Here is a 115,343-nt window from a genome sequence, read left to right on the forward strand (position 1 = left end):
ATTTATTTTTAGTAAAAGAAGAATGCTGATACTAACCAAAAGTGTTACTATTACTGTAAAGTTAGTTGAATTTAATGTTTTATCTTTTGGATACAGCACATAAATTACTGGTAATAATTACCCAACAATTATTTATTTACAATTAAATGTTTCAGCCTTGAATTCTTTTCGTTTTCGAACAATAATCACAGTGTTTCAGCAACTATTTGTCCTTTTTAGAACTTTTTTTATTAATCCATTTATTCACTTTATAACTAAGATAAGCCGAGCCAGTGCCGATTATTGCTCCCGCAAATACATCACTTGGATAATGAACCCCTAAATGCATTCGAGAATATCCCACTGCACCTGCCCAAACAAATGATGGGGCTATAATATACCATTTGGGATAAGCTAAACTCAGCGATGTTGCTGTTGCAAAAGCTAAAGAAGTATGTCCCGAAGGAAATGAATAACCCAAGGTCGACGCTACTTGATCAATATCAGGATAGGTTTCAAATGGTCGGTCTCTTTTTATAGTATGTTTCAAAGCGGTAGTAATAAATGCATTTACTAAAAATGCTTCTCCTATAAAAATTGCCTGTTTCTTGATGGCACTGTCTTTCTTTATTAGACCAACAGAATAGAGAATAATGGGAGTTGCAACACTGATTGGAACCGCACTGTTTGTCACTAATTTAAAAGTAGGATCTAAACTCTTATTTCTATGAACATTAATATCCCGTAGAATATTTATATCACTATTTTGAGCATTTACAAAAGTCATGCTAAAAAGCAATACAATTAAAATGACTCTTGTAAAAACGGTACTCCTATTTCTCATTAAGCTTTTTTTATCTCAAATATACTATAATACAAGGTGAATTTTTAACTAAATACTGCTAATAAAAGTATTGAAAATCATTTTAATAAAAATTCGGTTAATTTATAATTGCTTCATAAATAACCTTTTGAATGTCTTCTCGAATGTTTTCTTTTGACAATCTGTTTTCACCTGCTATTGGAAAAGTTCTGTTGGATAAAAACACATAGACAATTTGTGTTTCGGGATCAGCCCAAGCCATCGTTCCAGTATAACCGGTATGACCAAAACTGGTCATCGAAGCACAACCGCACGTAGGTCCTTTCGCACCCAATTGTGGTTTATCGAAACCTACACCTCTCCTATTTCCTGCTGCACAAAAATAACACGTATTGAAATCTTCAAATGTCTTTTCAGAAAAATACTGCTGATTGCCATAATTTCCTTTTTGCAAGTAAAGCTCCATTATTTTAGCCACATCCATAGCATTTGAAAAAACACCAGCATGACCCGAAACTCCGCCTTCTAAAGCAGCAGATAAATCGTTGACATATCCTTGCAAAAGCTGATGACGGAAATACGTATCTGTTTCTGTTGGAGGAATTCTGTTTTTATCAAATTTAGCCAATGGATTGAAACTGGAATTATTCATTCCGAGTGAGCGGTAGAAATTCTCCTGAATCAAAACATCTAATGTTTTACCCGTTGTTTTTTCTAAATAATCTTTCAAAATCATAAAAGTAAGATCGCTGTACTTGTATTCTTTTTTCAATGAAAGCTTGCTCTTAACAATCATTTTCATAATGGTGTCGCTAAAATCATTTCTTATAAAAAGACTGTCTGTCATTCGTTTAGAAAACAGCTCTTCGGATGTTTTTCTAAAATAAACTTCCGAAGGAAATTTTGACTTATCCATTGTCGCTTTATAAAATGGAATTCCCGCTGCAAGTCCTGCATAATGAGACAATAAATCCTTAAAATTAATATTCGCTTTATTGGAATCTTTAAAAATGGGAGACATTGTTCCTAATTTGGTTTCCAGATTTATTTTTTGTTGATCGTATTGCAACATTACATTGGGCAACGTAGCCAAAATTTTTGTCAACGAAGCAACATCATAAATATCTGAATCTTGAACTTTAATCGTTTTATCATACGTATGATGCCCGAATGATTTTTGATAAATAACTTTCCCTTTTCTGGCTACTAAAACCTGAATTCCAGGCGTCATTTTGCCATTAATCGCTTTATTGGCAATGACATCAATTTTGGATAAAATTTCAGCATTCATTCCCACATTTTCAGGAGTTGTAAATCCTAAGCGATTTAACTTTTCAGTTGCTAAACCATCATTTACTTTAAAGCTTGTATTAATAGAAACCGGTAATTTCCCTTTGGCTTCAATTGCTCCAAAAATTAGTTCTGCAGAAACTATTTGTGCAATCGCACTGTTTTGATAGGAAACAACCAATCCTTCGAAATCATCAAAATTTGTAATGGGTAATACCGAATACGGTTTTGCAAAAACATCTAGAATTACATTATTGTTTTTAGCTAAAAAATTGATTTTAAATAATTCATTAGATTTTAAATCATCGTTTCTAAAAGCTATATCTGATTTATGATATCCAATGATGACAGTTGTAAACGATTGCAATTTTACTTGTAAACTGTCGAGATCAGCATCTTCAACTACTGTTACGTCAGCGTATTTTTTTAAAGTCGAAACAAAAGCATCATTAGTGTCATCTCCTATTTTTACGTAGGCTATTTTTTGTTTGTCTAAATTTTTAATTGGCAAAACAGCCGCTGTATTTTTTAGAACAGTAATTGCATTTTCATACAACTCATATTGTAAAGCATCATTTTCATATGAGTTTAAATCGTTGTATAAATTTTCCGTTTCAATTGGTTTGAAATTATTCAAGCCGGCTTTGTACTTAAATTTCAAAATTTTCTTTACTGAAAAAGCCAATCGTTCATCAGTAAATAAATTTAGGGAATAGGCAAGCTTAAATTTCTCAATCGCAGCAGGAACATCTTCAGGAAATAAGAGTACATCGTTTCCAGCCATAAAAGCTTCAAAGTTGATTTCGCTAGGTAGCTTAAAGTTGCTTATACTTTTCATATTCAAAGCATCTGTAAAAATAAGCCCTTTGAATCCTAATTCTTTTTGAAGAATATCAGTTACCACATTGTGAGAAATAGATGAAGGAAAATTAGGTTTTGATTCTAAACTGGGAACGTTTAAATGCGCCACCATAACGGATGCAAGTCCTTCATGAAACATTTTTTTATAGGGATAAAACTCAACGTCCGATAATCTTTCTTTCGTAAAATTAATGGTTGGTAATCCTTTATGTGAATCCGTTTCAGTATCTCCATGACCAGGAAAATGCTTTCCGGTAGAAAAGATTCCTTGACTTTGAACTCCTTTCATTAAAGCAATAGCGCGTTCTGTAACTTTGAATTTATCTTCGCCAAATGAGCGAAAACCTATTATGGGATTTCTGGGATTTGTATTGATATCAAGAACTGGAGCAAAGTTAAATTGCAAACCCAATCGTTTGCTTTGTCGCCCGATTTGAACACCAACTTTCTCTAATAATTTCATATCTTGGATGGCTCCAAGTGTCATATTCCAAGGATAGCTGTAGGTAGAATCCAATCGCATGCCCAAACCCCATTCGGCATCGATCCCTATAAACAAAGGAATTTTTGACTTCGATTGAAAACGATTGGTTAATATAACTTGACGAACCGGACCTCCTTGAAAGAAAATCAATCCTCCAATTTTATGATCTACTATAAGTTTATCAATAGCTTTAATATGCACCGAATCTTTATTGGAATAAGCGGCAACCATAAATAATTGCCCGAATTTTTCCTCTAAAGTCATGGCATTGTAAACACTGTCAACCCATTTATTACCTTCAGTAGATAATTCAAAAAGTGTGGGGATATTACTCGATTGTATACTGTCCAAATTTTCTATTTTGGACGGAACTTTGGCTACAATTTTTTGATTCTTATTCACTTTTGTACCAACACAACCCGCAGCAACAAAAATAAATAAGACATACGAAAAAACAATTTTGATGCCTGTTTTTTTCATTGAACTATTTTGTTTAAAAAAAACGACTGTGCCAACTGTCAATAGCTGGAACCTCCCAGGATTCATTGTATTCTTCTATATTATTAACTAAATTATTGAAAACGATTGTGTTTTCAGTAACCGCTTTATCTTTTACCATTTTCTTGAAATCAATCAACGGCTTGTGTGCAATATGCTCTCCCAGTTTGAACGTAACATTCATTTTATCTAATAAATCAACGGTGTATTTTTGTTCCAAACTTTGGATAAATTCCACAGAGGAATCGATGGAACATCCTGTAGCTGCTTGTACATCCTGATTTACGGCAATAATTATAAATCGGTTGTATTTTAATTGATACGATGATTCTAAACTGGTACCATGTGCAGCCCAACCTTCAAGAAAGGATTGCAAAGCAGTTTCTATTTCAGAAAACTCGGCATCCGAAAATTTTCTGTTTGATTGATAAATCCAGATTTTAGATTCTTCGGGTAAATTTTCAAATGGAACAAACATCGTAATTATGAGTTATGAGTTATGAATTTTGATTTACAAAATCAAAATTCGTAATTTTTAATTATTTTATAAATCTTGTGCATTCGCAATCAATTCCGCAATATCCATGACTTTTACTTCGCTTTCCTTTTCTTTATTTTTAATACCATCGGTCATCATCGTATTACAAAAAGGACAACCCGCAGCAATAATTTCTGGTTTTGTTTCTAATGCATCTTCGGTTCTTTCAACATTGACTTCCTTATTTCCAGGCTCAGCATCTTTAAACATCTGAGCACCTCCGGCACCACAACATAAACCGTTAGCTTTAGAACGCTTCATTTCTACTAATTCAGCATCCAATTTAAGAATCAAATCTCTTGGCGCTTCATACACATTATTGGCTCTTCCTAAATAGCAAGGGTCATGAAAAGTAATTCGTTTTCCTTTGAATTGTCCTCCTTCAATGGTTAATCTTCCGTCGTCTAACAACGATTTCAAAAACTCAGTATGATGAACAACTTCATATTTTCCGCCTAATTCCGGATATTCGTTTTTTAGCGTATTGAAACAATGCGGACAAGCAGTAACAATTTTTTTTGCTTCGTATGCATTCAAAACCTCGATATTCATCATGGCTTGCATTTGAAACAAAAACTCATTACCCGCTCTTTTTGCAGGATCTCCAGTACAACTTTCTTCAGTACCTAAAACGGCAAAAGATACATTCGTCCGATTTAAAATTCGAACAAATGCCTTCGTTATTTTCTTTGCTCTATCATCAAAACTTCCTGCACAACCTACCCAAAATAAAACTTCTGGTTGTTTCCCTTGAGCTAACATTTCGGCCATAGTTGGCACTATTAAATTCTCTGACATACTATTTTGTTGATTCGGTTATTCGTTGATTTGATTATTCGAGTAAACGGAAATTTGTTATTTCATTTTATTAAATAAACCTTAAACAAATAACCAATTAAATAATTATTCATTCTTCCAATTCAATCGATCTTGTTGATTGTATTGCCATGGCGCACCGTTATTCTCTATATTAGTCATCATTGCATTAATTGGCATTGGTGCAGCACTTTGCTCCATTACTAAATAGCGTCTCATATCCATGATAATTGAAAGCGGACTAATATTTACAGGACATTCCTCAACACACGCATTACATGATGTGCAAGCCCAAAGTTCTTCAGGAGTGATATAATCGTTTAATAATGTTTTGTTATCCGGAATAAAAATCCCTTTATTGGCATCAATATTTCTTCCTACTTCTTCCATTCGGTCTCTGGTATCCATCATGATCTTACGTGGAGACAATTTTTTCCCTGTTATATTCGCAGGACAAGATGAAGTACAACGACCACATTCGGTACAGGTATAAGCATTCAATAACTGAACCCAATTTAAATCCTGAACGTCACTGGCTCCAAATTTACTTGGAACCGCATTTTCATCTACTGGTGCTGCTGCAAATGGATCAGCATTAGGATCCATCATTAGTTTTACTTCCTTGGTAACGGACTCTAAATTATCAAATTGTCCTTGAGGATGTAGATTTGCAAAATACGTATTTGGAAACGCTAATAGAATGTGTAAATGCTTAGAAAAATAAAGATAGTTCATGAAAATCAAAATCCCGGTAATATGCAACCACCAAAATATTTCAGAAAGAAGCATTACTAATTCATTTGACATTCCATTAAATAATGGCTCAATAAATTGGCTTATTGGAAATGAACCTGCTTTAATAAAATGAGAGAATCCTCCAGGCACTTGCTGTAAATGCAAATCAGATGCATTCATCAATAAAAATAATGTCATTAGAACTACCTCAAAATACAAAATATAGTTTGCATCATTTTTAGGCCAGCCTTTTAAATCAGGGCTAACAAATCTTTTTAATTTGATAGCATTTCTTCTAATCCAAAAAATGGAAACGGCAACTAAAACTAAAAATGCCAAAATTTCGAAAGAAGCAATCAGTACATCATACGTAGTTCCTAAAAAAGCAAAAACACGATGCGTCCCAAAAAGTCCATCAATAATAATTTCTAGTAATTCTATGTTTATAATTACAAAACCTACATAGACTATAATATGCAATATCCCAGCAATAGGTCTTTTCACCATTTTAGATTGACCAAGAGCAATCATGGCCATATTAGTCCATCGTGCTTTAGGATTATCTGAACGATTGACATCGGTACCAAGATTTATATTTCTGATTATTTTTTTTACGTTAATGAAAAAACAACTAAAACCAATTATCAAAAGAATGGCAAATAAAATATTGTCTAAATAGCTCATAATTGCTAATTTTTTACATTGGGTATAGAATCGTTTACAGGAGCAACATAAGGCTTGTTTTTCTTTCCAAACAAAGAAATATTTACATATCGAGTTGGGTAAAGTCTAACATCTTGCAATAATAGCTCTAATTCTTTTGTGGAACTTTTAATGTTTTGGTAGAAGGCCTCATCGTTCAATAATTTGCCCATAGAACCTTTTCCAGATTCCAAACCGCTCATGATCCCGTCTACTCTGGCTAAAGTTGCATTTAGATTTTTTACCGTCTTACCTAAATCCGCTTTATTCAAGGAATCAGATATTTTAGAAAAATTTCCGGATATTTTATTAAAATTAGTTACAACTCCATTAATTTGAGTTTTGTTAGCATCCAATAAAGTATTAACGCTTAAAGAAACTTTATGAAATTGTTCAATGGTCTTACTCAATTCCGCCAATGTAAGTTTTAAATCCTGCTGTCCTTTTGGGTCCAAAACATTATTCAATCCTGAAATTAATTTTTCAGTACTTCCCAATAACTTTTCTAATTTTTCTTGAAGTGGTGCTAATTGATCTCCAACTTTATCAGTAAGGCCTAATTTTACTCCGCCTTGTAATTTTTGACCATCAACAGCTAATGTTTTATCCTCAAAATTAGGAATAATTGCAATTTGTTTTCCTCCGATAAATCCTGGCTCATAAATAGAAGCTATACTCGATTTAGAAATTGGAAAATCCGTTTTTAGCTGTAATTCAACTAATAACACACCTGTGTTTTCATCAATTGTGATGCTGCTAACTTTACCAATAACTAATCCGTTTAGCGTAACGGGAGCAGATGTGGCTAACCCTTCTACACTTTTATATTCTACATAAAATGTTTTGTAATTGGTAAAAAGGTCTCTTCCTTTTAAAAAACTGTAGCCCCAGATAAATAATAAAATAGAGGCAATTACTAAAATAGCAGTTTTAATTTCTCGTGTTATTTTCAAAATTTAAGTATTTTTTACAAATTTAATATAAAATATTTGACTTGTTGTAATTATTTAAGCGCTTCTTGAATACTAATATTCTTTCCCCCTTTAACTGCAATTATATACGCTGAAGTATATCCTTTAGTTTTCACAACTTTCAAATCCTCTTTTGCTGTATTATAGTCTGATGTTGAACCATATGCATATTTATATAAAGATCCATTGCTTGTTGTCATCGAAACATTTTTTAATCCTTTAAAATTTGACGGATTTAATTTAATATTTTTATTTCCGGCAGCAAATTGAACTTTAAAAACCACATCAGAATTTTGTGTTTTTAGACCTTGCTTTTTCGAAACTAGTTTTTTCGTAATTTGTTTAGATCTAGTACTCTTTGAAGTGTCTTTTCTTTCATTTTCGACTACTTTTTGGGATGGGAGCTCTTCATAATTATCATTGGAATGCGTTCCAAAATATTCTTTTTTGTAAGCAATAATAGCCGATGCAATAGCTTCAGCCATATTATTTTGCCCTTCCTCAGAATTTAAATAAAGTCCTTCTTGGCTATTAGATAAAAAACCCAATTCAATCAAAACACTTGGCATATAAGCCGCATCCAAAACCCATAAAGGAGTCTGCTTTATACCTCTTGATTTTCGATGTAATTTGTTTCTAAAATTGTTCTCAATTTTTGAAGCCAGATTTATGCTTCGATCTAAATAATCTTCTTGCAGAATTTTTAATCCAATCAACGTTTCAGGATTCTTAGGATCAAAACCTTTATAAGTATGTTTGTAATCTTTCTCCAATAATATTACGGAATTTTCTTGTTTAGCAATTTCTAAATTACCTTTACTTCTAGCTAAACCCATTACAAAAGTTTCTGTACCAAAAGGAACTGGATTATTAACCGAATTGCAATGTATAGAAACAAATAAATTAGCATCGATACTATTTGCTTTTTTGGGTCTGTCCTTTAATTCTATAAAAACATCGGATTTTCTGGTATGAATAACTTGAATAGTCTGGTCGTTTTTGAGGTGTTTTTCTAACTTTAAAGTGGTTTTAAGCGCTATTTCTTTTTCAACAAAACCATGATAGGAATTCCCGGGATCTTTACCTCCGTGACCTGCATCTAAAATAACCGTGAACTTTTGATTGGATTGAGAATAAGCATTAAAGCAGAAAAATAGAAATGCAGCTGAAATCGTGGTTTTAACTCTTCTGATTATTTTCAAAATATAAGTGTTTTTTTTTTTCAAATTTAATGTAAAAAAAAGAGAACCTAGTACTATTTAATTACGTCTTGAATATTCACTTTCTCTCCGTTTTTAAATACAATTAAAAATGCAGAATCATATCCTTTTTCTTTGGCCTCACCTAACTGCTTTTTTGCTTCATCATAGTCTGAGGTTTCTCCATACATATATTTGTAAACCCTATTTTCATAGGCAACAGAAATATTTTTAAGTCCATTAAAATTTTTTGGTATTAATGCGATTCTTTTACTCGTGGCCGAAAGTTGCACTTTAAATAAAGGGATAGAATTATCAACCGTTTTTTTTACTGGTGTTGATTCTGCTTTAGCTTGTGAAATCATTTTTGGTTTCACAGGAGTAACAGTATCTTTTATTGGTTTTTCATTAATTTTCTGTGAAGGTCTTTCTTCAAAAATTTCAACTTCACCATTACCAAAATATTCTTTTTTATAACTGATAATTGCATCTGCGATAGCTTTGGCTATTTCATTTTGACCATCCTCAGAATTTAGTTTATTCCCTTCAAATGTATTAGAAATAAACCCCATTTCTATCAATACTCTTGGCATGTATGCTTTATGAAGTACCATAAAAGGGGCTTGTTTAACTCCTCCTCCTCGTATTTTTTTTCCTAAATCCCCAAAAGCATCTTCTACCTTACTTGCCAATGAAATACTATTGTCTAAATATTCCTCCTGCATTAAGGTCATTCCTATCATAGTCTCCGGAGAATTCGGGTCAAAACCTTCGTATTTTTGTTTGTAATCTTTCTCTAATGTTATTACAGAGTTCTCTTTTTTAGCAGCCTCAAGATTTGATGCTACTTTACTCAAACCCATCACATAAGTCTCCGTACCATCGGCAGCTGTATTTCTATTGGCATTACAATGAATCGAAACAAAAATAGTAGCATTAAATCTATTGGCAATATTGGCTCTTTCAATTAAATCAATAAAAACATCTGTTTTTCGAGTATAGATGACATCCATTTTGGGTGTAGCTTCTAATATTTTTCCAACTTTTAAAACTACTGCCAAAGCAATATTTTTTTCTATACGACCTTCATAAACTGCACCAAAATCGTGTGCTCCGTGACCTGCATCTAAAGTTACTTTGAAAGTATTAGATTGACTGTACCCGATTAACGAAAATATTATCAAAATAAAAGTTAATATTATTTTAATTTTATATGTTTTGTGCATAAAGTTATAAGTTAATTTAATTAAAACACTACCGTCATAAAATTTTTTATTTGACTATTTTTGACAAAAAATAATATGTAAGTTTGACATGTCAAAAAACAGGCCATAATTTTACAAAAATAGCATTTAAACCTTTGTATACAAACTTATTTAATATCGTTTTATTATCAATTTTCCTATCATTAGGGTCTGGTAAATTATATTCTCAAGATATATCAAAAAAAAAGACGGACATATCCCCTAAAAAACAAATAGATAGCACTAAAAAAAGTGTTAATCAGAATAAAACTCCCGTTTTAACTGTTGAAAAAGAAACTGATACAATCAAAATCGATAGTATCAAGCCTACTAAAGCATTTCTAGACGGTAAAGTAAGATACAAAGCAGATCAGTATGCTAAGATCGATCAGAAGAAAAAACATATCACTCTTTACGACAAAGCTGAATTGTACTATCAGGACATCGAATTGAAGTCTGGAATAATCATCATGGATTATGAAAAAAATGAGGTATATGCCGGGCGTATCAAAGATTCAACAGGTGCTTACACTCAATTTCCAAACTTCAAACAAGGTGCAAATGTAATTGAACCAGATTCTATCCGTTTTAATTTTAAAACAAAAAAAGCTTTAATTTGGAATTCAAGATCAGATCAAGGAGAATTTAAAATCAAAGCTACCATAACCAAAAAAGAAAATGATTCCGTTTACTTTTTAAAAGGAGCCCGTTTTACTACTTCAAAAGACGTGGACAATCCTGAATATTATTTTCAAACAAACAAAGTAAAATTTATTCCAGGTAAAAAAGTAGTGACTGGATTGACTAATATGGTTATCGCAAACGTGCCAACTCCTATAGCTTTACCGTTTGCTTTTTTTCCAATGAGTAAAGAAACCAGTATTTCAGGATTAATTTTACCTAGCTATAATGACTCCAATAACAGAGGCTTTTCTCTTCAAAATTTAGGCTATTATTTTGCGTTGAGCGATAATTATGATTTAACCGTTTTGGGAGATTATTATACTAATGGAAGTTATGGACTGCGTTTTGAATCTAGTTACGCCAAAAGATATAATTACAGAGGAAACTTAAATATTAGATTCGAAAATTTAATCACCAGCGAAAGAGGGTATCCGGATTATTTAAAGCAAAATATATACAACATTCAATGGTCCCATTCCAAAGACTCTAAATCAAATCCGAATTCTAGTTTTTCAGCATCTGTGAATCTTGGAAGCAGTAGATATTTCCAGCAATCTATCAATCAAGTCAATATTGGATCGAATCTTAATAATACATTAAGCTCTTCTATATCCTATTCAAAAACCTTCAATTCGATTCCGCAAGTTAGAATGTCATTGACCGCAACACATTCCCAAAACACTCAAACGGAAGAAATCAATATGACTTTACCCACTTTACAATTGAGCGTTGACCGGATTTATCCGTTTGTAGGGAAAGACGGAGTTAAAAAAGGATTTTTCAAAAACATCAACCTACAATACAATTTAAACGGTAGAAATAGCATCGTAACAACTGATTCGTTATTCTTTAAACCGCAAATGTTTAGAGATGCCAAAATTGGTTTTCAACACAGCATTCCATTAAGCACCAATTTTAAATTATTCAAATATTTCAGTGCTTCAACCTCTATGAACTATGAGGAAATTTGGTACACCAAAACAATTGAAAGAAGTTATGATGTTGACCAAAGCAAAGTTGTTGACAAAACTATAAATGGATTTGATGCTTTCAGAACATACTCCTTTTCATCCAGTGTTGGAACTACAATATATGGTACCTTTAATTTTGGTAATGACAAAAAAATCAAATCGATAAGACACGTCATGAGACCATCGGTTTCGTATGGCTACACTCCTAGCTTTGAAAAGTATTATGACACTTATTCTTCAGACGCAACAGGAACCATGATGAAGCAATATTCAAGATTTGAAAGCGGAATTTTTGGTGCTCCGGGATTAAACAACTCTAATACTTTAGGCTTTGATTTGAGCAATACTTTTGAAGCCAAAGTTACTGATAAAGATAGCACTAAGGTAGAACCTAAAAAAATAATGCTTCTTAATAACTTAAATCTTTCCACCAGTTATAATCTTGATGCCGATGGTGTAACGACACTTGCCTTTTCTCCAATAAGAGTTAGCGGTGGGACAACATTACTAGATAACAAAATGAATGTCAATTTTGGAGCAACATTAGATCCTTATGCCATTGACAATTCAGGAAACCGAATTAATGTATTTAACATTGATAATGGCGGAAGTCTTTTTAGAATGACGAGCTCTAATATGACCTTAAATTATTCTATTTCGAGCCAAGGCAAAGACAAAACAGACAAGGATAAAAATACCCAAAGTCAAAGAAATGGTGGCCGTGAAGATGATTTATTTGGAACAAATACTGACTTAGGCGATAGCCGAAGAAGTCAATTTAACGAAGAGGAAGAAGACGAAGGGGAAGATAAAATCTCAGAATTTTTCAATTCAAAGTTACCTTGGGACATGACATTTGCCTATTCCTTGACTTACGGAAATAACAATAGAGAAAATAAAATCATTGGGAATTCTATAATGATTTCAGCAAATGCTGACATAACTCCAAAATGGAAAGCAGGAGTGTCTACAGGGTATGATTTTGTACAAAAAGGAGTTACTTTCACCCAGCTTCGTTTTGAGAGAGATTTGTTGAGTTGGAGAATGGATTTTAACTGGTCTCCATTTGGCACCAATGCAAATTGGGGTTTCTTTATCGGAATAAAGTCTGGTGTACTTAGTGATATCAAATGGGACAAACGAAGTACCATAAACCGATAATAGATTCTTAACGTATTACCCAATAAAAACAACCGTTTTATGAAAAAGATAATTTTAACAGAAAATGCTCCCGCTCCAATCGGACCGTACAACCAAGCTGTTCTTAAAGGTAACACGCTATATACTTCTGGTCAAATTGCAATTAATCCAGCAACTGGAGAATTGAATACGGATAGTATTGAAGCCGAAACAGAGCAAGTGATGCAAAACATGAAAGCCGTACTTGAAGCAGCAGGAATGACATTTGAGAATGTGGTAAAGGCAACCATATTCATCATTGACATGAATGATTTTGGAAAAATAAATACCGTTTATGGTTCTTATTTCAACGAAAAAACCGCTCCAGCTCGTGAAACGGTTCAAGTGGCTTGTTTGCCAAAAAATGTAAATATTGAAATTTCAATGATTGCAATACTTTAGTTAAGTATTGCAATCATTGATTTTATTTTTTATTTATTAGCAACATGATATGCAATAAGCCCATCTATTGGTCTTCTAAGTACGTTCCCTAATTTTAATTCGTATTTATCGAATATTTCTTGCAATTCATCTTTTAAATAAAAGGCAATTGATCCTACAAAGTGAACTGGCACTTCTTTGTGATTATCATATTGTTTAATATAATTTTTTACAAAAGATTTCATTCCTTTGAAAATTATTTTTTTACAAAATTCAGTATCTTTATGTTGAATTAAGAATTTTGCAAATGTTGCTAAGTAAGCATTGGGATTTGCTTCTTTGTATAATTTACTTTTAATAGCATCCGGATCTAAATTGTATTCTTTCTCAAATTCTACCGCCAATTCTTTTGGCATTTTATTGAAATAATACTTTCTGATTAATTCTTTTCCAAAAACATTACCGCTACAATCATCCATAACAATATATCCGAGTGATTGTACTTTTTGATGCAATTCTTTTCCATCAAAGTAGCTGCAGTTTGATCCCGTACCTAATATGCTAACAATCGCTTTTTCACCTTTAGGCGTTGTAGCGTAAACTGCTGCGTAAGTATCTTCATGAACTGCAATAATTGCATTTGGAAAATAATTTTGAAAAATTTGTGAAAGCATAATCTTCATTCCTTCTGTTCCACAACCAGCTCCATAAAAGAACAAATGGGTAGCATTCTTTTTATTTTGTAAAATATCAAAACGATCATTTAGACGTTCAATAATTTCATCTCCATCTAGAATTTCTGGATTCAATCCTAATGTTTGTGTGGTAAACAATACTTTTCCGGCATCGTCTATCGCAATCCAATCGGATTTAGTAGAACCACTATCAACTAATAATCTCATTTTTTTTTGGTTTTTTTGGTTTTTTGTATTTTGTTTTTCTACTTTAAAATACGTGCAGTAAAAAATTTGCATTTAAAAAATGGAACAAAAAATAAAATCCCGTTACTATAAAATATAACGGGATTTGTAAATGTAAAGAATTATTTTAAACCTGCAATGTGTACAGATAAATCAATTAATTTGCTTGAATAACCATATTCATTATCATACCAAGAGATGATTTTGAAAAAAGTAGAGTTCAATCCAATTCCAGCATTAGCATCAATGATTGATGTTCTTGAATCAGAAATAAAATCTTGAGATACAACTAAATCTTCCGTATACCCTAAAATACCTTTCATTGTAGTTTCAGAAGCATTTTTCAAAACTGCCATAATTTCTTCATAAGAAGTTTCTTTTGCCACTTTTACAGTTAAATCAACTACTGAAACATCAGCTGTAGGAACACGCATTGACATACCTGTTAATTTTCCGTTCAATGCCGGAATAACTTTTCCCACTGCTTTTGCAGCACCAGTTGACGATGGAATAATATTTAAGTTTGCTGCACGTCCACCTCTCCAGTCTTTTCTAGAAGGGCCATCAGTAGTCATTTGAGTTGAAGTTGTTGCGTGAACAGTAGTCATCAATGCTTCTACAATTCCGAAGTTATCATTAATAACTTTAGCTAATGGGGCTAAACAGTTTGTAGTACAAGATGCATTAGAAACAACCATATCAGTTGCTAAAGCTTCCTCATGGTTTACTCCCATTACAAACATTGGAGCATCAGCGGAAGGAGCTGAAATAATTACTTTTTTAGCTCCGCCTTTGATGTGCTCGCTTGCAGTTTCGATAGTTGTAAAGAAACCGGTACATTCAGCAACTACATCAACATCAACTTCATTCCATTTTAAATCTGCAGGATTTCTTTCAGCAGTAATACGAATGTTTTTTCCGTTTACAAAAAGTTTTCCATCTATAACTTCAACAGTTCCGTTAAAACGTCCGTGAACTGAATCATATTTTAATAAGTAAGCTAAGTGATCTACGTCTAATAAATCGTTGATAGCTACAACTTCTACATTATCTCTATTGTAAGATTCTCTGAAAACAATTCTTCCTATTCTTCCAAATCCGTTTATTCCTAATTTTACTTTTGACATTTTAATTTAATTTTTTTGTTTATTTTTATTAACTCAACCTAAAGTCTAATTTTCCTCACAATAAACTTTAACTACTTATGTAGACATTATCTCCGAAACTCTTAATAATTCTCTATCAATCATTGTTTTACCTTTAATTGCTTGTTCTAAAGGCGTTAACGTTACTTTATCATTTTGCAATCCAACCATATAATTTGACTTCCCTTCCAATAACGATTCAACGGCTTTTACACCTAATCTACTGGCTAAAACTCTGTCAAAACACGATGGAGAGCCACCTCGCTGCATGTGACCTAAAACGGAAACTCTAACATCATACTCCGGTAAATTAGCTTCAACATAATCTTTTAATTCAAATACATTTTTTCCAATTTTGTCTCCTTCAGCAATAACTACTATACTAGATGATTTACCCGAAGCTTTACTTTTTTGCAATGATTCTAATAATCTGTCTAAACCTAAATTTTCTTCAGGAATTAAAATTTCTTCCGCACCTGCACCAATACCTGCATTCAAAGCAATATGACCTGCATCTCTTCCCATTACTTCTACAAAGAACAATCGGTTATGAGAACTGGCAGTATCTCTAATTTTATCAATTACATCAACTACCGTATTTAAAGCTGTATCATACCCTAAAGTATGACTCGTCCCAAAAATATCATTATCAATGGTTCCCGGTATTCCCATTACTGGAAAATTAAACTCCGTATTAAACAATAAACCTCCTGTAAAAGTACCGTCACCTCCTATTACCACTAAAGCATCAATTCCTGCTTTAGAAAGATTTTCGTGTGCTTTTTTTCTTCCTTCTGGAGTTTTAAATTCTAAAGATCGAGCCGATTTAAGAATCGTCCCTCCTTTATTTACAATGTTGTTTACACTTCGAGGTCCCATTTCTTTGAAGTCACCTTCAATCATTCCCTGATATCCTCTATAAATTCCTATACATTCTATATTATGATAAGCACATGTTCTTACTACTGATCGAATAGCTGCATTCATTCCTGGTGAGTCTCCTCCCGAAGTTAGAACACCAACTTTTTTTATTGTTTTTGGCATTATTTAAGTATTAAAGTGTAAAACTAGCAAACATTCAGCACTTTTAAAGCTGCGTTTTTAATAAATTAGGATAGCGCACTAAATTCAAACGTTTTCGTTAATAAGTTTTTATAAAAACAAAATAAAAAGGATTTTATTTAACAAAATTGAAAAATAATCGATTTTTATTTAATAATTAACAATTAGCTTGGTTTTTTGTCTACAAAGTAAGATAATATACTACGTATTTAGTAGTAAGATACAAAAAGAGAGTTTTCCACTGTAAAATTTAAAAAAATATCTCTTCCTGTAACACTTAGTAGATATAATCATTCGGACAGACAACATTAAACTGTATCGATATTCTGAATTCGTAGTTTTTAATCTAAAAGCCCAACTTATTAATTTTCCTCAGGAAGCAATCCTTCTTGATTATACTTGCTCTTTTTTGTACTGGATTTCTTTGGTTTAGAAAAATTAATATAATCCGGAGACATCTCTGAATCTTGATCTTCTGCAACGGGTACGGTAGCTCTGTCTATTTTTAGATTTTTAAAAATTTTATTGACAAACTCTTTAAAAGTATCAAAATCGACTTCATAAGAAAGCCCCAAACCTTGTGTATATCCAATTCCTTGACCTATATAATTAATATCATTTTCTTTATTAAAAATACGTAAGTTAAGTGTTCCATCTTCATTAACTCTGTACAAAACTTCTACATCTCCTACGATTGCTGATTCATTGATCCCTCCAAATGGAACTCCTAGTTTTCCATTAATAGTAATTCTTTCATTAATTTTTGATGAAATTGTAGCTACAAATCGCCCATCCGTTTCTTTTCCTATTCTTCGGTCTGCACCAATAAAATTAAGACCCACTTTAAATTTTTCATCATCAGATTGTATGATTCCGCCTAATATGCTCGAAGCGGTCTCAAATAAACTTCCTGAAAAATCAGATTGGCTAACTCCTTCCGGACTTAAAAAGCCGCCAGAGGATAATAAATATAACGCTTGAGTTTGTCTTACATCCTTATCATTCAATTTATATTGAATTTCTGATTTTAAAACAGTACTTACCGTTGGAAATTCAATATTAAAATCAGGCTCCGGACTAGTCAAATCACCTCGAATACCAATAACTACTTCAACGGGAACTTTAGTATTAAAAGATGAATTGTCTAATAATACCGCAGGATTTGCAGTTGTTTTATACACTGCTTCTAGGTTTAATTGTGCTCTCATCGGATTTCCTTCCCAAGAAATTGAACCTCCTTTTTTAACTGCAAATTTTTTATCAATAAGTCCTCCATATTTAAAATTATAGGTTCCTTCATAGGCCTGGAAATCTCCCCACATATTAAACTTTCCTAAAGTATTTATTTTAAACAATAAAGATCCAAACCCTTTTCCTTTCATTCCATGGCCTGTATTTCGGTCTAAAATCACTTCTACTTCGGCATCTGGAGTAATATCAAAATCAAACTCTAATTCCAGTCCGTTGTAGTTTCTGGTGTTATCCGTAATTCCATTTTTTAAATTATATTTTTCTTGATCGGTCACAAAATGTAGAAAAACATTATCACTTACACTTTCGGCATTATTAATCGGGATTTTAATAGCTGTTCCTTTCTCGGATTTTGCGTCCACTTTTATAAACAAAGAATTCGTTGGTCCTTTTATGGTGGCAATACCATCGATAAAAGCAGTTCCATAATAAGCGGTATCTTCACTGTCTTGCGTATCTAACGCTAAAAGTCTTTTAGAATTAATAGCTAAATCCAGCTTCCAGTCTGCAAAATTATTATGCTCAATACTTCCGTTTAATTTACCTATTGTTCCATATTTTGTATCCGTGAGCGTATTGTTTCTAAAGAGGAATTTCTCATCCGTAAGGTCAATAATAGTATTATTACTCAATGCATAATCAACATTCAAATACGGAATAGTTATACCTGCATCATCCAAAAATAATCGTCCATTAATATTTGGTTTTTTAAGATTTCCATCAATCGTGGAATTACCAGATATAGAACCTCTAATATTTGATAATACTTCCCCGCCAAGTGAGTTAAGAGTTGCAATATCAAACTTTTCGAATTTTAGTTTTAAATCAAGAATCGTTTCTTTGTTAATTATTTCAAAACTTCCATTAGCATTGAATAATTCAAAATTTTCATTCTCTAAATTAGAATTTATGGTAAACTTTCTTAGGCTTTCATCTCCTTCGATTTCAAAATTCAAAGTACCTAAATCCGTTTTGTTTACATTCAAATTATCAATTACTATTGAAGATGTAGGCTGATAAACATTGTCATTTTGCTTGAAATTTACTTCTCCATTTATATTTCCATGCGCAACAAACTTCTTGTTGGCAGGTGTAATTTGGTTTAGATCTACATCTTTAAAGCTTAATTTCAAATCCTTAATATTTGTGCCTTTAAAAGCACCCATCAACGAAATAGACTGATCTTCATGCGATAATATTATGTTGTCAATATCGAAGTTTTTAAATGATTTATCAAAAACGATTTGATTATTTGGCGTTTCATTTTCATTCAAAAACCAAAGATAGTCCTTGAATTTAATTTCCGATTTACTGATTCCAACTACATTATTATTGGCTGCATTGATCGTATGATATAAATTCAGATTATAATAATCCTCCCCTTTTGGACCGCCTTTAAATTCAGAACGAAAGAATAAAGTATCTTTCATAGTCACATTTATCAGACTAAAATCACGAATTTTATAATATTTTGTTTTGATACTATCTAATTCAATGTACGCATTATAAAGTGGGTTTTTATTATCTACTGAAACTCTAATATTATCAAATGTATTGTTTGAAGCTATGATTTGCGGCGAATTAAAATTAAATTTAAACTCTTGATTATCAGAATTTATATTCCCTTTAATTATAGTATTTGAACCGATTGAAATATCCGGATAAAATATTTCGATGATTTTATTATAGATGGAGAAATTAAATTTAAGAAACTGTCCTTTTTTAACTTTACTTGGTTTAAAATTCGTGTAAAGACTTCCTAAAGAATTCTTTACTAAATTTTCTAACTGATTGAATTCATATTTACCTACAATTTCACCTTCAACAATATCAGGAGAGTTTACCGTTATGGTTCTAATTCTATTTTGGTCAAAACTGGAAACTATTGTAAAATCGTCAAAGTTATAGATTCCTTTTGTATTCTGATAAGACGTTTTATTAATGTAAATATTACCTTGGAAATTTTCTATATTGTTTCCAGAAGCTTCCACTACAACATCACCTTTAAAAACAGAAACAGAATCTTTTATTAATTTTAATTTATTTAAATCTGCATTTTCAACATTGATATGAAAATCGTATCGGTTGTCTTTTTTACTTAGATCCAATAAACCATCAAAAGTCATACTCAAGTTAGGATCATTTACCGTTATTTGACCTTTATAATTAGGGCTTTTAAGGGTTCCATTGACCACAATATTAGTGTACTTGTAATTTTTATAATCAATTTGGCTAATGTCTCCTTTAATAGCAGTATCCAGATATTTTTGCTTAAAACCTTTTCCATCTACATCAATATTCAAACTTACACTACCTAATTCCTTACGTTCTAAAAATGTACCAATATCAAAATTTTCTAAAATCACATTTCCTAAATAGGAAGCCTTATCGATTACATCAATATTTTGTATTGCTAGGTTAGACGTTACTTTTCCTAATGCAGTGACCATAGAAAAGTCAGCTTCAACAGCAGTTGTTGACACATTAGAAGTTCCTCTAGCGGTAAATCTTCCTAATTTTTTTAAAGAAGTTGGTAATTTATTTCCTAAAATATTGGGGAGTATTACGATTAAATCATCGTAGCTGGACGTTAACTTATCAAACTTAGCGTACATCGAAAACTTTTGCCCTTTTTTAGCAAACAAATTCTTAAAATTGATATCCCCTTTTATTTGTGTCTTTCGGTCATCAACCAATTCTAAGTTTTTAAATTTCAAATCATTAAGAGTCCCTTTTATATTTGCCTTAGTATAAAAATGTTGGTTTCTGCCTAATTCTTTATAAAAATAACGAATGTCATTAGATGCAATTGATGCTGCATCTAATTTTATATCAAATTGAACTTTGTCCGTAAAATTAGAGAAATCTTCAATTTTATATTTTAACAAAACAGTCCCTTTCAAGGTTGATTCTTTGGTCAACAAATCAAGATTTTCAAGCTTTATATTCTTTTTCGAATAACTGAATTTGGAACTTAAATTTTTAACATACAAACCACGAAAATCCAAAAATGACATTTTATTAATCATTGTAGTCACTTCAGGTCCGTATATTTTAAAATCAGTTACTGAAGCATTCAGTTTAGTAAAATCTAAATCTTTAGGATTGTCACGATTGTCATCTGTCAAAATAAAATGACCATCATAAATTTTTAACTTATTAGCTTTTAATAAAAATTTCTTGCTTGACGGCTTTCCTGTTTCAAAAGCGGCAATAAACTTATCGAGATTTGATTGTTTTTCGTTTTTGTACGTTCTCAAATTAAAAAGCAACCCGTGTAAATCTAAATCATCAAAGATTAAATCTCCATCGAGCAATTTTTTACCTTCTAAAATAGTGGTTGAAATTCTATTGGAATAAATCAAAGTATCTTTATGATGATCCCGAATCAATACTTTTTTAAATTTTACCCCTCCAAAAACCGAAATAGCAACTTCATCAATATTAATATTAGTCCCAAAATCTTTATTAATACTATTGGTAAAATATTGAGCAATTTTTGTTTGAACAAATGGCATGGTAAGTGCAATACCGAGTACCAACAAAAGTAGGATTAGTCCAAGTAGAGAACGAAACACTATTTTTTTAATCTTTTTGATACCTATATACTATTTAAATTTTCTAATATTTCATTTTGCCTTTGGAAACGGAAGCACCTTAAATAAAAATTCTTTAATTTTGGCTTCCACAAAACGATTTTTTCAATCGGCTTGTCAAATGTAATTCAAAATTTGTGCCTTTTTATGCAAAATCCCGAGGTTTTTATTCTTGCCATCGAAAGTTCCTGTGATGATACCGCAGCTGCCATTTTACAAAACGATAAAGTGTTGTCAAATGTTGTTGCAAATCAGCTTATACATAATCAGTATGGTGGTGTGGTTCCTGAATTGGCCTCACGCGCGCATCAACTAAACATAGTTCCGGTAATCGATGCCGCACTTCGTAACGCAAATATACAAAAAGAACAGCTATCAGCAATTGCCTTTACACAAGGCCCAGGACTGATGGGTTCCCTTTTGGTAGGCAGCTCATTTGCAAAATCAATTGCATTAGCCTTACAAGTTCCTTTGATTGCTGTAAACCACATGCAAGCGCATGTTTTAGCCCATTTTATAGACGAAGAAGGATATGAAAAACCTACTTTCCCTTTTTTAGCTTTGACCATAAGCGGCGGACATACTCAAATTATAAAAGTAGATGGGTATTTTGAAATGACAGTTATTGGGCAAACCACTGACGATGCGGTGGGTGAAGCTTTTGATAAAAGTGCAAAAATATTGGGTCTTCCCTATCCCGGCGGTCCTTTAGTTGACAAACATGCCCAGTTAGGTAATCCAAAAGCCTTTGCATTTACAAAACCAAAAGTTCCTGGATTGGATTTCAGCTTTTCAGGTTTAAAAACGGCTATTTTATATTTTATTCAAAAGAAAAAATTAGAAAACCCAAATTTCGTTGCCGAAAACCTCAATGACATTTGTGCATCCATTCAACATACCATTATTGAAATTTTGATGGACAAATTAAAATTGGCAGTAAAAGAAACCGGAATTAAACAAATAGCAATTGGCGGCGGAGTTTCTGCAAATTCTGGAATCCGAAATACATTAAAAGAAACAGAGAATAAATACGGTTGGAAAACCTTTATCCCTAAATTTGAATACACTACCGATAATGCTGCAATGATTGGAATTGTAGGTTATCAAAAGTTTTTATCCCAAAAATTTGAAACTTCTTCTGTTGTTTCTAAAGCAAGAATACAATTATAAATTATGCAATTATTTTACAATCCAACTATTACTGAATCTACAGAAACTTTTTCTTTTGACAAAGAAGAAAGCAAACATATAATTAAAGTATTACGAAAGAAAGATACTGATATACTATTTGTAACCAATGGTTTAGGTTTTTTATTTAAAACCGAAATTACATTGGCTTCGGATAGCAAATGTACCGTTAAGATTCTTTCATTTGAAAAAGCACCAGCTTCAAAATTTCATTTGCATTTGGCGGTATCGCCAACTAAAATGAATGATCGTTACGAATGGTTTCTGGAAAAAGCAACTGAAATAGGGATACACGAAATTACACCTATTATTTGCGATCATTCGGAGCGAAAAGTCATCAATAGGGATCGATTTGATAAAATTTTGTTGGCCGCCATGAAACAATCTAATGAATTGTATTTACCAAAATTAAATGAGGCCGTGACCTTCAAAGAATTTATTAAACTCGAAAGAGAAGGTTTAAAACTGATTGCACATTGCGAAGAAACGAATAAAAAAAACCTAAAATCAGTTTTGAAACCCAACGAAAGTATAACAGTATTAATAGGACCCGAAGGTGATTTTTCCGAAAAAGAAATTGCTTCTGCTCTTGAAAATAACTTTATCCCAGTTTCATTAGGAAATACCCGGTTAAGGACTGAAACTGCTGCAATTGTTGCCTGTCATAGCGTAGTTTTTGTCAATGAAGAAGAATAAGAACTGATATTATGTAATTATGAAACAACTATTTTATCTCCTGTTATTGTTTTCAATACCAACATTTTCACAAGAAATTGCTTTGGTAAAATATAGCGGCGGCGGTGATTGGTATGCAAATCCTACATCTTTGCCTAACTTGATAAAATATTGTAATGCCAATATCAATACCCGAATAAAAACAAAACCATCAACTGTTGAACCCAGCAGCCCAGATTTGTTTTCGTATCCATATATTCACATGACTGGGCATGGAAATGTTGTTTTTAGTGATGCTGACAGTAGTAATCTTAAAAATTATTTATTCGCCGGAGGCTTTCTTCACATTGATGATAATTATGGTATGGACCAATATATTCGAAAAGAAATAAAAAAAATATTTCCAAATAATAACATGATTGAAATTCCTACCAATCATGCCATTTTTCAAAAACCATATTCATTCCCAAACGGATTGCCAAAAATACATGAGCATGATGGAAAACGACCGCAAGCCTTTGGCATGTTTGTTGAAAATAAATTAGTTTTACTTTACACCTACGAATGTGATTTGGGAGACGGTTGGGAAGATCCTGAGGTCAATAACGACCCAATTGAGGTTCGAGAAAAAGCATTAAAAATGGGCGCTAATATTCTTAATTATATTTTTAATAATTAAACTCCACATTCTAATTTCCATTTTAAAAGGGCCTATTAAAATCTAAAATTGAATAGGCCATTTTTATTTAAAACCGTTTCAACAATAAATATTAAACCTACTGTTATTGAAAAAAAAGGAAAAATAACCTCCAAAAAGCTATTCATAGCAAAAAATAAAAAAATTAATTTTATATACATTTATGAAATTATTTTATTTAATGGCAAAATATCTCTTAAATGAATACATTATCACTATAATTAGGAGTGTTGAAATTTGGTAAAAAAAATTTTGTATGAAAGTACTTGTAAATTATAAATCTTTAAAATTAACTAAAAGCAGTAAAATCAATAGAAGGCTATTTTTTTTTAGATTTTTTTTTTAAAAAATTTTTTTTGTGAAATAATTGTTATAGAATTGTGAAATAATTAACCAAATCTATTAATTTATAACAAATTTTTTATGAAAAAAATTCTTTTATCTGCCGCAACATTATTAATGCTTTTCTCTTGTCAAAATGACACAACAGAAACAGCGCTAGAAACTAGTGCTTTAGCACGACGCGGTTGTGCATCTCAAGAAGTTCTGGCTGCACAACTTAAAGCTGACCCTAAATTAGCTTTACGAATGAACGAAATTGAAGCATTTACTCAAAAAGCAATGCTATCTGGTCGTTTAGTAAATGGTAAAGTTGAAATTCCTGTAGTTGTAAATGTTCTATACAGAACAACTGCTGAAAATATTTCATTAACACAAATTCAATCTCAAATTGATGTATTGAATGAAGATTTCAATGCAACTAATTCAGACTTCAGCAGTACTCCTGCTTTATTCTCTGGAGTTGCTGCAAATGTTGGTATTACTTTCGTTTTACAAAGTGTTGTTAGAAAATCTACTACTACAACATCATGGTCTACAAATGATGCTATGAAAAAATCACCAAAAGGGATTGCTCCTACAACACCAACTACTGTTTTAAACATGTGGTCATGTAATATGGGTGGTGGTATTCTTGGTTATGCACAATTTCCTGGCGGAGCTTCTGCTACTGATGGAGTTGTAATTGACAACAATGCTTTTGGAAATACAGGTACAGCTTCTGCACCATTTGATTTAGGAAGAACAGCTACTCACGAGGTAGGTCACTGGATGAACTTACGTCACATTTGGGGAGATGCAACTTGTGGAAGTGATTTAGTTTCTGATACACCTACACATGACACAGCTAACTATGGTGTACCAGCTTACCCACATTACAGCACTTGTTCTGGAACTCCAGTAGAAATGACAATGAATTACATGGATTACACAGACGATAGAGGAATGTACATGTTCTCTAACGGCCAAAAATCAAGAATGGCTGCCATTTTTGTTTCTGGTGGATCAAGAGCAGGTTTCGGAATATAATTTCCTTTTAAACTTAATAACTAAGAGGCAACCTAAAAGTTGCCTCTTTTTATTTATTGACACAACCGTTTTACTCTAAAGCGTTACAGTAAAAATAGCTACTGATATTTGATATATCTAACCTAAAAGCATAATTTCGACTCCTCTTTTAAATTATTATTTTTTAAAATAAATGTTTGAAAATTTGTTTTTTTAAAAAATTTGTTATAAAATTGTTAAATAATTAACCAAAACCATTAATTTATAACAAATTTATTATGAAAAAAATTATTTTATCTGCTGTAACATTACTAATGCTTTTTTCTTGCCAAAATGAAACAACAGAAATGACTCCATCTGCTGATGCGGTTACAAAACGAGGATGTGCATCTCAAGAAGTTTTAGTTGCCCAAATGAAGGCTGATCCAACTTTAGCTTTAAGGATGAACGAAATTGAAGCATTTACACAAAAAGCAATGTTATCAGCCCGTTTAGTAAACGGAAAAGTTCAAATTCCTGTAGTTGTAAATGTTCTTTACAGAACTACTGCTGAAAATATTTCTTTAGCACAAATTCAATCACAAATCGATGTACTAAACCAAGATTTTAACGCAACTAACTCTGATTACAATAATGTTCCTTCATTATTTTCTGGAGTCAAAGCCAATGTGGGTATTTCTTTTGTTTTAGATCAAGTAATCAGAAAATCAACTACTACAACATCTTGGGGAACAACAGATGCAATGAAAAAAACTACTTCGGGTGGTTTAGCTCCAACATCTCCAACCACAAAATTAAATCTTTGGATTTGTACAATTGGTGGTGGAATTTTAGGATATGCTCAGTTTCCTGGGGGATCATCTTCTACGGACGGTGTTGCTATTGATTCTAAATATGTAGGAACCACTGGAAGTGCTACCTACCCTTATAACTTAGGAAGAACTGCTACACACGAAGTTGGTCACTGGATGAACTTACGTCACATTTGGGGAGATGCTACGTGTGGAAGTGATTTAGTTTCTGATACACCTACCCACGATACAGCTAACTATGGTGTACCAGCTTACCCACATTACAGCACTTGTTCTGGAACTCCAGTAGAGATGACAATGAATTACATGGATTACACAGACGATAGAGGAATGTACATGTTCTCTAACGGTCAAAAATCAAGAATGGCTGCTTTATTTGTTTCTGGCGGATCAAGAGCTAGTTTTGGAATATAATTTTTTAGTTTTTTAGATTTTAAAACTCGCTACTAGTTAGCGAGTTTTTTTTATCTTTATAACCTAAAATAGCGATATGATTACATCTAAAACCATTTCAAATGGCATTATAAGAGCATTATTAACAACAGTTCTCGTTGGTTTAATCTTAATGTTCTTTTATAAAATTCAATCTGTACTAATTTATCTAGTGGTATCTTTTATACTTACATTGATTGGGAATCCTATTTTAGACTTTTTCAGAAAACGATTAAAGTTCAACCATATTTTTGCAACAATAGCAACTTTATTTATTTTTATAATGATCATATTCGGGTTTATAATGATGTTTGTTCCTTTGATTTTATCTCAAGGACAAAACCTATCGCTGCTTAACACTACTGAAATTGAAAAAAACATACTCCAGTTAATCAATCAAATTACTGTTTTTTTAGACAACCATCAAATTGATTCTGCACAAGTTTTAAAAGAGGCAAACATTACCTCTAAAATAAATTTCAATATTATTCCTAATTTCTTAAACGCAATTTTAGGAACCATCAGCAGTTTTGGAATGGGATTAGGTTCAGTGCTATTCATCACTTTTTTCTTTTTGAAAGACCGATTAATGTTTATTGCTGGTGCTAAAAAATTAATCCCAGACAGTCATGAAGATCAAATTTTGAATTCATTGGAAAAAATAAATCATTTACTCTCTCGTTATTTTATTGGTTTATTGCTTCAATTATTTATTGTTTTCCTTTTATACCTCATAGTTCTAATTATTTTTGGCGTTCCAAATGCTATTGTTATTGCTTTTTTATGCGCAGTACTAAACATCATACCATATATTGGTCCGTTGATTGCATCATTTTTAGCCGCAATTTTAACCATGATGAGTAATTTAGGAAGTGATTTTCAATCTGAAATTTTGCCTACAACAATTTATGTCTTAATCGGTTTTTGGATTGTTCAAGTAATTGATAATAATTTATCTCAACCTATAATTTTTTCCAAAAGTGTAAGCTCACATCCTTTAGAAATATTTCTTGTCATCTTAATTGCAGGTTTTCTTTTTGGAATACTAGGAATGATTGTAGCAGTTCCTTTATACACTATAATAAAAGTGATTGGAAAAGAATTTTTTCCTGAAAACAAAATCATTCAACTCCTAACTAAAGATATTTAATTTTGGATTTAAGAATTCTGAATGCCGACATACAAGCGTTCATCAATACTAGTATTGGCAAAAGCATTTCGAAGTTAGCGCTTCAAAAAAATCCTTTTCAAGAAGCGGATTGGATTTCTGTTTTGAACCAAATAGAAGCTAAAACAAAAGCTAAAGACAAATTACCTAATTGGTTTTCGACCGAGAATATTATTTATCCCAGTAAAATTTCAATAGAACAAACGTCATCAGAAAAAACGGCAGCCTATAAATCTTCGATTGTATCCGGTGAATCTCTGATTGATTTAACGGGAGGTTTTGGAGTAGATGATTATTATTTTGCAAAGAAAATAAAAAATGTTGCCCATTGCGAAATTAATCCGGAGCTGTCTAATCTTGTAAAGCATAATTTCGAGCAATTAAATGTTTCCAATATCACTTGCTATGCCGGAGACAGTTTAGCGACTTTATCCACTTTAAATTTAAAATGGAATTGGATTTATATTGATCCTTCCAGACGAAATGACACTAAAGGCAAAGTATTCATGCTAAAGGATTGTTTACCAAATGTTCCTGAAAATATTGATTTTTATTTTACTCATTCAAATGCCGTTTTAATAAAAACAGCGCCTATTCTTGATATTTCAGCGGGATTATCCGAATTAAAACACGTAAAAACGATTCATATCGTAGCCTTAGAGAATGAAGTAAAAGAATTATTATGGGAATTACACAAAGGATATTCTGGGCCTATAAGCATTAAAACCGGCAATATTCTAAAGGATAAAACAGAAACATTTGATTTTATTTTGAATGAAGATTCATCACTACCGAACTTTAGTTTGCCTCAAAAGTTTTTATACGAACCCAATAGTGCTATCATGAAATCTGGCGGATTTGATGAAGTAAGCTCATTTTATAATCTAAATAAATTACACAAACATTCGCATTTGTATACCTCAACGGCCTTAATATCTTTTCCGGGGCGCGTTTTTGAAATTCAAAATATATTTCCTTACAATAAAACAGAAATGAAAAATTATTTAGAAAAGAGTCAAGCAAATATCACTACCCGAAATTTTCCTGACAGTGTAGAAACCATTCGAAAAAAATGGAAAATAAAAGACGGAGGAAATGTATATTGTTTTTTCACAACTGATGAAAATAATCATAAAATAGTTTTAATTTGCACCAAAATATCATAAAAATGAAATACGTTATTACATTAACTTTATTGTTGCTCAGCTTGAATATATTTGCTCAAAAACCATGTGAATATAACGCAAATGTTACCGATTCTTTAGGTACTTACAAATCGACAAAAGAATACATGATTAACGAGAAAAATTTCGCAGGAAATTCCAGTTATATTTTTTATTCTTTGGTATTAACAGATGGATTACCAACATTAAACGTACAATTCATCCAAAAAAGCAAAGACTTTTTGAAAGCAAATTGTTTTGATAAAAATTCAAAATTATTTTTACAATTAAACAATGGAAAAATAATCACGTTGATACATATCGATCAAGAGAATTGTGGTACCATGATACGCGACGATAAAGGATTTGACAATAGAGTTAATTCTGGCATTTTCATGTTTATGAAAGATAGCTTTGAAGAATTAAAAAGTTCACCAGTCTCTATGATGCGTATAAAATATTTGACAGATACCGAAGACTATGTCTTCAAAAAAGAGTTTAAATCTGAATTAACGAATGAAATTTACAATCCGGAAACTTATTTTATGGATTACCTAAAATGTATTGAATAGGCGACTATTTACAGTCCCATTTAGCATTAGAAACTTTATCATTCAAACCTGACTTCAAATTGTAATGCCACCATTCTGAATCAAAAGAATTAAAACCGCTGCTAATCATAATTGTTTTTAGTAGTATTCTATTTTGTTTTACTTCTTCTGAAACTTTTGGATAATTGTGGCTTGCTTCAACGCCAAAAAAGTCGAAAGAAGTTCCCATGTCTAATTCTTTTCCATTTTTGTCTACCAAAGTAATATCTACAGCCCCTCCTCTATTATGGATAGAACCTTTGGCAGGGTTTGCAACATATTCTGGGTTAGATATAATTTTCCACATCTTTTTTTGAATGTCCAAAGGGCGGTAACAATCAAAAATTTTGATTTTGTACCCTTTTTTCATGATTTTTTTATTCACTTCAACAAGTGCAGTAACGGTTTTTAAACGCAAAAAACATTCTGCACAATCATATACTTTTGCTTTAAGGAAATTATCAAGGGTTGCATACTTCATATCGTAAACAAAATCTTGACTATACTCTTTTAAATTTACAAATGTAGTATCATTGATAATCGAACTATCTTTTTCCTGAACATCAGAAATAATAGTTTGCGATTTACAAGAAAAAACACAAAAAACAGAACAGAGAAATACAGAAGGTTTGAAGTAAGAAATCATAATTACTATTTTTTATAAAAATAGAATAATAAAAGGGATTTCAAAAAATATAAAAACAAAAAAAAACGATACTAATAAAAGTATCGTTTTTTTTGTGAACCTAATTGGACAAAATTCGAAGATTTTACTAGAAGATTTGAAGCTTTTAGCCGAATATTTTCAAGAATGAAGGTACTAAAAAAAATTAGTTCTAGTTTTATGTAACCTAAAACGACAAGAAATTTAAGAGCAAGACACAATGTGCTATAGTTGTTCTTGCTGCTATATCATGAGCTAAATAGCAAGCTTGTCAGATCATTCCAAACAGTGCACAAAACTCCGCCAGAGTATATTCTGGATGATTTTGCCGCATTCTTAACACTGTTTGGTACCATGCTTTTTTCGAATCTTGATATGGAAGTCACTTTTAGCTACCTCAACAATTTTTGATTTACCTTTCTCATTAATCATTCCAGATGCTTTTCTACTAATTGGAGCATTTGTTTTTATCTTTTTTACGTTTGTGTCTTCATTTCTTGTATTTTAGTGTCAAGCTATACTAGGACGAGACAATAATGGTACTACATTGAATTGTCCGTGCATAAAAAAAGGGCGGATAAATCCGCCCCTTAATCTGAGGAAATTAAAAACCATTAAAGTTATTCTTTTAAGAAACTTTTGTTTAATGATCTTCCATCGGCAGTATTTATTTTTAAAAGGTATAACCCTTTAGAAAAATCTGAAACATCAATATTAGCACTTTTGTTAGGAGATTTCAAATTCTCAACTCTCACAACTTTACCCAAGAAATTGTAAATCGCGATGGATTCAACTGTAGAATCTGACAACTCAATGCTGAGAGAGTTAACAGCCGGATTAGGGTAAATCGTAACCGAATTCTCTTCAATATCCTCCTCAACCACTGGATTTAAAGCTGATTTAGTCGTTGTAGATTTAGCCATTCCAGAACCTGAGATTATAGTAACATCAGTATAATTAGCTACTGTATTAACTCCATCAAGATTTGATGTACTTGCTAATCCTATCAATACTGTTTCCCCAAAATTCACAATATTGGTACCTAATTGTACCCAATTACCATTTGTAGAGGAAGTATATGAAGTAACTGTACTTCCGTTTCTAACTACTCTGATATAATTAGGCAAAATACAAGTAGTAAATATAGAAATTTTAGATTTTTCTCCATCTGCTTTTCTGGATTCAAAATTAACAGCTGTTCCTGTTAAATTAGGGTTTGAAGCGATTGAAGTCATAGCAAACATAGCACTTTTATCTAAAGATCCTCTGATCATTACTCCCGCTCTAGCTGCTCTATTTGTATTATTAAGACTAGTTACTTTAGCAATTATCTCCCCATTACCTATTAATTGTTGGTATGTGAAATTAAACGAATCAATTCTAGAATCATTAAATCCACTTCCAGAAGCTGTAACTTCAAAATTACCGCCTTTGTAACATACTGAACCTGTATTAGTAGTACCCACTGTACCTGATATCCAAGGAGCTGGTGCATCTGTACAATAGATAAAATTATTTACAAGAGTAACAGATCCAGAACCTTTGAATTTACCGGTGTAAGCCCTAAATTGACCTAATGTGTTAACATCTGTCAAAACTCCATTTAATGTAAAGTTTTTTGCTTTGTCATTAGCATCGTCAATGTTTGAACTATTCACTTTCATTGGAATTAAAGCGGATGCATTGTTAAATGCACTTAACTCCTCATTTGTGTAATAAACTGTTAAATCATAAGTAGCTTCAGCGTTTGCAGTATTTATAGCATACGCTTTTTCAGTTCTGGTAGTCGCAATACTTGAAAACGTTTTGGCAGTTGTTCCTTCATCAATAACAGATAAAGTCACACATCCAAGATCTGCAGAAGCATTCTCAACTTTAGCTATTAAAGCGTTATCGGTAGTACTAATGAAATAAATTGAATTTCCTGCATATAGTGTTGCAGTGGCATGTTCTCCTATTTGCGTTTCTATTCCAGCCGGTTTGGCAGAAACAACTACATTGTCAATCGCAAAACTAAATGGAGATCCTGCATTGGAGTCATTAAACCATCTCCATCCAATATAGAAGGACTGACCATCTAATTGATTGATAATACCCGTGTATTTTCCACTTGTATTTACAGCACCAATTGGAGCTGTTCCCACAAATTTCTGAACTGAAATATAAGTGGCACCATCTGTAGAATAAACAAACTCACCAAAGTCAAAAATACTGTTTTCTTCGGCAGCATCTCTTTCTCCACCAGCTTCCCAATCAAAACTTACCGTTACATTACTTGCCCCACTAGCGTTTAATACCGGAGATCTTAAAATAGTATTAGATGGAACATTAGAATTATAAAATGTAGTATTTGTGAGTCCTTCTGTAATAAATGCTCTTCCTGCTCCACTTGACGCACCATTAATTGCCCATACATTCGTTCCTGCAGTGTCTATTAAAACAGTAGACCATCCTGAAGGCAAACCAACTTGTGAGAAAGTTTCTGTAGCTAATAGTTCGAAAACATCTTTACCTGTTCTAGGAACAAAGTCATTATCAACTATAGTAAATACTTGTTTTTCTAATTTACCGTTGTATAAGTAAGACAATACGATCGTTTCATTATTTTCGATTAATGCGTCATCATTTGCGGTAATTTTAAGCGTTTTTGTTTCAGTACCGTTAAAGGTTAAACTTTGATTAGATAGCGTAAAATCCTGTCCTAAAGTTGCAGTACTTCCCGCAATATTAAAGCTTATTGTTGCCGATGGAGAAACCTGATTTCCTGTAATTACAATATCGTATGTGTTAACATCTGAACAACCATCAATTTGATTGTTTTCAGATAAAATTTGATTATTACTGGTGCTGAAAACAATTGTATTAGGAACCCCAGCAGCGTATGCATTTCCAATATCTACTGCATGCCAAGCATTTGTAACTTGTTTTTCTTCATTAGATGCAATTCCGTATAATACTTGAGCAGCTAATATAGAGGCAGCACGCATGTTAGCAAATTTTGCATTAGGAGCAAGCATAGTTTCTGCTAAATACGTAATATTATCAGCTTTGTCATATCCTATAGGTAATACTTTATAGGCATTTCCTTTGTCAGTAATTTGATCATCGGAAGGTTTTTTGTTTTTCCCTAAAGAGAGTGCTTTTCCAGAACCAGTTACCATAAGGTAATACCATTTATTCAGTACACCACTGTTCGTATGCACACCACATTGGTCATTCGCCAAAGTTGGTGTTCCACACTCCGGTTCTTTCCAGTTTAATCCTCCGTAAGAGTCTGGTGCAGTGGCCGCCTTTGGATCATCCATCCATCTCAAAGCTCTTGTGGTAGCTTGACCTGGTCCAACACCTAAATCACGCTCATCAATTTGCTCTCCTATACCCCATGGGTCGTATGGCAAGGTTCCATCAATATTCGTGAGTACGTAATTTTCAACTGAAGCCGCCCATATATCTGAAAAACCTTCATTCATAGCCCCAGATTCTCTTTGGTACACTAAATTAGCAGTAAATTGACAAACACCGTGTCCAATTTCGTGTGCACATACGTCCATTGATGTTAATGGCCCAAAAGAACCATTTGGTTTTGTTCCACCCTGGTAACTACCGTCACCATAAGTCATAGCGCTTCCGTTCCAAAAAGCATTGTCGTAAGCATCACCATAGTGTACATAATTAATGATTTTTGTACCTTTATCATCAAAGCTTGATCTGTTGTGAATGTTTTTCCAATAGTCAAGCACAACTTCCGCGCCCCAATGTGCATCTAGAGCTATATCATCATTATTGAATTCATTGGCAACCGGGTATCTGCTGGTAGCAGAAAAATTATTTTTTTTATGCTCTGCTGAAGTCCAACTGTTATCGGCTGTTTCATTATACAAGGCACTACTGTCTCCATCAAATATAGAAACAGTCAAGTCAGATAATCCTGGTACACTTATCGGAGCACCACCTAAACCTCTGTAACTTTTAGTTTCATTTGAGATGCCAGACGGTGAAATTCCTTTTAATTCCCAAAATCCATTAGCGTTTTTTGAAGTCTGAAAAGCTCTATTTCCCGCATAACGAGTTTCTCCTGTCGCGGCAGTATAAGCTGCAGGGAAAGGCACCATTTTAAATGTGTTGGTCGATGGTCTAGCAATTATTGTTCCGGGTGCTTTAATAGTTTTTGTAACTTCTTCCTTTCCGTTTAATGCTTCTGCATGTTTAATTATGGCATCTAATAGTAAGATTTCTCCGTTTGTTGCATCTACATAAATGTAAGCACGTGATAGTGGTTCAGCAGCGTAAACATTAAACTTGTACGCCAAAGTTAAATCGGCGGCAGGAGTCATGTAATTATCAACGATAACCAATTCACCTTTAGGGTAAACTTCGTTATAGGCGGCTGTAATTTCAGGTGAATTCCCTAAAGACTGAATGTAATCCCATGCATAGGTAGTTGCTCCTACGTGGTTAAGAGCCTTTTGCAAGGCTGCGCTTTCACTTAATCCAGGATTAATGGACATTGAAGGGAGGTTGTAAAACTCTGCAGTAAAACCTTGAACAATGTTTTTAGATGAAATGGCTTTAAAAACGCCGTGTTCTACTTTAATTCCATTATTGTATTGTTGGAATTTGTCAATTTGAATACCGTTTGAATTGATGGTATTTTCCTTTACAAAAGTGGTTCCCTGACTTAAACCTAACACCGCTTGCAAGAAGGCAGGAGTGTCATTTAAAGAAAGCGTTGAACCTGTCGATTTCATCGTGATCAAAGAAGGTGTTCCTAGGTTGGGTTCCATGGTAAAAACCTTCACTCTTTGATCATTTGTTAAATTAGCGGCAATTTGCTGTTCAGTAGACTGAGCATGTAACATCGTTATTCCCTGAAAGCAAAATATTGCAGCGAGGAACACTTTTTTTTGTAATTTTTTAATCATAAAATGTAAAATTAGTTGGTTGGTTAAAAGTAATTAGATAGATGAAACATTTCGATTTCGAACTTATAATTATTCGAAAAACGATTATTTTTTTCCACACTAAAATAAAAACACTTTAACATTAAATTGTGTAAAGCTTCAATAAAATCGATTAACGACATATTTATTTAAAATAAATAAGAATTCTCTGTTTAAATGTGAAGATTGTTATTGTTGTCCGATAATAGAAAAAAAGAGAAGCTGTAAAATCAGCTTCTCAATTAAATTTGTAAATTGTCTAAAAAAACGATACGTATCAGTAATTATTTTTTCCGTAAATCTGTTTTCGGACAGCTGATTTAATAATTGATGGTAAATAATAAAAGATGCTTGGTTATTGCTAGTGGGTATTACGAATGGCAATCGTTGGATCCAAAAGGGAAAGTAAAACAAAAATACGAATTGTGCTTGCCCAAAGAAGATCTGTTTACTTTTGCAGACGCAAAAAGGGGCCAGAACCATTGCACTGAACAAAACTACAAATTAACTGTATTTGCCTACGGCGGATTTTAGTGCAAAACCAGAGCCAACAGCAGAAAACCCAAAACCACGAGCAGGAATAGTACTTAATTCGTTCGTTATTCTAGTTGTTGAGCCAATTTCTAAATAGTGTCATTCTTTTTACATAAATTTATCCAATGAAATGGAAGCTTTTACTATTAATTTTTATTTGTTTCAAATCTTTTTCGCAAGAAAAAGATTTGAATTACTTCATTACCAAAGCACAAAATAATTCTCCTTTACTTAAAGATTACAGCAATCAAATAAAATCAGCGACACTGGATAGTTTATTGAATCGAGCAGTTTATAAGCCACAAGTTACCGGAAATCTTAATGTTAATTATGCGCCTATAATTAATGGTTTTGGTTATGATACCGCGCTAAGTAACGGACAATCTGTTTCGGGTTTGATAGGTGTTAACCAGAAAATAATTGGAAAAAAAAGAATCAATTCACAATCAGATTCATTCCAATTGATAAAGCAAGCTTTAATTTTGAATCAAAAAATTACTTTAAAAGATTTAAACAAAACCATTGTTGCTCAATATATTTCGGCTTCGGCAAGTTCAGAACAAATTGGTTTTAATCAGAAAATTGCAACTCTTTTAAAAAAAGAAACAAGCATTCTAAAAAAATTAACCCAAAATGCAGTTTATAAACAAACGGATTATTTAATTTTTAGTGCAACGGTAAAGCAACAGGATTTAGTATTATTACAATTAAAACAGCAATATCAAAATGATTTGGCTTTGTTGAATTACCTTTCAGGAGAAACCGATACGACTTTTATTAATTTAAAAAAGCCTGAAATTACTTTGAAAGAGAGTCGATCTTCTAAGAAAATAGTTTTTGTGAAACAATTTGAAGTGGACAGTCTGAAACTTCAGAATCAAAATAAATTCATTGATTACAGTTATAAACCGTCCTTGTCTTTATTAGGTGATGCAGGTTATAATTCCAGTTTTGCTTATCAGGCATATAAAAATTTTGGATTTAGTGTGGGTTTAGGACTGTCAATTCCTATTTATGATGGCAACCAACGTACTTTGCAGCATCAAAAAAATGATGCGGCATTAGCTACTAATTTAGCTTATAAAAGCAATTTTAATAAACAATACCAACAACAATTATTGATGTTGAATTTGAATTTGAAACAATCAGCAGCTGTAGAACATCAGTTGCAATCGCAGCTTCTTATTGCTGACGCATTAATTGAAGCGAATAAAAAATTATTGCTTACCGGAGATGCACAAATCACAGAATATAGTATTGCTGTTGGCAATTTAATAGCCATCAAAAATGCCATTTCCCAAAATAATAGCAACAAACTCCAAATCATAAATGAAATTAATTATTGGAGTTTTAATGACTAATTCTATGAAGAAAACAATTCTATTTTTTATCCTTACAGCACTTTTTTTTATTTCCTGTAAAAATAGCAACGAAGTCGAAAAAATAATTGACGCGAGTGTTCCTGTGACTTTAACGACTATTGATACCCGTTCAATTCAAAGTTATATTGATCTGAATGCTACAGCCGCTTATTTGGTAAAAAATGTTATAAAAGCAAATGCTACGGGGTATTTAAATTCAGTTAATGTGGCTTCCAATGATTATGTTTCTAACGGGGCGATATTATTTTCGATAAAAACCCGTGAAGCAAAAGTGCTAGGGAATACGATTAATAAAATTGATCCAAGTTTAAACTTTGGCGGAGCCATAAAAGTAAGAGCAAATACTAATGGCTTTGTAACTTCAGTAAATGTGCAACAAGGTGATTATGTTCAGGATGGTGATCCATTAGTTTCTATCAATGACTCCAATAGTTTTGCTATTGTTCTGAGTTTGCCTTATGAGTTCAAAAAATATGTTTCAATCAATGAAGAACTAACGGTAATCCTGCCGGATAGTACTTTGGTAAAAGCGAAAGTTCAAAAATACATGCCTACTGTCGATGCCACTTCGCAAACGCAAAGTGTGATTCTAAAAGTAATTGGCAAACATGATATTCCAGAGAATTTAATTGTAAAAGTCAGAATTAATAAAAGTTCCAATTTAAAAACTGTTTCGTTGCCAAAAGCAGCCGTTTTAAGTAATGAAACGGAAACGGATTTTTGGATTATGAAACTGATTAATAACAATACAGCAATAAAAATTCCAATAAAAAAAGGAGTAGAAACTCAAGATAAAGTAGAGATTCTGTCGCCGGTTTTAACTCCTGAAGATAAAATTTTACTTTCAGGAAATTATGGTGTTGCAGATACAATTAAAGTAAAAGTGATGAAGAATTAATGAGTGTAATACCATTTGAGTCTTTGAAATTACCCTGTACTTTTTTCGTCAATTGCCACTGGTTTTAACCAGCGGATTGGGATGAGTCAGTTGATTGGCTTTAGCCGAAATAACACCTAAATTTTGGCTAAAGCCAATCACTGTAAATCTATAACATTGGCTAAAGCCAATGACAATTCAAAAATATGAAATGAATAACTTTTTTGTCAAACATAAAAACGGACTGAGTGCCATCATTTTTCTAATTATTCTGGGGGGCTTTTTTGCGTATTCTAAAATGCAAACCAGTTTATTTCCCGAAATTACTTTTCCGAAAATAAAAATCATTGCTGATGCGGGACAACAACCCATCGATAAAATGATGATTACGGTTACAAAACCGTTGGAAAATGCCATAAAAAAAGTACAGGATTTAAAAACAATCAGGAGCACAACCAGCAGAGGAAGTTGTGAGATTTCGGCATTCATGGATTGGAAGTCCGATATCGATTTGAGTAAAACCAGGATAGAAGAGCAAATCAATCAGATAAAAAATAATCTTCCGCCAGATACACAAATTTCAGTCGAAAAAATGAATCCTTCGATTCTTCCGGTAATTGGATATGCTATAGAAGGAAAAGGACTCTCCGCTATTGAACTCAAAAAAATAGCCAATTATACCATAAAACCTTTCCTTTCTCAAATTGATGGTGTTTCTGAGATTCGGATTATTGGCGGAAAAGAAAAAGAATATTGGTTGTCACTTGATTTTACTAAAATGACAGCATTAGGAATTACACCGGATGCTATCACACAAGTATTAAGTCAAACTAATTTTATTAAATCCAATGGGTATTTGTCGGATTACCGGTATTTATATCTTACAATTACAGATGCTCAGGTTGATAAAAAGGAGGAATTGGAAAATCTGGTTATTCGTAATAACGGAAAAGGAATTGTAACGGTAAAAGATATTGCTTCGGTGGAAATTAGGGAAGCTAAAGAATACATAAAAGTTAATGCCAATGGTAAAGAAAGTATTCTTATAGCAGTTCTCAAGCAACCCAATTCAAATTTGATTACGCTATCAGAGGCGATGCATGATAAACTGGAATCATTAAAAAAAATCCTTCCGAAAAACATAAAAATAACGCCATTTTATGAGCAGGCCAGTTTTGTAAATGATGCAGTAAAAAGTGTAACGGATAGTTTGTTAATAGGACTTTTGTTGGCCATAATTGTTGCTGTTTTATTTTTAAAATCGGTGAAAGCCAGTGCCACTATTTTGATTGTTATTCCCGTTACTTTAGGACTCACACTAATTGTTTTGTACCTAACCGGACAAACATTCAATATTATGACTTTGGGAGCGATTGCAGCGGCTTTAGGATTAATTATTGACGATGCGATTGTAGTTGTAGAGCAAACTCATAGAACACACGAGGAACATCCTGATGAGCCTACTGTATCTCTTTTGCAAAAGGCAGTTCACTATTTGTTTCCGGCAATGGTAGGTTCTTCCATAAGTACGATTGTGATTTTTATTCCTTTTGTTTTAATGAGCGGTGTTGCTGGTTCGTATTTTAAAGTGTTAACGGATACGATGATAATCACTTTGGTCTGTTCTTTTTTTGTGACTTGGCTGTTACTTCCGGTGGTTTATTTATTGCTTTCCAAAAAAGAAAATAATTCTCAATCGAAAAACGAAACTGAAATCCATGACGTAAAAACGCAGACTTGGGTAGCTTATTTTATTGGAAAACCGATAATTAGTATTTCATTTTGTATCGTTCTGGTACTTTCTATTTTTATTATACTGCCTAATTTAGAAACTGGTTTTTTACCAGAAATGGATGAAGGGAGTATCATTTTGGATTATGAAAGCCCGCCAGGAACTTCACTTGAAGAGACTGATAGAATGCTCAAAGAAGTGGAAAAAATAATTATAAAAATTCCTGAAGTAGAAGCGTACAGTCGCCGTACAGGAACACAAATGGGATTTTTTATAACGGAACCCAATCGCGGGGATTATTTGATTCAATTGAAAAAGGACCGAAGTAAAACTAGCAATGCTATTATTGATGAAATCAGACAAAAAGTAGAAGCGACTCAGCCTGCTTTACGTATTGATTTTGGTCAGGTGATAGGCGATATGTTGGGAGACTTAATGAGTTCTGTTTCGCCCATTGAAGTAAAAATATTTGGCAATAATCAAGCTGAACTACAAAAAATAGCCAAAAAAGTAAATGCAATTGTCGAAAAAGTAAAAGGTACCGCTGATGTATTTGACGGTATTATTTTGGCGGGACCATCCATAAATATTGTGCCTAATTATACTCAGTTAGCGCAGTATGGAATCACTCCAGCCGACTTGCAATTTCAGTTGCAAACTGCGCTTGAAGGGAATGTTATTGGGAATTTATTAGAGAATGAACGCATAATTCCCATTCGATTAATCTATAAAAATTCAGAAAAAAGAAGTTTAGAAAACATTAAAAAATTGCAACTTTTTTTACCAAATGGACAATCCATTCCTATCTCCAGTTTAGTTACTATTTCAGCTCAAAAAGGAGTAGCTGAAATAGAACGAGAAAATCTCCAAATGATAAGTGTGGTGACCGGAAGACTGGATAATAGAGATTTAGGAAGTGTGATGAAGGATATTCAAACACAAGTTACACGTAATATTCATTTACCAAGTGGTTATTATATAGAATATGCAGGAGCTTATAAAGAGCAACAGCAATCGTTCAAGGAGTTGTTGATGATCCTAATCGCTTCTTCCTTATTGGTTTTTGGTGTGATCTTATTTTTATTTAGAGATTTTAGAGTAGCATTGGTAATTTTAATAATTTCTGTTTTGGGAATTGCAGGAAGTTATATCTTGCTTTTTCTAACAGGAACGCCATTAAACGTGGGGAGTTACACAGGAATTATTATGATAGTAGGAATAATAAGTGAGAATGCTATTTTTACTTTTTTACAATTTAGAGAAACTTTTAAATTGACACGGAATGTAAATGAATCTATAATTTATTCAATTTCCACTCGTTTGCGCCCCAAATTAATGACCGCGCTTGGAGCAATCATAGCCTTATTTCCCCTTGCAATGGGAATTGGGACGGGTTCAGAATTGCATCAGCCACTAGCGATTGCAGTTATTGGAGGATTCATTATGGCGATGCCTTTACTTTTAATTGTATTGCCCACTTTATTGTTTTTAGTTTTCAAGAATGAAAAACATTTTAAACATTTTACGTAGATTAATATTAAATGAGTTCAGAATTAATCTATAATTTTTAAAAAAATGAGATGTTAAAATTATTGTGTCAGTATTTTTTAGTATCGATACTGTAAATGCGCAGGCAGTAAAAACAAATACTATTTTGAAGAAAGAGATTCCTCAAAATATTAAATTCAATTATAAACAGCTTATTATTCCGGCTCTATTGTTGGGATATAGCTTTATTGGTATTGAAAGTGACTAGATAAAAAAAAATAATTTAGAAATCCAAACGGAAGTAAAAGAAGATAATGATACCAAGACAACTATTGATAATTTTTCTCAGTATGCAACCTTCGTTTCAGTTTATGCGCTTAATGCAGCAGGAATAAAAGGAAAAAATAACCTGAAGGATCTTCTGTAAAATTGGTGACTTCCTATATCATAATGTCAGCATTCGTTTTGGGATTAAAATCGTTAACCTAGGCCAAAAGATCTGACGGAAGTTCAAAAAATTATTTTCCATCAGGACACATTGCTATTGCTTTTGCCGAAACTGAATTTTTATGACAGTAATACAAAGACAAATCAATTTGGTATGGAATTTCAGGATATCTGGTTGCTATAGTAACCGGAGTATTTAGAATTATCGTTGATAAACATTGGCTGACAGATCTTAAAGCTGGCGCTGGAATTGGTATTTTAAGCACCAAAATTGTCTATTAGATAAATCCTTGATATAAATAAGAAATTATTTAGATCCGAAAGAAATAATACAACATCAGTTACTGCACCTTTTTACAATTGAAAAGAATTAGGATTATGCTTTGCGAGGACTTTTTGAAATAACATTGAACCTCTTATTTATATTTATAACTAAAAGTGTAACTCCTATTTGCATTGCAGCACCTGTCATTTTGTTCTTATGACGTTTATTCAGAAAGGAGGCAATTTTTCAAGAATAATCCATATACATTGGACTTTTTATGATCATTACAGCACTCATTTTTACCCTTTTAAAATTAAATATTAACAGAATAAACAGTACTGAATCTAATTTAAGCCTAATTTCAAGCAAAACTATTTTCTTGAAATTTAGAAAAACGTATATTTGTCCCTTATTTTTTAAATAAATTTACTTCTACTTCGTTTTTCGAATATTTTACATAGTTACAAATCTATTAATTTCATGTAAACAGAAAAACACTTGTATTAATTAAGCTAATTGAATTTAATAAATTATAGTTACAAGTATTATCGTTTGCTTAAAGTTGGTAATTTGAGCGCGCTATGCAGTTAAATAGAAAATATCACATGGACTTAAAAAGGTTTGAGATTAAGAAAAATATTCAAAAAACGGATGATAAAAATTTGTCTTTCCGCGTTTTTGACCTCGGGACGGAAAGTATTCAAGATTATTTGAAACCACATAAAAAAGATCATTTTTGCATCATCCTAGTGGAGTCTGGAACTAGTAAAATACATATCGAAGACAAAATATATTTATTAAATTCAGGAAAAATAGCCGTTATATTTCCAGATCAAATTCACTTTTTATCTAATCTGAGTACTGATTTGACAGGTAAAATTATATTATTTGAAGAAGTATTGTTTTGTTCCGATATATTAAAAAATGAGCTTAGTGCTTATAATGTTAACCTATCAGCACACCTGAATTGTACTGCACTTTCTAGCCTTGAATTTGAACAGGTGCTTCCAATTATAAAGAATATACAAGACATTTACAACGCCCCCAGCCTTGTCAAAAAGGAACAGGCGCGTTTTTATATCAAAATTTTCCTTTTGGGACTCATAGAATCGATACATGGGCAGCATCCTGTTTTACATCATGATGCGCAAGGACCAAATCAACATACTTATATCGAATTTAAAAAACTTTTGAACCATCAATATAAAAGTGAGCGTACCGTACAATACTATGCCTCAAAACTGGCTATCAGTACTAAAAAACTCAATGCACTGAATAAAAAATATTCTGGCGAAACTGCTATAAATGCTATCCACAACCGAATCCTTACAGAAATTAAACGACAATTACTGTTTAGTGATCTCTCACACAAAGAAATAGCATTTGACCTTGGGTTCAGTTCCCCATCTGCACTTAATAAATTTGTAAAAGCTAAACTAAAGGAAACCCCAACGGACCTACAAAACGAACTGGCGCAAATTTATACCGCATAGTCTTGTTTATATAACACCCTACCCTCACTGCTACTATATCTTTGCATCAGTAATTAGAACTACAAAAAAGACTTACTGCTGTTGCTAAAAAGCGATTCCAGCTTAATTATTTAGTTTAATGCTGTTTAGGAGGAATTAAACTAAAAGGTATCCTGTACTTTCAATTACGCAATACCAAAAGGCAAACACTCGAGAACAGCATGTATAATTACCCAATCGTATTGCTACGAATTGGAATAGTTAAAGGAACGCATGACTTTACTTAAAATAAAACAAATGAACACTGATACTTTGACAAACAATAATTTGCTTGCTATTTTAGAGGAAAATAGACAACTGGCAAATCAAATAAATCCTCAACAGATAAAAGTTTTGGTTCACGAAATTAAAGCCGCCAAACGAATTTTTGTTATGGCAGCTGGGAGGAGCGGACTTGCATTAAAAATGGCGGCTATGCGGTTTATGCATTTAGGGTATACGGTATTCATTGTAGGAGAAACAAATACACCTGCTATTCTAAAAGGAGATTTACTACTTATGGCATCAGGTTCGGGTACTACTTCTTCTGTACTATCATCAGCTGAGAAGGCGAAGAGTCAAGAAGCTACAATTATTGCTATTACTGCCGATGCAGAAAGCAAATTAGCCGTAGTGGCAGACACTATTATATTAGTAAATGCTGCAACAAAAACAGACTTCGGTATTTCCGTTTCTCAACAATATGCGGGCAGCCTTTTTGAACAGTTTACATTATTGGTGTTAGAAAGTGTTTTTATGACCTTATGGCAAGAATCAGGTTTGACTAAAGAAGACCTATGGCCCAAACACGCCAACCTGGAATAACTATTTTTTTATATTATTTATTATTAATTTTTTTTATACATTTAGACATGACAAAATTACAAGTCGCAATTGATTTACTTACTACAGAAGCAGCATTAGAATTGGCACACAAAGTAGCTCCGTACGTGGACATTATAGAATTAGGAACACCGCTAATTAAATCGGAAGGTCTAAAAGTGGTTACGGCAATGAAAGCCGCTTTCCCTGACAAATTAATTTTTGCAGACATGAAAATTGCAGATACTGGTTTCTTAGAAGCTGAAATCGCATTTTTAGCAGGTGCAGATTTAGTAACAGTTATGGGTGCTGTTGATAATGCTACCATAAAAGGAGCGGTAGAAGCTGCAAAGAAACACGGTAAAAAGGTAGTAGTTGATACTATTGGAGTTAAAAACAGAGTAGAAAGAGCTCAAGAGGTAACTGCTTTTGGAGTTGCTTTTGTAGAGTTACATGCTGGTCTTGACGAACAAACATTAGCAGGATACTCTGTACAAACACTTATTAGCGAAGGAAAACTAGCAAAAGTTCCCTTTTCTGTTGCAGGTGGTGTAAACATCGATACAATTAAAGATGTTGTAGCTGCTGGTGCAGATGTAGCTGTTGCAGGTGGTGCCATTTATGGTGCTGAAGATCCCGCTGCTGCTGCAAAAGCATTAAAAGAAGCTATAAACAGTGTAACTGTAGCGTAATTATTGGATGAAGGCTGGAATTTACAAATAAATTCCAGCCTTTTTTTTTGTATAATAAATTTAGATACTAATTATGAAAACATTTGATTTTGGTATAGTGGGCTTAGGGGTAATGGGTCGGAATCTGCTCTTAAATATGGCGGACCAAAAGCATGCTGTAGCAGGCTTGGATTTGGATACGGAAAAAGTTTTATCCCTGACACAGGAAGCTAATTCCCAGCACCAAATTAAGGCCACAACAGAAGTAAAAGAGTTTCTGGAACTTCTTAAACAACCAAGAGCAATTATGATATTAGTACCCGCAGGAAAACCTGTGGATACTGTTATTCAAAGCCTACTGCCCCACCTAGATAAAGGAGACATTCTTATCGACGGAGGCAATACCTATTTTACAGATACCGACCGTAGATTTACAGAATTATCAGCCAAAGGGATCCATTTTTTTGGAATGGGCATCTCTGGTGGGGAAAAAGGAGCCCGATTTGGCCCGAGCCTTATGCCCGGCGGTAATAAAGAAGCCTATGAAAGACTTCGGCCTATTTTTGAATCCATAGCGGCCAAAGTGGATGGGGAACCTTGTGTAGAATATTTAGGCAATGGATCTGCAGGTAATTACGTAAAAATGGCCCATAACGGAATCGAATATGGTATTATGCAGCTTATTTCTGAGGTATACGATCTTATGAAACGAGGGTACGGTCTAGACGATACTACGATTCAAAAAGTGTTTGAAGACTGGAATGACACCGAACTTCAATCCTACTTGATTGAAATTACAGGACATATTTTAAAGAAAACAGATACCGACGGCCAAAAGCTAATAAATGTAATCTCGGATTGGGCAAAATCTAAAGGAACCGGAAAATGGACTTCCCAAAATGGGATGGACTTAGAGGTACCGCTGCCCACTATAGACGCTGCGGTAACCCTGCGTAATATGTCTAAAAACAAACCAGAAAGAATTCTAGCTTCGGCAAAATTAATTTGGAATGCGGAACAAAGTAACACTGACTTGCCTTTGGTTATAGAAGCGCTTAAAGGAGCGTTACATTTTTCTATATTAATAACCTATGCTCAAGGATTAGCATTGTTAACCAAAGCTTCACAAGAGTATAATTATAATCTAAACCTGGAGACCATAGCTAAAATTTGGCGTGGTGGATGTATTATTCGTTCGGTAGCACTTGAAGATTTCAGACAGGCTTATGCTAAGAATGGAGAACTAAAAAACATACTGCTCGATGATACTATTGCTGAGGCCATAAACCAAAATCAATCCAGCATTAGATCTACGGTACAATTCGCAGTTCAAAAAGGGATACCTATTGCGGGTTTAATGAATTCCTTAGCTTATTTTGATGCTTACCGATCTGAAACGCTTCCTACTAACCTTATACAAGCGCAGCGTGACTACTTCGGGGCACATACGTATGAGCGCATTGATACTAACGGTACATTCCACACAGAGTGGAATGACTAAATTTTAAATGGAACAAAATGAATAATCTCGATACTATAAAGCCAACCATCATTCTTGTTTTTGGGGCAACAGGCGATTTAGCAAAAAGAAAGCTTTTCCCTGCCTTTTATAATCTTTATCTTGATGGTCGAATGCCAGAAAAGTTTGAGATCATTGCGCTTGGAAGAGCAATAAAAGACGATGAGACCTACAGAAGCGATGTGAGCAATAACCTGACAGCGTTTTCCAGAAATAAAATAACCTCTGATAAAGCCTATCAGAAATTTGCTTCTCATATCACTTATTTACAAAATGATATCGACCAAGAAGAATCATTTCAAGTACTGAAATTAAAGTTGGACGCCATAGATTTGTCTTTTGGGGAACGTGGTAACAGGCTTTTTTACCTGTCAATAGCACCCTCTTTAATTGCAACGATCTCTAACAATATTAAAAAACTAGACCTTGCCGCTAATCCGGAACAGGATCGCATCATTATTGAAAAACCTTTTGGTTACAATAAAAGTTCTGCAGAGTTGCTAAATAAGCTATTGTCAGAAACCTTTGAAGAGAAACAGATTTACCGAATAGATCACTATCTGGGCAAAGAAACCGTGCAGAATATCCTGGCTTTCCGCTTTGGAAATTCAATGTTTGAGCCACTCTGGAACCGTAATTTTATTGATTCTATACAGATTACTGTTGCAGAAGAAGTTGGAGTTGAAGACCGTGGCGGTTTTTATGAAGGAGCCGGAGCACTCAGGGATATGATACAAAACCACCTGATGCAAATTTTAACCATGGTAGCGATGGAAGCCCCCAATTCATTGCAAGCAGATGAAATCAGAAACCGCAAAGCTGACGTTTTAAAAGCAATACGCCGCATAACTCCTGAGGAAGTGAAACATTACACGGTAAGGGGTCAGTATGATAAGGGCTCAATAAAAGACAAATCTGTACCTGGATATTTGCAAGAAAAAGGAGTTGCATCCAATTCTAATACAGAAACATTTGTAGCGATGAAATTTTACCTGGATAACTGGCGCTGGCAGGGTGTTCCCTTTTATGTTCGAACGGGCAAAAGAATGAAAGAAAAACAATCCTCTATCGTCATACAGTTCAATCCGGTAACTCATTCTACCTTTTCTTTTGGGAAAGAAAATATGATGCCAAACCGCTTAATTATAAACATTCAGCCAGCTATGGATATTCGGTTACAGTTTATGACAAAAAAACCGGGCCTGTCTCTTTCGCTAAAACCTGCTGAGATGGTGTTTGATTATTTTTCATGCTCTACACAATCACCTGAAGCTTATGAAACACTATTATTGGATGCTTTGCAGGGAGACCCTACATTATTTATGCGTTCGGATCAAGTTGAAGAAGCTTGGGATGTAGTAACTACCATTCAGGAAGCCTGGGAAAATGATAAATTTTCAAGTTTACATAAATATGAAGCTGGTGGCTGGGGCCCTGAGGCAGCAAATGAATTACTAGCCCGTCAGGGACATACTTGGGCATCAAACACACTTAATGACATAGAACAAGAAGAAAAAAAGTAACAAATGGTAAGTATTTTTAATAATAAAGAAGAAATAGCACCCTATGCAGCCAATATATTTATAGCTGCTGCACAAAACGCAATACAGAAACGGGGACGCTTTTTGGTGGTACTTACTGGCGGTTCTTCTCCTCTATCCATGTATAAGCTTTTGGCAACACCTCAATACAAAGCCAAAATAGATTGGGATAATGTTTTTGTTTTTTGGGGTGACGAGCGCTGGGTGGCGCTTGATGATGCACGCAGTAATGCAAAAATGTCATACGATTACCTGCTCAGTCATGTTGGTATACCAAAAAGCAACGTATTTCTTATGTATAACGAAGGTTTTTCACCTGAGGAATATGCTTTGGAATATGAAAAATCAATTAAAAGTCTTACAGGAGAAGAAGGGCAATTTGACCTTGTTTTATTAGGAATGGGCGATGATGGCCATACCGCATCACTTTTTCCAGGTGAAGCCGTATTACAAGAAAATGATAAATGGGTATCGGCCTATTATCTTGAGTCGCAAAGTATGTATCGAATAACGCTAACAGCGCCTATAATCAATAAAGCGAAGGAAATTGTGGTTGTAACTTTTGGAGAAAATAAAGCGCATGCCTTAAACGAAGTTTTATATGGAGATTACAATCCCGAAAAATATCCTATGCAATTAATTAAACCTTTAGATGGAAAATTATTATTCTTGACTGATAAGGCTGCTGTAAAGTAGGAAACAACAATTTTTCAAAAAATCAAAAACCTGTCTAATTCGGTAGCTATTTTTTGCAATGTGTTAAAAGTATTAAGAAAGTTAAGTTTTTTTCTGGGAGTAGTTGAAAAAATATTTTTAATTAACATTTAAAAACTCCACCTAAAATGTCACCTAAAATTAAAAATCCTTATAAATCAGATGTTTATAAGGATTTTTAATGGACCTAATGGTCCAAAATTCGAAATATTTAATAATTTCAGTGATGACCTCAGTGATGTTTTAAAAAGTTGTTGCAAAACAGAATCCTAATTCTTTTCCATTGTAAAAAGGTGCAATAACTGATGTTGAATTATTTTTTTCGGATCTAAATAATTTCTTATTTATGTATGGATTCATCCAATACGCAATTTTAGTACTTAAAATTCCAATTCCTGCTCCAGCAGCGACGTCTGTCAGCCAATGTTTATTGTTGACAATTCTAAATGCTCCAGTTCCTGCTGCAACAATATATCCTGATATACCATACCAAAGGGATTTTTCTTTGTACTCCTGCCATAAAAATTCAGCTCCTGCAAAAGCAGTTGCAGTGTGACCTGATGGGAAAGAATTATTAGAACTCCCATCAGGCCTTTCAATTTTGGTTAACGATTTCAAACCCAGAACCGTTGTAGACATAATGATGTAGGAAGTAGCCAATATTACAGAACGATCCCTTAAATTATTTTTTCCTTTTATTCCAGCTGCGTTCAATGCGTAAACTGAAAGTATCGGCGCATATTGCGAAAAATCATCAATAGTTGTCTTTCTGTCAATATCTTCTTTTACTTCCTCCTGTATTTCAGAATTATAACTTTTTAACTGGTCACTTTCAATTCCTATAAAACCATATCCTATTAATACAGCCGGAATAATAAGTTGTTTATAATTGAATTTAATATTTTTAGCAATCGCCGCTTTTGAAATAGTATCTGTTTTTACTTCTTGTGCAGTAAGAGATGCGAAACTAATTAATGAAAATAGAATGATTTTTAACATAGGTATTATTATAAATAGTGTTCTGGTGTAGGCGAAATGCACAGTGTCATTGCTTCCATACCCCGAAAGGTACTTGTCCCCGTGGCATACAATCCAACAATAATCCGGTAAATAATGTTCCCAAAACGATAAAAACATTAAATGAAACTTCATTAAATTGCCAAATAAAAAAGACTATTCGTACTCTTTAAAACATAATAAGAAAGCAAAGTATAAAATAAAGTGACGACGAAAATCTGCCTGACATTTAGATTTTTTTGAGCATAATAGTTTAAAAAATAATTTTGGAAACACATCGAAAAAATAAATTAAAATAGCACCCACAAAAACTGTGGATGCTATAAAATAAAACTAACTAGCCTTTTCTAGTGAGATAAAATTTCCATTCTCATCAAATAAAAGATCACTGCCTTTTATTTCAGCTTCATAAATTACAGTCCCTTTTTGGTTAATTATTTTTGCAGCTTCTTTTACTTTTTGATTTTTAAAATGCATATTAATGTAGTCTAAAGCATTTTTAGGCAGTTTAGTGATTTGTATTTCTACTTCTGTTTCAACAATCTTCCCTTCCCCACTGAATAAAATAGAATTATCTACTTGATTAACATTAAAACTGGCTTCATAATTATTTTTTTCTTTGTCCCATTTTACACCTTTAGCATTGGGATATTTTTCGTGTAATGCCTTTTGGATGATTTGTGGTACTTCTTTTTCTTTAACTATTTGTCCAAAAGAAACGAATGACAACATACTTAGAATGATAACTAACATTGACTTTTTCATTGCTATTGCATTTAAAATTATTTTATTCAAAGGTATAAACCAATTTTGAAGAAATATTGAATTTTTCACCAAATAGCTTTGTCTGCGAAAATGCATTTAAAATATTTTACTTCGTCCTTTTTGTAAACCAAAAATTAGTTAGCCAACGCATAACCAATATTTATTGTCATTAAAAGTTAGTCTCCGGCTGTTTCCCTAAAGTAGTTGCACAAATTCTCATGATCTAAAACACAATCGTGATTTCTCGTAATTTTTTCATTTATGTTAAAATTTATAATTGTAACCTACTCTAATTACTTGTGTTTCATAATAGTCGGTACTGTTATAATTAAAATTCAGACCTTGAATTTGTTTACTGATTACTAATGTATTTAAAATGTCGGTTGCATTCAGGAAGAATTCTCCTTTGCCATTTTGGACTGATTTTTTAATTCCTAAATCAATTGAAAATCTAGCGCTTATTTTTCCCTGAGGAATGATATCCGGTGCTAAATAAATTGCCGTTACTTGAGCATCTACTTTTTTAGATAAATGCAATGTATTATTCCACTTTAAATTTCCAGAGAAAATTTCTTGTTTCTCCGCTGAAAAAGTATTGGGTTTTGGATACTTATTTTCAACAGTAAAAGCATTAATTTGATTGTGATAGGCAATTAAATTAAAGTTGAATGAGTACCATTTTGCGATATCGAGCGAAAGAACCATTTCACTCCCTGTATTGAAGCTTTTATCTGCATTTTGAAAAATAGCATAGATTAAATTGCTGTCTGGTACCGTTGATGAAATTCGGGTGATGGTGGCTTTGGCAAAACGGTGGTATGCTGCCGAATAGAAATATCCTTTTTTGAAGTTCATTTTATAACCCAGTTCCAATAAATTAGTGAACTGCGGGCGAAGGGCAGGATTCCCAACCTTGATGATTTCTGCATCATCGTATTTCGGAAATATTCTAATATCAACTTCATTTGGTCTGTCTACTCTACGATTGTAAAATAAAGATATTTTATTGTTGTCATTAATTTTATATGCCAATCGCACATTTGGAAAAGGTTGGGTATAGTTGTAACCGTCACTTTTATAGGTATTATGATCGGGATTGACATTGTATTGCAAATCAACATATTCTACTCGTAAACCCACTTCTGCCTCAATTTTATTGTTTTCAAAAATGTAATTTCCATATACTGCCGGAATAATTTCTTTGTAAAATGCTTGTCCGCCAGCACCGCTATCTATTGGAGAATTTGCTCCGGGAAAGAACTGCATATTGGTTGGAATATCCCTTTTTCTGAATTTAAAACCGGTTTCAAATCTTCCGTATTTTAAGGGTTTTATATAATCAATATTGAAATCGGCTACTTTCTCATCGGATAACAATTTGAAAGCATCTTTTCCGGTGTAGGTTGGCAGAATATTATCAAAAAAATATTTTTCATCTTCTCTGTGGAAAGTATAATTGAAACCAATATTTAACAAACGTCCTGCTTCTTTAAACTTGTGCTGGTATGCCGCAGTAGCCATAGCGGTGGTTTTTAATTCATCTTCCAAAAATTGCCACAGTCGTAATCGTTTCGTATAATTTTCATTAAAAAAGGGCTGGTCTCCGTTATCAATGATTTTTTCGGTTCCAAACAGACCCGAAACAGTAAGTGAATTTCGGTCGTTAATATTCCAGTCAATTCCAGTTTTTAAAGTAGTGAAATGCGTATTCCGATTTCTTTTGGATTGTTGATTAATAATAGTTCCATCAGTGTAGGTCCGCGTTACAAATTCATTTTTATTGAGCGTTTCAGTGTAAAGATAATCACCCTGAAAAAAAGCATTAATTTTATTTTTACGATAATTAAGTGAAAGTGTCGGATTAATTTTTGGTGTTAATGAGTATTGCGGTCGAATCGTTGGTAAATTTTCCTTTCTTTCCCACAGCGCACCCAATCCGTAGGTAAAACCCACTTTTCCGTTGAATCCCTCTTTTTTATTTTTCTTGTAAATAATATTGATAATTCCAGCGTTTCCGTTGGCATCGTATTTTGCAGAAGGATTGTTGATGATTTCAATTTTTTCTATCGCAGATGCGGGTATATTATCTAAGCCCGATTGGTTTCCAAATCCTGTTAATGCGGTTTGTTTCCCATCAATTAATACGGTGACTTTATCGTTGCCTCTAATTTGTACTTTCCCGTCTTGCACGGAAACACCAGGCAAATTTTGCATTGTTTGCAAAACAGAACCACCACTCTGGCTGATATTGTCTGCCACAGAGAAGGTTTTCTTATCCATTTTCTGATTGATAAGTTCTGTCTTTGAAACGACAACTACTTCATTTAAAATAGCAGCATCAGCTTCTAATTCAATGCTTCCCTCATCTAGAAATTCTGATAGTGTACCTACATAAATGGCTTGGTTTTTTGCCTTGTATCCAATAAATGTAAACTCTAGAAAGTAATTTCCGGGCACTACATTTGAAAATGAAAACCTGCCCTCTTCGTTAGTAACGGTTCCCGCAAGCAAAACGTTGTCTTTTGTGTTTTTCAAGAGGACATTTACAAATGATAAACTCTCTTTTGAGGTTTTATCTTTTGTAATTCCAGATATTGTGATGCCTTTGCTTTGTCCGAATGAATTTGAAATTGATAGTATTAGAAATGAAAGTAACAGTATTATTTTTTTTTGCATTTTCTTGATTTTTATTCTTTGTTTAAAATTTAAACTACAAAATTGCGATTGGAGTTTGAAGAAATATTGAATTTTAGAATCGAATTTCGAAAATGTGTAATTTATCATTGTAACTGTAAATAATTCCCCAATTGTTGTTCTCTACAATTTTCTTAATTATTGATAAGCCTAAACCGTTCCCTTTCGAGGATGGATTTACCTTAGAAAAACGCTCAAATAATTTATCTGTTTCGAGCGATTTTGATATTCCCGTATTAGAAAATACCAAAGAATTCTCATGCAACACAACATTTATACTTCCATTGGCAGTATTATGATTAATTGCATTTAAAAACAAATTGCTGATCAAGATTTCAGACAAAAACATGTTTGTTTGAACGAATGTATTCGCTTCTAAATCTGTGTTGATGCTAATATTTTTTAATAATGCCTGTTCGTTAAAAAAATCTAATTGATTTGTGATTACCTTATTAAAAAGAACCTTTTCAGGAATGTTGTAGTGCTTGCTTTCTATTTTTGATAACAGCAAAAGGTTTTTATTTAATCGGTTGAGCCTTGTCGTTGTATCATTTAATTTGTCGAGTATTTCAAATTGCTCTTCCGTAACATCGTCTCTTTGCAATAATGTTTCCAATTTTCCTTTAAAAATAGCAATTGGCGTTTGCAATTCATGCGCCGCGTTCTCAATAAATTCTTTTTGACTTTTATAAATACGTGTGTTTTTTTCAATTAATTTATTGATTGCCAAATTGAGTCGATTAAATTCCTCGATCGAATTTGTTGCTAATTTTAAATTTGAACTTTTATCAATTTCAAATTTCTCAATTTGTGCGAGAGTGTCATAAAAAGGTTTCCAAAGCGTAATGGACAATCTTTTGGTAATGATGAATAAACCAATCAGAAGAATTAAAATAATCATGGTAAACACCATTAAAATACTGATAATAAAATCCTCATTGTCAACAAGGTTTATTCTGGCAGAAAAAAGGTAAGGCTTATTATTAATTGTAACAGGAGCATTGAGCACACGATAGGGTTCGTTCTCTTTGTCCAAATTGTTATAATAACTATGGCTATATATCGTGTCTCTAGAAATTATTTTTTGAACTTTCTCTATTTTTACATCCTTATTCCATTTATTCCAAACTGGAATATCCTTATCTTTTAATTCCGGAGCATATAACAACTCGAATTCCTCTTTTTGAAGTATTAAAGCTTCATCTGTTTCGTGCAGATACAGTAATTGAGTAATAAAGAAGAATAATGGCGCTGCCAAAAGCATCACTATTAAAGAAAATAGGACATAGTATTTTAAAGTAGTATGCAATAATTTTTTAGTCATTGTTCCATTTGTATCCAATTCCGTAAACCGATTTTATGTAATCATTGCTTCCGGCATCGTTTAGCTTTTTTTTCAAATTCTTGATGTGGGCATACACGAAATCGTGATTGTCCAGCATATCCGCCATGTCACCGGAAAGGTGTTCGGCTATGGCGCTTTTAGACAAAACCTTGTTTTTATTCCCAATTAGAAACAACAACAAATCAATTTCTTTTTTGGTACATTCAATTTTCTTCTCTCCAATTTTTACCGATTTGGCTAATGTATCAATTTCGATTTCATTGAATTCAATTTTATTGTTTCCGTCGAATTTTTTTCTTCTAACCAAAGCCTGAATTCTGACCAACAACTCTGAAAGATGAAAAGGTTTTGTCAAATAATCATCTGCTCCAAGATTGAAGCCCTCTATTTTGGTTTCTAACGTTTCTTTAGCCGAAATTATAATAATCCCCTCTGATTTGTTTAGACTTTTTAATTCCTTTAGAATAGTAAATCCATCACCATCCGGAAGCATTAGATCGACTAAAATACAATCATAATCATACATAGTTATTTTGTCTAAAGCCGTTTGATACGTACTTGCGGTTTCGCAATGAATATTATTTGTTTTTAGATAACTTTTTATGCTTGTTACAATTTCTATTTCGTCTTCAATGATTAGAATTTTCATATTACAAATTAACAATTCAATTTTGAATGAAAATTGAATTTAGGAATTAAATTATTTTTCTAAATTTAACTGAGTTTTATGCTTATAAAATACCGACAACAAACAATTTAAAATTATTTTAAATAGAGATGGCAATTTTAAAGATATGCTTTGTACTCCTTTGAAAATTATTTTTAATATTAAAATGAATCTTAAATACCTGGATTTTTAAAATATTGATCTTAAAGTTTCAGAATCTGAAGAAAAATATTTAAAATTATTAGTCCGTACCACTCCGATGATTCGACTATCTCACCGAAAATTGCATCTAAAATTATCTATCTTGTTAAGAAAATAATTTTATTAGGAATTTAAATTTCATTCAAAACGTGACAATCCAAAAAACAGTTACGTATATGAAAATAAAGTAAAAAATATTTATTCCTTACTCTTTACTGGTTGGAATTTTAGATGCAAAAATGCTTTTGATTTTTTTTTATAAAATACAGCTTTATTTGCTCACTTTTTACTATTTACCGCCTCATATAAAAAAACAGAAAACTGTAAATCAGCTATCTAAAAGTGGTTTGAATCCTGTTATCTACCCTAAAAGGACATTTGATTGAATTGAAGTAAAAAAGAAAAAAACAAACTAATAAAAAACTGATTTATAAATAATTAAGTAAATAGAATCAAAAAATTCATTGGTCTACAGAAAAAAGATTAAAAAAATTGTAGAAATAGGATAATGAAATAAAAATAAGATAAGCAACTAAAAATAAATAACGCAAAAATAAAAAACCCTTATAAATCAAATGTTTATAAGGGTTTTTGTGAAGGCAGAAGGATTCGAACCTTCGACCGCCTGCTTAGAAGGCAGGTGCTCTATCCAGCTGAGCTATGCCTCCATTTATTATTGTGACCGCCTGCTTAGATGGCAGGTGCTCTGTGGCAATAAACAGAGTAAAAATTAGTCGGGGTGGCAGGATTCGAACCTGCGGCCTCCTGCTCCCAAAGCAGGCGCGATAACCGAGCTACGCTACACCCCGAAAAGCAAATTATAAAGCGGAGGGACAGGGACTCGAACCCTGGCACCGATTGCTCGATGACAGTTTAGCAAACTGCTCCATTACCACTCTGGCACCCCTCCAAGCTCAAAGAAACGTGTCCTGTTTTGCGGTTGCAAATTTAAGACATCTTTACGTTTCTCACAACTATTTCAGACCTTTTTTTTAATATTTTTTGTCTTTTTTACAAAAACACTTCACAATCAAATATATAGAATAGAAATAACTTTTAAAAAAGATAATCATAAAATCAAAATTTGAAATTGTTTAAAAAAGATTAAATTTGCTACATAAACCAACATTATAAAAAGTCATGGACAAAAGAGTTGTTATCGTTTCTGCCGTTAGGACACCTATCGGAAGTTTTATGGGGGGATTATCTACCGTTACTGCTCCAAAATTAGGAGCAATCGCTATTAAAGGTGCTTTAGATAAAATAAAGTTAGATCCAAATTTAATTGATGAAGTATTCATGGGCAATGTAGTTCAAGCCGGTGTAGGACAAGCTCCTGCAAGACAAGCAGCACTATTTGCCGGTTTACCAGATTCCGTTACTTGTACTACAATAAATAAAGTATGTGCTTCAGGAATGAAAGCAGTTATGTTAGGCGCCCAAGCTATTCAGTGCGGTGATGCCGAAATCGTAGTTGCTGGCGGAATGGAAAACATGAGTTTAATTCCACATTATATGAATTTAAGAACTGGAACTAAATTTGGCCCAGCGACCATGATTGACGGAATGCAGAAAGACGGACTTACTGATGCTTACGATAACAGCGCTATGGGAGTGTGTGCTGACTTATGTGCTACAGAATATAAATTTACTAGAGAAGATCAAGATAACTTCGCTATTCAATCGTATGAGCGCAGTGCAAAAGCATGGAATTCTGGGAAATTTGACAATGAGGTTGTTCCTGTCTCAGTACCACAAAGAAAAGGAGATCCTATTATAATCTCTAAAGACGAAGAATTCACGAATGTGAAATTAGATAAAATACCATCATTAAGCCCTGTTTTCACCAAAGACGGAACGGTAACCGCAGCCAATGCATCTACTATAAATGATGGCGCTGCAGCAATAATATTAATGAGTGAAGAAAAAGCAATTGCTTTAGGCCTAAAACCTTTAGCGTACATTAATGGTTACGCCGATGCAGCACAGGAACCAAAATGGTTTACAACTACACCATCTAAAGCAATTCCTAAAGCTTTGAAAAAAGCAGGAATAGCAATTGGCGATGTGGATTATTTTGAATTCAATGAAGCTTTTGCCGTTGTAGGTTTAGCAAATTCAAAAATTCTGGGATTAGACGACAGCAAAGTAAATATAAACGGTGGCGCGGTATCGCTAGGACATCCATTAGGTTGTTCGGGAGCAAGAATAATTGTTACGTTGTTAAATGTTTTAGAACAAAATAACGGCAAAATTGGAGCTGCCGCAATTTGTAATGGCGGTGGTGGTGCTTCGGCAATTGTCATCGAAAGAGCTTAAATAATTATAGGTTGTGAGTTATGGGTTTTGAAACTTATAACTCATAATTCTTAACTCATAAACCAAACTAATGTTCGGAATTTGTAATCTAGCCATAATCCCACTTCGCTTTGAACCCAGTGACAGAAGCGAAATTGTTTCACAAGTTTTATTTGGTGAACATTTTGAAATTTTAGAACAATTAAAACAATGGTCCCGAATCAAAATGCAATATGATAACTATGAAGGCTGGGTAGATTCTAAACAATACCAACTGATTTCCGAAACCAGTTTTAATCAATTGTCTGAAGATGCGATCATTCTGAACGCGGATTTGATAGAATATATTACTGCGCCAAATAACGCATTAATCCCAATTCCATTAGGCTCATCAGTATCCTTTTTAAATTATAATAAAATCAACATTTCGAATTTTGATTTTGAAGGAACTAAAATTAGCGGTATTAAACCCAAAGAAGGCTTAATAAATACTTCTTTTTTGTATCTAAATGCGCCTTACCTTTGGGGAGGGAAAACCCCTTTTGGTATTGATTGTTCTGGTTTTACACAAATGGTTTATAAACTTAATGGATACAAATTATTACGGGATGCCTCTCAACAATCAACACAGGGAGAAGCTTTAAGTTTTATTGAAGAAAGCGAACCCGGGGACTTGGCTTTTTTTGACAATGAAGAAGGAAACATCATTCATGTAGGAATTATAATGGCCGATAACTACATCATTCACGCCAGCGGAAAAGTACGGATTGACCGCATAGATCATTTAGGAATATTTAATGCCGACACTAACAAGCATACCCACAAATTAAGGGTTATCAAAAAAATTGTATAAAAAAAACCTGTCTAAATTTAGACAGGTTTTTTTTGTAAGAAAAAATTCTATTAAATCTTTGCTTTTAATGCTTTGTATTCTGCAGTCATTTCTAATGCGCTGTAAACTCCTAAAAGAGTTTTAGAAACATCAACGTTTTTAGGATCTAGTTCGACCGCTTTTTCAAGATAAGGAATTGTTGCTTTAAAAAGTTCTTCTCTTTTCTTTTTCAATTCATCATAACGCTTCATATCCTTAGTAGAAGTTCCCAACTTGTTCATTTCGTCAATGATTGCTTTCTCATTTTCTAATTTCAAAGCCGCTAAATTAATATATCCATTAACATATTTTGGGTTAATTTCTATAACTCTTTTGTAATATTTCTCAGCATCTGCTACATTTTTAGCATTTGCACTTAATACGCCCAAGTTAAAAATCAAATCAGCATCATTTGGATTTTTTTCCAATACTTCTGCGATTAATTTTTTGTACATATCGAAATCTTTTGTTTCCAAATAAAGATTAGCTTCTGTCAATGTCAAAGATGTATCTTCAGGGTTTGCTAATCTCGCTTCAGTGATTGCTTTTTTAGCCTCTTCAGTTTTACCTTTTTCAACTAAAATTAAAGCCATGTTTTTGTAGATTTCTCCTCTTTTTGAAGGAGCAACTTCAGTTCTTGGCTTTTCATGCGTTCCTAATTTTACCATTCTGTCTCTTTCTTGAAGTGTAGTAAAAAAGTCTTCTTGACTAGTTAGTTTATTAACTGCAAAATAGCTCGTTCCTTTTCCTGAATAGTTTAAGTTTTTCAAATCATCATACAACTTAAGAGCGGTATCATAATCTTTAGCATTTACATAAGTAGAAGCTGCATAATACAAATTGATAGTGTCTTTTTTATCTAACAAATAAGCGTCGTATAATTTTTTAGCACTATCAGCATTCTTATCTATTTTTGAATCAGCAATTGCAGCGTTAATCAATTTGAATTTAATATCCGTAATTGAAGCTGCTGCTTGAGTTGAAAATTTTACTTTTCCAGCAATTTTCTCAGCTGCAATCAAATCTTGGTATGCTTTTGCAGCAAGCGAAAGATTGGTATTAGCATCAACATTCTTGTTGGCTAAATCCAACAAAGAATTTCCTTTTACAAAGAAAAACTGTGCTTTTTCCGCATCTGAAGCATTCGTTATTAATGATTCCGCTTCCATCAAAATGGTAACTGCTTCTTGAGATTTACCCGCTTTCAATGCTTTTTCAGCCGCTTTGATTTGATCTTTTTGAGCAAAAGTAGCTACTGATATCAATAATACTGATGCTAGTAATGCATATTTACTTTTCATAATATTCTATTTTTGTTTAATAATTATTCTAGTTTTTCTATTTTCTAATTATGCTTCATCATCTTCATCGTCCCCTTCAGCCTCATCATCAGCTTCGTCGTCTTCAGCATCGTCTTCGTCGTCATCCTCTTCTGAACCTTCGTCCTCAAGAACTTCCAAGACTGGTTTAACTCTTTCGATAGCTTCTGTTTCGATAACATTCCCTTCTTCATCTACAACAACTTCAGCTACATCGTCTTTCATTACTTTTGTAACTGCCGCAATCGAATCGTTTCCTTTGATGTTAATCAACTTCACCCCTTGCGTAGCACGTCCCATTACTCTCAAATCTTCAACAGCCATTCTGATAGTCAATCCAGATTTGTTGATAATCATTAAATCATCCGCATCTGTAACCGAATTTATAGAAATTAGTTTACCCGTTTTCTCGGTAATATTTAGGGTTTTTACTCCTTTACCACCACGATTTGTAATCCTGTATTCATCTAGGCTGGAGCGTTTTCCGTATCCATTTTCGGCAACAACTAAAATTTCGCTGCTCATATCATTTACAGTAACCATGCCAATTACTTCGTCCGTTTCATCTTTAAGGGTAATTCCACGTACACCAGAAGCTGTTCTTCCCATTGGACGGGTTTTTGTCTCTTCAAAACGAACTAATTTACCAGATTTTACCGCCAAGATAATTTGACTTTCTCCATTGGTTAATTTTGCTTCCAATAATTCATCGCCTTCTTTGATCGTAATTGCAGCAACACCATTTACCCTTGGTTTAGAATATTTCTCTAAAGATGTTTTCTTAACCTGACCTTTTTTAGTCACCATAATAAGATTGTGGCTTTTGATGTAGTCTTGATCTTTTAAATCCTGAGTACAGATAAATGCTTTTACTTTATCATCGCTTTCAATATTCACCAAGTTTTGGATTGCTCTACCTTTAGCCGTTTTACTTCCTTCCGGTATTTCATAAACACGCATCCAGAAACATTTTCCTTTTTGGGTAAAGAACATCATATATTGGTGATTCGTGGCCACAAACATGTGTTCTAAGAAATCTTGATCTCTTGTCCCAGCACTTTTTTGACCAACTCCTCCTCTATTCTGCGTTTTGTATTCCGTAAGATTAGTACGTTTAATATAACCTGCATGCGAAATTGTAATAACCACATTCTCATCGGCAATTAAATCCTCAATACTTACATCTCCTCCGGAATATTCAATTTGAGAACGACGAGCGTCTCCATATTTATCTCTAATTTCCGTAAGTTCCTCTTTTATTAAAGCAATTCTCAAGTTCACATCTGCTAATAAAGCTTTCAAATGCTCAATTAACTTCATGATTTCTTCGTATTCAGTTCTTAACTTATCTTGTTCCAGACCTGTTAATTGACGCAAACGCATTTCTACAATAGCACGAGATTGAATATCTGACAACTTGAATCTTTCGATTAATTTTTCCCGTGCTTCTTCGGTACTTTTTGAAGCTTTAATTAAAGCAATCACTTCATCAATATTATCCGAAGCAATAATCAAACCCTCTAAAATATGTGCTCTTGCTTCTGCTTTTTTCAATTCAAATTGCGTTCTGCGAGTCACCACATCATGGCGGTGTTCTATAAAATAATGAATCAGATCTTTCAGATTCAACATTTGTGGACGCCCTTTCACAATGGCAATATTGTTTACACTAAACGAAGACTGTAATTGAGTAAACTTATAAAGTGTATTCAAAACCACGTTCGGTGTCGCATCACGTTTTAAAATATAAACGATACGCATCCCGTTTCTATCCGATTCATCTCGGATGTTTGCAATTCCATCAATTTTTTTATCATTCACCAAATCAGCAGTACGCTTGATCATATCTGCTTTATTGACTTGATAAGGAATTTCGGTAACAATGATACACTCTCGTCCATCCACTTCTTCAAAACCAACTTTGGCACGCATTACAACTCTACCTCGACCTGTTTTGAAAGCTTCACGAACCCCTTCATATCCATATATAATACCACCAGTAGGAAAATCTGGGGCTTTAATATGTGTCATCAGCTCATCAATCTCAATATCATTATTGTCCATAAAAGCTAACGTACCGTTGATCACCTCCGTTAAGTTGTGAGGTGGCATATTGGTAGCCATACCTACCGCGATTCCTGTTGCCCCATTTATTAATAAGGTAGGAACACGAGTTGGCATAACGGTTGGCTCTTCGAGCGTATCATCAAAATTCAATTTAAAATCGACCGTTTCTTTATCGATATCTGCCAAAATTTCTTCCGAAATCTTACGCATTCTAGCCTCTGTATAACGCATCGCTGCAGGACTATCGCCATCTACAGAACCAAAGTTACCCTGACCGTCAATCAATAAATACCGCATGCTCCATTCTTGAGCCATACGAACCATGGCATCATAAACAGAGGTGTCACCGTGTGGGTGATATTTTCCAAGAACTTCCCCAACAATTCTTGCGGACTTTTTGTGAGCCGATCTGGAGTTAACCCCTAAATCATGCATTCCAAATAGTACTCTTCGATGTACTGGTTTCAAGCCATCTCTAACATCTGGAAGTGCTCTTGATACAATTACTGACATCGAGTAATCGATGTAAGCTGTTTTCATTTCATCTTCAATGTTAATAGGAATTAACTTTTCTCCTTCAGACATAAGTTGTTATATTAAATAATTATATTAGTTTCAAAACGTGCCAATATACGCTTTTTTGAAATTTTTAGACTAATTTTAAAACACTTATTTCAATGATTTATTAACAAAATTTACGGTTACTTTAGTTAATAAATTAAGTCAATTTTAACTTTAATATTGTTTTTATTTTGTCAATTAGCTGACAGCACATCATAGAGGAATGGTTTTTGTTTTTCTATCACTAATTCACTAAATTTACGATATCAAATATATATTATGGATGATAATTTTTCACCAAGAGTAAAAGACGTTATTACTTACAGCAAAGAAGAAGCTTTGCGGTTAGGTCATGACTTTATAGGAACAGAACACTTAATGCTGGGGATCTTAAGAGACGGTAACGGGAAAGCAATTCAAATATTGAATAACCTATCTGTTGATTTAGATCATTTACGAAGAAAAGTAGAGATCTTAAGTCCGGCAAGTCCAAGCCTGGAAGTAAATGTTGAAAAGAAAAACTTACACTTGACACGCCAAGCAGAACGGGCATTAAAAACTACTTTCCTTGAAGCAAAAGTTTTTCAAAGTTCGTCTATCAGCACAGCACATCTATTGTTGTGTATTTTAAGAAATGAAAACGATCCAACAACCAAGCTATTGAATAAATTAAAAATTGATTACGATATAGCTAAAGAACAATATTTAAACATGACTCCAAACGAAGAAGATTTTATAGAAAATTTGCCACGAAACGAATCATACAATGACGATTCAGGACAAGATGACAGTCTGAAAGAAGGAACTTTCAACAATCCAGCCAATAAATCCAATAAAAAATCTAAAACACCAGTTTTAGATAATTTTGGAAGAGATTTAACCGAAATGGCCGAAGAAGGAAAACTAGATCCTGTTGTAGGGCGTGAGAAAGAAATTGAACGCGTTTCCCAAATTTTGAGCCGTCGCAAAAAGAACAACCCATTACTTATTGGGGAACCCGGAGTGGGAAAATCAGCAATTGCCGAAGGTTTAGCCTTGCGAATTATTCAGAAAAAAGTATCCCGTACTTTATTTAATAAACGTGTTGTTACTTTGGATTTAGCCAGTCTTGTTGCAGGTACAAAATACCGAGGACAGTTTGAAGAGCGCATGAAAGCTGTGATGAATGAATTAGAGAAAAATGACGATATCATTCTTTTCATAGATGAAATTCACACTATTGTGGGCGCTGGTGGTGCAACAGGTTCACTGGATGCTTCTAATATGTTTAAACCAGCATTAGCTCGTGGAGAGATTCAATGTATTGGTGCCACAACATTAGACGAATACAGACAATACATAGAAAAAGACGGCGCATTAGAAAGACGTTTCCAAAAGATAATTGTGGAACCTACATCCGTTTCTGAAACGATTACTATTCTAAATAACATTAAAAACAAATACGAAGACCATCACAATGTTACCTACACACAAGAAGCAATCGAAGCGTGTGTGAAATTAACAGATCGATACATGTCGGAACGTTTTTTACCGGACAAGGCCATTGACGCATTAGACGAAGCAGGTTCTAGAGTTCACATTACCAATATTGAAGTTCCTAAACAAATTTTAGATCTCGAACGTCAATTAGAAGACGTACGTGAATTGAAGAATGTTGTGGTAAAAAAACAAAAATATGAAGAAGCCGCTAAACTTCGTGATGACGAAAAGCGTATTGAAAAAGATTTAGCTATCGCCCAGGAACAATGGGAAGAAGACGCTAAAAATAACCGAATTGAAGTTACTGAAGACAATGTTGCCGATGTCGTTTCCATGATGAGCGGAATACCCGTCAACCGTATTGCACAGACTGAAAGCAATAAACTAGCTAAACTACCAGAACTAATTGAAGGAAAGGTAATTGGACAAAGAGAAGCCGTGATGAAAATAGCGCGTTCTATCCAACGAAATCGTGCTGGATTAAAAGATCCAAATCGACCAATTGGTTCTTTCATTTTCTTGGGACAAACCGGTGTTGGTAAAACACAATTGGCCAAAGTACTGGCCAAAGAATTATTCGATTCTGAAGATGCTTTGATTCGTATTGACATGAGTGAATACATGGAAAAATTTGCAATTTCTCGTTTAGTTGGTGCGCCTCCGGGATATGTAGGATATGAAGAAGGTGGACAATTAACCGAGAAAGTCCGAAGAAAACCATATTGCGTCGTATTATTGGATGAGATAGAAAAAGCACATCCTGATGTTTTCAATATGTTACTGCAAGTTTTAGATGATGGTTATTTGACAGATAGTTTAGGCCGAAAAATTGATTTCAAAAACACTATAATTATCATGACTTCCAATGTTGGGGCCAGACAATTAAAAGATTTTGGACAAGGTGTTGGTTTTGGAACTGCTGCCAAAGTGGCTCAAGCTGACGATAATTCGAAAAGCATCATCGAAAATGCATTGAAAAAAACTTTTGCTCCAGAATTCCTTAATAGAATTGATGATGTAATTGTTTTCAATGCTTTAGAAAAACACGACATCGATTTGATTATCGAAATCGAATTGAAAAAATTATTCGCTCGTGTTGCTGAATTAGGATACCAATTGAATCTTTCTGACAAAGCAAAAGCATTTATTGCAGAGAAAGGTTTCGACAGGCAATTTGGCGCAAGACCATTAAAAAGAGCCATTCAAAAATATGTAGAAGATGCCCTTGCCGAAGAAATTATTACTTCTAAAATTACTTCAGGAGATGAGATTTTCATGGATATTGAAGAAGGCTCACAAGAGTTAACAGTGCAGATTCATAAAGCTGGGGAACCAACAAATCCATAAATTTAACAAACAATTATAGTGAAATAAACCCGTTACGTTTTTATAACATAACGGGTTTATTCTTTATAGGAAATACACTTTTTTTGAAAACAAATATTTATATTTGGTCTTCAAAAAAAAGGTCAAACAAAATTAATTTATGTCAGATAACAAAGTCATTTTAGGTAGTGAAGAATGGTGTTCTTTTCCAGAATTAGGGATTCCTACTATTAAAGCCCGAGTAGATTCCGGTGCAAAAACATCCGCTTTACATGCTATAAACATTGCTCCGTTTATCAAAAATGAAAGTAACTGGGTGAAATTTGACATTAACCCGATACAAAATAATCTGAAAACGGTAATTCATTGTGAAGCGCCATTAATAGACAAACGCATCGTTAAAAGTTCCAGTGGTTTTAGAGAACAACGCTACGTTATTCAAACAAATCTACAAATTGGAAGCTCTCAGTGGCCAATAGAAATGACATTGACCAATCGAGATTCCATGGGTTTCAGAATGCTTTTAGGCCGTGAAGCCATGAGTGGAAGAGTTCTGGTTGATCCAGAACAAAAATATCTTTTGGGACAACCTACTTCTGATAGTTTAAAAGAATTATATAAAAATTCTGAAAAAGCAAGATCTGGTTTGCGAATCGGACTTTTAGCCAGCAACCCTGAATTATACAGCAACAAGCGTATTATGGAAGCGGGAGAAATGCGTGGTCACGAAATGCATTTCCTAAATATCAAGGAATGTTACATGAAACTGGATGCAAAAACACCAGAAATACATTATCGTGGCGGTAAAATACTAAATCAATTTGACGCAATTATACCAAGAATTAGACCTAGCATTACTTTTTACGGTTGCGCTTTGACGCGGCAATTTGAAGCATTAAATGTATTTTGTTTAAATTCATCCACCTCAATTACACAATCTCGAGACAAATTATATTCCTTACAATTGCTTTTGCATAGCGGAATTGACATACCAACTACTGGTTTTGCTAATTCTCCATTGGATACCGATGATTTGATAAAAATGGTGGGTGGTTCTCCTTTAATTGTAAAATTACTGGAAGGAACCCAAGGGAAAGGTGTCGTCTTAGCCGAAACAAAGAAAGCTGCAGAAAGCGTCATTAATGCTTTTAAAAGTTTAAATGCCAATATATTAGTTCAGGAATTCATCAAAGAAGCCAACGGAAAAGACATTCGTTGTTTTGTAATTGATGGAAAAGTAGTGGCTGCCATTCAACGGGAGGCAATGCCGGGCGAATTTAGAGCCAACATTCATCTTGGAGGAACTGCATCTGTGATAAAAGTAACTGCAGAAGAAAAACGCATTGCTATAAAAGCAACGAAAGCTATGGACTTAAAAGTAGCAGGAGTAGATATTATTCGTTCCGCTAAAGGGCCATTATTATTAGAAGTAAACTCATCTCCAGGACTAGAAGGAATTGAAGGTGCTACTAATAAAGATATAGCCGGTGAAATGATAAAAGCAATTGAAAAAAATTTTAAACTCAAATAACAATTACTAGCCTTTTACTGTCTATTGAAAAACTTTTAAAGCTACTTTAAACATAAAAAAATGAACGAATATCTAGATATAATTCTTCGGAGTACTGCTGTTTATTTTTTTATGGTTGTTGCATTGCGTCTTTTTGGCAAGAAAGAATTATCTCAATTGAACACTGCTGATGTGATATTGATATTATTGATAAGCAATTCTGTCCAGAATGCTATGGTTGGGAATAACACGAGTCTTTATGGCGGAATAGCAGCGGCAACTGTATTGTTTACCATCAATTTTATTTTAAAGAAATTGATGTACAAATACAAGAAATTTGGAGATTTCATGCAGGAAAAGCCAGAAATCCTGATCCATAACGGAAATCTTGATTTTAAAGCATTGAGTAAGTTAAACATTTCTTCTGATGAATTAAAAGAAGCCATGCGGGAGCATGGAATCGAATATTTTAAAGATGTAAAACTCGCTATGCTAGAAATTGACGGTAATATCAGTATTATATCCGGAGACAAAAATTTAAAACAAACGCATTATAAAAGAAAACGCATCCATAAAAATTTGGGAGGAATAAACTAGTATGAGCTCATTCAAAAGATATTTGAATGAGTTTTAAACAAACGAATTGCATCACTATAGTCCTTAAATAATTATGCTCGATTCATTCCAAACATACTTTCAATCCAAAACCAATCTGACGGACGAACAATTTCTTTCGATTACACATACCTTGCAATCCAAAAAAGTAGAAAAAGGTACTGTCCTACTCCAACAGGGCGCTATTTGTTATCATTCCTTTTTTGTATCCAAAGGATTATTGCGTTCGTACACTATTGACGCAACCTGAAAAGAACATATCATTCAGTTTGCGGCTGAGAATTGGATTATATCTGACAGAAGCAGTTCTTATTTCAATGAACCTTCCGAGTTATTTATTGATGCCATTGAAGATACGGAAATTGTTTTTATCGATAAAAATTTCATTAATGCCGCCGCAGAAATCAGTGTTTCTTTTCGAAAGCAGGACAATATTGCGCTACACAATCACATTCGACAGCTTCAAAAACGGGTAAACTTATTATTGGGAGCAACAGCTGAACAACGGTATTTGGATTTCATAACCATTTATCCAAGTCTTACTTTACGTATACCGCAATGGATGATTGCTTCGTATTTAGGCATCACACCTGAAACCCTAAGTAGAGTTCGCAAAGAATTAGCCAAAAGAAATTTCAAACCCTATTAATTCTTTACAAATTCATTTCTTATCCTACATCAATGCTTCTGGATTTAATCTATAGTAAATTTGTACTCTAATTTAAATCAGACATAGCAATGAAAACGAAAAATATTGAACTAGTATTGGCTCCCCCACCACCACATATGGTTGGTGACGGATTTAGAGTGCACAATTTTATTCCGAGTGGCCATAATTTGGACATGAAAAGAATGAGTCCGTTTATTATGATGGATTATAATTCTAAATTTTATTTCCCGCCAACGGACCAACCCAGAGGCGTAAGTGTCCATCCACACAGAGGTTTTGAAACCGTTACAATTGCCTATAAGGGAAAAGTAGCGCATCATGACAGTTCAGGAAATAGCGGTGTCATTAGCGAAGGGGGTGTACAATGGATGACGGCAGCTTCGGGAATTTTACACAAGGAATACCACGAAGAAGAGTTCAGCAAAAAGGGTGGTGATTTTCAAATGGTACAGCTTTGGGTCAACCTTCCGGCAAAAGACAAAATGTCAACACCAAAATACCAAGGAATTACCAACGCCCAAATCAACAAATTCGTACTTCCTGAAAAGGACGGTGTGATTGAAGTCATAGCGGGACAATACGAAAATGTAAAAGGTACCGCTTCGACTTTCACTCCTGTACATTTACTAAATGCCAAATTGAATAATGGCGCAAAAGCATTTTTCCATTTTCCGGAAAATTACAATACTGCTTTATTAGTAATCGAAGGAAGTATAAAAGTGAATGATGCTGAAAATGTTCCTGCCAACCATTTTGCATTGTTTAAAAATGATGGGGAAACATTTAGCATGGAAGCAACTGAAAATGCCATCGTTTTGATTTTAAGTGGCGAGCCTATCAATGAACCTATTGCAGCTCATGGCCCTTTTGTAATGAATACTCAAGCCGAAATCATGCAAGCATTCGATGATGTGAATACGGGGAAATTCGGTTATTTAGAAGAATAATTCCCTGTTTTATAATTTAAAACACATAAAATGTCAAATATCAAATTAATAATAGAAGAACGCACAAGTAATATTGGTACCTTTATAGTTGGGCGATTGCTTCCCTTTCGAGAAAAAAGAATGGTTGAGCCGTTTGCCTTTATCGATCATATGGGACCAAACTGCATGAGCGATTACGAAAATTTAGATGTTCCGCCACATCCACATATAGGACTTTCTACTTTGACCTATTTGTTTGAAGACAGCATTATGCACAAAGACAGCTTGGGAACTGAAATGGAAATCAAACCCGGGCAAATCAATTGGATGACTGCAGGAAAAGGAATTGTACATTCTGAACGAACGCCTGAATATTTGCGTAGTTCTAATAAAATGCTACATGGACTTCAAATTTGGGTTGCTTTACCCAAAGAATTAGAGGAAATGGAACCTTCTTTTTTCCATGTACCCGAAAATGAAATTCCAGAATGGAAAGCAGATACTATTGCTTTTAAACTTATAGCTGGCGAAGTACTCGGCAAAAAATCACCCGTTCCGGTTTATAGTCCGCTTTATCTTCTGGAACTAAAAAGCACTTCGCGTCAAACGGTGACTATTGGCAACCATTTATTTGGCGAAAGCGCTTTATACATTTTAGAAGGCAGTATCGAAAGTGAAGGTAATACTTTCGGACCAAAGCAAATTTTAATTGCCAAAGACAGCAAACTCTGCGCCTTTGATATGGCAGAAAACACCACTATTTATATTTTTGGAGGAGAACCTTTCCCTGAAGAACGGATTATTTATTGGAATTTTGTCGCTTCAACCAAAGAACTGATTGAAAAGGCAAAAGAAAAATGGTTAGCACAAACTTTTGATAAAGTCCCGGGCGAAAGCGAATTTGTTCCACTTCCGGAGCAAAATAAAAAATAGCAAATATGATTCAAATAAAAGCACACATTGGCACCGAACTTTATAAAACCGAACTTGAATCCGCCACTAATACAATTATTTAAAATGAACCTGAAAGTGCAGGAGGAAAAGATTTAGGCTTTGCGCCAAAGGAACTACTAGCTTAGGCATTAGCAGCCGTAATTACATTACCTTATGCATGTATGCAAACCGAAAAAATGGGATTTAACAGATATAAAAGTTGAAGTCACTTTTGAAAAAGATGCAACTGAAAACAAGTCCAAAATAATGCGCAACATTCAATTATTTGGAAACTTAGACGATGCACAAAAAACACGGTTAGTAGATATTGCCGATAAATGTCCAATGCACCAAATACTAACTAAACCTATCGAAATTACAACCGAATTAAATTAAAAATCATGATAATTGAACAAATAAACGAAATCAAAAAAGGCTATTTTAAAGCTTCAGATAACGAAATAGAAGCGGGAAGAATGACTTATACTTGGGCTGGATCCGATAAATTCATTATTGACCATACCGAAGTAAATGATCAATTTGCAGGCCAAAGCGTGGGCAAAAAACTGGTAATGGAAGCGGTACAATATGCAAGGGCCAATAATCTTAAAATTGTGCCTTCATGTCCTTTCGCGAAAAGCGTATTTGACAAAACGGAAGAAATACAGGATCTTCTGTTTTAGAAAATTTCATTTTTAGAGCATAAAAAAACCATTCTGAGTAGAATGGTTTTTTTATGATTGTTAATGTAGCATTAAATAAAAATACTAAAGATATAATAAATGATTGCTGCTAATATTGCTGAAATTGGAATAGTCAAAACCCAAGCCCACAATAAACTTACAGTCATTCCCCATCGTACTGCAGAAACTCTTTTAGTAAGTCCAACTCCAATAATAGATCCAGTAATAGTATGGGTTGTACTTACAGGCACTTTAAAATGCTCTGTAAAATATAATGTCAATGCTCCCGCAGTTTCTGCTGCAACACCTTCAAAAGAAGTCACTTTTGTAATTTTTGATCCCATTGTTTTCACAATTTTCCAACCGCCACTTAAAGTTCCTGCTGCAATAGCAGAATAACAAGCTAAAGGAATCCAAGTTGGCATTTTGAATGCACCGTCATCATTTGGTAATACTACATCTAACCAAGCTGGCAGCGATTCTTGAGCAACACCACTGGTGTGAATGTAAACCGCAACAGCCGCGGCAATAATACCCATTACTTTTTGGGAATCATTTCCTCCATGTCCTAAACTAAAGGCTGCAGAAGATAGTAATTGCATTTTTTTCAACCATGCCGTAGCTTGGTTCAAATTTAAACTACTGAATATTAAACAAAATGTACTTATTGATAAAACTATAAAAGCTACCAAAAACCATTTGATGTTATGCGCTTCAAAAGCAACACTCCAAAAATGAGAATCAAAACGTGGTTTTTTAATTTGGTCGTAATAAACCATTTGGCTTTCTACAAACCAAATTGTCAAAATCATTAAAGAAGCGGTAAATATTTTAGGATAAATGCTCTTTTTAGAGGCGTTAAGAAGCCATATCGATATCAAGTACGAAATTAAAGCGCCTAACAATGGTGCCAATATAATAAAAGCAACAATAATTAAAACTCCTGAAGGCATTCCGCCATCTTTTCCTTCTTTGTACCAAGACACTACTCCAAATCCCGCATGAGCTATAGCTGCTCCGGCAAAACCACCAATTAAGGTATGTGATGAACTGGATGGAATTCCTTGCCACCAGGTAAATAAATTCCAAATAATAGCCGCAATTACGCCTGCCAGGATCACAACTAAGTTGATATCCATCGTATTGGCAGTTTTCGCAACAGTATCTGCTACACCAAAACCAAAAACCCAGTACGCCAAAAAGTTGAAGAATGCTGCCCAAACTACTGCTTGAAAAGGACTTAATACTTTAGTAGCAACAACAGTTGCTATAGCATTGGCAGCATCATGAAAGCCATTAATATAATCGAAAATCAAAGCCAGGACTATAATAACTATAAGTAGAGTAAATTCCATAATTATAATTTCAGAATAAAACCGATTGAATTAAGAATGTTTTACAGAAATTGATTCTAAAACACTCGCTACATTTTTACATTTATCAGTTGCAGTTTCTAAAACTGACAATACTTCTTTGTACTTGATAATGTTTTTTGCATCAGTTTCATTTTCAAATAAATCAAGAACTGCTTTATCATAAACATTATCTGATTTATTTTCTAACTTATTAATTCTAAGACAAGCGTCTGTAATATTTTTCATTTTTTTCAAATCTCTCAATTCTCTAACCGCTACATCAATGTTTTGACAGGCTTCAAGATTGATTTCAGTCAGTTTTCTGATAGATTTTGTAATTTTATCCACCTGATACAACTTCATTCTGCTTGCTGCACCATGAAGATTACCAGCAACATTATCTATTGAGCTTATTAATGAATAAATATCTTCTCTATCAAATGGAGTAATGAAGTTTCTACTTAACTCTAAATTTGTTTGACGTGTAATGTCTTCACCTTTTTGCTCTAAAACATCAATTTTCTGAAAAAGAACGTCACGTTCCTTTAAAGGAAGATTTACTGCTTCGTGCAAATTTGTAGCAATTTCGATTAAATTACTGGAAGCTTCCTCGAAAAGAGGAAAGAACTTTTTATCTTTAGGAACCAAAAATTGGAAAAAATTATTTATGTTCATTTCATTAAAATTTAGTTCGGCAAAATTACTTCATTATTCAACCCTAATGTTAGGTTAATGTTAACAAATCGTTTTCTATTTGAAAAGTGTTTAAAAAAGAAACGGTATTCTCAATATCATAGTGCAAAATTCGGTCTTCTTTTATCAATGGAACTTCCTCCCGATACGCACTTAAAAACATCTCTATAAAATCACTTGATAGCAATGGTCGTCTGTATTCAATGGCTTGCGAAGCATTCATTAGCTCGATTGCCAAAATTCGTTCTAAATTATCCAAAACACGCAACGCTTTTGTAGCTGCATTTGCGCCCATGCTTACATGATCTTCTTGTCCGTTACTGGAAACTATACTGTCAATACTGGCTGGAGTTGCCAATTGTTTATTTTGACTGGCAATACTGGCTGCAGTGTATTGTGGAATCATCAAACCAGAATTTAATCCTGGATTATCCACTAAAAATGCAGGAAGATTACGCAACCCTGAAATTAATTGATACGTCCTGCGCTCCGAAATACTTCCCAATTCTGCTAATGCGATTGCCATGAAATCTAACGCTAATGCTAATGGTTGTCCATGAAAATTACCTCCAGAAATGATCTGATCGCTTTCAATAAAAATATTGGGATTATCTGTCACTGAATTGATTTCTGTTTTGAAAACTTTCTTTACATAATCAAATACATCTTTTGATGCACCATGAACTTGTGGCATACATCGAAAAGAATACGGATCCTGAACATGATTTTTAGGCTGATCAATGATTTCGCTTCCCTCTAAAAATCCTTTTATACGATTTGCCGTTACAATTTGTCCTTTATGAGGTCTGATAAAATGAATCAATTCATGGAAAGGTTCTATTCTTCCATCAAAAGCTTCTAATGAAATTGTTCCAATCAAATCTGCCAAATAAGAAAATTTGCTAACTTTCATCAAAATATGCGTTCCATAGGCACTCATAAATTGGGTTCCATTCAATAAAGCCAATCCTTCTTTAGACTGTAATACAATTGGTTTCCAGTCAAAATGCTTTAAAACTACACTAGAATGCACTTTTTCACCTTCAAAATACACATCGCCTTCACCTAATAATGGTAATGATAAATGCGCCAAAGGAGCTAAATCTCCCGAAGCTCCAAGAGATCCTTGCGTATAAATTACCGGCAGAATATCATTATTATAAAATTCAATTAAACGCTCCACGGTTTGCAATTGGATGCCGGAATGTCCATAACTCAAGGACTGAATTTTAAGCAACAGCATCAATTTTACAATTTCGGTTGGCACTTCTTCTCCTGTTCCACAAGAATGCGATTTCACTAAGTTTTCTTGCAGTTTTGACAAGTTCTCATTGGAAATTTTAACATTACAAAGCGAGCCAAATCCTGTATTGATTCCATAAATAGGATCTGAATGCGAAGCCATTTTTTTGTCTAAATAATCCCTGCATTTTTGGATATTAACCTTCGCCTCTTCAGACAATGCTAATAATTTACCATGAGAAATAATTTCTTCTAGTGTTTCAAAACTGAGTAATTGCGTACTTATATAATGTGTATTGTCCATTTTTACTTTCTAATTAAAAGGTAAAATTCAATAAATCTATATTAATAAACAACATTTATTGACGATAATTTAAAATTTAGACCTAAAAACAATCTAACCTTAAGTTTTATGCATAAATAGTTGCAAATTAAGTGACTTGAAATTTGAGACATAAACTGTTCAGATTAGTAAGAGTTGCTGCAATCAATTTCAGAAACAATTAATAAAGTTACACAAAACGACTTTATTACAGGAATTAATTATTTCTATGGACTTATAAAACGAATTGCAAATCATTTTGTTTTTTAATAAAAATACGAATAGCTTCATCATAGACCTTGAAAACTAAACAATGTTCAATATTCTCCTGAATGAAATTGAAATATTAAAATATTCGCAAAAACGAAATTAAAGGGTTCCATTTTTATAAAAAACTGTACTTTTGAAAAATCAAATGACAAACAACAGAACAACATATCACTCTTCGATTACAACTCAACTTTGGGTTGCTTCTTCTGTTACATTTACTACAACAACTGCTACCCCTTAGGGGTATACATTTTACATATAATCCTAATTGTTATATTTTTTTCTAAAGAAAGAAGGTTCTTGGGTATATAATAAACATTTGCATTTTTACATAAAATAAACAAAAATGAAAGTATTAAAATTTGGAGGAACTTCGGTTGCCAATGCACAAAATATAAAACTGGTTTTAGATATCGTTATCAATAAAGCAAAAGAGGAAAAATTAATTGTTGTCGTTTCTGCTTTTAGCAAAATTACTGACTTGCTCCAACTTGCTTCTCAAAAAGCAGCTGCCGGTGACGAAAGCTTCAAAGAAATTCTTACCGATTTAGAGAAAAAACATTTAGACGCTTTAAAAGAACTTATTCCTGTAAGCGAACAAAGCAGCTTGTTAAGTCATATAAAAAGAATTGTAAATCATCTGGAAACGTTACTGGATGGTTGCTATCTTTTAGGGGAATTATCTCCTAGAACTTCAGATACTATTTTAAGTTTTGGGGAATTATTGTCTTCTTATATTATTGCCGAAGCATTAAAACAAAATCTAAAAAACAGCGGTTATAAAGACAGTCGTGAACTAATCAAAACCGACAATCATTTTGGAAAAGCCACTGTAAACTTTGAAGTTTCAAATCAATTAATTGCTGAATTTTTTGCTTCCAATGAAAATCAAGTGGTTGTAATGCCCGGATTTATTGCCGCATCAATGGACGGAATCAATACTACTTTAGGCCGTGGTGGTTCTGATTATACTGCCGCTATTCTCGCCGGAGCATTGAATGCAACTGACTTAGAAATCTGGACTGATGTAAACGGAATGTACACTGCCAATCCAAAAATTGTAAAACAAGCCCAACCTATCGCCTTCATTTCCTATCAAGAAGCGATGGAATTGTCTCATTTTGGTGCCAAAGTTTTATATCCGCCAACTATTCAGCCCGTGTTGAGAAAGAACATTCCAATTCTTATCAAAAACACTTTCGAGCCGGAAGCCGAAGGAACTTATATTTCAAACCAAGAAATGGATCATACTAATCCTGTAAAAGGAATTAGCCATATTGATAATATCACTTTGATTACACTTGAAGGACCCGGAATGATTGGTGTTACCGGTTCTTCCAAAAGACTTTTTGAGGTATTGTCACATGAAAATATCAATGTAATTTTTATTACGCAAGCTTCATCGGAGCATTCTATATGTATTGGAATTCTAAACTCAGATGCAGATGTGGCAGAAGATGCTATCAACAGCGCTTTTGAAGTCGAGATTTCACAAAATAAAATAGATCCTTGTATTGTTGAAAAAAACCTGTGCATCATTGCTTTGGTTGGCGAAAATATGAAAAATCATCAAGGTTTAAGCGGTCGAATGTTTAGCACTTTGGGTAAAAACAACGTAAACATCAGAGCGATTGCACAAGGTGCTTCCGAAAGAAATATTTCGGCTGTAATCAACGAAAGAGATGTCAAAAAAGCACTGAATTCACTACATGAAAACTTTTTCGAAGAAAATACCAAACAATTAAACCTGTTTGTAATGGGTGTTGGAAATGTGGGAGAGAAATTCATCGAGCAGATTTATCAGCAAAATAAATTCCTAAAAGACAATCTGAAAATAAATGTAAGGGTTATTGCTTTATCTAATTCTAGAAAAATGCATTTTGACGAGGACGGAATCTCCTTAAAAAATTGGCAATCAATTATAGAAAATGGCGAAGCAGCGAACAAAGAAAAGTTTCTTTACAATGTAAAAGAACTCAATTTACGCAACAGTATTTTTGTTGATATTACTGCAAACGAAAGCGTGTCTAAAACTTACGAGCAGTATTTAAAACGCAATATTGCCGTAGTGACTTGTAACAAAATTGCCTGCGCATCAGAGTACGATAATTATATAAAACTAAAAAAACTATCCCGACAATTCAATGCTCCTTTCCTTTTTGAAACGAACGTTGGAGCGGGATTACCAATTATCGATACCGTAAAAAATCTGATTGCCTCAGGGGATAAAGTGAATAAAATCCAAGCAGTTTTATCGGGAAGTTTGAACTTTATTTTTAATAATTTCAATGAAAACAACACTTTCCATGACGTTGTTAAAGAAGCTGGTGTACAAGGATTTACGGAACCCGACCCAAAGATTGATTTGAGCGGCATTGACGTAGCCAGAAAGATATTAATCCTGATCAGAGAAAGCGGTTATAAAATGGAAATTGACGAGATTGTCAATGAATCTTTTATGCCTGCAGAATGTTTGGACACTACAACTAATGAAGCATTTTTCAAATCTTTACTAGAGCACGCGGCACATTTTGAAACTATTTATAAGGAAGCGTTGAGCAAAGATTCTCGATTGAAATACGTGGCGCAATTTGAAAACGGAAAAGCAAATGTTGGGTTGCGTTTTATCCCGAAAGACCATCCTTTTTACAATTTGGAAGGAAAAGATAATATTGTATTATTTTTCACAGATCGTTACATAGACCAACCTTTATTAATAAAAGGTGCCGGAGCCGGAGCCGCAGTAACTGCTTCAGGAATATTTGCTGATGTAATTAGAATTGGAAACGTATAAATAAGTCGTAAAGTCGAATGTCGTAAAGTCTCAAAGTTAGCCACTTGATTTTATATTCATTCCTAAGACTTTACCACTTTATGACTTTAGACTTTAAGACTACTATTATGAATGAAATAAAAATATTTTGCCCTGCAACAATTGCCAATCTATCCTGTGGATTTGATGTCCTTGGATTGTGTTTAGAAACTGCGGGTGACGAAATGATTATTCGAAAATCAGACCTAAAAGGGATTCGCATCACTAAAATTGTGGGCGCCGACTTGCCTTTGGAAACCGAAAAAAATGTAGCAGGAGTTGCGGCTTTGGCGATGTTGGAAGCCATTGACACGGAATTTGGATTTGAGATCGAAATCTACAAACACATTAAAGCCGGAAGCGGAATCGGCAGTAGTGCCGCCAGTTCAGCCGGTGCTGTTTTTGGAATCAACGAGCTTCTTGGAAAACCATTTTCAAGAAAAGAGTTGGTACAATTTGCGATGCAAGGCGAAAAATTAGCCAGTGGAAACGCGCATGCCGACAACGTCGCTCCTGCCCTTTTGGGTGGATTCACGTTGGTAAGAAGTTATAATCCTTTGGATATTATTAAAATTAAAAGTCCTTCTGAATTGTACGCAACAGTAGTTCACCCACAAATTGAATTAAAAACTTCGGATGCACGTTCGGTATTGAAACAAACCGTTTCCTTGAAAAGTGCTATTATGCAGTGGGGAAATGTAGGCGGATTAATCGCCGGATTGTACACCAATGATTATGATTTAATCGGTCGTTCGTTACATGATGAAATCGTGGAACCGCTGCGAAGTGTGTTGATTCCGGGATTTGATTTAATCAAGCAAACTGCTTTAGAAAACGGAGCTTTAGGTTCCGGGATTTCGGGTTCGGGTCCTTCTATTTTTGCTTTAAGCAAAGGGGAAGAAACCGCTAATAAAATTGCCAAAGCTATGAGCGCGGTGTACGACGCTATGAATTTACCATACGAAATTCACGTTTCTAAAGTTAATGACGAAGGAATGAAAATTATTTAAGACGAATTAAATAAGGAAATATTTAAGATTTTCGATTAACGATTTTTGACCCGAGCGTGAGCGAACTGGCGTAGCATTTCAGATGTAACAATACGTTAAAATCAAAAATCGTTAATCAAGAATCAAAAATCAAAAATTATAATGAAATATTACAGTTTAAACCATAACGCACCCAAAGTTTCTTTTCAAGAAGCCGTAATACAAGGATTAGCCACTGATAAAGGATTGTATTTTCCGGAAACCATTACTCCTTTAGATACCGCTTTTTTTGATAGTATCGAAAATCTAAGCAATGAAGAAATTGCTTTTGAAGCGATTCAACAATTTGTAGGTGACGAAATCCCGGAAGCCACTTTAAAACAAATCATTGCCGAAACCTTATGTTTTGATTTCCCTGTGGTGGAAGTGGAAAAAGGCATTTATTCCCTTGAATTGTTTCATGGCCCGACAATGGCTTTCAAGGACGTAGGAGCGCGATTCATGTCGCGTTGTTTGGGTTACTTTAATAAAGACAACAAAGACAGCAAAAACACGGTTCTTGTAGCGACTTCCGGTGATACTGGTGGTGCAGTGGCCAGTGGTTTCCTTAGTGTAAAAGGCGTTGAAGTGATTATCCTGTATCCATCCGGAAAAGTGAGCGATATTCAGGAACGACAATTGACTACTTTGGGTCAGAATATTAAAGCGCTTGAAGTAGACGGCGTTTTTGATGATTGTCAGGATATGGTGAAGAAAGCTTTTCTGGACGAAAGTTTAAAACATAAGAACCTGACTTCGGCAAATTCGATAAATATTGCGCGCTGGTTGCCACAAATGTTTTATTTCTTCTTTGCCTACAAAGCATTAAAAAAACAAAATAAACCGTTAGTTTTCTCTTGTCCAAGTGGTAATTTTGGGAATATTTGCGCGGGTATCATTGCTAAAAAAATGGGATTGCCTGTTGAACATTTTGTAGCTTCCACAAATGTGAATGATACGGTACCCAGGTATTTAGAAAACGGAGTTTACGATCCAAAACCTTCCAAAGCGACGATTTCGAATGCGATGGATGTGGGAAATCCAAGTAATTTTATCCGAATTCAGGAAATGTACCACAATGATTTGGAACAGTTCAAAAAAGATTTTTCTTCGTTTACGTTCTCAGATGCAGAAACTTTAGAAGCCATGAAAACCATTTACAAAACAGACGGTTACATTGCAGAACCGCACGGAGCGGTTGGTTATTTAGGTTTGAAAAAAGAATTACAAAACCACCCAAATGCGATTGGTATTTTCTTAGAAACTGCCCATCCGATTAAGTTTTTGGATACCGTTGAACCAACATTAAACGTAAAACTACCAATTCCTACCCAAATTGAAAGTGTTTTAGGTAAGGAAAAAGTGAGCATTAAAATTAAAACCTACGAGGAATTTAAAGCTTTTTTGGAATAAAAAATGTCTTTCCAATCAAATAAAAAAACTTCTGAGAATCTCATTTTAGTCGTTTTTTTTGTGGCTAAATAAATCTTGTTATAAAGTAATCCTAAACTTGCATTTTGGAACACAAAAAAAAAAATCCACCCGTTTGAGACTTCAACTTTAAGTCTATAATTATGAGTGATTTACAGGTAAATAAAACAATAAATTCCGCTGTAAAAAAATAAAATTCCATATCTAAAAATATAGCTTGATTATGATTTAAATTATACCTACTTTTGCAAAAAAATTGAGTTATCTCTATTCAGGTCTTTTGCGAGTGAAAAAACAAACCTGAACCCCATTAAAAAAACAACTAAGTATTTAAGAAACGGTTTGAATCTTAACTAAAATCAACAGATTAAAAAATACTTCAAAAAAAACTACCTGATAAAGTAGCTTCCCATATCAACATAATTTATTAAAAGAAGGAGAAAAAAGTTTATGACGGATCATAGCATGAATGCTGTTAGTTTTGAAATTGAATTATTGGATAAGCACAAAGATTATAGGAATCAATATAAGTCAAATGATTTGTATTGGGGCGTAGGAATCGAGAATGAATGTTATTTAGAATTTGAAAACCATCGTGTGGTAGACAAAGATTTTTTGCTGACTAAAGGACTTCATGAAAAGTATAGTGTGAATCATTTTAAGAATTACAAAGAAAACATATACCAGAATTCATTGCTGAAAATATTATCCGATAAAGAATATTATTTGCCGGTATTGATGAACTCCCATTCGTTTACAAAAACGGACATCAACAATCAGCATAAGACTTTTGACCCCATAGATAATGAACCAAATCCTGAATATTCAGGGGAAAGTATCTTTGAAAAATTACAAAAAAACAATCCTTATTTTATAGACGAGCTTCAAAAAGAATTCATTTTTGACGGTGACACAGTTGAATTTGTTACGCAAAAATTTTACAAAACAGATATTGACTCGGCCATTGCTGAACTGGCAACAATAAAACAAGGTTTCATAAACAACTTACAAAGCGCCTTTGATAAAGATAAAATCTTTACGGAATATGGCGCCATAAAAATATGTTCTAAAAACCATCCTTTTGCCATATTTATTTCAAACAACACTAATTATTCTGTTTTTAATAATATGACCTATCACTTCAATTTAACTATTCCTACTGAGTTAAATAAGGAAGGTGAAATTAAGGACAAAATAGGTTTTATAAAAAAACACCAGAGAGCCATTCGCTTATTCCAATGGTTGAGTCCATTATTTATGATAAAATTCGGTTCTTCTGATTATTTATCGCATAATGACAGTAGCGTCAATTTAACAAAAGCATCACAACGATGTGCCATGTCAAGATACATTGGGGTAGGAACTTATGACACCAATGTGATGAAAACCGGAAAAATCGTCCAGATGAATTTTGACGAACATCCGATGCATGAAAATCCAATGTGGTGGGTGAACCGTTATGCTGAAATATCGGATTATGAAAAAATTGATAAAATTGGGCTAGACATCAATTTTCATAAGCACAAAAATCATGGCATTGAATTTCGAATATTTGATTATTTCGATGAAAAGCACTTACAGGAGGTTTTGAATTTTCTTGTTTTTATTATGGATCATGCCTTGTTAAACGAAATCGAAAATCCTATCTGCGATTTGGAATGGAATAACTTTGTCTACGAATCTATTATCCATGGCAAAGAAACACAGGTGCCATCAAAATTTATCGGCCATTTAGAAAACATATTATCCATTACGATAGAATCGAATGATCCTTTAGAAATTTACGATCAAATATTCAGTAGTTTACACGCTACCTATTATGAAAAAGGCTTTTGTAGTTCTTTACTAATTAAAAAATAAGCATGCATCACAAATGCAAGATGTCTTTTTAGAATAACCGCTATACAATTACCCTTCTTGTTGACTGTAAGCCCGCAAGAAGGGTATTTATTAATACGGTTTTTTTTTAAAACTATTCGTGATAATAAAAGATCGCAGCTGAATATCCTTTTTCCGGATCTTTATTGTCCCACCAATCTTTTCTGATTTCTGAAAAATAATTATAATTATCCGCTCCTGCTTGGGACTGCAACGGATAAATTACTTTGCCGTCTTTCCTAAAAGCTTTGTCAGTATCCGTTTCCGGAACAACCACTACAATATGCCCTGATTTATTCAGGATAAATCTTTTGGCACAGATGATTCCTACTCCACCATTAGCATTTACTTTCTTTTGAAGTTCATCAACATCATCAATTCTTTCCCAACCAAACTCACTCCCCGATTGCAAAAACCAATCATAGATATAATTGGAATAAGAAGGCCTTACCGTTTCATCAAAAACCAATGCTACTTCGTTCCCTTTCTCCAGTTGCTCAATTGCTTTATCGGTCCATCTCAGTCTGGGGATATAGACCCTGGCAAAAAAACAATAATCAAAAGTATAAATATTACAATAGGTATCCGATGCGTCTTTCTGATACCGGAAACTTTTTGAAACATTTAGCGAAGTAATTATCTTACGAATTGATGCCAATTTAGACTCCAGACTCGTTAAATCTCTAAACGGAATTGAAGGATCGCCAATAGGTTTGTATGTTTCCTCTTTACTGTCCAGACTTGCTTTAGCACCCGGCTCAAAATTGGGTACTTCAATATCCATACTTTTTTGATTCGTTTCATCAACAAGCTCGATGTCTTTTGAAAACACAAATCCCTCTTTTTCAGTGTTCAAAAGTTTTACTTTCCACCAATCTGATGCTGTTTTTTCAATTAATTTAACGGTATGTCTAAAAGGTATTTGTGTTAAAATTTTGGAATTATCCTGCGTTGCCGGAAAATCTCTTAAATTTAATGACGGAGTAGCGACTCTATATTTCATACTAATCAGTTAATTATAAATGATTCTACTGCCAAAATACTAAAAACAACCAAGAAAGCATCACACTAAACCATTATTTTTTAGATTTATTTTGAACTAATTCTAAAAAACAACAGCACTAAATAGCAATAAGGAGTATTGTTTGGTCTGAAGAAAAAGGGAGTTTGCTCATTAAGATTTAGAAGGAATTGAAAGTATTTTCGATATTGGATTTTAGGATTTATTCTAAAACACAAACCGACTGCGAAGTGGTTATTAATCGTTTTTTTTATGTAAATCAATCCTATATTCTTTTTATTGATAGATTAGTTTTCTGTAAGTAAAATCATTAAGTTTGATGATTATAAAAGACTATGCTTCAATCGATAAATATAAAAACAGTAGCATCATATGATGATGTAGGAATTAAAATCAACGGTTTGAAGAAAGTAAATTTTATTTATGGAGCAAACGGTTGTGGCAAAACTACCATATCAAATTTTTTGATTAATACGGATAATACTGATTTTAGAACTTGCAATGTGAGTTGGAAAAATGAGCAATCTCTTAAAACCTTGGTATATAATAAACAATTTAGAGAACATAATTTTGGCAATGGTAAAATGAATGGCATTTTCACACTTGGCGAAGCAACTACCGAAGAAATTGAAATAATAAGAATAAAAAATGAAGAATTAAAAGTTATAAAAGCTGATTTTACTTTAAAGAAAGAAACTGTAATTAAACAAGGAGAAAACAAATTAAATTTAGAAACTAAATTTAAAGACAATACTTGGATAAACGTTTACAAAAAACATGAAAAAGATTTCAAAGAGGCTTTTGTGGGTTCACAAAGATCTGAACTTTTTAAAAAAAAATTGCTCCAAGAATATACTAATAATACTTCAGCAGTTCAAACCATTGAAGATTTAAAAGAAAAAGCAAAAACTATTTTCGGAGAAGTTCCACAAAATATTACACCAATAAATACTTTTACTTTCGACAGAATTATCGAAATAGAAAATAATTCTATTTGGAAAAAAATAATTGTTGGTAAAGCTAATGTGGATATTGCAAAACTCATTCAAAAACTAAACCTAAATGATTGGGTAAACCAAGGTAGAAATTACATTCAAGAAGATGCTACTTGCCCGTTTTGTCAACAAGAAACCATTACTAAAGATTTCAAAAAACAATTAGAAAATTATTTTGACGAAACCTATCTCGGAGATTTAAATGCAATGAAATCATTAAAAGAAGAATATAATTTATTGATTGATAATATAATTAACGAATTGAATACTATTGAGACCTATCAAAAAGATTTTTCAAAATCGAAACTCAATAACGATAAATATGCAGCATATCTCAAAACATTAATCAGTCAAGTTGCTACAGATAAAGAGTTATTAAATACCAAAAACAAAGAGCCAAGCAGAACTGTTGAATTGGTTTCTTTAAAAGAACAGTTAGATTTAATTTCAGGATTAATAACAGACGCAAATAAAGCAATTGCTGACCACAACGATATTGTAACCAACTTTACTTTTGAAAAAAATAAATTGACAAAATCAATTTGGAAATATGTAATTGAAGAATATAAAACAGATATTGAAACATTTTTAAAATCAGCAGATGGAATTCAAAAATATGTTGATAAATTAAAAATTGAAGTTGAAACTAAGCGAGAGGAACATAAAAATCTAAATGCAGAAATTAAAGTGTTAAGTAAGCAAGTAACTAGTATTCAGCCAACAATTGACGAAATAAACACGACACTAAAATCGTATGGGTTTCTTAATTTTGAAATTGTTCCTTCAACAGAAAATGGCTTTTATCAAATCCAGAGAGAAGATGGAACCGTTGCAGAATCTACATTGAGTGAAGGCGAAATTACATTTATTACTTTTCTATATTATTTGCAATTAGCAAAAGGAGGAAGTTCTGAAGACGATGTAAATAGCGAAAGAATTTTAGTTATAGATGATCCAATTTCAAGTTTAGACAGTAATGTTTTATTTTTGGTAAGCACTCTTATAAAAGAAATAATCAAAGAAGTAAGAATTGATATTGGCAATATCAGACAAATTATTCTTTTGACGCACAATGTATATTTTCACAAAGAGGTTTCTTATGTTGACAGTTCGTATAGAAAAGGAGAAAAAGCAAGTTTTTGGATACTCCGAAAAAACTACAAACATTCAAGTATTCAACCGTATTTAGAAAAAAATCCAATCCAATCTTCTTATGAATTATTATGGAGAGAAATAAAAGAAAGGGAGAAAAATTCTGGAATAACAATTCAAAATACAATGAGAAGAATAATTGAGAATTATTTCAGTATTCTAGGAAACCGTAGAGATAATTTTTTAATAGGTCAATTTACTTCAAAAGAAGAAAAAGAAATATGTAGATCATTAATGAGTTGGACAAATGAAGGTTCTCACACAATGCCTGACGACTTATTTGTAGAATCACCAGACGGTACAATTGCTAAATATTTGGAGGTTTTTAAAGAGATTTTTAGGCACACTGAAAACGCTGGACATTACAATATGATGATGGAAATTTCAGAAGACATTCAACAAGAAGATACTCAATCGCTCGGATATTCATAATTTCTCTGACTTGGATAGCTAAAAAATGCTGTCCTTGCCCACAATGCTAAGACATAACAACAAGATAAAAAAACAAAACAAGCTACTGACTTAAAAGGATGTAGCTTGTTTTATACCTTGGTGCTAAGATAAAAACCAAACAGAAAAACGATGAACACAACAGAGCAAGTACCACAGCAGCTAAAGCAATCAAGGTTCCCTATCAAGAATATTTTTCTTCCGGACTACGAAAACTACGAAGGCGTTCGCAGAATCAATATTTATGTGATGCGGCTGTTCTTTGCGTTAATGTTTGTTTTTGTTGCCACAGATTCTTGGACCGTTATTCTTACCCATGAAGGGGAATGGGATCCTACAAGAGCAGTTGCTTGGTGCACTTGGACTGCTTACTCTACGCTGGCACTTTTAGGGGTGTTCCATACGCTCAGAATGTTACCCATAATGCTTTTTATGATTTTCTATAAATCACTTTGGCTTGCCGTTGTGGCATATCCGTTATGGTCCGCCGGGACGCTCAAAGGTTCTCCAGCCGAAGAAATGGCGTATATGTTCTCCGGAATTATCATACCGATACTCTTCGTACCTTGGAAATACGTATTCAAAAAATACATTTTATTTGAGACGAAAAAGAAATGATAATAGGCTTTCATATATCTACTAAAAAGCAAAACGGCTGAGAAAATTTCTCAGCCGTTTTGCTTTTATCATAATTTATTAAACTTAAACTTCTGTCCGCCAATCGATGCCTCGTACATGAGTCCGCCCTTTTGCATGGTGAACACCATAACGCCATCCGTATATTTCACGTTTGCCGAAGCGCCTTCAGTTACAGCTACTGCTGAAGCTTGTGCAGAAAACTCGAATCGGCTTTCTTTAAAGCGGTCCATTTCGTTTTTTGTTTCAAAAAATATTACTTCCCGATACGCTTGTCCACCAGCTTGAAATCCTATGCTCACTTGCGTCAACTTGGCCATGCCTATTTGCTTGTTCTGTTCATAGACAACCCCGTTTCCAGCTGCTCCGCCGATAGCAAGTCCTCCTTTCCCAACATTTGGAAAAATAACATAACCATAGGCTTTATCAAAAAGTGCTTTCATCAGCGGGTCACTTTTAATGAACTCCGCTTTTGCTGTTTTACTGTCAGCAATAATTTTATTCTTTTTAGCCGTTGATTGCCCAAATATTGGTGCCATGCTCAGTACACAAGCCATCATTATTACCCAAAAAATATTTAAACTTTTCATAATTGTATGTATTAAATTGTTGTACAGTTTCTTTGTTCAAAGGTAAAAAAAAAATCTTTCTAAATCATTAAATATACTGATTATCAGTATTATATAAATTATTTTATCAAAAAACGAAGTGATTACTTCCTTTTTTCTACCTTTGAAAACATAAAACAATAACCTTAGAATAGAAGCATTATACATGATCACAAAAGCAACAGTAGATGACGTTTCGTTATTAAATACATTAATCAATTCAGCGTATCGCGGCGAATCTTCTAAAAAAGGATGGACTACTGAAGCCAACATTTTAGAAGGACTCAGAACCACTGAACAAGAACTGACTGAAACGATTGAAAACCCAAAAAATACGCTTCTGAAATTTACAGCGAATAATGCAATTATAGGTTGCGTATTGTTGATTGAAAAAGAACAACAATTGTATTTAGGAATGCTGACGGTTTCGCCGGAATTACAAAATAGTGGCCTTGGAAAAAAATTATTGCAACAGGCTGAAATTCATGCTTCGGCAATGGGATTGCCAAAAATTGTAATGACTGTAATAGCTGTTCGGGAAGAATTAATTGCTTGGTACAAACGCAATGGTTATGTGGATAGCGGAGCAAGAGAACCATTTCCGGCAAGCAATGTTCATATTCCAATTACGGAAGTGCCTTTGGAATTTATTGTATTGGAGAAAAAGGTTTAGAATTAGTACTAATCAATCTTAAATCAAAATAAAATGGCAACTAATAGCAAAACACTTGTTGTAAAAGATTTAGAAGAAAAATCAATTCTGGTTTCCAGAACATTTACTGCTCCACTCGATAAAGTTTGGCGTGCGTACACTGAAAGTGAGTTATTGGAACAATGGTGGGCGCCGAAACCTTGGAAAGCCGAAACCAAATCGATGCGCTTTTCTGTTGGCGGTTATTGGTTGTACGCAATGGTGGGTCCCGAAAATGAAAAGCATTGGGGACGAATGGACTATACAGCTATAACACCGCATTTAAGTTTTGAAATTAAAGATAGTTTTTGTGATGAAAAGGGAACTATAAACACTTCGTTGCCGGTTGCTACCGGAACTATTGTTTTTACGACAACAGTATCTGGTACTTTAGTGGAATTCAAGATGTTTTATTCTAATGAAAAAGAGATTGAAACCATGATTGAAATGGGCTTTGAACAAGGTATTACCGCTTGTCTGGAGCAATTAGAAACGTTATTTCAAGAAAATAAAATATAGCGATAAACAAAATTTCTATCCATTTTCGGGTGGCTCGCGTAAGGGATTGCGGCGGCATCCTTTATTTTTTTTCTTTAAAAAAATAAAGATAGAGCCAAAAGCCCGACCCCAAAGCCGCAGATACGTAAATAGAAAAGGGAGTTTTGTGCTTTGGGGTTACGCCCAAATACCGTTTCAGGGTTAGGAAATTACTATGCTGCTTTCCGCTTTTTGTCACTCTATTAAAAAAACAATACATTAGTGCTGTCAAAATTGTTTCAAAAAAACAGTATTGAAATACCTCAAACCTATCTTTTTATGAAAAAAACAGTACTATCCTTGCTCTTAGTTGGATTTTTTACGGCTTTACATGCCCAACCTTCAAAAACACCTACAACACCTGCCGCTACAAAAGAAGAAAGTTCAGCTGCAAATCTCACTTTCAATCCAGATTCGCAAGTGGTAACCGAACATACTACGACTATCAAAGGTCAAAAAGTATCTTATAAAGCCACCACTGGTACGATGCCGGTTTGGGACGAAGACGGAAAAGCAATTGCCGGTTTATTTTACACGTATTACGAACGCTCCGATGTAAAAGATCGTGCCGCACGTCCTTTGGTTATTTCCTTTAATGGCGGTCCGGGTTCGGCATCGGTTTGGATGCAAATAGCGTATACGGGTCCAAGTTTAATCAATATTGATGATGAAGGCTACCCTTTACAGCCTTATGGAATCAAGGAAAATCCATATTCAATTTTGGATGTTGCCGATATTGTTTTTGTAAATCCGGTCAATACCGCATATTCAAGAGCTACGAGCAAAGAAATACCCACCACTAAATTCTTTGGTGTAAATGCCGACATTAAATACCTCGCCGATTGGATTAATGGATTTGTATCCCGAACCAATCGTTGGGCTTCGCCTAAATATTTGATTGGTGAAAGCTATGGTACCACACGCGTTTCCGGACTGGCATTAGAATTGCAAAACAGCGAATGGATGTATCTGAACGGTGTTATTCTGGTATCACCAACTGAGTTGGGAATCACTCGCGGAGTGGCTTCTGAAGCTGCACTGAAACTGCCTTATTTTGCCGCTACCGCTTGGTATCACAAAATGCTGCCTTCTGATTTACAAAACAAAGATTTAACAGCCATGTTACCGGAAGTGGAAGACTTTACTATCAATGAACTGCTTCCTGCATTGAGCAAAGGAGGCGCCTTAGACGACCAAAAAAGAAAAGAAATGGCGGCTAAGATTGCCCGCTATTCCGGACTTTCAGAAAAAGTGGTTTTGCAAAATAATTTAGATGTTCCCTATGATTATTTCTGGAAAGAATTGTTGCGCGATCAAGGGTTTACGATAGGAAGATTAGATTCCCGCTACAAAGGAATTGACCGTAAAGCGGCTGGTGACGGACCTGATTTTAATGCCGAACTTACCTCTTGGCTCCACTCCTTTACTCCTGCCATCAATATGTACTTGCGTAATAATTTGAATTACAAAACCGATTTCAAATACAATATGTTTGGTTCTGTGAGACCTTGGGACGATTCCAATGATAAAACCGGGGAAAACCTGCGTCAAGCCATGGCGCAAAATCCGTATTTACATGTAATGGTTCAGTCCGGATATTATGACGGCGCCTGTGATTATTTTAACTCGAAATATAACATGTGGCAAATGGATCCAAGCGGAAGGCTAAAAGACAGAATGTCCTGGAAAGGCTATAGAAGCGGTCACATGATGTACTTGAGAAAAGTAGATTTGGAAACTGCCAACGAAGATATCAGGCAATTTATAAAACAATCCTTGCCTAAAGCCGGAGAATCGGCAAAATATTAGGCTTGGTAATACTTTTATAAAAAAGGCTGTTCAAAATGAACAGCCTTTTTTTTGCTTTACAAATACAATAGCTAATATAAAAATCCATATCAGCGTTAATGGATAAAACAAAGCCTATTTTTGCGGAGTGAAGAAATCAGTTTCAATTATTGGAGGAGGACCCGCAGCACTTATACTCGCTGCGTTACTGGATTGTCAAAAATTCCACGTTACCATTTACGAAAAAAACAAAACACTGGGAAGAAAATTTCTGGTAGCCGGAAAAGGAGGATTTAATCTTACCCATTCGGAGCCCATTACTGAACTGATTACGCGCTATACACCACCCCATTTTTTAGAAAAAGCACTCCTTGATTTTGATAATGACGATTTTCGGAAATGGATTGATTCCATCGGTATTCCAACCTACATCGGCAGTAGCAAACGGGTGTATCCTGAAAGTGGCATCAAACCTATAACAGTGCTCAATGCAATTCTGGATGTTTTGACTAAACAAGGTGTCGCTATTCAATACCAACATACTTGGAAAGGTTGGACGAGCAACGATGCTATCGTTTTCAATGGGGATACAGCAATACAATCAGACTATACTATTTTTGCCTTAGGCGGCGGGAGCTGGAAGGTAACCGGTTCTGATGGTACTTGGCTTAACTTGTTCGAAAAGCAAAATATTGCTATTGTTCCATTTCAATCTTCTAATTGTGCGTATCGTGTGGATTGGCCGGAAGATTTTATCAGCGAACATGAAGGCAGTCCGCTTAAAAATATTGCTATCAGTTGTTTAAATAAAAGACATAAAGGCGAAGCGGTTATCACGCGTTTTGGTTTAGAAGGAAATGCCATTTATGCCCTTAGTCCACAAATCAGGAAAGAATTGGAAAGCCAACAAAAGGCGACTGTATTTCTGGATATGAAACCAACATTGCGGTATGATGATTTGCTTCAAAAGATTAGAAAATCAAGTTTTAAAAAGACGAGCGAAACACTACAGAAAGAAGTTAAATTGAGTGCTGCGCAGATTGGGCTTTTGAAAAAATACCTTTCGAAAGAAACCTATTTAAATCCGGAATTATTGGCCCAAAACATTAAAAAATTCAGCATCGAAATTACCGGCTCTGCCCTATTGAACGATGCTATATCTACGACAGGCGGTATTCAATTGCATGCTGTGGATGAAAATTTTCAATTTAAAAATAAGAAAAGTCATTATTGTATTGGTGAAATGCTGGACTGGGATGCACCCACCGGCGGCTATCTGTTGCAGGCTTGCTTTAGTATGGGCATGCATCTTGCGCGTCACCTAAACAGCGTTCCTTAAATATTTTTCTTAACTAATACCTATTAAATCTCGTAAAAACGTTTTTAAAAATTACCCGCAGATTCACAGATTAAAATTAGATTTTTGGCAAAAAAAAACATAGCTATTAAACAATTTATAAATCAGTGAATCTGTGGTGAAAAATGCTTGGTATGTTTTCAGACAGTCGTAACTTTTAATATTCTATTGTTGATAGTATAAAAGTATTTTGATTACGAAATGACTTTCCATGACTTTTAAAATTCATTTACAATACCATTTCTTCAAATAAACGTTGCGCGGTTTGTTCCAAATCATCACTCAGTCCAGAATGTGGTCTTGAGGTTTGAATAGCGGAACTGCGAAGTGCTGTCAACCAGCGGAAACGCGATGGAATATCAAATTGTCCTATTGGTCCCCCTGATTTTTCGCCATGCGCCACTTTCTCGAATGCCTGTAAGTTTAGATGCAATTGTTCCAAATCTAAATCGGCTGAAAATAGTTGCAGTTTAGCTTCATTCATCGAGCACAGCACTTTTATAAACTTCGCTTTTTTACAAAAGAGAATAATGCCTACATTGAGGAATTCTTCACGTTCTACCCTTGGCACAACCCGGATTACGGCATACTCATATAAGTGCTTCTCTTGCATTTTGTGCTTCGTTTATAAAAATTTCGGAATGGTTCAAACGTATGGATAAAAACTGGAAATAGACTTCCCGAATGGCTTCGGGAGTTTCATCAGTATCTTCCCAATTGAGCCAAACTTCTGGAATAAGATTTACAATATTTTGTAATACATCGTCAGTTAGTATTTTTTTGAATATCGCATCCGTTTCTGATAATAACGTAGCCTGAGGCAACAATACATGGTCTTTTATCAATGCAAAAGGACTTTGTGCGTGCTTTTTCCAATTGGTCCACGAATGATGAAAATAAAGACTCGCGCCGTGATCGATCAGCCACAATTCTTTATGCCAAATCAACATATTGGTGTTTCTAAATGTTCTGTCTACGTTTGTAATAAAAGCATCTAACCAAACAATTTGGGACGCTAGTTTTGGGTCAACCAAAGTCACAACAGGATCAAAATTTATGGCTCCCGATAAATAATGCAATGCCAAGTTAAGTCCTTGACTGCCTTGAAGCAAGTCCTGAATTTCTTCATCGCCTTCGGAACGTCCAAAAGCTTCGTCGAGATTTGCGAAAACGAGTTCTGGCATTTTTAGGTTTAAAACACGGGCAATTTCTCCACCGATTAATTCGGCAATTAAGGCTTTTACGCCGTGTCCGGCACCTTTGAATTTCAATACATATTTAAAATCATCATCGGCTTCAGCGAGCGCAGGCAAAGAACCGCCTTCCCGCAAAGGCGTGATGTATCGCGTAACATTTACGGTTCTAAGATGAAGTATTTTTTCCATAATCGAATTGGATAAAGCTATTTGCTTGGATACAAATTTACAAATAAGTAGGATAAAATTCATTTATGAGTGCTATTTACTCCAATTTTTCTAAACTCAAAAAGGCTTTCCCAATATTCGCAATCACATCAGAAGCGATAAAGGATTGATAACCGGTTTCTGGCAAGGCAATATCTGCTGTTAATCCATGAAGGTAAACCCCAAGAATTGCGGCACTAATAGGCTCATAGGATTGCGCTAGTAAACTGGTAATCATTCCCGTCAAAACGTCGCCACTTCCTGCGGTTGCCAAAGCGGCATTTCCTGTAGTATTTTCGTAGATTGTATCACCATCAATTAGGTATGTTGGTGCGCCTTTCATTACGATTATAACATCGTACTCTATTGAAAAAGAGATTGCTTTACTCCTTTTTTCCTCTTCGGAATGCCATTTTCCAATCAATCGTTCCAGTTCTTTGGGATGTGGTGTTAAGATAGTTTTAGGTGGTACTAAAGAGAGCCATTCTTTGTTTTTTGATATAATATTTAACGCATCGGCATCGATTACCAAAGGATTTTTATTTGTTTTTAAAAACTGATGCACTGCATTTTGGGTTTCAACTGCCTGACCCAAACCGGGACCCATTCCGACGGCTTGTGGTGTAAAGTCGAAAGTAATATTGGAGATTAATTTCTCGTGATCGTCTGTGAGCACCATGACTTCGGGAATGGCAATTTGCAGAATAGAGTACCCACATTTGGGGATAAAAACAGTGACTAATCCACAACCGGCTTTCAAACATGCTTTGGCAGACAAACTCACTGCTCCTATTTTTCCATAACTTCCGCCAATGATTAAAGCGTGTCCCTGAATTCCTTTATGTGTATGCTTATCCGGCTTTTTGTATCGTTTCAGGATTTCTTTTTGGTTGATGTAAATGGGATTCGTCATGGAAATTTGTTTCTTTAAAATTACGAATTTAATAGGAAACAAATTCATTCCTTGAACCAAAATTCCCTAGCCCTGATAGCAGCGGCATCCTTTATTTAAAGCTTCCGGCCTTTTGAAGGCTGGAAGCTTTAAATAAAGATATAGCGAATAGCAGGAAATAGCTCCTAAAAAAAATGACTATAAATCCTACAGCCCGAATTATTCCGAAAACGTTTGAAACTTTAAACTTTGCATCACTCTGCCTTTGTCACCCGAAATAAAATCAATAAATTAGCGACTTGAAATTTTATATAAAAACACAATGAGAAATACTGCGCTTACGCACATACATGAGAGTTTGGGAGCAAAAATGCTTCCGTTTGCCGGATACAATATGCCCATTTTATATGAAGGAGTGAATGCGGAACATGAAACGGTGCGCACTGCCGTGGGTGTTTTTGATGTTTCTCACATGGGTGAATTCTTGCTTACGGGTCCAAATGCATTGGCATTGATTCAGAAAGTGACTTCAAATGATGCTTCGACTTTGACTATTGGAAGAGCACAATATTCTTGTTTACCGAACAATGACGGTGGAATTGTAGATGATTTGATTGTTTATAAAATGAAAGATGAGCAGTATTTATTAGTGGTAAATGCTTCGAATATTGATAAGGATTGGGATTGGATTTTGGCACATAATGATTTGGGTGTGGATATGAAAAACCTTTCCGATGATTATTCATTATTGGCCATTCAAGGACCAAAAGCGGTTGAAGCGATGCAATCCTTGACCCCAAAAGATTTATCTGCGATTCCCTATTACCATTTTGAAGTGGGTGATTTTGCCGGTATCGAAAACGTAATTATTTCGGCTACAGGATATACGGGTTCTGGAGGTTTTGAGATTTATTGTAAAAACTCCGAAGTAGAACAAATTTGGAATAAAGTTTTTGAAGCGGGCGCCGCTTTTGGAATCAAGCCAATTGGTCTTGCAGCTCGTGATACATTGCGATTGGAAATGGGTTTCTGTTTGTATGGTAATGATATCAACGACACGACATCACCACTGGAAGCTGGTTTGGGATGGATTACGAAGTTCACGAAAGAATTTACGAATTCAGAAAATCTGAAAAAACAAAAAGAAGCAGGAGTTACTAAAAAATTAGTCGCTTTTGAAATGCAAGAACGTGCCGTGCCAAGACACGATTACGAAATTGTGAATGCTTCCGGAAATGTAATCGGAATTGTAACTTCGGGAACCATGTCACCATCCATGAATAAAGGAATTGGCTTGGGTTATGTAACTGTTGAAAACAGTACTTTGGAAAGCGAAATTTTTATCAGAATCCGTAAAAATGACGTTCTTGCCAAAGTAGTAAAATTACCTTTTTACAAGAAATAAAATCATTGCATAAAGTTTAGAATAACTGTATTTTTGCAGTTCAAAATAAAAAATAGAAATGGGAAGAGCGTTTGAGTTTAGAAAAGGCAGAAAAATGAAACGTTGGTCAGCAATGGCCAAAGCATTTACCAGAATTGGTAAAGATATTGTAATGGCTGTAAAAGAAGGCGGTCCTAATCCTGATGCAAACTCTAGATTAAGAGCCGTTATTCAAAATTCCAAGGCAGTAAATATGCCAAAAGAAAACGTAGAACGTGCCATTAAAAAAGCTACCGATAAAGATACAGCCAACTATAAAGAAGTTTTATTTGAAGGCTATGCGCCTCATGGAATTGCAATTCTAGTTGAAACAGCTACTGATAATAACAATAGGACGGTTGCCAATGTTAGAAGTTATTTTAACAAATGTAATGGAACTATGGGAACCCAAGGTTCAGTTGAATTTATGTTTGATCATACCTGTAATTTTAGAATTCCGGCAAACGGAATCGATCCTGAAGAATTAGAATTAGAGTTAATCGATTTTGGTGCTGAAGAGGTTTTTGAAGACGAAGACGGTATTTTAATATATGCTCCTTTTGGAAGTTTTGGAACCATTCAAAAAGAATTAGAAAACAGAGGACTAGAAATTCTTTCCTCCGGATTTGAAAGAATTCCTCAAATAACAAAAAAACTATCTGAAGCTGAAGTCGCCGATGTAGAAAAACTAATTGAAAAATTAGAAGAAGATGATGACGTGATGAACGTATATCACACTATGGAAGAAGAATAGATTTCGTTATAATTATATTTAAAACTCTAGCTTTGGCTGGAGTTTTTTTGTTTTACAATTTATAAATCAAGAATGAAGCCTTTGTCATTTCTTGTTTAAAGTATTTTCTGAGTTATTTAGTAAAATCGGCTGAAAATATATTTACAACACAAACTAGATAGTTTCTTGGAATTATTTGTTTTCCTATTGCTTTTCACTTTTTCTGAAGTTTTCAAGAACTAAATCAATAGTGTTTCAATACAATTTTTAATAAGTGTGTACCTTCAAATTATTTTATAAATACCGTTTAAATAACTGACTCTAACTAAAAAAAGATGATTTAGCAAACGAGTATTTTTTAATATCTTTTTTACTGCAACCAAGTTTATTATATTTGCTAACTTTTGCGAAATTTAACACCTTAAAAACTAGCGAAACATAAAACCATTGGAAACACAATTATTTTTTGTGAAGATTTTCTACAAAAGATGGTTCTTGATTGAATTTAGTTAGAAAGCAAATTTTCCCAATACAGAATCGTTCTAAGGAACGCTTAAAATTATAACATATATGACAAACAATATTCTAATTGAAAATCAATATAAAAGAACTAGTTTATTTGAAAAAGAAAATGTAAACTATTTAGTTCGCATTTTAAAAAGATTCAATACCGTACCAAAGATAAATAACATCAATATTATCACTTCAACCAGTGAGCCTACTATATTTAAAATTGTTCCTAACAAATCAATTATAATTGGTTCGTCCTTTTTGAATAAACCCATTTTAGCTTTAGTCTATTTAAGATATGGAATCGAATGGCAGCTATGGTACAAAGCTTTGAACGCCGAGAAAAAAGATACTATTTTATGTGATATTGCAGCTGTTGAAGTAATTCGAATATTTTATAATTTACTACCTAAAGATGATAAAGAAAAATTAGAAAATCTTGATTATCTTCTAATTAATCTAATTAAAAATGATAACTATTTAAATAGCGAATTTTCATTAATAAACGAAGAGCTCCAGTCTTTTCATGGTTTAAAAAATTCTAATACTGAACTCAAAGAATCTTGGAAACCTATTGTCGAAAATCTTGCAAAACCCACAGAATACATGTTGATGTCTGGAGGAGATCTTAGATTGAATATCGACGAGATTCATTTGCTAAATAAATACGGATGTCGCCCATTCCCAAGACCTGACGCATTTACTTTTGCTTCTTCTACGGCGTCGAGCGTTTCTAATTTTGCTTTTGATAAAACAGATAAAGTAAGAAGTATATTGATTAGAAATAGCCTGAAAAAAGGTTTTCAAAATACTACGATCGAGTTTTCTGAACTGCTGAAAAATAACCTGAGACAAATATTTAAATTAAATGAGGAATGTGAAATAATTTTTTCACCATCAGGTACTGATTCTTCTCTTCAAATAGCAGCCATAACACAAATTATTTCCGATAAAGAAATTACACATATTCTGGTTGCCTCTGATGAAACTGGCAGCGGTGTGGCGGCGGCCTTAAAAGGGTGTCATTTTGAAAACACTACTGCTTTAAATTATCCAATTAAAAAAGACACTAAAATTGAAGGTTTTAGAGATGTTGATTTAATACAAATCCCTTTTAGAGATCAAAATGGTGCATTAAAATCTTCTAATCAATTAGATCAGGAAGTATTTGACGCCGTTATTACGACCAAAAATCAAGGCAGGCATATAGTATTACATACTATGGACCAATCAAAATTAGGGTATCAATCTCCTAGTGACAAATTTATTAAAAAACTAAATACACTTGAAGATTTATCAATTCAAATAATTGTAGATGGATCACAATTAAGATTAGATCCAAAAGACATACAAAATTATTTAAATAAAGGATATATTGTCACCATAACGGGGAGTAAATTCTTCACTGGTCCTCCATACTGCGGTGCATTAATTTTACCTAAAAGTGTCAATAAATTAATTCAATCTGTAAAAAATACATTACCCAAAGGATTAACCCAATATTATAATCGTTCTGATTGGCCTACTTCTTGGTTTTGTTCCAATGAATTATCTGACGGCTATAACTATGGTTCCTATATGCGCTGGAATGCTGCTGTGGTTGAAATGGACAGGTATTACAAAACACCTATTTTATATCGAAATATGGGTATTGAGATGTTTTGCAATTTTGTGGATGACTCCATAAAAGAGGCCACTTTTTTACAACCTATTTATGGGGATGAAACAAAAACTAAGAGTTACAGCAGTAAAGAATTTGGAATAAGAAATATCCGTACCATTTTTCCTTTCTTTATTTTTAAAAACAATGAAGTCTTATCTGTTGATAAAGTAAAAAAATTATATACTTTATTAAATTCTGATTTATCTGATCAGTTTGAAGGTTCTTCTTTAGAAATCATTCGGCTTGCGGCCCAAAAATGTCATATTGGTCAAGCAGTTAATGTAAAATATACTACAGAAATTGAAAGTGCTATTTTAAGAATTAGTTTGGGTGCCAGAGTTATTTCTGAAAGTTGGGTCAATAGAGATATTAGTCTCTTTTTTAGAAATATAGAATTACAAATGAGTCAGATCACAATCACTATTAAAAAAATTGAATTGATCCTTAATAATCCTGAATTATTGGATTAAATAAAAAAGTGTTCTTATTTAGAGTGCAATAAAAAAGTCCCATTTGCAAAAGCAGATGGGACTTTTTAATATATAATTTTCAACTTATTTTATCATTTCAATTTTTTGAACTTCTTCTTCGTTGATGCTGTCAAAGAAACCTTGTTCATTCATCCAATCATCGCTAAATACTTTACTCATATAACGAGAACCGTGATCCGGAAAAATTGCGATTACATTACTGTCTGCGTCAAATTCACCTTCTTCTGCATATTGTCTTATCGCTTGCATCACTGCTCCTGAAGTATATCCAACAAATAAACCTTCTTTTCTGGTGATTTCTCGTGCAGCATGAGCGCTTTCCTCATCCGTCACTTTCATGAACTTATCAATAATATCAAAATCCGTTGCAGATGGAATTAAATTTTTCCCCAGACCTTCTATTCGGTATGGATAAATTTCATCATTATCGAATTCTCTGGTTTCATGATATTTTTTCAATACAGAACCAAAAGCATCCACTCCAAGAATTCTAATATTAGGATTTTGCTCTTTTAGATATTTTGCAGTACCTGAAATAGTGCCACCTGTTCCACTACAAGCAATTAAGTGTGTAATTGCTCCGTTAGTTTGTTTCCAAATTTCCGGACCGGTAGACTTATAATGCGCATCAACATTCAATTCATTGAAATACTGATTGATATAAACCGAGCCTTTTGTTTCTTCGTGCAAACGTTTGGCTACGTTATAATACGAACGCTCATCATCAGCAGAAACATGCGCCGGACAAACATATACTTTAGCACCTAAGCTGCGAAGCATATCTATTTTATCTTTAGATGATTTAGAACTAACAGCAAGAATGCAGTTGTAGCCTTTTATTATACTGACCATTGCTAAACTAAAACCCGTATTACCGGAAGTTGTTTCAATTATGGTATCACCCGGAGATAAAATACCTTTCTTTTCAGCTTCTTCAATTATGTATAATGCTATTCTATCTTTTGAGGAATGTCCTGGATTAAAAGCTTCTACTTTAGCGTAAAAATTTCCTTCTAAATTTTCAGTAACTTTATTTAGCTTAATAAGTGGAGTATTACCTATTAATTCTAAAACATTATTATAAGCAGTTATTTCTTTTTTCATAAAAAAATAGTTAGTCATGGCAATTTTTTCATTAAACACGAATGTTGCAAATTTAACAAAAAAAATCTAATTAGTTTTTAATTCCTTCTAAATCTAATAAAAAACTATATTCCTTTGCTAATTCTCTAATAGCTTCAAATCGCCCTGAAGCGCCACCGTGACCGGCATCCATATTCGTATTAAGATATAAAACGGTATCATTTGTTTTTAAGGTACGTAGCTTTGCAACCCACTTTGCAGGCTCCCAATATTGCACTTGAGAATCATGAAGTCCCGTAGAAACAAACATATTAGGGTATTTTTGAGCCTTTACATTATCATAAGGCGAATAGGATAACATATATTCATACGATTTTTTCTCATTTGGATTTCCCCACTCGTCATATTCTCCAGTTGTAAGCGGAATCGTATCATCAAGCATCGTGGTAATTACATCTACAAAAGGCACTTGAGCAATCACTCCGTTATACAATTCTGGAGCCATATTGACTACTGCTCCCATTAATAATCCGCCTGCTGAACCGCCTTCGGCATATAAATGGTTTGGTGAAGTATATTTTTCCTGAATCAAATACTTGGAACAATCAATAAAATCAGTGAATGTGTTTTTCTTTTTCAATAATTTTCCGTCCTCATACCATTGTCTTCCTAAATCTTCGCCACCGCGAATGTGTGCTATTGCAAATACAAATCCTCTGTCCAGAATAGACAAACGTGTCGATGAAAAGTACGTATCCATTGTAACTCCATAAGAGCCATACGCATAAAGCAACAAAGGATTTTTGCCGTCTTTTTTTAATCCTTTTCGGTATACCAAGGAAATAGGCACTTTAGTTCCATCAGTAGCCGTGGCCCAAACGCGTTCTTCGATGTAATTATTTTTATCAAATTTGCCTCCAAGAACTTCTTGTTCTTTCTTGATTTCTTTCTCTTTGGTTTTCATGTTAAAATCAATAACTGAAGACGGCGTTGCTAATGATTGATAGCTGTAACGCAAAATATCCGTATCAAAATCAACATTTGTGGTCGTGTAGGCATTGTACGTTTCACTTCCAAAAGGCAAGTAATACTCTCCTGCTCCACTCCAAGGCATAATTCGAATATGATTCAATCCATTCGAACGTTCTTCAACAACCAAATAGTTTCTGAAAATCTCGATATCCTCCAGCAAAACGTCTTTTCTATGTGCAATTATATCTTTCCAATTTTCTTTTGCAGTAGCGTTCTCAGGCGTTTTCATCAACTTGAAATTAGTTGCCTTGTCTTTATTGGTAAGAATATAAAAAGAATCACCAAAATGAGAAATACTGTACTCTAAACCACGAACTCTTGGTTGAAAAACCACAAACTCACCATCTGGAGTATCAGAATTAAGTATTCTATATTCAGTTGTTAATGTACTTCCTGAACCAATAACAATGTATTTTCTTGATTTTTCTTTACTCACCGAAACGTTGAATGTATCGTCCTTTTCGTTAAAAACCAAAACATCATCGGCAGCATCAGTAGCTAATTTGTGTTTGAAAACTTTATCAGATCGCAAGGTAACTTTGTCCTGTCTGGTATAAAAAATAGTTTTATTATCGTTTGCCCAAACGGAGTTTCCAGTGGCATTTTCAATTTTATCCGAAAGAATTTCTCCCGTTTCAAGATTTTTTATCTGTATCGTGTAAATTCTTCTTCCAACAATGTCTATTCCAAAACTTGCAAATTTATTGTCCGGACTCACGCTCAAACCCCCTAATTGAAAATAGGAATGTCCTTTGGCCAAATCATTGCAGTTGAATAAAATTTCTTCATTGGCAGAAAGACTTCCTTTTTTTCTGGAATAAATGGGATAATCCTGCCCTTTCTCAAAACGGGTGATGTAGTAATAACCATTATATAAATAAGGAACAGATTGATCATCTTCCTTAATTCTTCCTTTCATTTCCTCAAACAATTCTTTTTGAAAATCTTTAGTATGCGCAGTCATTGCATCATAATAGGTGTTTTCCTTATTCAGGTAATCAATAACTTCCGGATTTTCTCTGTCATTTAACCAGAAGTAATTATCAATTCTTGTTTCATTGTGTTTTTCTAATGATTTAGGAATTATTTTAGCTACTGGAATTGGACTATTTTTTAACATTTGTTGTGCTTTTGTATTAGTAAATGAAGTTGCAAAAATAACACAAAGAGAAGTTATGATGAGTCTATTTTTCATGAATATTTTGTTGAATATGACTATGCAATATACTAATTTTGTGATTCAATTAATTTAAAAAAATTAAAACATGGATTTAATGGGAATGATGGGCAAACTTAAAGAAACCCAACAAAAGATAGAAGACACTAAAAAACGTTTAGACACAGTTCTTATAGACGAGCAAAGTACCGATGGTTTATTGAAAGTAACGTTGACTGCTAATCGCTCCATTAAATCAATTACGATTGACGACTCTTTGCTGGAAGACAAAGAACAATTAGAAGATTATATGATTTTGGTACTAAACAAAGCTATCGAAAAAGCTACTAAAGTAAATGAAGCTGAACTTGATGCTGTAGCAAAAATGGATATGCCAATGATTCCAGGAATGGATAATTTGTTCAAGTAGTTATGAATTATAAGTTATGAATTATGAGTTTTGACAACTTGAAAAACTCATAATTCATAACTCATACTTTTTTTAAACCAATTTTTGGAGTGTTTCCAAAACATAAGTATGCATCACTTCTCTGTAATCAAGATGCGTTACAATTCTCAATTTTCCATGTCCCATCGAGCTTATTGAAATGTTTTTTTGTTTTAAAACTTCAATTAAATTCTTCTCGTTACAATTTGGTGTCAATGAAAAAATCAAAATATTAGTCTCCACTGGCTCTACAGAAGCGACCCAACTTACTTTTTTTAATACTTCGGCAATTTCTTTAGCTCTTCGATGATCTTCGGCAAGGCGTTCTATGTTGTTATCCAAAGCATAAATTCCGGCTGCGGCCAAATAGCCTACTTGACGCATTCCGCCACCTAATATTTTCCGGATTCGTAACGCTCTGTGAATCGTCGCTTTATCGGCCAATAAAACGGAACCAATTGGCGCACCTAATCCTTTGGATAAACAAACCGAAATCGTGTCAAATAATTTTCCAAATGCTTTTGGATCTTGCTTTTTAGCCACCAATGCATTCCAAATTCGGGCGCCATCCATGTGAAATTTCAAATTATTGGCATCGCAAACCTGTTTAATTTTCCGTAAATCTTCCAGTTCGTAACAAGCGCCTCCACCTTTATTAGTTGTGTTTTCCACACAAACTAAACTCGTCAATGGACTGTGGTAAAATTCAGGATCATTAATTGCTCCCGCCACTTGATCCGCCGTTATCATTCCGCGGTTTCCGTCTAATAAACAACAAGAAACGCCACTGTTAAAAGAAACGCCACCACCTTCGTAATGATAAACGTGTGCATATTTGTCTGCTATTAATTGCTCTCCGGGTTGTGTATGCAATTTTATGGCGGTTTGATTCGCCATTGTTCCAGAAGGAAAAAAAAGCCCTGCCTCCATACCAAACATCGCAGCAACTTTTGCTTCTAATTCAATAACTGTAGGATCTTGTTTGTAAACATCATCACCTACAACTGCTTTAAACATGTATTGCAACATTTCGTTAGAAGGCTTAGTGATTGTATCGCTAATTAAATTTATTTCCATATTTTTTTTATTATCAGTACGGGCAATTGGGGAATTGTCCCTTCATAAAATTTTTCTATTTTTGTGCCACAAATTTACATAATACCGTTTGTTAATTCAAGCTAGTTCAGTTAAAACTAAACTAAATATATTACACAGCGGAATTTTATATAAATATTGAAAACAGAAATATCAAAATAATATAATTTTTATGACAACTACCGAACAGATTAAAGGTATTGTGGAGCGCCTTGGTGCGTTGAGGAGGTATCTTTGACGTTGATGCCAAACTAATTGAGATTTCTAATGAAGAAGAGAAAACTTTTGCACCCGATTTTTGGAACAATGCAAAAGAAGCGGAACTCATTGTAAAAAATCTTAGAAACAAGAAAAAATGGATTGAGGATTACAATAAAGCGGTCGAAATGACGGATGAATTGCAACTCGCCTATGATTTTTATAAAGAAGGAGAGCTTACTCAGGAAGAATTAGACGAGCAATACAACGCCACTCAAGCTCATATTGAAGCAATAGAATTCAAAAACATGCTTTCGGATGAAGGTGATACGTTGAGCGCTGTTGTTCAAATAACCGCCGGTGCCGGTGGAACCGAAAGTTGTGATTGGGCCGAAATGCTGATGCGTATGTATATGATGTGGGGCGAGAAATACGGCTATAAAATCAAAGAACTGAATTTCCAGAAAGGAGAAGCTGCGGGTATAAAAACCGTAACGCTCGAATTTGAAGGCGATTATTCCTTTGGCTATTTGAAAGGCGAAAACGGCGTACATCGATTGGTTCGAATATCACCTTTTGACAGTAATGCCAAGCGCCATACGTCGTTTGCATCCGTTTACGTGTATCCCCTTGTAGATGATAGTATCGAAATTGACATTAATCCTGCGGATATCGAAATTACCACTTCGCGATCCAGCGGTGCAGGTGGACAAAATGTTAATAAGGTGGAAACTAAAGTACAATTGTTTCACAAACCTACGGGAATTCAAATACAATGTTCCGAAACACGTTCGCAACAAGATAACAGACAGCGTGCGATGCAAATGTTACGATCTCAATTGTACGAAATTGAGTTAAAAAAGAAACAGGCACAACGCGCGGATATCGAAGCGGGAAAAATGAAAATAGAATGGGGTTCACAAATCAGGAATTACGTAATGCAACCCTATAAGTTAGTCAAAGATGTTCGAACTGGTCATGAAACCAGTAATGTTGATGGTGTCATGAACGGAGAAATCGATGAATTCTTGAAAGCCTATTTAATGATGATGGGACAAAAAGAGGAGGAATAATTTGCATTAAACATTCCCCCTCAAACATAAATAAAAACAAATCCTACTGGCTTCAAAACCAGTAGGATTTTTTTATAGCCTCTGAATTATCTCTAAAGATTTAAATAAAAAAGCAAAAATTCACAGTATTCATCACAAAGTATAATCAATAAGACGAGCAGAAAAACTGTTTAAAAAAGTCTTACGATCATATTAACTTCAACCCGTGGGGTGTAATTAATAAAAACTTCAATTAATGTTACATAAAAATTAAACCACATAGGAATAGAGAAAAAAAGTCCAGGATAGTCTAATTCTTGAGTTCACATAGCTATGATTTCTCAAAAAAATAAAATGTTTTACATAATTTTAAAATCTATGTCTCTGTGTGGTTAAAAAATCAAACAAATTGAATTATACTCAACGGGTTAACTTTTAAACATAAAAAAAAGTTAATGTGGAAATTGTGTAAGTCCCATTCTCTTCCATATTTTTATCTTTGTTATTCAATAATTGGTTAACAAAAATTAAAAGACGATTATTTTTTGAAAAAATAAAAATATACTTTTTCAATATTCAATTAATTACTGAACATTATATATGCTAAAACAATGTGTTTTGCATACTACATTAATTTTGGCAGGTGCCGATATAGTAATCTTTTTTAAACATAAAATTATGTCAATACAAACAATTAATCCCGCAACCAATAAAGTAGTAAAATCGTTCGAAGAAATGACCGATAAAGAAGTAGAACAAGCTCTTGCACAATCCGATATTACTTTTCATGAATGGAAAAAAACATCTTATTCCGAGAGAGCAACTGTTTTAAACAAAGTCGCATCATTAATGCGAAAGAAAAAAACAGCCCTTGCCACATTAATTACCCTTGAAATGGGTAAAATCTTTTCTCAGGCTGAGGGTGAAATAGAATTAAGTGCCAATATTTTAGAATATTACGCTAAAAACGGCGAAACATTCTTGGCTGACAAAAAATTAGAACCTGAATTAGGTGAAGCCTTTGTCAGATCAAGTCCAATAGGAGTTTTGTTAGGAGTTCAACCTTGGAATTTTCCTTTTTATCAGGTGGCGCGTTTCATCGCGCCAAATATTATGGTAGGGAACACCATCTTATTAAAACATGCTTCTATGGTTCCTCAATGTGCCATTGCAATTGAGGACTTATTTAAAGAGGCTCAAGCGCCAGTTGGATTATATACCAATTTGTTAATTTCAGGAAAGAAAGCCTCAACCTTGGTTTCTGACAAAAGAATTAAAGGAGTTTCGCTTACTGGTAGTGAAGCCGCTGGTGCAAGTCTAGCCTCAGAAGCTGGAAAAAATCTTAAAAAATCAGTGTTGGAATTAGGAGGTAACGATGCCTTCATTGTTTTAGAAGATGCCGATATAGATAAAACAGTTGAATGGGCCGTGGTAGGTAGAATGAATAACAATGGACAAAGCTGTATTGCCTCTAAAAGAATTATTGCTGTAGAGGCTATTGCCGATGAATTTATCAAAAAATACACTACCAAATTAGCACAATTAAAAGTGGGTGATCCAATGGATCCAACCACAGAATTAGGTCCTTTAAGTAGTGAAGAAGCTTTATTACACTTGTTAGATCAAGTAGATAGATCCATTGCAGCCGGAGCCACTGTTTTATTAGGAGGCAAAAGGGTAAATGGACCGGGAGCATTTATGGAACCTACTATTTTATCTGATTTAAAGCCAGAAATTCCGGCTTATCACGAAGAATTATTTGGTCCAGTTTCCTCTTTTTACAGAGTAAAAGATGAAGCGGAGGCTATTATATTGGCAAATGATTCTGATTTCGGTTTAGGAGGTTCCGTATTTACACAAGATATTGAACGTGGAAAACGAGTTGCAGATCAAATTGACTCTGGAATGATATTTATCAATCACCCAACTTGGACACAAACAGATCTACCTTTTGGTGGAACCAAAGGTTCAGGTTATGGTAGAGAACTTTCAGAAACTGGCATTCATGAATTTGTAAATAAAAAATTAATTCGTGTAATTGGGTTATCTGATCCGTTCTAGAAATTATTAATTGGCCAAAGCCTATCTATTCTACTGCCAATTTTAAAATAGTAGAATAGATAGGCTTTGGCTTTTATAGGTTTTTAAAATACCCACTTTTAAAAAATACAATCATGACAACAAAACAAATCGTATTAGCAGAAAGACCTAATGGAACTCCACTATTGAATCATTTTAGATTTGAAGAAATAGAATTAAACGCATTGCAACAAGGCGAAGTACTGGTGCAAGGAATGTATTATTCCGTCGATCCTTACATGCGCGGACGAATGAATGAAGGAAAGTCTTATGTACCTCAATTTGAATTAAACAAAGCCATAGAGGGTGGTGTTTTGGCAACTGTACTGGAATCAAAATCTGATCTTTTTAAAACGGGAGATGTTGTACTGGGAGCTTTGCCTTGGAACGAAAAAATGATTGCTTCGGATAAGAATTTACAAAAAATTGAATCAACGGTCGAATCCTTGACGTATTATTTAGGAATATTGGGAATGACAGGATTAACCGCTTATTTTGGTCTCATGCATATTGGTAAACCAAAAGCGGGTGAAACTGTTGTAGTTTCAGGAGCAGCAGGAGCCGTTGGAATTGTAGTTGGCCAAATTGCAAAAATCCACGGAGCCCGTGTAATTGGAATTGCTGGTTCTGACGAAAAAGCAACAATGCTAAAAGAAGAATTTGGTTATGACGATGTCATCAACTACAAAACAACCGCCGATATAAATAAGGCAATAGCTACTTTGTGTCCAAATGGAGTTGACGTCTATTTTGATAATGTGGGCGGAAGCATTTCTGATGCAGTAATCCAAAACCTGAATTTTCACGCTAGAATAGTATTGTGTGGGCAAATTTCTTTATACAATAATACTGAAATTTCGATGGGACCCCGAATTCAACCTTTGTTATTAACCCGAAGTGTATTAATGCAGGGTTTTATTATCAATAATTTCCAAAAAGACTTTCCAGAAGCAATTGTTCAATTATCAAAATGGGTAAATGAAGGAAAATTGAAATTCAAAGAAACCATTATAGATGGTTTTGATCAATTACCAATTGCCTTACTTGGTTTGTTTAAAGGAGAAAACAAAGGAAAAATGATTGTCAAAGCATAAAATTCGAATCAAATAAATACACATTAGCCGATACTTGAAATTAAGTATCGGTTTTTTGCTGTAAAATGAATTACAATCATTTAATAAAATGAATTTTAACTCCAACGGTAGTCGTACATATTCTGGGTGTTAAAGAATTTATTTAGATTAGGAATATTAACCCTAAATTCTTTTATTTGATAATTATTAAACAACCAAATCCAATATCTACTTAATGAAATCCTACACTATTCAAGAAATAAATGAGATTCTAAAGGGAGTAATAGTCGGGAATACTTTTCAAAGTATTACTGCGCCTGAACAACTTGAAGCCGCTAATGAATCTGAAATTTCATTTATTGGAAACAAAAAATACGAAAAATTTTGGTCTGCATCCAAAGCTTGTGTAGCGGTTGTCAACGAAGATATAGCTATAGAACCCGGAGAGGACAGGGCTTTCATAAAAGTAAAAAATGCTGATTTGGCAATGTCTCAAGTATTAGAACTTTTTGCACCACCAACTCCATTATTCACTATTGACATACACCCAACCGCAGTAATTGACCCCACTGCAACTATTTGTAATGGTGCCCGGATTGGTGCAGGTTGTTACATAGGACCTAAAGTCATAATAGGAGATAATACGACCATTTATCCAAATGTGACTATACTTGACGAATGTACAATAGGAAAAAACACCGTGATTTGGTCAGGAACCGTCATTAGAGAACGATGTCATATTGGGAATGATTGTATTTTGCATCCCAATGCTACAATAGGTGCCGATGGTTTTGGTTTTCGTCCTGACCCACAAAAAGGTTTGGTAAAAATTCCGCAAATTGGAAATGTGATTATTGGTAACAGTGTTGAAATTGGTGCTAACTCCTGTGTTGATAGAGGAAAATTCAGCTCAACCGTTTTGGGAGATGGTTGCAAAATTGATAATTTAGTTCAAATCGGTCATAATAGTAAATTAGGGAAATTCTGTATTATGGCTGGAAACAGTGGACTGGCAGGATCAGTAACTTTAGGAAATGGGGTCATTATTGGTGGAAGCGCTTCTATAAAAGACCACACAACTATTGGTGATGGCGCCATAGTAGGTGCAGGTTCCGGTGTGACAGGAGATATTCCAGCGGGAAAAACCATGTTAGGTTATCCGGCTGTAGAAGCTCGAGATGCATTAAAACAATGGGCAATTTTAAAAAGACTTGTCAATGAATCCAAAAAATAAATGCTTGCTTTTTTTATTAAATTCATAAAAAAACAGAGATAAAATTCTGTTTTTTTGTTTTAATAGTAAAAATATATTCGATTTTCATCAAAATCCAATTAAAATAATAAAATTTATTTAGTTGGATTTTGTATTTTAGCACAAAATTTTTTAACACTATTTCATCATGGATTTGAACTTCAACAAAAACGAAGACCACAATAAACTTTTACTCTCAGCATTGCGACAAAAATTAAGCATAGTCAAACTAGGAGGTGGTGAAAAACGCATCCAAAAATTACATGGTGAAGGCAAAATGACAGCACGGGAACGTATCGATTATTTATTAGATCCAAAAGCAAAATGTATCGAAATTGGAGCATTTGTTGGTGAAGGAATGTATGCAGAGCATGGTGGTTGCCCATCTGGTGGAGTTGTTGTGAAAATAGGTTATATCAGAGGAAAACAATGTATTGTTGTGGCCAATGATGCAACTGTAAAAGCAGGTGCTTGGTTCCCCATAACCGCAAAGAAAAATCTGCGTGCGCAAGAAATTGCAATGGAAAATCGGCTGCCAATCATCTATTTAGTGGATAGCGCAGGCGTTTATTTGCCTTTGCAAGATGAGATTTTCCCCGACAAAGAACATTTTGGTCGTATTTTTAGAAATAATGCCCAGATGAGCAGCATGGGAATTACCCAAATTGCTGCCGTAATGGGAAGTTGTGTTGCCGGTGGTGCTTATTTGCCAATTATGAGTGATGAAGCATTAATTGTCGAAAAGACGGGAAGTATTTTCTTAGCCGGAAGTTATTTAGTCAAAGCTGCCATTGGCGAAAGCATCGATAACGAAACGTTAGGAGGAGCAACTACACATTGTGAAATTTCGGGCGTTACAGATTATAAAGCCAAAGATGACAAAGACGCATTAGACAAAATAAAAAATATAGTTGACAAAATAGGTGATTTTGATAAAGCCGGCTACAGCCGAATTAAAGCAGAAAAACCCGCATTAGACGAAAAAGAAATCTATGGTGTTTTACCAAAAGCCAGAAATGAACAGTACGACATGATGGAAATCATCAATCGACTGGTTGATAATTCTGAATTTGAAGCCTATAAAGACGGTTACGGCCAAACCATTATTACCGGTTATGCCAGAATTGACGGTTGGGCAGTGGGAATTGTTGCCAATCAACGAAAAGTAGTGAAAACCAAAAATGGCGAAATGCAATTTGGAGGCGTAATCTACTCCGATAGTGCGGATAAGGCCACGCGCTTTATTGCCAATTGCAACCAAAAGAAAATCCCTTTGGTATTCGTTCAAGATGTTACCGGTTTTATGGTTGGATCAAAATCTGAACACGGCGGAATTATAAAAGATGGTGCCAAAATGGTAAATGCTGTATCTAATTCAGTGGTACCTAAATTTACTGTCATTGTAGGGAATTCCTATGGCGCCGGAAATTATGCCATGTGTGGAAAAGCGTATGACCCAAGATTAATTTTTGCGTGGCCAAGTGCTGAACTCGCCGTTATGGGCGGAACGCAAGCTGCAAAAGTATTGGCACAAATTGAAGCTTCTTCGCTTAAAGCAAAAGGAGAAGTGATAGATGAAACGAAAGAAAAGGAATTGTTCGATAAAATAAAAGCGCGATATGACGAACAAGTCTCGCCCTATTATGCAGCCTCCAGATTATGGACCGATGCAATAATTGATCCTTTAGACACCAGAACCTGGATTTCTATGGGAATTGAAGCTGCTAACCACTCACCAATTGAGAAAAAATTTAACTTAGGAGTAATTCAAGTTTAACTACTCATTTACAGACACTTAAATTAATTTTCATATATTTATAATGTTTTTAGGAGCTATTTATATAGTTTCTAAAAGCATTTATAGCGCCCTAAAAATCTTAACCTAATTCATTTTAATTATTTAAAATTAAAAGAAATGAAAAAGATTTTAGTTGTACTAACAACACTATTATTGTTAGTGGGGCAGTTTATACATGGACAAAATAAAACCGAAAACACTATTTTGTCAAAGGATAATAAACCTTTTTATCTCGAAACTGGCATAAACGTATCGCTGCCTGTACACATACAAATGTATCGAAGCCATAGACTTGCAATAGGAATAAATACGAGAGTTGGAAAAATAATTTCTAGAAAATTAGAACTCGGAATTCGATTCGATTATGATTATAGATTCATAAAAAAAGGCAGTCGGATACTTACTCCCGAAAGTACATTAACAGAAAGAGCCCTACACAATAATTTCAGTTTATTCAGCATCAAACCAAATGTTCAATTTAATTTGGACTCGAATTATTTTTGGGGAGCCGAAACTGGTGTAGGATACGCACTTTCGGATGAAGATGGCAAAATTGGTCTGGGTTTTGTTTCTGAATATGCCAGTGACCAACAATTTGGATTATGTTCAGGTCTTTATTTTGGAAAATCATTTTTCGTTAGTTCCAATAAAAACAAAGTAAGCTTATCTCTAAATTTGACTCAATTTTTAGCTCTTGGGCATGCAGAAAACAGCCTTGGTTTAAGAATAAATTATCGATTCCTAAATTAAACAAGATAACTTTGATTATTAAAAATACGAAATTATTTTTTGAAATTTGACTTCTCTTCTATTGCTGTACTTATAAATTTAAGATGGCATTATTAGTAGTTTATTCGCAAATGCAAAGAAACTATTCTTTTAAAGGGATGAAACATTCAAAGTTTAGTTTTCTTTAACAATTAAAAATTATTCAATTAAAAATCAGTAACTTAGTACTAAACATTTAAAACTGTAGTATTATGAACAGCGTAAAAAATTTAAACAAATGGGCGAATACGCACACTTATTTGACCGTAGATTTAGTTCGAATAGCACTTGGTGTATTTTTGTTTATGAAAGGAATCTCTTTTATAACGAACATCCAATATTTAAATGATCTGATATCTCCAATTGACAGAATTGGCGGTGGAATGTTTCTAGTCCATTATATTGCTCCTGCGCACATGGTTGGCGGTATAATGATTGCATTTGGTTTACTTACAAGATGGGCAATAATAGCACAACTTCCTATATTAATAGGTGCTATCGTAGTAAATTTTATGGGAGAAATGCATTCCCAAAATTTACTTTTGGCATTACTGATATTAGGAATTTGTATCTTTTTCTTATTCTACGGAAGTGGGAAAAATTCAGCTGATTATTACTTTAAAATGCAGCAATAATTAAATAAAAAGCTTCCGAAATTTACGGAAGCTTTTTATTTGAACAATTTTAAATACTTTCTATAATTTCTTTGCGTTTTATTTTTCCGCTTTCGGTTTCGCTAAATTTAGAAACATAGAATACTTCTTTCGGTTTTTCATATTTGTCTAAACCATCAAAAATACTATCATCTAGTATTTGTTGTTCGCCTTCTATAACAATAACTAATTTTTCTCCTAAAACTGGATCTTCTTTTCCGGTTACAAAAAATCTTGAGTTAATTTTATCAGATAGCTTGTCTTCAATTTTTTCAGGAATTAATTTGATTCCGCCACTATTTATTACATTATCAATGCGTCCTAAAAAAACAAATTGATTTTCGCCTACCAGTTCCACTAAATCATTTGTGACAATGGAATCGTTTGAAATTTTTAAAGCATCGATCACCAGACAATTTCTATCATCTTGGCTAATTTTAATATTTGGTAAAACTGAAAAAGCCTCCTCTCCTATCTTTTTTGCTGCAATATGAGTAATGGTTTCCGTCATGCCATAGGTTTCATACACTTCTATTTTCAATTTAGAAAGTTCTTTTTCAAGAGCATTGCTCATTTTTGCACCACCAACAATCATCTTCTTTACATTTTTTAATGGCGATAAAGAGTTTTGAGCTTGTAAAGGAACCATTGCAACAAAATCATATTTGGTATCGTTATATAACATCGGATGAGAACTTGGCGCTACAAAATCAACATCAAGGCCAAGAATAAAACCCCTTACAAACATCATTTTTCCAGCGATATATTTAGTTGGCAAACAATGCAATGCTTTATCTCCGGGTTTTAAATCGAAAAAATCCCCCGTAGCAATGGCTGAATTGACCATCGCTTGTTTATCGACACGAATCAATTTAGGAGTTCCTGTAGTCCCGGAAGTATTCATTTCAACATACGATTTGTTATCAAACCAATCGAGAATAAAATCTCCCACTGATTTTTCGAATTCCTCGCCTTCTTTTATAAAACTGTACGCTACTCTGCATAAATCATTTCGATTCAGATGAAACCCATTTAGTTTAAAGAGATTGTGGACATTATGATATGTTATTGTATCGGTCATGATAAGTTTATTTTTAAATTATTGACAGTTTTAATGTTTAAATATTTCCAGTTAATTTTTCTTTCCAATTGGTCCAATTGTATTTTTTACTAAAGATAAATAAAAGTATTGGGTAAATAAGAACTACCGGCACTATAACATCCAATCCTGCTGAAGGATCTGAAATATCTTTAAAAATAGAATTGGTTTGAAATGCAGACCAATCTGACGTAACGAGTAAAGCACCAACTAAATTATTGGCTGCATGAAAGCCTAAAGCCAACTCCATTCCTTCATCCATCAACGTGATAATTCCCAGTAAAAGCCCAGTTCCTATGTAATAAACAAGTACTATATACCCTATTTTAGCCACTTCAGGATTAAAAACATGCATTCCTCCAAAGATAACCGAAGTCATTAATAAAGGAAACCATTTATTCTTGGCAAGATTAGCGAAACCCTGCATTAAGTATCCTCTAAAAATATATTCCTCGGAACTGGTTTGAATAGGAATTAAAATCACTCCTATTACCACTAAAATTGCAAATGGCACTGGTTTAAAATTGATTACGAAATCGTTGGGATTAGAAAAATAGAAAAATAAAGTGGATACAATGGTAAAAACAGACCAAATCATAAAAGAAAATCCAACTCTTTTCCAATCTATTTTAGCTCTTGATGTTGTTACTGAAAGCATGGTTTGACCGTGCAAATTACGAACTACCACCACAATACCAAGCATAATAAAAACGAACGAAATCAGTATTAAAAACAAAGTCAGATTGGAGTCAAAAAAATGCATTACTGCCTCATTACTTGTTGGATAAGGTTTTCCATTGTAAATTTTTTCATACAACATTCCTATCAAAAGTGGCAACTGGCCCACAAATGAAGCGCAAATTATTATAAATGAACCTAAAATATATTTCCAAAAATGATTCTCTGATTTTATTCCTTGTTCTATAAACATCTATTTTTCGTGTTATTTTATACTTAATTAGTTAAGCAAATGCTATTTTTGTTACATTAATACTAATCTTTAGCATAAGAATTTAAAGCAAACCAATAGTCATTTACTATGATACAAATATACCATAATTCACGATGCGGAAAATCCAGAAACTGCCTCGCATTTATTAAGAACTCAAAAAAAGAATTTGAAGTTATCAATTATCTGATAAACCCGCCTTCGTATGAAGCGTTATCTGCAATTATTGAAAAATTAAACATAAAACCCATTGAATTAGTTCGCCAAAAAGAAAAAATTTGGATAGAAAACTTTAAAGGCCAAAAAATGAATAACGAACAAATTATTCAAGCCATGATTTCTAATCCAATTCTAATTGAAAGACCAATAGTAATTAATGGAAAATCAGCAATTATAGGGCGTGATTTAGAAAAAGTAGCCTCTTTTATTTTATAAAAATTGGTTGTTTTAATTAACATTTTTTTATGATTTATAGTATTAAACCAAATCCTAATTTTGCAATCTAAAATCTGTAACCAAAGTTTTTAAAAATGAAAAAAATGAAATCCGTTTTAATTCTTGTTCTCTTTTTTACCACCCTGTTCAGTTTTGCTCAAGCTCAGCAAGGTGCTGCTGTGCCAAAAATTAAAATAACAGGTAAGGTAATTGAGAAAATAAGCAAACAACCACTTGAATATGCAACAATTACTTTTTTAATTCCAAACAATCCAAAACCAGTTGCTGGTGGAATTACAAATCCAAATGGGGAATTTGAAATTGAGGTTAAACCGGGTGTTTATGATATAAAAATTGAATTTATATCTTTTAAAACAAACGAAATAAAACAAAAAAACCTTCAGAAAAGTACTAGTTTAGGTTTAATCAGTTTAGATGAAGATGCAAATCAATTGAATGAAGTTGTCATTCGTTCTGAAAAAACTACTGTTGAAATAAAATTAGACAAAAAAGTATATAACGTAGGGAATGACCTTATGGTAAAAGGAGGAACTGTTAGTGATGTTTTAGACAACATCCCCTCTGTTGCAGTTGATGTCGAAGGAAATGTAAGTCTTCGTGGAAATGAAAACGTTAGAGTTCTTATTGATGGCAAGCCTTCAAACGCTATTAATATTGCTGAAGCTTTGCGATTAATTCCAGCCGATGCGATTGACAAAGTAGAAGTTATTACCAATCCATCTGCACGATATGATGCCGAAGGTGGTGGTGGTTTATTAAACATTATCTTAAAAAAAGGAAAAAATCAAGGTTTAAACGGAACTTTTATAGCTTCAACCGGATATCCTGAAACATACGGTTTGAGCGGTACCTTAAACTATAAATCAAAAAACTTTAATCTTTTCACGACTCAAGCTTACAATGATCGCAGTAATCCGGGAAATGCATTTACAGATTCAAGGTATTTAAATGCGGATAATTCAACTCGAAATTATGTAAATGAAACTAGAGAGAATGAAAGAGACAATAAAGGATACAATGGAAACTTTGGAATGGAATGGTATCTCAGTGAAAGCCTTTCTTGGACCAATACCTTCAACTACCGAAAAAGCAATGGTCTCAACGTGGATAACGTTTTCCAAAACAATTATGATTCCGGGTTTAATTATGACTATACCCGTAATCGTATCAATTTAGAAAACAGCGACAGTGAGAATGTAGAATTTGCAACTAACTTCACTAAGAAATTTAAAAAAGACGGTCATAAATTAACAATTGACGGTTCCTTCTCTACTAATGATGATATTAACGAAGCCTTAATTACAGACACAGCCACT

General features: G+C 33.8%; 88 protein-coding genes, 3 tRNA genes and 1 pseudogene (1 of these 92 cut by a window edge). 54 read left to right on the top strand and 38 right to left on the bottom strand.

All coding sequences use genetic code 11. From position 1 onward, the window contains the following. Nucleotides 1-202 precede the first annotated feature (202 nt). From ACNQGD_RS07095 to ACNQGD_RS07130, 8 genes are all read right to left on the bottom strand, one after another. Nucleotides 203-823, bottom strand: a complete 621-nt coding sequence (locus tag ACNQGD_RS07095; protein WP_417992815.1) for a phosphatase PAP2 family protein — start codon at nucleotides 821-823, stop codon at nucleotides 203-205. Between the two features lie 97 nt (nucleotides 824-920). Beyond that, nucleotides 921-3,917 carry a glycoside hydrolase family 3 N-terminal domain-containing protein gene (locus ACNQGD_RS07100; RefSeq protein WP_417998803.1) on the bottom strand — a complete coding sequence of 999 codons (2,997 nt, stop codon included), beginning with the start codon at nucleotides 3,915-3,917 and terminating at the stop codon, nucleotides 921-923. Nucleotides 3,918-3,930: 13 nt separating this feature from the next. Continuing rightward, nucleotides 3,931-4,413, bottom strand: a complete 483-nt coding sequence (locus ACNQGD_RS07105; protein ID WP_417992813.1) for an ABC transporter ATPase — start codon at nucleotides 4,411-4,413, stop codon at nucleotides 3,931-3,933. Between the two features lie 66 nt (nucleotides 4,414-4,479). Next, nucleotides 4,480-5,271, bottom strand: a complete 792-nt coding sequence (locus tag ACNQGD_RS07110; RefSeq protein WP_417997228.1) for a (Fe-S)-binding protein — start codon at nucleotides 5,269-5,271, stop codon at nucleotides 4,480-4,482. 105 nt (nucleotides 5,272-5,376) lie between these two features. Next, entirely contained in the window at nucleotides 5,377-6,708 is a 1,332-nt protein-coding gene (locus tag ACNQGD_RS07115; protein ID WP_417998804.1) for a 4Fe-4S dicluster domain-containing protein, read from the bottom strand. A gap of 5 nt (nucleotides 6,709-6,713) precedes the next feature. Further along, a complete protein-coding gene (locus ACNQGD_RS07120) occupies nucleotides 6,714-7,679 on the bottom strand; it encodes an MlaD family protein (RefSeq protein WP_417997226.1) in 966 nt (321 codons plus the stop codon). 50 nt (nucleotides 7,680-7,729) lie between these two features. Next, nucleotides 7,730-8,899, bottom strand: coding sequence for an N-acetylmuramoyl-L-alanine amidase family protein (locus tag ACNQGD_RS07125; protein ID WP_417998805.1), 1,170 nt, complete (start codon nucleotides 8,897-8,899; stop codon nucleotides 7,730-7,732). 53 nt (nucleotides 8,900-8,952) lie between these two features. Continuing rightward, complete coding sequence (locus ACNQGD_RS07130; protein WP_417998806.1) at nucleotides 8,953-10,122, bottom strand: N-acetylmuramoyl-L-alanine amidase family protein; 1,170 nt, start codon at nucleotides 10,120-10,122, stop codon at nucleotides 8,953-8,955. 83 nt (nucleotides 10,123-10,205) lie between these two features. On the opposite strand from ACNQGD_RS07130, the gene ACNQGD_RS07135 reads away from it, so the two are divergent. Further along, entirely contained in the window at nucleotides 10,206-12,956 is a 2,751-nt protein-coding gene (locus ACNQGD_RS07135; protein ID WP_417998807.1) for a putative LPS assembly protein LptD, read from the top strand. Nucleotides 12,957-12,995: 39 nt separating this feature from the next. Next, a complete protein-coding gene (locus ACNQGD_RS07140) occupies nucleotides 12,996-13,376 on the top strand; it encodes a RidA family protein (protein WP_417992806.1) in 381 nt (126 codons plus the stop codon). A gap of 29 nt (nucleotides 13,377-13,405) precedes the next feature. On the opposite strand, the gene ACNQGD_RS07145 is transcribed toward ACNQGD_RS07140, so the two are convergent. From ACNQGD_RS07145 to ACNQGD_RS07160, 4 genes are all read right to left on the bottom strand, one after another. Then, complete coding sequence (locus ACNQGD_RS07145) at nucleotides 13,406-14,257, bottom strand: N-acetylglucosamine kinase (protein WP_417992805.1); 852 nt, start codon at nucleotides 14,255-14,257, stop codon at nucleotides 13,406-13,408. 140 nt (nucleotides 14,258-14,397) lie between these two features. Further along, the gene (gene gap, locus ACNQGD_RS07150) at nucleotides 14,398-15,402 is read right to left on the bottom strand and encodes a type I glyceraldehyde-3-phosphate dehydrogenase (protein ID WP_417992804.1); all 1,005 of its coding nucleotides are present in this window, start codon (nucleotides 15,400-15,402) and stop codon (nucleotides 14,398-14,400) included. A 75-nt stretch (nucleotides 15,403-15,477) separates the two neighbouring features. Continuing rightward, nucleotides 15,478-16,464 (bottom strand): 6-phosphofructokinase, encoded by a 987-nt coding sequence (gene pfkA, locus ACNQGD_RS07155; RefSeq protein WP_417992803.1) that lies wholly within the window; start codon nucleotides 16,462-16,464, stop codon nucleotides 15,478-15,480. Nucleotides 16,465-16,844: 380 nt separating this feature from the next. After that, nucleotides 16,845-21,251 (bottom strand): translocation/assembly module TamB domain-containing protein, encoded by a 4,407-nt coding sequence (locus tag ACNQGD_RS07160; protein ID WP_417998940.1) that lies wholly within the window; start codon nucleotides 21,249-21,251, stop codon nucleotides 16,845-16,847. Nucleotides 21,252-21,476: 225 nt separating this feature from the next. Here ACNQGD_RS07160 and tsaD point away from each other — a divergent pair, with 225 nt between their 5' ends. From tsaD to ACNQGD_RS07200, 8 genes are all read left to right on the top strand, one after another. Continuing rightward, the gene (gene tsaD, locus ACNQGD_RS07165) at nucleotides 21,477-22,499 is read left to right on the top strand and encodes a tRNA (adenosine(37)-N6)-threonylcarbamoyltransferase complex transferase subunit TsaD (protein ID WP_417998808.1); all 1,023 of its coding nucleotides are present in this window, start codon (nucleotides 21,477-21,479) and stop codon (nucleotides 22,497-22,499) included. 3 nt (nucleotides 22,500-22,502) lie between these two features. Next, a complete protein-coding gene (locus ACNQGD_RS07170; protein WP_417998809.1) occupies nucleotides 22,503-23,213 on the top strand; it encodes a 16S rRNA (uracil(1498)-N(3))-methyltransferase in 711 nt (236 codons plus the stop codon). A 19-nt stretch (nucleotides 23,214-23,232) separates the two neighbouring features. Then, the gene (locus ACNQGD_RS07175) at nucleotides 23,233-23,871 is read left to right on the top strand and encodes a DUF4159 domain-containing protein (protein WP_417998810.1); all 639 of its coding nucleotides are present in this window, start codon (nucleotides 23,233-23,235) and stop codon (nucleotides 23,869-23,871) included. 441 nt (nucleotides 23,872-24,312) lie between these two features. Beyond that, complete coding sequence (locus tag ACNQGD_RS07180; protein WP_417998811.1) at nucleotides 24,313-25,257, top strand: zinc metalloprotease; 945 nt, start codon at nucleotides 24,313-24,315, stop codon at nucleotides 25,255-25,257. Nucleotides 25,258-25,514: 257 nt separating this feature from the next. Beyond that, a complete protein-coding gene (locus ACNQGD_RS07185; protein WP_417998812.1) occupies nucleotides 25,515-26,462 on the top strand; it encodes a zinc metalloprotease in 948 nt (315 codons plus the stop codon). Between the two features lie 76 nt (nucleotides 26,463-26,538). Beyond that, nucleotides 26,539-27,630: an AI-2E family transporter gene (locus ACNQGD_RS07190; protein WP_417997216.1), complete on the top strand. Its 1,092-nt coding sequence runs from the start codon at nucleotides 26,539-26,541 to the stop codon at nucleotides 27,628-27,630. A gap of 2 nt (nucleotides 27,631-27,632) precedes the next feature. Continuing rightward, nucleotides 27,633-28,814, top strand: coding sequence for a THUMP-like domain-containing protein (locus tag ACNQGD_RS07195; protein WP_417998813.1), 1,182 nt, complete (start codon nucleotides 27,633-27,635; stop codon nucleotides 28,812-28,814). Between the two features lie 2 nt (nucleotides 28,815-28,816). Further along, entirely contained in the window at nucleotides 28,817-29,383 is a 567-nt protein-coding gene (locus tag ACNQGD_RS07200; RefSeq protein WP_417998814.1) for a hypothetical protein, read from the top strand. Nucleotides 29,384-29,387: 4 nt separating this feature from the next. Here ACNQGD_RS07200 and ACNQGD_RS07205 read toward each other — a convergent pair whose 3' ends face one another. Next, nucleotides 29,388-30,047 (bottom strand): M15 family metallopeptidase, encoded by a 660-nt coding sequence (locus ACNQGD_RS07205; RefSeq protein ID WP_417998815.1) that lies wholly within the window; start codon nucleotides 30,045-30,047, stop codon nucleotides 29,388-29,390. Between the two features lie 638 nt (nucleotides 30,048-30,685). Then, on the bottom strand, nucleotides 30,686-34,987 hold the full coding sequence (locus tag ACNQGD_RS07210; protein ID WP_417998816.1) for a M4 family metallopeptidase: 4,302 nt from the start codon (nucleotides 34,985-34,987) through the stop codon (nucleotides 30,686-30,688). Between the two features lie 348 nt (nucleotides 34,988-35,335). Between ACNQGD_RS07210 and ACNQGD_RS07215 the strand changes: the two genes are divergently transcribed. The 5 genes from ACNQGD_RS07215 (at nucleotide 35,336) to ACNQGD_RS07235 (ending at nucleotide 41,286) form a co-directional block, all read left to right on the top strand. Continuing rightward, nucleotides 35,336-35,539, top strand: a complete 204-nt coding sequence (locus tag ACNQGD_RS07215) for an SOS response-associated peptidase family protein (RefSeq protein WP_417998817.1) — start codon at nucleotides 35,336-35,338, stop codon at nucleotides 35,537-35,539. 125 nt (nucleotides 35,540-35,664) lie between these two features. Further along, on the top strand, nucleotides 35,665-36,900 hold the full coding sequence (locus ACNQGD_RS07220; protein ID WP_417998818.1) for a TolC family protein: 1,236 nt from the start codon (nucleotides 35,665-35,667) through the stop codon (nucleotides 36,898-36,900). Beyond that, nucleotides 36,869-37,819, top strand: coding sequence for an efflux RND transporter periplasmic adaptor subunit (locus ACNQGD_RS07225; RefSeq protein WP_417998819.1), 951 nt, complete (start codon nucleotides 36,869-36,871; stop codon nucleotides 37,817-37,819). The genes ACNQGD_RS07220 and ACNQGD_RS07225 overlap by 32 nt, the downstream gene beginning before the upstream one ends. Before the next feature lie 190 nt (nucleotides 37,820-38,009). After that, nucleotides 38,010-41,060, top strand: coding sequence for an efflux RND transporter permease subunit (locus tag ACNQGD_RS07230; RefSeq protein WP_417998820.1), 3,051 nt, complete (start codon nucleotides 38,010-38,012; stop codon nucleotides 41,058-41,060). A 64-nt stretch (nucleotides 41,061-41,124) separates the two neighbouring features. Further along, the gene (locus tag ACNQGD_RS07235) at nucleotides 41,125-41,286 is read left to right on the top strand and encodes a hypothetical protein (RefSeq protein ID WP_417998821.1); all 162 of its coding nucleotides are present in this window, start codon (nucleotides 41,125-41,127) and stop codon (nucleotides 41,284-41,286) included. 250 nt (nucleotides 41,287-41,536) lie between these two features. Here ACNQGD_RS07235 and ACNQGD_RS07240 read toward each other — a convergent pair whose 3' ends face one another. Next, nucleotides 41,537-41,731 (bottom strand): hypothetical protein, encoded by a 195-nt coding sequence (locus ACNQGD_RS07240; RefSeq protein ID WP_417998822.1) that lies wholly within the window; start codon nucleotides 41,729-41,731, stop codon nucleotides 41,537-41,539. A gap of 604 nt (nucleotides 41,732-42,335) precedes the next feature. Here ACNQGD_RS07240 and ACNQGD_RS07245 point away from each other — a divergent pair. From ACNQGD_RS07245 to pgl, 6 genes are all read left to right on the top strand, one after another. Next, entirely contained in the window at nucleotides 42,336-43,223 is an 888-nt protein-coding gene (locus tag ACNQGD_RS07245; RefSeq protein ID WP_417998823.1) for an AraC family transcriptional regulator, read from the top strand. A gap of 276 nt (nucleotides 43,224-43,499) precedes the next feature. Then, nucleotides 43,500-44,066, top strand: a complete 567-nt coding sequence (hxlB, locus tag ACNQGD_RS07250) for a 6-phospho-3-hexuloisomerase (protein ID WP_417998824.1) — start codon at nucleotides 43,500-43,502, stop codon at nucleotides 44,064-44,066. Nucleotides 44,067-44,113: 47 nt separating this feature from the next. Next, complete coding sequence (hxlA, locus tag ACNQGD_RS07255) at nucleotides 44,114-44,755, top strand: 3-hexulose-6-phosphate synthase (RefSeq protein ID WP_132002728.1); 642 nt, start codon at nucleotides 44,114-44,116, stop codon at nucleotides 44,753-44,755. 73 nt (nucleotides 44,756-44,828) lie between these two features. Beyond that, complete coding sequence (gndA, locus tag ACNQGD_RS07260; protein ID WP_417998825.1) at nucleotides 44,829-46,235, top strand: NADP-dependent phosphogluconate dehydrogenase; 1,407 nt, start codon at nucleotides 44,829-44,831, stop codon at nucleotides 46,233-46,235. 17 nt (nucleotides 46,236-46,252) lie between these two features. Beyond that, on the top strand, nucleotides 46,253-47,776 hold the full coding sequence (gene zwf, locus ACNQGD_RS07265) for a glucose-6-phosphate dehydrogenase (protein ID WP_417998826.1): 1,524 nt from the start codon (nucleotides 46,253-46,255) through the stop codon (nucleotides 47,774-47,776). A gap of 3 nt (nucleotides 47,777-47,779) precedes the next feature. After that, nucleotides 47,780-48,490 (top strand): 6-phosphogluconolactonase, encoded by a 711-nt coding sequence (gene pgl / locus ACNQGD_RS07270; protein ID WP_417998827.1) that lies wholly within the window; start codon nucleotides 47,780-47,782, stop codon nucleotides 48,488-48,490. 261 nt (nucleotides 48,491-48,751) lie between these two features. Here pgl and ACNQGD_RS07275 read toward each other — a convergent pair whose 3' ends face one another. The 8 genes from ACNQGD_RS07275 to ACNQGD_RS07310 form a co-directional block, all read right to left on the bottom strand. Beyond that, a complete protein-coding gene (locus ACNQGD_RS07275) occupies nucleotides 48,752-49,507 on the bottom strand; it encodes a phosphatase PAP2 family protein (protein ID WP_417998941.1) in 756 nt (251 codons plus the stop codon). 351 nt (nucleotides 49,508-49,858) lie between these two features. Next, on the bottom strand, nucleotides 49,859-50,290 hold the full coding sequence (locus ACNQGD_RS07280; RefSeq protein ID WP_417997188.1) for a PepSY-like domain-containing protein: 432 nt from the start codon (nucleotides 50,288-50,290) through the stop codon (nucleotides 49,859-49,861). Nucleotides 50,291-50,554: 264 nt separating this feature from the next. Then, nucleotides 50,555-52,966, bottom strand: a complete 2,412-nt coding sequence (locus tag ACNQGD_RS07285; protein WP_417998828.1) for a TonB-dependent receptor — start codon at nucleotides 52,964-52,966, stop codon at nucleotides 50,555-50,557. Between the two features lie 73 nt (nucleotides 52,967-53,039). Continuing rightward, complete coding sequence (locus tag ACNQGD_RS07290; protein WP_417998829.1) at nucleotides 53,040-54,308, bottom strand: sensor histidine kinase; 1,269 nt, start codon at nucleotides 54,306-54,308, stop codon at nucleotides 53,040-53,042. Continuing rightward, on the bottom strand, nucleotides 54,301-54,978 hold the full coding sequence (locus tag ACNQGD_RS07295; protein ID WP_417998830.1) for a response regulator transcription factor: 678 nt from the start codon (nucleotides 54,976-54,978) through the stop codon (nucleotides 54,301-54,303). The genes ACNQGD_RS07290 and ACNQGD_RS07295 overlap by 8 nt, the downstream gene beginning before the upstream one ends. A gap of 813 nt (nucleotides 54,979-55,791) precedes the next feature. Continuing rightward, nucleotides 55,792-55,865, bottom strand: a tRNA-Arg gene (locus tag ACNQGD_RS07300). A gap of 66 nt (nucleotides 55,866-55,931) precedes the next feature. Further along, nucleotides 55,932-56,006 (bottom strand) — tRNA-Pro (locus ACNQGD_RS07305). Nucleotides 56,007-56,023: 17 nt separating this feature from the next. Continuing rightward, nucleotides 56,024-56,107, bottom strand: a tRNA-Ser gene (locus tag ACNQGD_RS07310). Between the two features lie 230 nt (nucleotides 56,108-56,337). Here ACNQGD_RS07310 and ACNQGD_RS07315 point away from each other — a divergent pair. After that, nucleotides 56,338-57,516, top strand: coding sequence for an acetyl-CoA C-acyltransferase (locus ACNQGD_RS07315; RefSeq protein WP_417998831.1), 1,179 nt, complete (start codon nucleotides 56,338-56,340; stop codon nucleotides 57,514-57,516). A 70-nt stretch (nucleotides 57,517-57,586) separates the two neighbouring features. Beyond that, nucleotides 57,587-58,348 (top strand): C40 family peptidase, encoded by a 762-nt coding sequence (locus ACNQGD_RS07320; RefSeq protein ID WP_417998832.1) that lies wholly within the window; start codon nucleotides 57,587-57,589, stop codon nucleotides 58,346-58,348. A 50-nt stretch (nucleotides 58,349-58,398) separates the two neighbouring features. Here the strand turns inward: ACNQGD_RS07320 and ACNQGD_RS07325 are convergent, their stop codons facing one another. Further along, nucleotides 58,399-59,667: a tetratricopeptide repeat protein gene (locus ACNQGD_RS07325; RefSeq protein WP_417995022.1), complete on the bottom strand. Its 1,269-nt coding sequence runs from the start codon at nucleotides 59,665-59,667 to the stop codon at nucleotides 58,399-58,401. Nucleotides 59,668-59,715: 48 nt separating this feature from the next. Next, the gene (gyrA, locus tag ACNQGD_RS07330; protein ID WP_417998833.1) at nucleotides 59,716-62,337 is read right to left on the bottom strand and encodes a DNA gyrase subunit A; all 2,622 of its coding nucleotides are present in this window, start codon (nucleotides 62,335-62,337) and stop codon (nucleotides 59,716-59,718) included. Nucleotides 62,338-62,592: 255 nt separating this feature from the next. On the opposite strand from gyrA, the gene ACNQGD_RS07335 reads away from it, so the two are divergent. From ACNQGD_RS07335 to ACNQGD_RS07370, 8 genes and pseudogenes are all read left to right on the top strand, one after another. After that, nucleotides 62,593-65,139, top strand: a complete 2,547-nt coding sequence (locus ACNQGD_RS07335; protein ID WP_417998834.1) for an ATP-dependent Clp protease ATP-binding subunit — start codon at nucleotides 62,593-62,595, stop codon at nucleotides 65,137-65,139. A gap of 139 nt (nucleotides 65,140-65,278) precedes the next feature. Then, nucleotides 65,279-66,649, top strand: coding sequence for a 30S ribosomal protein S6--L-glutamate ligase (rimK, locus tag ACNQGD_RS07340; protein ID WP_417998835.1), 1,371 nt, complete (start codon nucleotides 65,279-65,281; stop codon nucleotides 66,647-66,649). Between the two features lie 60 nt (nucleotides 66,650-66,709). After that, a complete protein-coding gene (locus tag ACNQGD_RS07345; RefSeq protein ID WP_417995026.1) occupies nucleotides 66,710-67,225 on the top strand; it encodes a DUF421 domain-containing protein in 516 nt (171 codons plus the stop codon). A gap of 70 nt (nucleotides 67,226-67,295) precedes the next feature. Continuing rightward, nucleotides 67,296-67,892 (top strand): annotated as a pseudogene (locus ACNQGD_RS07350) (Crp/Fnr family transcriptional regulator). 89 nt (nucleotides 67,893-67,981) lie between these two features. Beyond that, nucleotides 67,982-68,860 (top strand): pirin family protein, encoded by an 879-nt coding sequence (locus tag ACNQGD_RS07355; protein WP_417998836.1) that lies wholly within the window; start codon nucleotides 67,982-67,984, stop codon nucleotides 68,858-68,860. A gap of 30 nt (nucleotides 68,861-68,890) precedes the next feature. Beyond that, nucleotides 68,891-69,772 carry a pirin family protein gene (locus ACNQGD_RS07360; protein ID WP_417998837.1) on the top strand — a complete coding sequence of 294 codons (882 nt, stop codon included), beginning with the start codon at nucleotides 68,891-68,893 and terminating at the stop codon, nucleotides 69,770-69,772. Nucleotides 69,773-69,946: 174 nt separating this feature from the next. Further along, nucleotides 69,947-70,168, top strand: coding sequence for an OsmC family protein (locus ACNQGD_RS07365; RefSeq protein WP_417998838.1), 222 nt, complete (start codon nucleotides 69,947-69,949; stop codon nucleotides 70,166-70,168). Between the two features lie 5 nt (nucleotides 70,169-70,173). Further along, nucleotides 70,174-70,455 (top strand): GNAT family N-acetyltransferase, encoded by a 282-nt coding sequence (locus ACNQGD_RS07370; protein WP_417998839.1) that lies wholly within the window; start codon nucleotides 70,174-70,176, stop codon nucleotides 70,453-70,455. Nucleotides 70,456-70,526: 71 nt separating this feature from the next. On the opposite strand, the gene ACNQGD_RS07375 is transcribed toward ACNQGD_RS07370, so the two are convergent. The 3 genes from ACNQGD_RS07375 to hutH are packed head-to-tail and all read right to left on the bottom strand — an operon-like array spanning nucleotide 70,527 to nucleotide 74,049. Then, nucleotides 70,527-71,810 carry an inorganic phosphate transporter gene (locus ACNQGD_RS07375; protein WP_417997174.1) on the bottom strand — a complete coding sequence of 428 codons (1,284 nt, stop codon included), beginning with the start codon at nucleotides 71,808-71,810 and terminating at the stop codon, nucleotides 70,527-70,529. Between the two features lie 30 nt (nucleotides 71,811-71,840). Further along, on the bottom strand, nucleotides 71,841-72,485 hold the full coding sequence (locus ACNQGD_RS07380) for a DUF47 domain-containing protein (RefSeq protein ID WP_417995033.1): 645 nt from the start codon (nucleotides 72,483-72,485) through the stop codon (nucleotides 71,841-71,843). Nucleotides 72,486-72,534: 49 nt separating this feature from the next. Then, nucleotides 72,535-74,049: a histidine ammonia-lyase gene (gene hutH, locus ACNQGD_RS07385; protein ID WP_417998840.1), complete on the bottom strand. Its 1,515-nt coding sequence runs from the start codon at nucleotides 74,047-74,049 to the stop codon at nucleotides 72,535-72,537. Between the two features lie 634 nt (nucleotides 74,050-74,683). Between hutH and thrA the strand changes: the two genes are divergently transcribed. The 4 genes from thrA (at nucleotide 74,684) to ACNQGD_RS07405 (ending at nucleotide 81,468) form a co-directional block, all read left to right on the top strand. Continuing rightward, nucleotides 74,684-77,131, top strand: coding sequence for a bifunctional aspartate kinase/homoserine dehydrogenase I (gene thrA / locus ACNQGD_RS07390; RefSeq protein WP_417998841.1), 2,448 nt, complete (start codon nucleotides 74,684-74,686; stop codon nucleotides 77,129-77,131). A gap of 107 nt (nucleotides 77,132-77,238) precedes the next feature. Beyond that, a complete protein-coding gene (locus ACNQGD_RS07395) occupies nucleotides 77,239-78,159 on the top strand; it encodes a homoserine kinase (protein WP_417998942.1) in 921 nt (306 codons plus the stop codon). Nucleotides 78,160-78,300: 141 nt separating this feature from the next. After that, nucleotides 78,301-79,590 carry a threonine synthase gene (gene thrC, locus ACNQGD_RS07400; protein ID WP_417998842.1) on the top strand — a complete coding sequence of 430 codons (1,290 nt, stop codon included), beginning with the start codon at nucleotides 78,301-78,303 and terminating at the stop codon, nucleotides 79,588-79,590. A gap of 468 nt (nucleotides 79,591-80,058) precedes the next feature. Further along, entirely contained in the window at nucleotides 80,059-81,468 is a 1,410-nt protein-coding gene (locus tag ACNQGD_RS07405) for a hypothetical protein (RefSeq protein WP_417998843.1), read from the top strand. A 112-nt stretch (nucleotides 81,469-81,580) separates the two neighbouring features. Here the strand turns inward: ACNQGD_RS07405 and ACNQGD_RS07410 are convergent, their stop codons facing one another. Further along, a complete protein-coding gene (locus tag ACNQGD_RS07410; RefSeq protein ID WP_417998844.1) occupies nucleotides 81,581-82,489 on the bottom strand; it encodes an SH3 domain-containing protein in 909 nt (302 codons plus the stop codon). A gap of 353 nt (nucleotides 82,490-82,842) precedes the next feature. Here ACNQGD_RS07410 and ACNQGD_RS07415 point away from each other — a divergent pair, with 353 nt between their 5' ends. Together ACNQGD_RS07415 and ACNQGD_RS07420 are read left to right on the top strand one after the other, a co-directional pair. Then, nucleotides 82,843-85,086 carry an AAA family ATPase gene (locus ACNQGD_RS07415; protein WP_417998845.1) on the top strand — a complete coding sequence of 748 codons (2,244 nt, stop codon included), beginning with the start codon at nucleotides 82,843-82,845 and terminating at the stop codon, nucleotides 85,084-85,086. Between the two features lie 267 nt (nucleotides 85,087-85,353). Continuing rightward, nucleotides 85,354-85,722 carry a hypothetical protein gene (locus ACNQGD_RS07420; RefSeq protein WP_417998846.1) on the top strand — a complete coding sequence of 123 codons (369 nt, stop codon included), beginning with the start codon at nucleotides 85,354-85,356 and terminating at the stop codon, nucleotides 85,720-85,722. Between the two features lie 68 nt (nucleotides 85,723-85,790). On the opposite strand, the gene ACNQGD_RS07425 is transcribed toward ACNQGD_RS07420, so the two are convergent. Then, nucleotides 85,791-86,330, bottom strand: coding sequence for a lipid-binding SYLF domain-containing protein (locus ACNQGD_RS07425; protein ID WP_417998847.1), 540 nt, complete (start codon nucleotides 86,328-86,330; stop codon nucleotides 85,791-85,793). A gap of 184 nt (nucleotides 86,331-86,514) precedes the next feature. On the opposite strand from ACNQGD_RS07425, the gene ACNQGD_RS07430 reads away from it, so the two are divergent. The 4 genes from ACNQGD_RS07430 (at nucleotide 86,515) to ACNQGD_RS07445 (ending at nucleotide 90,703) form a co-directional block, all read left to right on the top strand. After that, the gene (locus tag ACNQGD_RS07430) at nucleotides 86,515-87,021 is read left to right on the top strand and encodes a GNAT family N-acetyltransferase (RefSeq protein ID WP_417998848.1); all 507 of its coding nucleotides are present in this window, start codon (nucleotides 86,515-86,517) and stop codon (nucleotides 87,019-87,021) included. Between the two features lie 33 nt (nucleotides 87,022-87,054). Beyond that, complete coding sequence (locus ACNQGD_RS07435; RefSeq protein WP_417998849.1) at nucleotides 87,055-87,558, top strand: SRPBCC family protein; 504 nt, start codon at nucleotides 87,055-87,057, stop codon at nucleotides 87,556-87,558. 297 nt (nucleotides 87,559-87,855) lie between these two features. Continuing rightward, entirely contained in the window at nucleotides 87,856-89,385 is a 1,530-nt protein-coding gene (locus ACNQGD_RS07440; protein WP_417998850.1) for a S10 family peptidase, read from the top strand. A gap of 127 nt (nucleotides 89,386-89,512) precedes the next feature. Beyond that, nucleotides 89,513-90,703 carry a BaiN/RdsA family NAD(P)/FAD-dependent oxidoreductase gene (locus ACNQGD_RS07445; RefSeq protein ID WP_417998851.1) on the top strand — a complete coding sequence of 397 codons (1,191 nt, stop codon included), beginning with the start codon at nucleotides 89,513-89,515 and terminating at the stop codon, nucleotides 90,701-90,703. A 247-nt stretch (nucleotides 90,704-90,950) separates the two neighbouring features. Here the strand turns inward: ACNQGD_RS07445 and ACNQGD_RS07450 are convergent, their stop codons facing one another. From ACNQGD_RS07450 to ACNQGD_RS07460, 3 genes are all read right to left on the bottom strand, one after another. Beyond that, a complete protein-coding gene (locus tag ACNQGD_RS07450; RefSeq protein WP_417998852.1) occupies nucleotides 90,951-91,334 on the bottom strand; it encodes a DUF3037 domain-containing protein in 384 nt (127 codons plus the stop codon). Beyond that, nucleotides 91,312-92,106 (bottom strand): HipA family kinase, encoded by a 795-nt coding sequence (locus ACNQGD_RS07455; RefSeq protein ID WP_417998853.1) that lies wholly within the window; start codon nucleotides 92,104-92,106, stop codon nucleotides 91,312-91,314. The genes ACNQGD_RS07450 and ACNQGD_RS07455 overlap by 23 nt, the downstream gene beginning before the upstream one ends. Nucleotides 92,107-92,182: 76 nt before the next feature. Continuing rightward, the gene (locus tag ACNQGD_RS07460) at nucleotides 92,183-93,037 is read right to left on the bottom strand and encodes an NAD(P)H-hydrate dehydratase (protein WP_417998854.1); all 855 of its coding nucleotides are present in this window, start codon (nucleotides 93,035-93,037) and stop codon (nucleotides 92,183-92,185) included. Nucleotides 93,038-93,338: 301 nt separating this feature from the next. Between ACNQGD_RS07460 and gcvT the strand changes: the two genes are divergently transcribed. From gcvT to ACNQGD_RS07475, 3 genes are all read left to right on the top strand, one after another. Beyond that, entirely contained in the window at nucleotides 93,339-94,421 is a 1,083-nt protein-coding gene (gcvT, locus tag ACNQGD_RS07465; RefSeq protein ID WP_417998855.1) for a glycine cleavage system aminomethyltransferase GcvT, read from the top strand. A gap of 58 nt (nucleotides 94,422-94,479) precedes the next feature. Continuing rightward, complete coding sequence (locus ACNQGD_RS07470) at nucleotides 94,480-95,193, top strand: YebC/PmpR family DNA-binding transcriptional regulator (RefSeq protein ID WP_416851363.1); 714 nt, start codon at nucleotides 94,480-94,482, stop codon at nucleotides 95,191-95,193. A gap of 549 nt (nucleotides 95,194-95,742) precedes the next feature. Next, nucleotides 95,743-97,815, top strand: a complete 2,073-nt coding sequence (locus tag ACNQGD_RS07475; protein WP_417998856.1) for a hypothetical protein — start codon at nucleotides 95,743-95,745, stop codon at nucleotides 97,813-97,815. An 84-nt stretch (nucleotides 97,816-97,899) separates the two neighbouring features. On the opposite strand, the gene ACNQGD_RS07480 is transcribed toward ACNQGD_RS07475, so the two are convergent. Both ACNQGD_RS07480 and ACNQGD_RS07485 read right to left on the bottom strand, forming a co-directional pair. Continuing rightward, on the bottom strand, nucleotides 97,900-98,940 hold the full coding sequence (locus tag ACNQGD_RS07480) for a cysteate synthase (protein WP_282716129.1): 1,041 nt from the start codon (nucleotides 98,938-98,940) through the stop codon (nucleotides 97,900-97,902). Nucleotides 98,941-99,010: 70 nt separating this feature from the next. Beyond that, nucleotides 99,011-101,146: a S9 family peptidase gene (locus ACNQGD_RS07485; protein ID WP_417998857.1), complete on the bottom strand. Its 2,136-nt coding sequence runs from the start codon at nucleotides 101,144-101,146 to the stop codon at nucleotides 99,011-99,013. A gap of 70 nt (nucleotides 101,147-101,216) precedes the next feature. Between ACNQGD_RS07485 and ACNQGD_RS07490 the strand changes: the two genes are divergently transcribed. Further along, nucleotides 101,217-101,537 carry a YbaB/EbfC family nucleoid-associated protein gene (locus ACNQGD_RS07490; protein ID WP_099715715.1) on the top strand — a complete coding sequence of 107 codons (321 nt, stop codon included), beginning with the start codon at nucleotides 101,217-101,219 and terminating at the stop codon, nucleotides 101,535-101,537. Between the two features lie 72 nt (nucleotides 101,538-101,609). Here ACNQGD_RS07490 and ACNQGD_RS07495 read toward each other — a convergent pair whose 3' ends face one another. Continuing rightward, the gene (locus ACNQGD_RS07495; protein ID WP_417998858.1) at nucleotides 101,610-102,632 is read right to left on the bottom strand and encodes a threonine aldolase family protein; all 1,023 of its coding nucleotides are present in this window, start codon (nucleotides 102,630-102,632) and stop codon (nucleotides 101,610-101,612) included. Between the two features lie 190 nt (nucleotides 102,633-102,822). On the opposite strand from ACNQGD_RS07495, the gene prfB reads away from it, so the two are divergent. The 7 genes from prfB to ACNQGD_RS07530 all read left to right on the top strand — a co-directional run bounded on the left by prfB (nucleotide 102,823) and on the right by ACNQGD_RS07530 (nucleotide 111,505). Then, a protein-coding gene (prfB, locus tag ACNQGD_RS07500) for a peptide chain release factor 2 (protein WP_417995203.1) occupies nucleotides 102,823-103,921 on the top strand; the annotation gives its coding sequence in 2 pieces (ribosomal slippage) (nucleotides 102,823-102,885 and nucleotides 102,887-103,921; 1,098 coding nt in all). 657 nt (nucleotides 103,922-104,578) lie between these two features. Continuing rightward, nucleotides 104,579-105,961 (top strand): NAD-dependent succinate-semialdehyde dehydrogenase, encoded by a 1,383-nt coding sequence (locus ACNQGD_RS07505; protein ID WP_417998859.1) that lies wholly within the window; start codon nucleotides 104,579-104,581, stop codon nucleotides 105,959-105,961. 113 nt (nucleotides 105,962-106,074) lie between these two features. Beyond that, entirely contained in the window at nucleotides 106,075-107,073 is a 999-nt protein-coding gene (locus ACNQGD_RS07510) for an NADP-dependent oxidoreductase (protein WP_417998860.1), read from the top strand. 214 nt (nucleotides 107,074-107,287) lie between these two features. Then, nucleotides 107,288-108,286 (top strand): UDP-3-O-(3-hydroxymyristoyl)glucosamine N-acyltransferase, encoded by a 999-nt coding sequence (gene lpxD, locus ACNQGD_RS07515; protein ID WP_417998861.1) that lies wholly within the window; start codon nucleotides 107,288-107,290, stop codon nucleotides 108,284-108,286. A 166-nt stretch (nucleotides 108,287-108,452) separates the two neighbouring features. Then, on the top strand, nucleotides 108,453-110,081 hold the full coding sequence (locus ACNQGD_RS07520; protein ID WP_417998862.1) for an acyl-CoA carboxylase subunit beta: 1,629 nt from the start codon (nucleotides 108,453-108,455) through the stop codon (nucleotides 110,079-110,081). A 138-nt stretch (nucleotides 110,082-110,219) separates the two neighbouring features. Then, nucleotides 110,220-110,852, top strand: a complete 633-nt coding sequence (locus ACNQGD_RS07525; RefSeq protein WP_417997806.1) for a hypothetical protein — start codon at nucleotides 110,220-110,222, stop codon at nucleotides 110,850-110,852. Nucleotides 110,853-111,082: 230 nt separating this feature from the next. Next, nucleotides 111,083-111,505 (top strand): DoxX family protein, encoded by a 423-nt coding sequence (locus tag ACNQGD_RS07530; RefSeq protein WP_282712842.1) that lies wholly within the window; start codon nucleotides 111,083-111,085, stop codon nucleotides 111,503-111,505. A gap of 49 nt (nucleotides 111,506-111,554) precedes the next feature. Here the strand turns inward: ACNQGD_RS07530 and ACNQGD_RS07535 are convergent, their stop codons facing one another. Both ACNQGD_RS07535 and ACNQGD_RS07540 read right to left on the bottom strand, forming a co-directional pair. After that, a complete protein-coding gene (locus tag ACNQGD_RS07535) occupies nucleotides 111,555-112,604 on the bottom strand; it encodes an AMP-binding protein (protein ID WP_417998863.1) in 1,050 nt (349 codons plus the stop codon). 37 nt (nucleotides 112,605-112,641) lie between these two features. Beyond that, nucleotides 112,642-113,553 (bottom strand): CPBP family intramembrane glutamic endopeptidase, encoded by a 912-nt coding sequence (locus ACNQGD_RS07540; protein WP_417998864.1) that lies wholly within the window; start codon nucleotides 113,551-113,553, stop codon nucleotides 112,642-112,644. A 108-nt stretch (nucleotides 113,554-113,661) separates the two neighbouring features. Between ACNQGD_RS07540 and ACNQGD_RS07545 the strand changes: the two genes are divergently transcribed. Next, nucleotides 113,662-114,006, top strand: a complete 345-nt coding sequence (locus ACNQGD_RS07545; RefSeq protein WP_417998865.1) for an arsenate reductase family protein — start codon at nucleotides 113,662-113,664, stop codon at nucleotides 114,004-114,006. Between the two features lie 104 nt (nucleotides 114,007-114,110). Further along, nucleotides 114,111-115,343: the 5' portion of a TonB-dependent receptor gene (locus tag ACNQGD_RS07550; protein WP_417998866.1), read on the top strand. The gene runs 1,218 nt beyond the window's last position; the window shows 1,233 of its 2,451 coding nt (coding positions 1-1,233); it begins with the start codon at nucleotides 114,111-114,113; its stop codon lies beyond the right edge, outside the window.

Origin of the sequence: Flavobacterium glucosi (assembly GCF_048286535.1) — a bacterium.
Lineage (GTDB): Bacteria > Bacteroidota > Bacteroidia > Flavobacteriales > Flavobacteriaceae > Flavobacterium.

Bases quoted from the DNA above. Each gene is read 5' to 3' on its own strand.
- ACNQGD_RS07320 (WP_417998832.1), top strand. From the start codon at position 57,587: ATGTTCGGAATTTGTAATCTAGCCATAATCCCACTTCGCTTTGAACCC.
- ACNQGD_RS07225 (WP_417998819.1), top strand. From the start codon at position 36,869: ATGAAATTAATTATTGGAGTTTTAATGACTAATTCTATGAAGAAAACA.
- ACNQGD_RS07245 (WP_417998823.1), top strand. From the start codon at position 42,336: ATGGACTTAAAAAGGTTTGAGATTAAGAAAAATATTCAAAAAACGGAT.
- ACNQGD_RS07410 (WP_417998844.1), bottom strand. From the start codon at position 82,489: ATGAAATATAGAGTCGCTACTCCGTCATTAAATTTAAGAGATTTTCCG.
- rimK (WP_417998835.1), top strand. From the start codon at position 65,279: ATGTCAGATAACAAAGTCATTTTAGGTAGTGAAGAATGGTGTTCTTTT.
- ACNQGD_RS07365 (WP_417998838.1), top strand. From the start codon at position 69,947: ATGCATGTATGCAAACCGAAAAAATGGGATTTAACAGATATAAAAGTT.
- ACNQGD_RS07285 (WP_417998828.1), bottom strand. From the start codon at position 52,966: ATGCAAAAAAAAATAATACTGTTACTTTCATTTCTAATACTATCAATT.
- ACNQGD_RS07335 (WP_417998834.1), top strand. From the start codon at position 62,593: ATGGATGATAATTTTTCACCAAGAGTAAAAGACGTTATTACTTACAGC.
- gyrA (WP_417998833.1), bottom strand. From the start codon at position 62,337: ATGTCTGAAGGAGAAAAGTTAATTCCTATTAACATTGAAGATGAAATG.
- ACNQGD_RS07475 (WP_417998856.1), top strand. From the start codon at position 95,743: ATGACAAACAATATTCTAATTGAAAATCAATATAAAAGAACTAGTTTA.
- ACNQGD_RS07190 (WP_417997216.1), top strand. From the start codon at position 26,539: ATGATTACATCTAAAACCATTTCAAATGGCATTATAAGAGCATTATTA.
- ACNQGD_RS07115 (WP_417998804.1), bottom strand. From the start codon at position 6,708: ATGAGCTATTTAGACAATATTTTATTTGCCATTCTTTTGATAATTGGT.
- ACNQGD_RS07480 (WP_282716129.1), bottom strand. From the start codon at position 98,940: ATGAAAAAAGAAATAACTGCTTATAATAATGTTTTAGAATTAATAGGT.
- ACNQGD_RS07355 (WP_417998836.1), top strand. From the start codon at position 67,982: ATGAAAACGAAAAATATTGAACTAGTATTGGCTCCCCCACCACCACAT.
- ACNQGD_RS07530 (WP_282712842.1), top strand. From the start codon at position 111,083: ATGAACAGCGTAAAAAATTTAAACAAATGGGCGAATACGCACACTTAT.
- ACNQGD_RS07450 (WP_417998852.1), bottom strand. From the start codon at position 91,334: ATGCAAGAGAAGCACTTATATGAGTATGCCGTAATCCGGGTTGTGCCA.
- ACNQGD_RS07505 (WP_417998859.1), top strand. From the start codon at position 104,579: ATGTCAATACAAACAATTAATCCCGCAACCAATAAAGTAGTAAAATCG.
- ACNQGD_RS07370 (WP_417998839.1), top strand. From the start codon at position 70,174: ATGATAATTGAACAAATAAACGAAATCAAAAAAGGCTATTTTAAAGCT.
- hxlB (WP_417998824.1), top strand. From the start codon at position 43,500: ATGAACACTGATACTTTGACAAACAATAATTTGCTTGCTATTTTAGAG.
- pgl (WP_417998827.1), top strand. From the start codon at position 47,780: ATGGTAAGTATTTTTAATAATAAAGAAGAAATAGCACCCTATGCAGCC.
- tsaD (WP_417998808.1), top strand. From the start codon at position 21,477: ATGCAAAATCCCGAGGTTTTTATTCTTGCCATCGAAAGTTCCTGTGAT.
- ACNQGD_RS07105 (WP_417992813.1), bottom strand. From the start codon at position 4,413: ATGTTTGTTCCATTTGAAAATTTACCCGAAGAATCTAAAATCTGGATT.
- thrA (WP_417998841.1), top strand. From the start codon at position 74,684: ATGAAAGTATTAAAATTTGGAGGAACTTCGGTTGCCAATGCACAAAAT.
- ACNQGD_RS07110 (WP_417997228.1), bottom strand. From the start codon at position 5,271: ATGTCAGAGAATTTAATAGTGCCAACTATGGCCGAAATGTTAGCTCAA.
- ACNQGD_RS07405 (WP_417998843.1), top strand. From the start codon at position 80,059: ATGACGGATCATAGCATGAATGCTGTTAGTTTTGAAATTGAATTATTG.
- ACNQGD_RS07435 (WP_417998849.1), top strand. From the start codon at position 87,055: ATGGCAACTAATAGCAAAACACTTGTTGTAAAAGATTTAGAAGAAAAA.
- ACNQGD_RS07205 (WP_417998815.1), bottom strand. From the start codon at position 30,047: ATGATTTCTTACTTCAAACCTTCTGTATTTCTCTGTTCTGTTTTTTGT.
- ACNQGD_RS07440 (WP_417998850.1), top strand. From the start codon at position 87,856: ATGAAAAAAACAGTACTATCCTTGCTCTTAGTTGGATTTTTTACGGCT.
- hxlA (WP_132002728.1), top strand. From the start codon at position 44,114: ATGACAAAATTACAAGTCGCAATTGATTTACTTACTACAGAAGCAGCA.
- ACNQGD_RS07525 (WP_417997806.1), top strand. From the start codon at position 110,220: ATGAAAAAGATTTTAGTTGTACTAACAACACTATTATTGTTAGTGGGG.
- ACNQGD_RS07535 (WP_417998863.1), bottom strand. From the start codon at position 112,604: ATGACCGATACAATAACATATCATAATGTCCACAATCTCTTTAAACTA.
- ACNQGD_RS07360 (WP_417998837.1), top strand. From the start codon at position 68,891: ATGTCAAATATCAAATTAATAATAGAAGAACGCACAAGTAATATTGGT.
- ACNQGD_RS07160 (WP_417998940.1), bottom strand. From the start codon at position 21,251: ATGCCATTTGTTCAAACAAAAATTGCTCAATATTTTACCAATAGTATT.
- ACNQGD_RS07290 (WP_417998829.1), bottom strand. From the start codon at position 54,308: ATGACTAAAAAATTATTGCATACTACTTTAAAATACTATGTCCTATTT.
- lpxD (WP_417998861.1), top strand. From the start codon at position 107,288: ATGAAATCCTACACTATTCAAGAAATAAATGAGATTCTAAAGGGAGTA.
- ACNQGD_RS07510 (WP_417998860.1), top strand. From the start codon at position 106,075: ATGACAACAAAACAAATCGTATTAGCAGAAAGACCTAATGGAACTCCA.
- ACNQGD_RS07145 (WP_417992805.1), bottom strand. From the start codon at position 14,257: ATGAGATTATTAGTTGATAGTGGTTCTACTAAATCCGATTGGATTGCG.
- ACNQGD_RS07495 (WP_417998858.1), bottom strand. From the start codon at position 102,632: ATGGAAATAAATTTAATTAGCGATACAATCACTAAGCCTTCTAACGAA.
- gndA (WP_417998825.1), top strand. From the start codon at position 44,829: ATGAAAACATTTGATTTTGGTATAGTGGGCTTAGGGGTAATGGGTCGG.
- ACNQGD_RS07280 (WP_417997188.1), bottom strand. From the start codon at position 50,290: ATGAAAAAGTCAATGTTAGTTATCATTCTAAGTATGTTGTCATTCGTT.
- ACNQGD_RS07455 (WP_417998853.1), bottom strand. From the start codon at position 92,106: ATGGAAAAAATACTTCATCTTAGAACCGTAAATGTTACGCGATACATC.
- hutH (WP_417998840.1), bottom strand. From the start codon at position 74,049: ATGGACAATACACATTATATAAGTACGCAATTACTCAGTTTTGAAACA.
- ACNQGD_RS07520 (WP_417998862.1), top strand. From the start codon at position 108,453: ATGGATTTGAACTTCAACAAAAACGAAGACCACAATAAACTTTTACTC.
- ACNQGD_RS07180 (WP_417998811.1), top strand. From the start codon at position 24,313: ATGAAAAAAATTCTTTTATCTGCCGCAACATTATTAATGCTTTTCTCT.
- ACNQGD_RS07485 (WP_417998857.1), bottom strand. From the start codon at position 101,146: ATGAAAAATAGACTCATCATAACTTCTCTTTGTGTTATTTTTGCAACT.
- ACNQGD_RS07425 (WP_417998847.1), bottom strand. From the start codon at position 86,330: ATGAAAAGTTTAAATATTTTTTGGGTAATAATGATGGCTTGTGTACTG.
- ACNQGD_RS07430 (WP_417998848.1), top strand. From the start codon at position 86,515: ATGATCACAAAAGCAACAGTAGATGACGTTTCGTTATTAAATACATTA.
- ACNQGD_RS07545 (WP_417998865.1), top strand. From the start codon at position 113,662: ATGATACAAATATACCATAATTCACGATGCGGAAAATCCAGAAACTGC.
- ACNQGD_RS07395 (WP_417998942.1), top strand. From the start codon at position 77,239: ATGAATGAAATAAAAATATTTTGCCCTGCAACAATTGCCAATCTATCC.
- ACNQGD_RS07325 (WP_417995022.1), bottom strand. From the start codon at position 59,667: ATGAAAAGTAAATATGCATTACTAGCATCAGTATTATTGATATCAGTA.
- ACNQGD_RS07295 (WP_417998830.1), bottom strand. From the start codon at position 54,978: ATGAAAATTCTAATCATTGAAGACGAAATAGAAATTGTAACAAGCATA.
- pfkA (WP_417992803.1), bottom strand. From the start codon at position 16,464: ATGCCAAAAACAATAAAAAAAGTTGGTGTTCTAACTTCGGGAGGAGAC.
- ACNQGD_RS07175 (WP_417998810.1), top strand. From the start codon at position 23,233: ATGAAACAACTATTTTATCTCCTGTTATTGTTTTCAATACCAACATTT.
- ACNQGD_RS07230 (WP_417998820.1), top strand. From the start codon at position 38,010: ATGAATAACTTTTTTGTCAAACATAAAAACGGACTGAGTGCCATCATT.
- ACNQGD_RS07170 (WP_417998809.1), top strand. From the start codon at position 22,503: ATGCAATTATTTTACAATCCAACTATTACTGAATCTACAGAAACTTTT.
- thrC (WP_417998842.1), top strand. From the start codon at position 78,301: ATGAAATATTACAGTTTAAACCATAACGCACCCAAAGTTTCTTTTCAA.
- ACNQGD_RS07345 (WP_417995026.1), top strand. From the start codon at position 66,710: ATGAACGAATATCTAGATATAATTCTTCGGAGTACTGCTGTTTATTTT.
- ACNQGD_RS07210 (WP_417998816.1), bottom strand. From the start codon at position 34,987: ATGATTAAAAAATTACAAAAAAAAGTGTTCCTCGCTGCAATATTTTGC.
- ACNQGD_RS07140 (WP_417992806.1), top strand. From the start codon at position 12,996: ATGAAAAAGATAATTTTAACAGAAAATGCTCCCGCTCCAATCGGACCG.
- ACNQGD_RS07100 (WP_417998803.1), bottom strand. From the start codon at position 3,917: ATGAAAAAAACAGGCATCAAAATTGTTTTTTCGTATGTCTTATTTATT.
- ACNQGD_RS07220 (WP_417998818.1), top strand. From the start codon at position 35,665: ATGAAATGGAAGCTTTTACTATTAATTTTTATTTGTTTCAAATCTTTT.
- ACNQGD_RS07380 (WP_417995033.1), bottom strand. From the start codon at position 72,485: ATGAACATAAATAATTTTTTCCAATTTTTGGTTCCTAAAGATAAAAAG.
- ACNQGD_RS07130 (WP_417998806.1), bottom strand. From the start codon at position 10,122: ATGCACAAAACATATAAAATTAAAATAATATTAACTTTTATTTTGATA.
- ACNQGD_RS07420 (WP_417998846.1), top strand. From the start codon at position 85,354: ATGCGGCTGTTCTTTGCGTTAATGTTTGTTTTTGTTGCCACAGATTCT.
- gap (WP_417992804.1), bottom strand. From the start codon at position 15,402: ATGTCAAAAGTAAAATTAGGAATAAACGGATTTGGAAGAATAGGAAGA.
- ACNQGD_RS07415 (WP_417998845.1), top strand. From the start codon at position 82,843: ATGCTTCAATCGATAAATATAAAAACAGTAGCATCATATGATGATGTA.
- ACNQGD_RS07275 (WP_417998941.1), bottom strand. From the start codon at position 49,507: ATGTTAAAAATCATTCTATTTTCATTAATTAGTTTCGCATCTCTTACT.
- ACNQGD_RS07095 (WP_417992815.1), bottom strand. From the start codon at position 823: ATGAGAAATAGGAGTACCGTTTTTACAAGAGTCATTTTAATTGTATTG.
- ACNQGD_RS07540 (WP_417998864.1), bottom strand. From the start codon at position 113,553: ATGTTTATAGAACAAGGAATAAAATCAGAGAATCATTTTTGGAAATAT.
- ACNQGD_RS07470 (WP_416851363.1), top strand. From the start codon at position 94,480: ATGGGAAGAGCGTTTGAGTTTAGAAAAGGCAGAAAAATGAAACGTTGG.
- ACNQGD_RS07315 (WP_417998831.1), top strand. From the start codon at position 56,338: ATGGACAAAAGAGTTGTTATCGTTTCTGCCGTTAGGACACCTATCGGA.
- gcvT (WP_417998855.1), top strand. From the start codon at position 93,339: ATGAGAAATACTGCGCTTACGCACATACATGAGAGTTTGGGAGCAAAA.
- ACNQGD_RS07490 (WP_099715715.1), top strand. From the start codon at position 101,217: ATGGATTTAATGGGAATGATGGGCAAACTTAAAGAAACCCAACAAAAG.
- ACNQGD_RS07375 (WP_417997174.1), bottom strand. From the start codon at position 71,810: ATGGAATTTACTCTACTTATAGTTATTATAGTCCTGGCTTTGATTTTC.
- ACNQGD_RS07215 (WP_417998817.1), top strand. From the start codon at position 35,336: ATGGTAAATAATAAAAGATGCTTGGTTATTGCTAGTGGGTATTACGAA.
- ACNQGD_RS07200 (WP_417998814.1), top strand. From the start codon at position 28,817: ATGAAATACGTTATTACATTAACTTTATTGTTGCTCAGCTTGAATATA.
- ACNQGD_RS07185 (WP_417998812.1), top strand. From the start codon at position 25,515: ATGAAAAAAATTATTTTATCTGCTGTAACATTACTAATGCTTTTTTCT.
- ACNQGD_RS07460 (WP_417998854.1), bottom strand. From the start codon at position 93,037: ATGACGAATCCCATTTACATCAACCAAAAAGAAATCCTGAAACGATAC.
- zwf (WP_417998826.1), top strand. From the start codon at position 46,253: ATGAATAATCTCGATACTATAAAGCCAACCATCATTCTTGTTTTTGGG.